The sequence below is a fragment of the Nocardia sp. NPDC127526 genome, from assembly GCF_042672265.1.
Taxonomy (GTDB): domain Bacteria; phylum Actinomycetota; class Actinomycetes; order Mycobacteriales; family Mycobacteriaceae; genus Nocardia.
On record NZ_JBHXVO010000024.1, the window covers coordinates 16,561 to 125,385 of the forward strand.

Annotated in this window: 104 protein-coding genes; 33 read left to right on the plus strand and 71 right to left on the minus strand. The window is 68.3% G+C overall.

Features of this window, described 5'->3' with window-relative positions:
* Positions 1 to 163: 163 nt before the first annotated feature.
* The 3 genes from ACFVIV_RS29365 to ACFVIV_RS29375 are packed head-to-tail and all read right to left on the minus strand — an operon-like array spanning position 164 to position 3,280.
* Positions 164 to 385, minus strand: a complete 222-nt coding sequence (locus tag ACFVIV_RS29365) for a Trm112 family protein (RefSeq protein WP_379201821.1) — start codon at positions 383 to 385, stop codon at positions 164 to 166.
* 10 nt (positions 386 to 395) lie between these two features.
* Complete coding sequence (locus ACFVIV_RS29370; protein ID WP_379201823.1) at positions 396 to 1,019, minus strand: GtrA family protein; 624 nt, start codon at positions 1,017 to 1,019, stop codon at positions 396 to 398.
* Positions 1,016 to 3,280, minus strand: a complete 2,265-nt coding sequence (locus ACFVIV_RS29375; RefSeq protein WP_379201824.1) for a hypothetical protein — start codon at positions 3,278 to 3,280, stop codon at positions 1,016 to 1,018. Before ACFVIV_RS29375 ends, ACFVIV_RS29370 begins: the two co-directional genes overlap by 4 nt.
* Before the next feature lie 308 nt (positions 3,281 to 3,588).
* Between ACFVIV_RS29375 and ACFVIV_RS29380 the strand changes: the two genes are divergently transcribed.
* The 3 genes from ACFVIV_RS29380 to ACFVIV_RS29390 all read left to right on the plus strand — a co-directional run bounded on the left by ACFVIV_RS29380 (position 3,589) and on the right by ACFVIV_RS29390 (position 6,538).
* Complete coding sequence (locus tag ACFVIV_RS29380) at positions 3,589 to 4,611, plus strand: glycosyltransferase (RefSeq protein ID WP_379202000.1); 1,023 nt, start codon at positions 3,589 to 3,591, stop codon at positions 4,609 to 4,611.
* On the plus strand, positions 4,601 to 5,740 hold the full coding sequence (rffA, locus tag ACFVIV_RS29385; RefSeq protein WP_379201826.1) for a dTDP-4-amino-4,6-dideoxygalactose transaminase: 1,140 nt from the start codon (positions 4,601 to 4,603) through the stop codon (positions 5,738 to 5,740). Before ACFVIV_RS29380 ends, rffA begins: the two co-directional genes overlap by 11 nt.
* A 159-nt stretch (positions 5,741 to 5,899) precedes the next feature.
* Entirely contained in the window at positions 5,900 to 6,538 is a 639-nt protein-coding gene (locus tag ACFVIV_RS29390; RefSeq protein ID WP_379201827.1) for a DUF4097 family beta strand repeat-containing protein, read from the plus strand.
* A gap of 14 nt (positions 6,539 to 6,552) precedes the next feature.
* On the opposite strand, the gene ACFVIV_RS29395 is transcribed toward ACFVIV_RS29390, so the two are convergent.
* Positions 6,553 to 7,488: a MerR family transcriptional regulator gene (locus ACFVIV_RS29395; protein ID WP_379201829.1), complete on the minus strand. Its 936-nt coding sequence runs from the start codon at positions 7,486 to 7,488 to the stop codon at positions 6,553 to 6,555.
* A 78-nt stretch (positions 7,489 to 7,566) separates the two neighbouring features.
* Here ACFVIV_RS29395 and acpM point away from each other — a divergent pair, with 78 nt between their 5' ends.
* Complete coding sequence (gene acpM, locus ACFVIV_RS29400) at positions 7,567 to 7,872, plus strand: meromycolate extension acyl carrier protein AcpM (RefSeq protein WP_379201831.1); 306 nt, start codon at positions 7,567 to 7,569, stop codon at positions 7,870 to 7,872.
* Between the two features lie 172 nt (positions 7,873 to 8,044).
* On the opposite strand, the gene idi is transcribed toward acpM, so the two are convergent.
* From idi to ACFVIV_RS29420, 4 genes are read right to left on the minus strand one after another with little or no spacing between them, the layout of a single operon-like run.
* Entirely contained in the window at positions 8,045 to 8,653 is a 609-nt protein-coding gene (gene idi, locus ACFVIV_RS29405) for an isopentenyl-diphosphate Delta-isomerase (RefSeq protein ID WP_379201833.1), read from the minus strand.
* On the minus strand, positions 8,650 to 9,528 hold the full coding sequence (locus ACFVIV_RS29410; RefSeq protein ID WP_379201835.1) for a geranyl diphosphate 2-C-methyltransferase: 879 nt from the start codon (positions 9,526 to 9,528) through the stop codon (positions 8,650 to 8,652). Before ACFVIV_RS29410 ends, idi begins: the two co-directional genes overlap by 4 nt.
* Positions 9,529 to 9,546: 18 nt before the next feature.
* Positions 9,547 to 10,995, minus strand: coding sequence for a family 2 encapsulin nanocompartment cargo protein terpene cyclase (locus tag ACFVIV_RS29415; protein ID WP_379201837.1), 1,449 nt, complete (start codon positions 10,993 to 10,995; stop codon positions 9,547 to 9,549).
* A 12-nt stretch (positions 10,996 to 11,007) separates the two neighbouring features.
* A complete protein-coding gene (locus ACFVIV_RS29420) occupies positions 11,008 to 12,417 on the minus strand; it encodes a family 2B encapsulin nanocompartment shell protein (RefSeq protein WP_379201839.1) in 1,410 nt (469 codons plus the stop codon).
* 497 nt (positions 12,418 to 12,914) lie between these two features.
* Between ACFVIV_RS29420 and ACFVIV_RS29425 the strand changes: the two genes are divergently transcribed.
* The 3 genes from ACFVIV_RS29425 to ACFVIV_RS29435 all read left to right on the plus strand — a co-directional run bounded on the left by ACFVIV_RS29425 (position 12,915) and on the right by ACFVIV_RS29435 (position 16,993).
* Positions 12,915 to 15,860 carry an AMP-binding protein gene (locus ACFVIV_RS29425; RefSeq protein WP_379201841.1) on the plus strand — a complete coding sequence of 982 codons (2,946 nt, stop codon included), beginning with the start codon at positions 12,915 to 12,917 and terminating at the stop codon, positions 15,858 to 15,860.
* A gap of 114 nt (positions 15,861 to 15,974) precedes the next feature.
* Positions 15,975 to 16,223, plus strand: a complete 249-nt coding sequence (locus ACFVIV_RS29430; protein ID WP_379201843.1) for a hypothetical protein — start codon at positions 15,975 to 15,977, stop codon at positions 16,221 to 16,223.
* A 212-nt stretch (positions 16,224 to 16,435) separates the two neighbouring features.
* The gene (locus tag ACFVIV_RS29435; RefSeq protein WP_379201845.1) at positions 16,436 to 16,993 is read left to right on the plus strand and encodes a GNAT family N-acetyltransferase; all 558 of its coding nucleotides are present in this window, start codon (positions 16,436 to 16,438) and stop codon (positions 16,991 to 16,993) included.
* Here the strand turns inward: ACFVIV_RS29435 and ACFVIV_RS29440 are convergent.
* The 11 genes from ACFVIV_RS29440 to ACFVIV_RS29490 all read right to left on the minus strand — a co-directional run bounded on the left by ACFVIV_RS29440 (position 16,905) and on the right by ACFVIV_RS29490 (position 26,378).
* Positions 16,905 to 17,549: an ester cyclase gene (locus ACFVIV_RS29440; protein ID WP_379201847.1), complete on the minus strand. Its 645-nt coding sequence runs from the start codon at positions 17,547 to 17,549 to the stop codon at positions 16,905 to 16,907. The genes ACFVIV_RS29435 and ACFVIV_RS29440 overlap by 89 nt on opposite strands.
* 75 nt (positions 17,550 to 17,624) lie before the next feature.
* Positions 17,625 to 18,107, minus strand: a complete 483-nt coding sequence (locus ACFVIV_RS29445) for a nitroreductase family deazaflavin-dependent oxidoreductase (RefSeq protein WP_379201849.1) — start codon at positions 18,105 to 18,107, stop codon at positions 17,625 to 17,627.
* 40 nt (positions 18,108 to 18,147) lie between these two features.
* Complete coding sequence (locus ACFVIV_RS29450) at positions 18,148 to 19,953, minus strand: AMP-dependent synthetase/ligase (RefSeq protein ID WP_379201851.1); 1,806 nt, start codon at positions 19,951 to 19,953, stop codon at positions 18,148 to 18,150.
* A complete protein-coding gene (locus tag ACFVIV_RS29455; protein ID WP_379201853.1) occupies positions 19,946 to 20,404 on the minus strand; it encodes a MarR family winged helix-turn-helix transcriptional regulator in 459 nt (152 codons plus the stop codon). Before ACFVIV_RS29455 ends, ACFVIV_RS29450 begins: the two co-directional genes overlap by 8 nt.
* A 111-nt stretch (positions 20,405 to 20,515) precedes the next feature.
* Positions 20,516 to 21,751 carry a globin domain-containing protein gene (locus tag ACFVIV_RS29460; protein WP_379201855.1) on the minus strand — a complete coding sequence of 412 codons (1,236 nt, stop codon included), beginning with the start codon at positions 21,749 to 21,751 and terminating at the stop codon, positions 20,516 to 20,518.
* Between the two features lie 9 nt (positions 21,752 to 21,760).
* Positions 21,761 to 22,219 (minus strand): RrF2 family transcriptional regulator, encoded by a 459-nt coding sequence (locus tag ACFVIV_RS29465; RefSeq protein WP_379201857.1) that lies wholly within the window; start codon positions 22,217 to 22,219, stop codon positions 21,761 to 21,763.
* 76 nt (positions 22,220 to 22,295) lie between these two features.
* On the minus strand, positions 22,296 to 23,867 hold the full coding sequence (locus ACFVIV_RS29470; RefSeq protein ID WP_379201859.1) for an NCS1 family nucleobase:cation symporter-1: 1,572 nt from the start codon (positions 23,865 to 23,867) through the stop codon (positions 22,296 to 22,298).
* An 84-nt stretch (positions 23,868 to 23,951) separates the two neighbouring features.
* Positions 23,952 to 24,674, minus strand: coding sequence for a GntR family transcriptional regulator (locus ACFVIV_RS29475; protein WP_379201861.1), 723 nt, complete (start codon positions 24,672 to 24,674; stop codon positions 23,952 to 23,954).
* Positions 24,675 to 24,739: 65 nt separating this feature from the next.
* Complete coding sequence (locus ACFVIV_RS29480) at positions 24,740 to 25,315, minus strand: hypothetical protein (RefSeq protein ID WP_379201863.1); 576 nt, start codon at positions 25,313 to 25,315, stop codon at positions 24,740 to 24,742.
* Positions 25,316 to 25,446: 131 nt separating this feature from the next.
* Complete coding sequence (locus ACFVIV_RS29485) at positions 25,447 to 25,890, minus strand: hypothetical protein (RefSeq protein ID WP_379201865.1); 444 nt, start codon at positions 25,888 to 25,890, stop codon at positions 25,447 to 25,449.
* Positions 25,887 to 26,378 (minus strand): pyridoxamine 5'-phosphate oxidase family protein, encoded by a 492-nt coding sequence (locus ACFVIV_RS29490; protein ID WP_379201867.1) that lies wholly within the window; start codon positions 26,376 to 26,378, stop codon positions 25,887 to 25,889. The genes ACFVIV_RS29485 and ACFVIV_RS29490 overlap by 4 nt, the downstream gene beginning before the upstream one ends.
* Before the next feature lie 96 nt (positions 26,379 to 26,474).
* Here ACFVIV_RS29490 and ilvA point away from each other — a divergent pair, with 96 nt between their 5' ends.
* Positions 26,475 to 27,689, plus strand: coding sequence for a threonine ammonia-lyase (ilvA, locus tag ACFVIV_RS29495; protein WP_379201869.1), 1,215 nt, complete (start codon positions 26,475 to 26,477; stop codon positions 27,687 to 27,689).
* A gap of 82 nt (positions 27,690 to 27,771) precedes the next feature.
* Here the strand turns inward: ilvA and ACFVIV_RS29500 are convergent, their stop codons facing one another.
* Positions 27,772 to 28,095, minus strand: coding sequence for a DMT family transporter (locus tag ACFVIV_RS29500; RefSeq protein ID WP_379201870.1), 324 nt, complete (start codon positions 28,093 to 28,095; stop codon positions 27,772 to 27,774).
* 248 nt (positions 28,096 to 28,343) lie between these two features.
* On the opposite strand from ACFVIV_RS29500, the gene ACFVIV_RS29505 reads away from it, so the two are divergent.
* Positions 28,344 to 28,520 carry a hypothetical protein gene (locus tag ACFVIV_RS29505; RefSeq protein ID WP_379201872.1) on the plus strand — a complete coding sequence of 59 codons (177 nt, stop codon included), beginning with the start codon at positions 28,344 to 28,346 and terminating at the stop codon, positions 28,518 to 28,520.
* Positions 28,521 to 28,583: 63 nt separating this feature from the next.
* Here the strand turns inward: ACFVIV_RS29505 and argH are convergent, their stop codons facing one another.
* The 5 genes from argH to ACFVIV_RS29530 form a co-directional block, all read right to left on the minus strand.
* A complete protein-coding gene (gene argH / locus ACFVIV_RS29510; RefSeq protein WP_379201874.1) occupies positions 28,584 to 30,005 on the minus strand; it encodes an argininosuccinate lyase in 1,422 nt (473 codons plus the stop codon).
* A gap of 215 nt (positions 30,006 to 30,220) precedes the next feature.
* Entirely contained in the window at positions 30,221 to 31,426 is a 1,206-nt protein-coding gene (locus tag ACFVIV_RS29515) for an argininosuccinate synthase (RefSeq protein ID WP_379201876.1), read from the minus strand.
* Positions 31,427 to 31,626: 200 nt separating this feature from the next.
* Positions 31,627 to 33,018 carry a phenylacetate--CoA ligase family protein gene (locus ACFVIV_RS29520; RefSeq protein WP_379201877.1) on the minus strand — a complete coding sequence of 464 codons (1,392 nt, stop codon included), beginning with the start codon at positions 33,016 to 33,018 and terminating at the stop codon, positions 31,627 to 31,629.
* A gap of 53 nt (positions 33,019 to 33,071) precedes the next feature.
* The gene (locus tag ACFVIV_RS29525; protein WP_379201879.1) at positions 33,072 to 33,944 is read right to left on the minus strand and encodes an LLM class flavin-dependent oxidoreductase; all 873 of its coding nucleotides are present in this window, start codon (positions 33,942 to 33,944) and stop codon (positions 33,072 to 33,074) included.
* Positions 33,941 to 35,443, minus strand: a complete 1,503-nt coding sequence (locus ACFVIV_RS29530) for a hypothetical protein (protein ID WP_379201880.1) — start codon at positions 35,441 to 35,443, stop codon at positions 33,941 to 33,943. The genes ACFVIV_RS29525 and ACFVIV_RS29530 overlap by 4 nt, the downstream gene beginning before the upstream one ends.
* A 165-nt stretch (positions 35,444 to 35,608) precedes the next feature.
* Here ACFVIV_RS29530 and ACFVIV_RS29535 point away from each other — a divergent pair, with 165 nt between their 5' ends.
* Positions 35,609 to 35,815 carry a hypothetical protein gene (locus ACFVIV_RS29535; protein WP_379201882.1) on the plus strand — a complete coding sequence of 69 codons (207 nt, stop codon included), beginning with the start codon at positions 35,609 to 35,611 and terminating at the stop codon, positions 35,813 to 35,815.
* 24 nt (positions 35,816 to 35,839) lie between these two features.
* On the opposite strand, the gene ACFVIV_RS29540 is transcribed toward ACFVIV_RS29535, so the two are convergent.
* Genes ACFVIV_RS29540 through argC form a run of 7 tightly spaced genes read right to left on the minus strand, consistent with a single transcriptional unit; the run spans position 35,840 to position 42,473 of the window.
* Positions 35,840 to 36,604: a carbon-nitrogen hydrolase family protein gene (locus ACFVIV_RS29540; protein WP_379201884.1), complete on the minus strand. Its 765-nt coding sequence runs from the start codon at positions 36,602 to 36,604 to the stop codon at positions 35,840 to 35,842.
* Between the two features lie 18 nt (positions 36,605 to 36,622).
* Positions 36,623 to 37,141: an arginine repressor gene (locus tag ACFVIV_RS29545; protein WP_379201886.1), complete on the minus strand. Its 519-nt coding sequence runs from the start codon at positions 37,139 to 37,141 to the stop codon at positions 36,623 to 36,625.
* Positions 37,138 to 38,094 carry an ornithine carbamoyltransferase gene (argF, locus tag ACFVIV_RS29550; protein ID WP_379201888.1) on the minus strand — a complete coding sequence of 319 codons (957 nt, stop codon included), beginning with the start codon at positions 38,092 to 38,094 and terminating at the stop codon, positions 37,138 to 37,140. Before argF ends, ACFVIV_RS29545 begins: the two co-directional genes overlap by 4 nt.
* Positions 38,091 to 39,290, minus strand: a complete 1,200-nt coding sequence (locus ACFVIV_RS29555) for an acetylornithine transaminase (RefSeq protein WP_379201890.1) — start codon at positions 39,288 to 39,290, stop codon at positions 38,091 to 38,093. The genes argF and ACFVIV_RS29555 overlap by 4 nt, the downstream gene beginning before the upstream one ends.
* Entirely contained in the window at positions 39,287 to 40,186 is a 900-nt protein-coding gene (gene argB / locus ACFVIV_RS29560; RefSeq protein WP_379201891.1) for an acetylglutamate kinase, read from the minus strand. The genes ACFVIV_RS29555 and argB overlap by 4 nt, the downstream gene beginning before the upstream one ends.
* A complete protein-coding gene (gene argJ, locus ACFVIV_RS29565; RefSeq protein ID WP_379201893.1) occupies positions 40,183 to 41,394 on the minus strand; it encodes a bifunctional glutamate N-acetyltransferase/amino-acid acetyltransferase ArgJ in 1,212 nt (403 codons plus the stop codon). Before argJ ends, argB begins: the two co-directional genes overlap by 4 nt.
* Positions 41,391 to 42,473 carry an N-acetyl-gamma-glutamyl-phosphate reductase gene (gene argC / locus ACFVIV_RS29570; protein WP_379201895.1) on the minus strand — a complete coding sequence of 361 codons (1,083 nt, stop codon included), beginning with the start codon at positions 42,471 to 42,473 and terminating at the stop codon, positions 41,391 to 41,393. Before argC ends, argJ begins: the two co-directional genes overlap by 4 nt.
* 89 nt (positions 42,474 to 42,562) lie before the next feature.
* Between argC and ACFVIV_RS29575 the strand changes: the two genes are divergently transcribed.
* Positions 42,563 to 44,251, plus strand: a complete 1,689-nt coding sequence (locus ACFVIV_RS29575; protein WP_379201897.1) for an LCP family protein — start codon at positions 42,563 to 42,565, stop codon at positions 44,249 to 44,251.
* A gap of 78 nt (positions 44,252 to 44,329) precedes the next feature.
* On the opposite strand, the gene ACFVIV_RS29580 is transcribed toward ACFVIV_RS29575, so the two are convergent.
* Positions 44,330 to 45,478 (minus strand): alkaline phosphatase family protein, encoded by a 1,149-nt coding sequence (locus ACFVIV_RS29580; RefSeq protein WP_379201898.1) that lies wholly within the window; start codon positions 45,476 to 45,478, stop codon positions 44,330 to 44,332.
* Between the two features lie 32 nt (positions 45,479 to 45,510).
* Positions 45,511 to 46,353, minus strand: a complete 843-nt coding sequence (locus tag ACFVIV_RS29585; RefSeq protein ID WP_379201900.1) for a helix-turn-helix transcriptional regulator — start codon at positions 46,351 to 46,353, stop codon at positions 45,511 to 45,513.
* 101 nt (positions 46,354 to 46,454) lie between these two features.
* Between ACFVIV_RS29585 and ACFVIV_RS29590 the strand changes: the two genes are divergently transcribed.
* Genes ACFVIV_RS29590 through ACFVIV_RS29600 form a run of 3 tightly spaced genes read left to right on the plus strand, consistent with a single transcriptional unit; the run spans position 46,455 to position 48,152 of the window.
* Positions 46,455 to 47,174 (plus strand): SDR family oxidoreductase, encoded by a 720-nt coding sequence (locus ACFVIV_RS29590; RefSeq protein ID WP_379201902.1) that lies wholly within the window; start codon positions 46,455 to 46,457, stop codon positions 47,172 to 47,174.
* 38 nt (positions 47,175 to 47,212) lie between these two features.
* On the plus strand, positions 47,213 to 47,608 hold the full coding sequence (locus ACFVIV_RS29595) for a hypothetical protein (RefSeq protein ID WP_379201904.1): 396 nt from the start codon (positions 47,213 to 47,215) through the stop codon (positions 47,606 to 47,608).
* Positions 47,609 to 47,660: 52 nt separating this feature from the next.
* Entirely contained in the window at positions 47,661 to 48,152 is a 492-nt protein-coding gene (locus ACFVIV_RS29600; RefSeq protein ID WP_379201905.1) for a nitroreductase/quinone reductase family protein, read from the plus strand.
* Here the strand turns inward: ACFVIV_RS29600 and ACFVIV_RS29605 are convergent, their stop codons facing one another.
* The 5 genes from ACFVIV_RS29605 to ACFVIV_RS29625 form a co-directional block, all read right to left on the minus strand.
* Entirely contained in the window at positions 48,153 to 48,914 is a 762-nt protein-coding gene (locus ACFVIV_RS29605) for a hypothetical protein (protein WP_379201906.1), read from the minus strand.
* Between the two features lie 91 nt (positions 48,915 to 49,005).
* Entirely contained in the window at positions 49,006 to 50,460 is a 1,455-nt protein-coding gene (locus ACFVIV_RS29610; protein WP_379201907.1) for a GntP family permease, read from the minus strand.
* An 8-nt stretch (positions 50,461 to 50,468) separates the two neighbouring features.
* Entirely contained in the window at positions 50,469 to 51,086 is a 618-nt protein-coding gene (locus ACFVIV_RS29615) for a bifunctional 4-hydroxy-2-oxoglutarate aldolase/2-dehydro-3-deoxy-phosphogluconate aldolase (RefSeq protein ID WP_379202002.1), read from the minus strand.
* A gap of 269 nt (positions 51,087 to 51,355) precedes the next feature.
* A complete protein-coding gene (locus tag ACFVIV_RS29620; RefSeq protein ID WP_379201908.1) occupies positions 51,356 to 52,969 on the minus strand; it encodes an amidohydrolase family protein in 1,614 nt (537 codons plus the stop codon).
* Between the two features lie 14 nt (positions 52,970 to 52,983).
* Positions 52,984 to 54,318 carry an amino acid deaminase gene (locus ACFVIV_RS29625; RefSeq protein WP_379201909.1) on the minus strand — a complete coding sequence of 445 codons (1,335 nt, stop codon included), beginning with the start codon at positions 54,316 to 54,318 and terminating at the stop codon, positions 52,984 to 52,986.
* A 105-nt stretch (positions 54,319 to 54,423) separates the two neighbouring features.
* On the opposite strand from ACFVIV_RS29625, the gene ACFVIV_RS29630 reads away from it, so the two are divergent.
* Genes ACFVIV_RS29630 through ACFVIV_RS29640 form a run of 3 tightly spaced genes read left to right on the plus strand, consistent with a single transcriptional unit; the run spans position 54,424 to position 56,647 of the window.
* Positions 54,424 to 55,461, plus strand: coding sequence for a sugar kinase (locus ACFVIV_RS29630; protein ID WP_379201910.1), 1,038 nt, complete (start codon positions 54,424 to 54,426; stop codon positions 55,459 to 55,461).
* Positions 55,458 to 56,213 carry an IclR family transcriptional regulator gene (locus tag ACFVIV_RS29635; protein ID WP_379201912.1) on the plus strand — a complete coding sequence of 252 codons (756 nt, stop codon included), beginning with the start codon at positions 55,458 to 55,460 and terminating at the stop codon, positions 56,211 to 56,213. The genes ACFVIV_RS29630 and ACFVIV_RS29635 overlap by 4 nt, the downstream gene beginning before the upstream one ends.
* Positions 56,214 to 56,239: 26 nt before the next feature.
* Entirely contained in the window at positions 56,240 to 56,647 is a 408-nt protein-coding gene (locus ACFVIV_RS29640; RefSeq protein ID WP_379201914.1) for a RidA family protein, read from the plus strand.
* Between the two features lie 39 nt (positions 56,648 to 56,686).
* Here ACFVIV_RS29640 and ACFVIV_RS29645 read toward each other — a convergent pair whose 3' ends face one another.
* From ACFVIV_RS29645 to ACFVIV_RS29665, 5 genes are all read right to left on the minus strand, one after another.
* Positions 56,687 to 57,412: a helix-turn-helix domain-containing protein gene (locus ACFVIV_RS29645; RefSeq protein WP_379201915.1), complete on the minus strand. Its 726-nt coding sequence runs from the start codon at positions 57,410 to 57,412 to the stop codon at positions 56,687 to 56,689.
* 321 nt (positions 57,413 to 57,733) lie between these two features.
* Entirely contained in the window at positions 57,734 to 58,099 is a 366-nt protein-coding gene (locus tag ACFVIV_RS29650; RefSeq protein ID WP_379201917.1) for a DUF6188 family protein, read from the minus strand.
* 126 nt (positions 58,100 to 58,225) lie between these two features.
* The gene (locus ACFVIV_RS29655) at positions 58,226 to 59,269 is read right to left on the minus strand and encodes a hypothetical protein (protein ID WP_379201919.1); all 1,044 of its coding nucleotides are present in this window, start codon (positions 59,267 to 59,269) and stop codon (positions 58,226 to 58,228) included.
* Positions 59,270 to 59,306: 37 nt separating this feature from the next.
* On the minus strand, positions 59,307 to 59,819 hold the full coding sequence (locus ACFVIV_RS29660) for a PspA/IM30 family protein (protein ID WP_379201921.1): 513 nt from the start codon (positions 59,817 to 59,819) through the stop codon (positions 59,307 to 59,309).
* Positions 59,820 to 59,871: 52 nt separating this feature from the next.
* Positions 59,872 to 60,645, minus strand: coding sequence for an alpha/beta hydrolase (locus ACFVIV_RS29665; RefSeq protein ID WP_379201923.1), 774 nt, complete (start codon positions 60,643 to 60,645; stop codon positions 59,872 to 59,874).
* Between the two features lie 68 nt (positions 60,646 to 60,713).
* On the opposite strand from ACFVIV_RS29665, the gene ACFVIV_RS29670 reads away from it, so the two are divergent.
* Positions 60,714 to 61,253 (plus strand): gluconokinase, encoded by a 540-nt coding sequence (locus tag ACFVIV_RS29670; RefSeq protein ID WP_379201924.1) that lies wholly within the window; start codon positions 60,714 to 60,716, stop codon positions 61,251 to 61,253.
* Positions 61,254 to 61,319: 66 nt separating this feature from the next.
* Here ACFVIV_RS29670 and pheT read toward each other — a convergent pair whose 3' ends face one another.
* The 3 genes from pheT to ACFVIV_RS29685 form a co-directional block, all read right to left on the minus strand.
* Positions 61,320 to 63,821: a phenylalanine--tRNA ligase subunit beta gene (gene pheT, locus ACFVIV_RS29675; protein ID WP_379201926.1), complete on the minus strand. Its 2,502-nt coding sequence runs from the start codon at positions 63,819 to 63,821 to the stop codon at positions 61,320 to 61,322.
* Between the two features lie 36 nt (positions 63,822 to 63,857).
* Positions 63,858 to 64,919, minus strand: a complete 1,062-nt coding sequence (pheS, locus tag ACFVIV_RS29680) for a phenylalanine--tRNA ligase subunit alpha (protein WP_379201928.1) — start codon at positions 64,917 to 64,919, stop codon at positions 63,858 to 63,860.
* A 151-nt stretch (positions 64,920 to 65,070) separates the two neighbouring features.
* The gene (locus ACFVIV_RS29685) at positions 65,071 to 65,730 is read right to left on the minus strand and encodes a nitroreductase family protein (protein ID WP_379201930.1); all 660 of its coding nucleotides are present in this window, start codon (positions 65,728 to 65,730) and stop codon (positions 65,071 to 65,073) included.
* A gap of 68 nt (positions 65,731 to 65,798) precedes the next feature.
* On the opposite strand from ACFVIV_RS29685, the gene ACFVIV_RS29690 reads away from it, so the two are divergent.
* The gene (locus ACFVIV_RS29690) at positions 65,799 to 66,185 is read left to right on the plus strand and encodes a winged helix-turn-helix transcriptional regulator (protein ID WP_379201932.1); all 387 of its coding nucleotides are present in this window, start codon (positions 65,799 to 65,801) and stop codon (positions 66,183 to 66,185) included.
* Here ACFVIV_RS29690 and ACFVIV_RS29695 read toward each other — a convergent pair.
* The 6 genes from ACFVIV_RS29695 to ACFVIV_RS29720 form a co-directional block, all read right to left on the minus strand.
* Positions 66,139 to 66,933, minus strand: a complete 795-nt coding sequence (locus ACFVIV_RS29695; RefSeq protein ID WP_379201934.1) for a potassium channel family protein — start codon at positions 66,931 to 66,933, stop codon at positions 66,139 to 66,141. The genes ACFVIV_RS29690 and ACFVIV_RS29695 overlap by 47 nt on opposite strands.
* Positions 66,934 to 67,082: 149 nt before the next feature.
* On the minus strand, positions 67,083 to 67,340 hold the full coding sequence (locus ACFVIV_RS29700) for an HPr family phosphocarrier protein (protein ID WP_379201936.1): 258 nt from the start codon (positions 67,338 to 67,340) through the stop codon (positions 67,083 to 67,085).
* 17 nt (positions 67,341 to 67,357) lie between these two features.
* Positions 67,358 to 69,691, minus strand: a complete 2,334-nt coding sequence (locus tag ACFVIV_RS29705; RefSeq protein ID WP_379201938.1) for a fructose-specific PTS transporter subunit EIIC — start codon at positions 69,689 to 69,691, stop codon at positions 67,358 to 67,360.
* 10 nt (positions 69,692 to 69,701) lie between these two features.
* On the minus strand, positions 69,702 to 69,938 hold the full coding sequence (locus tag ACFVIV_RS29710) for a hypothetical protein (RefSeq protein WP_379201940.1): 237 nt from the start codon (positions 69,936 to 69,938) through the stop codon (positions 69,702 to 69,704).
* A gap of 10 nt (positions 69,939 to 69,948) precedes the next feature.
* Positions 69,949 to 70,899: a 1-phosphofructokinase family hexose kinase gene (locus ACFVIV_RS29715; RefSeq protein WP_379201942.1), complete on the minus strand. Its 951-nt coding sequence runs from the start codon at positions 70,897 to 70,899 to the stop codon at positions 69,949 to 69,951.
* A complete protein-coding gene (locus tag ACFVIV_RS29720) occupies positions 70,896 to 71,663 on the minus strand; it encodes a DeoR/GlpR family DNA-binding transcription regulator (RefSeq protein ID WP_379201944.1) in 768 nt (255 codons plus the stop codon). Before ACFVIV_RS29720 ends, ACFVIV_RS29715 begins: the two co-directional genes overlap by 4 nt.
* 146 nt (positions 71,664 to 71,809) lie before the next feature.
* Here ACFVIV_RS29720 and ACFVIV_RS29725 point away from each other — a divergent pair, with 146 nt between their 5' ends.
* A complete protein-coding gene (locus tag ACFVIV_RS29725; protein ID WP_379201945.1) occupies positions 71,810 to 73,498 on the plus strand; it encodes a putative PEP-binding protein in 1,689 nt (562 codons plus the stop codon).
* A 66-nt stretch (positions 73,499 to 73,564) separates the two neighbouring features.
* Here ACFVIV_RS29725 and ACFVIV_RS29730 read toward each other — a convergent pair whose 3' ends face one another.
* Positions 73,565 to 74,083: a hypothetical protein gene (locus ACFVIV_RS29730; RefSeq protein ID WP_379201947.1), complete on the minus strand. Its 519-nt coding sequence runs from the start codon at positions 74,081 to 74,083 to the stop codon at positions 73,565 to 73,567.
* Positions 74,084 to 74,116: 33 nt separating this feature from the next.
* A complete protein-coding gene (locus ACFVIV_RS29735) occupies positions 74,117 to 75,547 on the minus strand; it encodes an MFS transporter (protein WP_379201949.1) in 1,431 nt (476 codons plus the stop codon).
* A gap of 101 nt (positions 75,548 to 75,648) precedes the next feature.
* Here ACFVIV_RS29735 and ACFVIV_RS29740 point away from each other — a divergent pair, with 101 nt between their 5' ends.
* Positions 75,649 to 76,218 (plus strand): TetR/AcrR family transcriptional regulator, encoded by a 570-nt coding sequence (locus ACFVIV_RS29740; RefSeq protein WP_379201951.1) that lies wholly within the window; start codon positions 75,649 to 75,651, stop codon positions 76,216 to 76,218.
* Between the two features lie 15 nt (positions 76,219 to 76,233).
* Here ACFVIV_RS29740 and ACFVIV_RS29745 read toward each other — a convergent pair whose 3' ends face one another.
* From ACFVIV_RS29745 to infC, 5 genes are all read right to left on the minus strand, one after another.
* Positions 76,234 to 77,805, minus strand: coding sequence for an APC family permease (locus ACFVIV_RS29745; protein ID WP_379201953.1), 1,572 nt, complete (start codon positions 77,803 to 77,805; stop codon positions 76,234 to 76,236).
* A gap of 75 nt (positions 77,806 to 77,880) precedes the next feature.
* Positions 77,881 to 78,678: a TrmH family RNA methyltransferase gene (locus tag ACFVIV_RS29750; protein ID WP_379202004.1), complete on the minus strand. Its 798-nt coding sequence runs from the start codon at positions 78,676 to 78,678 to the stop codon at positions 77,881 to 77,883.
* Positions 78,679 to 78,713: 35 nt separating this feature from the next.
* Entirely contained in the window at positions 78,714 to 79,094 is a 381-nt protein-coding gene (rplT, locus tag ACFVIV_RS29755) for a 50S ribosomal protein L20 (protein ID WP_379201955.1), read from the minus strand.
* Positions 79,095 to 79,195: 101 nt separating this feature from the next.
* Positions 79,196 to 79,390 (minus strand): 50S ribosomal protein L35, encoded by a 195-nt coding sequence (gene rpmI, locus ACFVIV_RS29760; protein ID WP_033090982.1) that lies wholly within the window; start codon positions 79,388 to 79,390, stop codon positions 79,196 to 79,198.
* Between the two features lie 64 nt (positions 79,391 to 79,454).
* The gene (gene infC / locus ACFVIV_RS29765) at positions 79,455 to 80,135 is read right to left on the minus strand and encodes a translation initiation factor IF-3 (protein WP_379202006.1); all 681 of its coding nucleotides are present in this window, start codon (positions 80,133 to 80,135) and stop codon (positions 79,455 to 79,457) included.
* Between the two features lie 321 nt (positions 80,136 to 80,456).
* Here infC and ACFVIV_RS29770 point away from each other — a divergent pair, with 321 nt between their 5' ends.
* Both ACFVIV_RS29770 and ACFVIV_RS29775 read left to right on the plus strand, forming a co-directional pair.
* Positions 80,457 to 80,825 carry a DUF1844 domain-containing protein gene (locus tag ACFVIV_RS29770; RefSeq protein WP_379201957.1) on the plus strand — a complete coding sequence of 123 codons (369 nt, stop codon included), beginning with the start codon at positions 80,457 to 80,459 and terminating at the stop codon, positions 80,823 to 80,825.
* A gap of 83 nt (positions 80,826 to 80,908) precedes the next feature.
* Entirely contained in the window at positions 80,909 to 81,616 is a 708-nt protein-coding gene (locus tag ACFVIV_RS29775) for an alpha/beta fold hydrolase (protein ID WP_379201959.1), read from the plus strand.
* 79 nt (positions 81,617 to 81,695) lie between these two features.
* Here the strand turns inward: ACFVIV_RS29775 and ACFVIV_RS29780 are convergent, their stop codons facing one another.
* Both ACFVIV_RS29780 and ACFVIV_RS29785 read right to left on the minus strand, forming a co-directional pair.
* The gene (locus ACFVIV_RS29780) at positions 81,696 to 82,313 is read right to left on the minus strand and encodes a TetR/AcrR family transcriptional regulator (protein ID WP_379201960.1); all 618 of its coding nucleotides are present in this window, start codon (positions 82,311 to 82,313) and stop codon (positions 81,696 to 81,698) included.
* Positions 82,314 to 82,318: 5 nt separating this feature from the next.
* Complete coding sequence (locus ACFVIV_RS29785; protein WP_379201962.1) at positions 82,319 to 83,155, minus strand: class I SAM-dependent methyltransferase; 837 nt, start codon at positions 83,153 to 83,155, stop codon at positions 82,319 to 82,321.
* A gap of 607 nt (positions 83,156 to 83,762) precedes the next feature.
* On the opposite strand from ACFVIV_RS29785, the gene ACFVIV_RS29790 reads away from it, so the two are divergent.
* The 6 genes from ACFVIV_RS29790 (at position 83,763) to ACFVIV_RS29815 (ending at position 91,705) form a co-directional block, all read left to right on the plus strand.
* Complete coding sequence (locus ACFVIV_RS29790) at positions 83,763 to 84,509, plus strand: LppX_LprAFG lipoprotein (protein ID WP_379201964.1); 747 nt, start codon at positions 83,763 to 83,765, stop codon at positions 84,507 to 84,509.
* Positions 84,510 to 84,850: 341 nt separating this feature from the next.
* Positions 84,851 to 86,335 carry a fatty acid desaturase gene (locus ACFVIV_RS29795; RefSeq protein ID WP_379201966.1) on the plus strand — a complete coding sequence of 495 codons (1,485 nt, stop codon included), beginning with the start codon at positions 84,851 to 84,853 and terminating at the stop codon, positions 86,333 to 86,335.
* Between the two features lie 135 nt (positions 86,336 to 86,470).
* Positions 86,471 to 87,649, plus strand: coding sequence for a type III polyketide synthase (locus tag ACFVIV_RS29800; protein ID WP_379202008.1), 1,179 nt, complete (start codon positions 86,471 to 86,473; stop codon positions 87,647 to 87,649).
* A 31-nt stretch (positions 87,650 to 87,680) separates the two neighbouring features.
* Positions 87,681 to 89,705, plus strand: coding sequence for an ATP-binding cassette domain-containing protein (locus ACFVIV_RS29805; RefSeq protein WP_379201968.1), 2,025 nt, complete (start codon positions 87,681 to 87,683; stop codon positions 89,703 to 89,705).
* Between the two features lie 128 nt (positions 89,706 to 89,833).
* Complete coding sequence (locus ACFVIV_RS29810; protein WP_379201970.1) at positions 89,834 to 90,688, plus strand: helix-turn-helix transcriptional regulator; 855 nt, start codon at positions 89,834 to 89,836, stop codon at positions 90,686 to 90,688.
* A gap of 231 nt (positions 90,689 to 90,919) precedes the next feature.
* Positions 90,920 to 91,705, plus strand: a complete 786-nt coding sequence (locus ACFVIV_RS29815) for an SDR family NAD(P)-dependent oxidoreductase (RefSeq protein ID WP_379201972.1) — start codon at positions 90,920 to 90,922, stop codon at positions 91,703 to 91,705.
* A gap of 89 nt (positions 91,706 to 91,794) precedes the next feature.
* Here ACFVIV_RS29815 and ACFVIV_RS29820 read toward each other — a convergent pair whose 3' ends face one another.
* From ACFVIV_RS29820 to ACFVIV_RS29840, 5 genes are all read right to left on the minus strand, one after another.
* Complete coding sequence (locus ACFVIV_RS29820; protein WP_379201974.1) at positions 91,795 to 92,808, minus strand: TIGR04222 domain-containing membrane protein; 1,014 nt, start codon at positions 92,806 to 92,808, stop codon at positions 91,795 to 91,797.
* A gap of 95 nt (positions 92,809 to 92,903) precedes the next feature.
* Positions 92,904 to 93,203: a RidA family protein gene (locus ACFVIV_RS29825; protein ID WP_379201976.1), complete on the minus strand. Its 300-nt coding sequence runs from the start codon at positions 93,201 to 93,203 to the stop codon at positions 92,904 to 92,906.
* 433 nt (positions 93,204 to 93,636) lie between these two features.
* Positions 93,637 to 94,149: a DUF1203 domain-containing protein gene (locus ACFVIV_RS29830; RefSeq protein ID WP_379201978.1), complete on the minus strand. Its 513-nt coding sequence runs from the start codon at positions 94,147 to 94,149 to the stop codon at positions 93,637 to 93,639.
* A gap of 62 nt (positions 94,150 to 94,211) precedes the next feature.
* A complete protein-coding gene (gene uvrA / locus ACFVIV_RS29835) occupies positions 94,212 to 97,202 on the minus strand; it encodes an excinuclease ABC subunit UvrA (protein WP_379201980.1) in 2,991 nt (996 codons plus the stop codon).
* 120 nt (positions 97,203 to 97,322) lie between these two features.
* Positions 97,323 to 98,144, minus strand: a complete 822-nt coding sequence (locus ACFVIV_RS29840; protein WP_379201982.1) for a hypothetical protein — start codon at positions 98,142 to 98,144, stop codon at positions 97,323 to 97,325.
* 254 nt (positions 98,145 to 98,398) lie between these two features.
* On the opposite strand from ACFVIV_RS29840, the gene ACFVIV_RS29845 reads away from it, so the two are divergent.
* The gene (locus ACFVIV_RS29845) at positions 98,399 to 100,129 is read left to right on the plus strand and encodes a GAF domain-containing protein (protein ID WP_379201983.1); all 1,731 of its coding nucleotides are present in this window, start codon (positions 98,399 to 98,401) and stop codon (positions 100,127 to 100,129) included.
* A 212-nt stretch (positions 100,130 to 100,341) separates the two neighbouring features.
* Here the strand turns inward: ACFVIV_RS29845 and ACFVIV_RS29850 are convergent, their stop codons facing one another.
* Positions 100,342 to 101,538 carry a beta-ketoacyl synthase N-terminal-like domain-containing protein gene (locus tag ACFVIV_RS29850; RefSeq protein ID WP_379201985.1) on the minus strand — a complete coding sequence of 399 codons (1,197 nt, stop codon included), beginning with the start codon at positions 101,536 to 101,538 and terminating at the stop codon, positions 100,342 to 100,344.
* Positions 101,539 to 101,712: 174 nt separating this feature from the next.
* Here ACFVIV_RS29850 and ACFVIV_RS29855 point away from each other — a divergent pair, with 174 nt between their 5' ends.
* Together ACFVIV_RS29855 and ACFVIV_RS29860 are read left to right on the plus strand one after the other, a co-directional pair.
* Positions 101,713 to 103,056, plus strand: a complete 1,344-nt coding sequence (locus tag ACFVIV_RS29855; protein ID WP_379201987.1) for a diguanylate cyclase domain-containing protein — start codon at positions 101,713 to 101,715, stop codon at positions 103,054 to 103,056.
* A gap of 228 nt (positions 103,057 to 103,284) precedes the next feature.
* Positions 103,285 to 105,594, plus strand: a complete 2,310-nt coding sequence (locus tag ACFVIV_RS29860; protein WP_379201989.1) for a HelD family protein — start codon at positions 103,285 to 103,287, stop codon at positions 105,592 to 105,594.
* Between the two features lie 438 nt (positions 105,595 to 106,032).
* On the opposite strand, the gene ACFVIV_RS29865 is transcribed toward ACFVIV_RS29860, so the two are convergent.
* From ACFVIV_RS29865 to ACFVIV_RS29875, 3 genes are all read right to left on the minus strand, one after another.
* Positions 106,033 to 106,485 (minus strand): universal stress protein, encoded by a 453-nt coding sequence (locus ACFVIV_RS29865; protein WP_379201991.1) that lies wholly within the window; start codon positions 106,483 to 106,485, stop codon positions 106,033 to 106,035.
* A 294-nt stretch (positions 106,486 to 106,779) separates the two neighbouring features.
* A complete protein-coding gene (locus ACFVIV_RS29870; protein ID WP_379201993.1) occupies positions 106,780 to 107,196 on the minus strand; it encodes a DoxX family membrane protein in 417 nt (138 codons plus the stop codon).
* 88 nt (positions 107,197 to 107,284) lie between these two features.
* Positions 107,285 to 108,145, minus strand: a complete 861-nt coding sequence (locus ACFVIV_RS29875; protein ID WP_379201994.1) for a DUF6597 domain-containing transcriptional factor — start codon at positions 108,143 to 108,145, stop codon at positions 107,285 to 107,287.
* A 56-nt stretch (positions 108,146 to 108,201) separates the two neighbouring features.
* On the opposite strand from ACFVIV_RS29875, the gene ACFVIV_RS29880 reads away from it, so the two are divergent.
* A complete protein-coding gene (locus tag ACFVIV_RS29880; RefSeq protein ID WP_379201996.1) occupies positions 108,202 to 108,672 on the plus strand; it encodes a VOC family protein in 471 nt (156 codons plus the stop codon).
* Positions 108,673 to 108,825 lie beyond the last annotated feature (153 nt).

Genomic DNA, 108,825 nt, shown 5'->3' on the forward strand with positions numbered 1-108,825 from the left:
GCAATCCGCGCCGCCCCGCCCCGCCGGGGGGGGGGGGGGCGCACAACACCCCCGGGGCAACCCGGGACCCCGCGCCGCCCCACCCCCCCCCCCGGGTGCACCCCCCCAAAACCCACGCCGGAATGACGAGGGGGAATCTTCGACCGGGCGCTCAGCAGGGACGTCAGCCCTGGGCGATGAAGGATGTGTGTTCGAGGTCGGTGACCTTGCGGGCCTCGTCGGCCAGCAGCACCGGGATGCCGTTGTCGATCGGGTAGGCGATGCGCAGGCGCTGGTTGTAGAGCAGGCTGTCGCCGTTCTCGTCGCGCACCAGCAGCAGCGGGCCCTTGTCCTGCGGGCAGGCGAGCAGGCTCAGCAGGGTGGCGTCCAGGATTTCCTCCGACATGACCCTCAACCTACCGGGCCGCGCCGGAAGGCCGGGAATCGTGTGCGTCATGCGGGCCCTCGTGGGGATCACGGCGGAACGAGATGTGCCGGTGCCCGAAGAAGGTCACCGCCGCGACCAGGCCCATGACCACCACGGCGGCCGGCTCCTCGGGAGCGTGGAACACCGAGACCACGAATTGCAGCAGCACCATATTGAGCACCATGCCGACCGAGTTCACGCCGACGAACGCCACGAAGTCGCGCAGCACCTTCCCGCGCACCCGGAACACCAGCGTGCGATGCAGCACGAAGGCGATGACGATGCTGATGCAGTAGGCCAGCACCACCGACAACGCCGCGGCGATGTCCTTGGACACGGCCCCGTCCAGGATCTTCAACCACATGATGGTCAGGGCCATACCGAGCAGCGTGTTGAACCCGCCGACGAGCGCGTAGGCGACTTCTTGCCGCCGCACCAACCGCAACAGCGGACCCGGAGGAGCCTCGACCGGCTCGCCTTCCTCCGGCAGCACGGAGTTCGCGCGCGGCTCGAGGGCGGCGGATGGTGATACCTGTCGGGCGGCGGAAGCGTTCGACCGCACGGCGTCCCGGTCGGGCGCGGGTTCGGCGAGCGAGCGGTCCAGTTCCGTCACGATGCCGTGCCCACCAGTTCGCGGTCGGGCGAGCCGTTTCCGTCCGCGGTGACGGGGGCTCCCTCGTCGCGGCGGCGCGAGCGGATCCAGAGCCATTGCAGCACGCCCACTCCCGCCAGACCGGCCGCGGCGGAGGCGAGGCCGATCTTCCAGCCCGGCGGACGCCAGGAGACCTCGAGTTCGGCATTGCTGGTGCCCGCCGGAATGTCCACGGCGACGAAGGAATTCGCGACCGTGGTGAACGGGATGGTCTTGCCGTTCAGGGTGACCCGGTATCCGGGCCAGCCCAGGCGCGCCAGGGTCAGGCGGCCGCCGGATTCGGAGCTGACGCGCACCCGGCTCGTCTCATCGGTCTCCCCCAGCGAGGTGGCGGTGACATTGTGCGCGTCGCCGATGCGGCCGTTCACGGTGGAGATGAGGCCGTTGTCGCGCTCGAGCACCCAGATGTACTTCTCGTGGCCGGGCACATCGACGAAATGCCAACCCGCCGGGGCCGGTTGGTTGCCGGCATCGGGGAACATGGCCTTCTGCAAGACGACTCTGTCGATGAGCATCAGATCGACCAGGGTGCGGCCGGTGCTGGGCTCGGGGGCGAACATGCGGCGGTAGGCATCCGGGCAGACGCTGCCGTCCCAGCGCATGCACAGCATTTCGCCGAAGTAGAAGTGCCCGTTGGGCGTATAGCCGTTGACGTAGTCGAGCTCGAGATCCTTGGCGTAGTTGCCCCACGCCAGCGAGCCGTACGCGCCCTGCAGGCTCTTCTCGGCCGGCTGCACCAGGCCGCGATCGCTGAGCTGCAAGGTGGTGCCGGTATCGAACTTGGGGAACGCCGCCCGCGCCTCCTGCCGGTTGGCGGGCAGGTCCCAGGACATGATGTTCGGATTCGCCGCGAGCACCTGGAAGTACGCGATGGGGACCATGGCGCCGATGGTCAGCAGCACCGCCGCCGCCGTGCCCTTGGTGCGGCCCAGATACACCACACCGGCCACCAGCACGGCCACCACGACCGCGGACAGCACATGCCACACCACATCGTGCGGATCGGCGGAGAAGGTGCGCACCCACAGCAGCAGGATGAGGACACCGGCGGCGATAGCGCGGTTACGCCAGTCCCGTACCGTGCCGAAGCGGCCCAGCAGCACGCACACCAGCACCAGCAGGCCCAGCGCCAGCATGGGCAGCACGCGGGCGGGCCAGCGCAGCGGGCCGATGGTGCCGGGACCGGCGGTCCACATGAGCATCATGATGGCGAACAGTGCGATGGAGACGAGCTGCTTCCAGTGCTCGCGCGCGGCCTTCCAATCGATGAAGGCCAGCGCCGGGATCAGGAACCAGGCGATGTAGACCATGGGCAGCGGCTGCACGTAGCCCCACCAGGAACTGAACGCGGGCAGCGTGCTGGGCAGGCTGGCATTCAGCGATTCCGACCACGGGACGGTGAGGAACTGGTCGTTATTGATCTGGGCGGTGCCGCGCCAGCTCACCTTGGCCGACAGCATGCTGGGCAGGAAGGTGAGCAGACCGGCCAGGCCCGCGCACACGGCGGCGGCGGTCAGCTTGGCCAGCGGCAGCCAGGCGGCTTTCCCGCGCACCACCAGTTCGCCCACCGCGACGGCGACGAGCATGAGCGCGGCCTCCACGGCCGGGAACACGTACTGCACCGAGATGGCCAGGTACAGGAAGACGAAGACCGGGATCGGGCCGCTCTGTCCGCGTGCGTAGCGCACCGAGGAGGCCCACGCGTGGATCATCCACGCGGTGCCGGTCATGGCGGTGGCCCAGCTGGCCGAATCGAAGAACAGGAAGAAGCCGCTGAAGGGGAAGGCCACGCCGGCGGCGGCGGCCCATTCGGGGCGGCTGCCGTAGGCCAGGCAGACGCGGTAGACGCCGAGTGCGGCGATGATCGCGAAGACGAGCTTCACGATGGTGGCGTAGACGGCGAGATTGGGCACCGAGGGCGCGATCAGATCGATCAGCAGCTGCGGCGGGTTGAAAAGGCCCGCTTCCTCATTGGTGTAATTGCCCGACATCCACTGTTCCGGAGCCAGCAGCGGGAAATGCCCGTCGCGGAAGGCGCGCCCGAACATGACCCACAGTCCGGTGTACTGGGATTCGGTGTCATCGGTGAAGAAGTGGCGGGGATTGGCCAGCAATACCGCGAGATAGCCGAGCGCCACACCGATCGCGGTGACGACGCCCCAGCGGATTTTCTCTCGCCTCGCCGAGCGCTCCCTGGGCTCGGAATCGGTGGACTCGGCCACCTTCGAAACTGCACTTTCCACCACGAGTTCCAGACCCTACAGGGGCGAGCCCGGCGATGGCATGGGCCCGCCTGTTACGCGCGCCGCGGCGGGCGCGAGGATGATGTTGTGATGACCTGCTGCGCCGATTGCCGCGACCTGCACCGTGTTAGAGTTTCCCGCGGCTCGGGCTCTGTTGTTCAGCGAGGAGTTCCGGCACGCACCGTCATCGAAAGTCGATTGAGCTGATGCCGATTCCGTCCGAAAGCACGTACCGGTCCGATACGACCGAGTCGCGCGAATACCGCGGCCCCGCCGGGCAGACGCGGGTGCATGCCGTTTCCGTGGTCGTTCCGGTGTATCGCGGTGAGGAGACCATCGGTCCCCTCGTCGCCGAATTGGACAAATTGGGCGGGCCCATGACCTCCCCCGGGGGCGCGGCCTACCGGGTGGACGAGATCATCCTGGTGCACGACCACGGGCCGGATCGCTCCGATGTGGTGCTGCAGGAGCTGGCCGAGACCTATCCGCAGGTGCGGGTGGTGTGGATGAGCCGCAACTTCGGGCAGGACGCCGCCACCATCGCCGGCATGGCGGCCGCGCGCGGCGACTGGACCGTCACCATGGACGAGGACGGCCAGCACGATCCGGCCTTCATCGGGGACTTCCTGGACGCGGCGCTGAATCAGCGGGCCGATCTGGTGTACTCCAAGCCCACCAACACCCGCCCGCACGGCTTCCTGCGCAATATCACCTCGCGGGGCGCGAAGATCGTGCTCGCGACGCTGTTCGCCTTCCCGGATTCCACCCGGTTCGAGAGCTATCGGCTGATCCGCGGCGATATCGCGCGGCAGCTGGCCGAGGTCGCCTCCAATGGCGTGTACCTGGATGTGGCGCTGACCTGGGTGGTCGGCGAGGTGGCGCAGGTGCCGGTGCAATTGCGCGCCGAGGGGCGCGAGGAGTCCGGGTACAACTACCGGCGGCTGTTCTCGCTGTTCTGGAAGATGGTGCTGTGCAGCGGAACTCGCGGCCTGCGGCTGGTGAGCCTGCTCGGGGTGTCGATCGCCCTGGGCGGTGCGGTCATGGCCGGCTGGGTGGTGTGGCACGCGCTCACCGACAGCGGCACCGATCCCGAGGGCTGGGCGTCACTGATGATGGTGCTGCTGCTCTGCTCGGGCGCGATCTTGTTCTCCCTCGGCCTGATCGCCGAGTATCTCGGGGTGGCCCTGCACGTGCTCGTCGGCAAACCGCTGTACCTGACGGTGGATTCGCCGACGCCGCGCCCGGAACAGCCCCGCCGGTATCAGCACGACGACGCAGCGACCAGGGGGATCGACCCGAGTGAGCACTGACCGCATCATCTTCAGCCGCCCGTTCCGCGCATCGAAGGAACTGGCGAACGTCGGGGCGGTCCTGTCCTCGGACCACAGCCACGGCGACGGCCCGTTCACCGCGGCCGCCACCGCCAAGCTGCGCGACATCACCGGCGCGCCGTACGCGCTGCTCACCACCTCGTGCACGCACGCGCTCGAAATGGCCGGGCTGCTACTGGAACTCGGGCCCGATGACGAGGTGATCGTGCCCAGTTTCGCGTTCACCTCCACCGCGACCGCCATGGCGCTGCGCGGGGCGACGGTGGTGTTCGCGGATATCGACCTGGAGACCGGCAATATCGATCCGGAGTCGGTGGCGGCGGCGATCACGCCCAAGACCAAGGCCGTGGTGATCATTCACTACGGCGGCGTCGGCGCGGATATGGAACGGCTGCAGCAGCTCGCGGACGCGCATGGCATCGCGCTCATCGAGGACAATGCGCACGGCCTGGGCGGCAAGTGGCGCGGCCGGCTGCTGGGCACCATCGGCACGGTCGGCGCGCTCAGCTTCCACGACACCAAGAACGTGCACTGCGGTGAGGGCGGCGCGCTGCTGCTCACCGATGAAATCCTCATGGCGCGTGCGGAAATCGTGCGCGAGAAGGGCACCGACCGGGCCCGCTTCCTGCGCGGCGCGGTGGACAAGTACTCCTGGCAGGACATCGGCTCCAGCTACCTGCCCAGCGAACTCAATGCCGCCGTCCTCGACGCGCAGCTCGAGGAGTTCGACACCATCCAGGCCAACCGGCACCGGGTGTGGAACACCTACGCCGCTGGCCTGCCGGAATGGGCCGCCCGCAACGACGTCCGGCTCATGACGGTCCCCGCCGACCGCGACCACACCGCGCACCTGTACTACCTGCGCGTCCCCACCGAATCCCGCCGCGACGACCTCATCGCCCACCTTGCGGGCCAAGGCATCTCGGCCCCGTTCCACTACATCCCACTGGACTCCAGCCCCGCCGGCCTCAAACTCGGCCGCACCCCCACGCCCTGTGTGCGCAGCGCCGAGTTCTCCGGAACCGTTGTGCGCCTGCCGCTTTGGCCCGGGCTCACCGAGGAGCAGCTCGCCCGCGTCATCGACGGGGTCACCAGCTTCACCGTCTGACCGATCGGGTCGTCGCCCGACCCGATCGCGCGCATTTTCACCCCCGTGACGTCGACGCACGTCCCCCTCCTTGCATATACGTATACTTCTACTTATAGTGAGTTCTACGTATACATCTACTTATAGCCACACTGTGGCCGTGACCCGAGGAGCGCAGACATGCCCACCTTCCAGACCCCGGACCCGATCACCCTCACCGTCGAGGTACTCAGCGGCAACGTCACGGTGATCGCCTCCGACCGCACCGACACGGTCGTCGAGGTCCGCCCGGCCAACCCCGCCAAGAAGGACAGCGTCCGCGCCGCCGAGCAGACCCAGGTCAACTTCACCGGCGGCCACCTGGCCGTGACGACGCCGAAAGGCTGGCGCACCTACAGCCCCTTCAGTGGCAACCCCTCGGTCGACGTCACCATCGAGGTCCCCACCGCCTCCCGCCTGAACGCCACCACCGCCCTCGGCCGCCTCCTCGGCAGGGGTGAACTGGGCGAGTGCACCCTCGCGGTCTCCTCCGGCGACATCATCGTCGAACAGGCCCTCGATTCGGTCACCGCCACCACCGCCCAGGGCGACATCCGCATCGGCGAAGCCACCCGAGGCACCCTCCGCCTCGAAACCTCCATGGGCGAGCTGGAAATCGGCATCCACCCCGGCAGCGCCGCCCGCCTCCAGACCAACACCCTGCACGGCAACGTCCAGAACATCACCCACCCCGTCCCCCAGGACACCAAGAACACCGTCGAGGTCTACGCCCGAAACTCCTACGGCAATATCATCATCCGCCCCGCCACCGCCGCCTGACCCCCTCCCCCACGCTACCGCCGCGTCGGCGGCTCGGCGGAGGTGGCCAAGGCGTTGTAGACCCAGTTGTGGGCCTGGCCCACGGTGATTCGCGGGCTGAGGAACTTTGCTGTCAGGGTCCAGTAGCGGTGAATGCGCGGGTTGGCGTCGGTTGCATCGGCCAGGAGGTGCTTGCGGTAGTGCGGGGTGTCGCGGTAGCCCCGGGCGGTTGCGTGAGCGGTAACGAAGCGGTCGAGTTCGGGGCCGCTGCGGGGGTGGGTGCCTTCGGATACGTGGGGAACGACGTCGGTCATTACGTCGCCTACCTCGGCGTAGAGTTTTCGGCAGTCGCGGATCAGCTCTGGCTGGGATCGCCAGAGTTGCTGTCGCACGGCGGTGTTCAGTTCGGGGTCGGCGGCGAGGGTGGCCAGTTCGGCGTAGGCGACGACGTCGTCGACGGAGGGGTCGGCGGGGGGCTCGGGGACGTTCCAGCCGACGTAGATGTCGATGTCGCCGCGTGGGATGGGGGTGAGGATGCGGTGCCAGAAGTGCACGAGGGAATCATGTGCGGCGCCCCCGTCCTGGGCGGCGGCCAGCATGGCGAGGCGGGTGGGGCGCTGCGCCGGAGTGGCCGCCTCGATCGCATGGAGGGATGCTCGACGCCAGGACAGGGATCTGAATTCGAGGTCGAGTCGGGCGCTTTCGGCGGTGATGGCCTCGGCGATCGACTGGTTTCCGTGCAGCACATCGGTTATCGGGCCAAGCCCGAGACCGAGGGCACGTAAACGCCGGATCAGGAGTAGTCGTTCGGTGGCGGCGGCGGGATCGAACATGCGATGACCGCCCGCGCTGCGCTGGGATTCCAGAATGCCTTCGTCGCAGTAGAACCGGATTGTCCGCACCGCAAGTCCGGTGCTGCGCGCCAATTCTCCGATGCTCACGAGCGCATCGGCTTGTGTGTCGTCTGTCACAACCTCTTGAACCTCCACCCCGGTGGAGCGCTTAGCGTACCGGCGTACTGCGGATGTGATTACAGAGGAGAGTGATTCGTGACTACCACGCGGGAAGAGATCATCGCCGGCATTGCGGAGATCGTCGAAGAGGTGACGGGTATCGAGGCCGCCGAGGTGACGGCCGAGAAGTCGTTCGTCGACGACCTGCAGATCGACTCGCTGTCGCTGGTGGAGATCGCCGTCCAGCTGGAGGACAAGTACAGCGTGAAGGTCCCCGACGAGGACCTGGCGAGTTTGAGAACCGTCGGCGACGCGGTCGCCTACGTCCAGCGGATGGAGTCCCAGGAGCCGGAGCTCGCCGCGGAGATGGAGGCGAAATTCAAGGAATCCCACTCGAATTGATATGTGAGGCCCCCGATCCGCCAGTAATCGGGGGTCTTGCGCGCGAAGACATGTGAAACGACATCGACCGGGAACTGGTGGCGGCAAAGCCCGAGAAGGGTCCGCCACCAGTTCCCGGTCGATGATGTTTCAGATTGAGATGCGTGCCTGGACGGCTCGCGAGTGCTGATGGTCAGGCGGGTGTTGAGCCGTTTGTCTTGCGGGAGACGGGATTTGCCTGGTGGGTGGCGATGGTGGCGAGGACTCCGCTCAGCCAGGGGGTGTAGCGCTCCGGGGTGGTGTCGATCTCGGCGGGGAGCGTTTCGGGGTGGACCCAGGAGATGGCTTCGACCTCATCGGGATTCGGGTGGGGGGTGGTGCCGTTGAGGTGGCCGATGAGGACGTGGTCGTATTCGAATTCGACTCGGCCGGTATGGGGGTCCGAGGCCTGGTAGGTGAAGGTGCCGATTTCGGTGAGGTCGGCGGACAGGCCCAGTTCCTCGTGGAGGCGGGTCGAGGCGGCTTCCACCACGGATTGACCGGGGGCCGGGTGGCCGCAGCAGGTGTTGGTCCACAGCAGCGGGAAGCGGGTTTTCACGCCGGCTCGCTGTTGCAGGAGGACTCGGCCGGCATTGTCGAAGAGCAGGACCGAGAAGGCTCGGTGCAGGCGACCCGGCGCGGTGTGGGCCGCCGCCACCGACAGCGATCCGGCCGCGTGGCCCTGCTCGTCGACGAGTTCGACGAGCAGGGTTTCACGGTCGATCGCCGGGGTGGCGTCGGAGGCGGTGGGGGTGCCGGTCACCTACCCACCTTATCGGCGGTGATCATGAGGTATTGGAAGCTGCCCTCCTTGTACGAGGTCAGGAAGGGTTTTTCCACGCCGGTGGCCAGTTCGGAGTGGGTGCGCAGCTCCCAGTAGGGGATGGTGTCGGGGGTGAGGTCGCGGACCGCGATCGGCACCAGATTGTTGGCGGCGAGGGCCTTGAAGTACTCGCTGCGGGGGTGGATGTTGCAGCCGTAGTGGGCGTCGATCCAGCTCACCGAGGCCGAGCGGGCGCCGAAGACGTCATTGGAGCAGCCGGTGATGCAGACGTAGCGGCCGCCCGGTTCGAGCAGGCGGGAGAACTCGGCGAACAGCTCGAAAAGGTCCACGTACATGGTGGTCTCATTGGTCCAGATGCCGCGCTTGGAACCCGAGTCGAAACCGGTTTCGAGCATGTTCTTGAAGTGGAACCGCACCTTCTCCGAGACGCCGCGCTCGCGGGCCTGATCATTGGCGAAGCCGACCTGGTATTCGGAGATGGTGACCCCGTCCACCCGGCAGCCGAAGCGCTGATTGGCCATGAAGCTGGTGCCGCCGCGCCCGGACCCGCCGTCCATCAGCTGATCGCCGGGCCGCACGTCGCCGAGCTGATCGAGCAGCGCGTCGGCCTGTGCGGTCTCCAGCCGGTGCAGTTCCTTGACCAGCCGATCCTGCCGGGTCTCCTCCGGGCCTTCGAGCACGGACAGGTCGGGTGCGCCGATGCCGTAGTGATGGTGGTAGAGCCCGTCCACCTCCCCGAGCTTGGTGTTGACGCGATCATCGTTGGGATTGTTGTTCCAGTACGCGGCCACCGATTTCTGATATTCGGTGCGCAGCACACCATCGGTCTCGGTCTGTGGCTCGAGCACGGTCATGGCGGTAGATCCTCTCGATTAGTCGTTGTATCGGCGGCTGTCGGCATGCCAGGCGCGGTTGCCGCCCATCCATGCCCACAGCCCGCCCAGGAAGCGGCGCAGTTCCGGGGATCCGGTGGCGGCCAGCGCGCCGGCTTCGGCTTCGAAGCGGTGCACCAGTTCGTCGTGCACCGCGGCGGTGCGCTGCACCGCTTCCCGCCGCGAGCACTTCTCCTCCGCCGCCAGCACCGTCGGCAGATTGAATTCCCTGCCGTTGGAAAGGTCCTCGCGCGCCATGGAGTACAGGTCGTTCACCATCTGGCTGGCCAGGGCCGCGGTGGTCACCACCCGCCGCACGCGCGGATCGGCGTACTCCGGGGCCGGTAGTTCGTAGCCGCCCACGGCGTCGAGCGGGGCCATGCACGGCAGGAAACTGTGCGGCTGCCGGTTGAGCAGATATTCCCACACCGGCGGCATGCGCTTCGCGGCCCGCCAGCCGGCTTCCGCGCCGAGCGCGATGAACCAACCGGCGATCTCGGTCCGCAATCGCGCCACCTGGGTGGGCGAGGCGAACTGCGCCAGATGCTCGAAGGAGGTCCGGAAGGCCCGCAGAATCGGATCGCTCTGCATGGCCTGCTCCACCTGCACCTGATACCGCGTCGGCAGATGTACGGGATCCATTGCCGCGGCGGCCAATTCGAGCCGCGGCCCGAGTTCGGCCTCCGGCGTGGACTTGGATCCGTCCGGTGCGATGTCGCTGGCGTCCTCCTCGCAGTAGTAGTCGTCCACCGACCACTCCGTCACCGCGCATTTGGCGGCCGCGAGCAGGCGATCAGCGTCATCGCAGTCCGGATGCGCCAGCATTATCAGACGCCCGAAGTCGGCCTTGCGCAGATCATCGAGGCGTCCTTCGTACAGCCCGATCTCCTTGGCCCAGGCGATGATTCCTTCGTTCACCGCCTCCGCCAGCACCGGATCGTCCCGCACCGGCGGCGGGCAGTACAGCGCCGGGATGGCCCGGCCCTCCGGTTGCTTGCGCTGGGTGGAGGATGTGCCGACTCCCGTGGGGCCCTGGGCGATCCGCCGCGCCGGAGCTTCCGATTCGGGATCGGCCGGGGCCGGGACGATCTGCCGCAACAGCGCCGACTCGGTCCCGATCCCACTGGGGGAAAGCGGAATTCGAGACTTTTCCGGAACCTGACGGGCGGCGAGCGCAGCGGCCGCCGCGATGATATCGGTGGATGGCAGGTTGATCCGCAGGCTCGCGGCGCCGAGCCCGCTGGGCCCGATGAGCCGCTTGGGCGCGTGCGCCTCGGCGGCATCCGATTCGCCGATCCGTGGATCATCCAGCGGGGCGCCGGGTTCCACACTCTCCGGGACGGTGAGGACGACCGGCGCCGCGGGATCGAAATTCTTCAGCAGCTCCGCGACGGCCGCCGCCACCTCGTGGGTGGCGGGCGGCGCGGCGGCGCGAGAGAGCACCGACATGGTGTGCTCCGATCAGTCGGACTGCCGGGCGACCAGCACATTGTCGAGAATGCCGAGCGCATCGGGGACCAGGACGGCGGCCGAGTAGTAGCAGCTGACCAGGTAGGAGATGATCGATTGATCGTCGATGCCCTTGAACCGGACGTTCAGGCTGGGCTCGTACTCGTCCGGAATGCCGATCTGGTGCAGGCCGATGACGCCCTGATCCTTCTCGCCGGTGCGCATGGCCAGGATGGAGGTGGTCTGGGTGTCGCTGACCGGGATCTTGCCGCACGGGAAGATGGGGACGCCGCGCCAGGCGGGCACGCGATGGCCGTCGATCTCCACCGGGTCCGGGTAGAGCCCGCGCTTGTTGCATTCCCGGCCGAAGGCGGCAATGGCCTTGGGGTGCGCCAGGAACAGCTTGGTGCTGCGCCGCATGGACAGCAGTTCGTCCATATCGTCCGGGGTGGGCGCGCCGGATTCGGAGTAGATGCGCTGTTTGAGATCGCAGTTGTGCAGCAACCCGAAGTCGGGATTGTTCACCAGGTCGTATTCGCGTCGCTCGTACATGGCCTCGATGGTCAGCCGCAGCTGCTGTTCGATCTGGTCCATCGGATCGTTGAACAGATCGGCGACGCGGGTGTGCACCCGCAGCACGGACTGCGCCAGGCCGAGTTCGTATTCGCGGGGCCGCTCGTCGTAGTCGACGAAGGTGCCGTCGAGCATGGGCTCACCGGAATGGCCTGAGGAGACCACGATTTCGGCCTCGCCGTATTTGTTCTGCGGCCGGGACGGCGCGGCGGCGACGGCATCCAGATGTTGCTGCAGCGCGGGTACGTTCCCGGTCACCTCGTCGAGGGTTTGCCGGGTCAGCACCAGCATGGTCACCGGGGTGACGGCCTTGACGGTGACCGGCCAGAAACCGGACGACTCGGTCAGCATCTCGTCGCCGAAGTAATCGCCGCCCGCCAGCATGCCGAGTTTGGTGGTCTCGCCGTATTCGCCGGTGCCGATCTTGGAGAGTTTGCCGTGCACGATCAGCATGACCTGATCCATGGGGTTGCCGAATTCGGCGACCACGGTGCCCGGCGCCAGATCGCGCTGTTCGAAACGCTGCGCGAGGGCCGACAGGGCCTCTTCATCGTCGAAGCCGCGCAATTCGGGCAATTCTTGCAATTCGAGCGGGATGACCCGGGCATTCGGGCCATCGATGACGAATTCCACCTCGCCATTGCCGACGGTGTGGGTGAGCCGGCGGTTGACTCGGTAGATACCACCTTTCACCTGCACCCACGGCAGGCTGCGGGTCAGCCATCGGGAGCTGATGCCCTGCATCTGGGGTTCGGATTTGGTGGTGTGCGCCAGCTGGTGAGCGGCAGCGGTGCTGAGTGATTTGCGTTGGCCGTTAGTGGTTGTCTGGGTGGGCATTTCGATGGTCATGCTGCGGTCCTCACCTCGAAGGGGCCACCGCACAAGGAAAGCGGTGAAGCCACGTCGATACAGCAGGCCGGAATTGGCCTGCGAAAACTAGTGATTTGAGTGAAAGAACAAGCGCGACAGTGCGTTCCAGCGATACCGATGGTAGGTCGCAGCGTTGTGAATCGCAGCGAAACCGCATAAACAGAATGACTGGCACATAGCCATTGCGACACCGGAGAGCTTCGCCGCACTGGCAGCATCGCCCGCATGCCCCTGAACCGTTCGGTATGACACGCATGTCGACCAGGTTTCCGTCAGTCACTGGACAGCGTTCGCAGGTTCACACCAATTTCCGACCGGTCGGATTCAAAGCGGCAGCCCGTACGGTCGGTCCCGGGGTAGCCCGCATGGTGCTGGTCACAAGCGCCCCGCAGTAGGCTGACCCTATGGGAAGCTCGTCAGGCCGCGTTGGGGCGGATAGCGCAGGTCACGAGCAGGGTAGGTCTGGGAGCAAAGCCGTGAAATTCAATACGAAGTCCGTTGTGGGGCCGATGCAGCGCCTGGTGGCGACTGCGCAGAACGGGCTCGAGGTGATCCGGTTCGGGGGGCTGGTTCACGACATCGAATCCTCGCCGTACGAAATCGTCGAGCGTAAGCGCATGTACCGGCTGCGCCACTACTTCCCGGACGACACCAGCGTCGACCGTCCGGTCGTGGTGCTGGTGCCGCCGATCATGGTCACCGCCGAGATCTGGGACGTGAACGGCCGGGACGGAGCGGTCGGCATTCTGCAGCGCGCCGGAATCGACTGCTGGGTCGTCGATTTCGGTTCGCCGGCCGTGGAGGAAGGCGGCTGGGATCGCGATCTCGCCGACCACGTCCTCGCGGTCAGCAGCGCCATCGACACCGTCCACGAGCTGACCGGTCGCGGCGTGCACCTGATGGGCTATTCGCAGGGGGGCCTGTTCGCCTATCAGACCGCCGCCTACCGCTTCGGCAAGGGCGTGGAGTCCATCGTCACCTTCGGCAGCCCGGTGGACGCCGTGGCGGGCATGCCGTTCGGGCTGCCGCACGGGCTGGCCTCCGATATGGCCGACTTCCTCAGCGATCATGTGCTGAACCGGCTGCCGATCACCGATTCCATGGTGCGGCTGGGCTTCCAGGCGCTGGATCCGGTCAAGACCGCCAAGGCGCGCCTGGACTTCCTGCGCCAGCTGCACGACCGCGAGGCGCTGCTGCCGCGTGAACGCCAGCGCCGATTCCTGGAAGCCGAAGGGTGGCTGGGCTATCCGGGCCCCGCGCTCACCGATCTGCTGCAGCAGTTCGTCAAGCACAATCGAATGATGCTGGGCGGCTTCGTCATCCGCGACCAGGTCATCTCACTGGCGGAGATCCGCTGCCCGATACTGGCTTTCGTCGGCGAGGTCGACGATATCGGCCAGCCCGCCGCCGTGCGCGGCATCCGCCGCGCCGCGCCGCATGCCGAGGTGTACGAAGCCAGTTTGGTGGCAGGGCATTTCGGCCTCGTCTCCGGTTCCACCGCCACCCGCCAGACCTGGCCGCTGGTGCGTGAATGGGTGAACTGGCTCAGCGGCCGCGGCGAGCTGCCCGAGGAGATCGAGCCCATGAACGATCATGTCGCCCGCAAGCGGCCCAGCTCCGCCTTCACCCGAGCCGTGCACGCCATCGGCAGCCTCGCCGAGGCCGGGGCCGGGCTGGGCAAGGCCGTGGAGGGCGTGGCCGGGCAGACCCTGCGCGGCACCGTCGAGCTGACCGGCGAGGCGGCCCGCGCGCTGCCGCGACTGACCCGGCTCGGCATGATCCAGCCGCACACCCGCATCTCGCTGGGCCGCCTGCTGGCCGAGCAGGCGCGGCGGAGCCCGAATCAGGATCTGTTCCTGTTCGAGGATCGCGTGCACACCCAGGCGGCGGTCAATCAGCGCATCGACAATGTGGTGCGCGGGCTCATTTCCGTCGGCGTGCGCCCGGCCACCCGGGTGGGCGTCGTCATGGAGACGCGGCCCAGCGCGCTGGCCGCCATCGCGGCCCTCTCGCGCCTGGGTGCGGTGGCGGTGCTGCTCGCGCCCGGCAGCGAACTGCCCAAGGCGGTCGAGCTGACCGGCACCAAGCTGCTCATCGCTGACCCGGAGAACCTCCGGGCCGCGGCCGCCACCGGCACCCGCGTGCTGGTGCTCGGCGGCGGGGAATCCCGCGAGCTGGACATTCCGGCGGGCTGCGATGTCACCGATCTCGAGCAGATCGATCCCGCTCAGGTGACGCTGCCCGCCTGGTACCGCCCCAATCCGGGCCTGGCGCGCGAGCTGGCGTTCATCCTGGTGACCGGCACCGGGCATCGCTTCGACGTCAAGCACGTCACCAACCACCGCTGGGCGCTGTCCGCCTTCGGCACCGCCTCGGCCGCCGATCTGGGCCGCCGCGACACCGTGTACTGCCTTGCGCCGCTGCATCATTCGTCCGGGCTGCTGGTGAGCCTGGGCGGCGCGGTGGCGGGCGGCAGCCGGATCGCGCTGGCCCGCTCCTTGGATCCCGCGCAGTTCGCCGCGGAGGTGCACCGCTACGGCGTCACCGTAGTCACCTACACCTGGACCATGTTGCGCGACATCCTCGATGCCGACACCTTCCCCAATGGGCTCCCGCATCCGATCCGCCTGTTCATCGGGTCCGGCATGCCCGCGGGGCTGTGGCGGCGCACCGAGGAGCGGTTCGAGCCCGCGCGCGTGCTCGAGTTCTACGCCTCCATCGAGGGAGATGTGGTGCTGGCCAATGTGCTCGGCGCCAAGATCGGCAGCAAGGGCCGGCCGGTGCCCGGCACCGCCCGCGTCGAACTCATCGCCTACGACCCGACCACCGACGAAATCCTGGTCGAGGACTCGGGTTTCGCGCGCCGCTGCGCGGACAACGAAGTGGGACTGCTGATCGGCACCACCACCGACACCGTCGACCTGTCCGCGGGCGGCCTGCGCGGCGTCTTCGCCCCCGGTGACGCCTGGATGCCGACGGAGAACCTCTTCCGCCGCGACAGCGACGGCGACTACTGGCTCATGGACCGCCGCGACACCGTCATCCACACCCCGCGCGGGCCGGTGTTCACCCAGCCCATCGTCGACATCCTCAACGACATCACGGCCGTGGATATGGAAGTCGCGTACGGGCTGCAAGCCGGCGACCGCTGCCTCGCGGTCGCGGCCGTGAGCATTCGCGACGGCTTCCGCCTGGATTCCAAGGACGTCACCGAGGCGGTCCGAGCCCTGGCCCCCGACCAGCGCCCCGACCTCGTCTATGTCGTGGACGACATCCCGCGCAGCTCCACCTTCCGGCCCTCCACCCGCGCCGTCCAAGCCGCGGGCGGTCCGGTGCCCGGAGACCGAACCTGGTGGTACAACCGCGAATTGGAGTCCTACGAGGTGCTGACCCCCGACCTGGCACAGCGTTTGTCCCTCTGAACAGCCGATTCCCGGCCGCCGAAATCCGTTCACGAAACGGTCACGATCGGCACGGTGGAATAGCTCCCGAGCGGGTCGCCGAAACGGCAACCCACCCGAATGAGAGGACTACCGATGTCGATCGTGAAGAAGGCTCTGGGCGCTTCCGTCATCGCCCTGGGCGCCGTGGCCCTGGTCGCCGCCCCCGCCAACGCCGAGGAACTGCAGGTGGACGGCAACTACGCCACCGTCGACGCCTGCGCCGCTGACGGCAACGGCGGCAGCTTCGAAGCCGGCGGCGTCCAGCTGCGCGGCGAGGACGGCTGGCAGTGGCGCTGCGACCAGGGCGCCGACGGCCTGTGGTACATGACCATCTTCCGCTGATAGAGCGTCGCACCGAGCCGGTGCGAAATATCGCCGACCGGGAACTGGTGGCGGCCCCTTCTCGGGCTTTGCCACCACCAGTTCCCGGTCGATGTCGTTTCACATCCTGCGCACGATTCGGGGCGTCAAACCTCGTCGGCTGGTCGGAAGGTGTTGGCGCTGTTGGGGGTTCGAGGAAGTTGGTCGGGTGGATGTGCGGTAGGTTGCGGGTCGTGGCCGAGCTTGGACCCGTGGGTTGGCCGCCTGCCCCGATCAGGACTCAGCGGCTTGTGTTGCGGGAGTCCGAGGCTCGGGATCGGGCGGCGTTTATCGAGTTGTTCGCTTCGGCGGAGGTGGGGGCCTATCTGGGTGGCCCTCGGGGGCGGGATGAGCTCGAGCGGACGGTGGGTGAGGTGCCTGGTCGGCGGCCGGGGGTGTTCGTGGTTGCGCTCGAGGGGGCGATGATCGGTATGGTCACGCTTGATCGGCGGGACGGTGAGCGTCCGGGGCATGTTCGGCCGGAGGGTGGGGAGGCCGAGTTGGGTTATATGTTTCTGCCAGAGGCTTGGGGGTTCGGGTATGCGGCCGAGGCGTGCGCGGCGGCGCTGGGCTGGTTCGCCGACGAGGTTCCGGGAGAACCGGTGGTGCTGACCACTCAGACTGCCAATAGCCGGTCGATTCGGGTCGCGGCGAAGCTGGGGTTCATCGAGGTCGAGCGGTTCGAGGAGTTCGGGGCCGAGCAGTGGTTCGGCGTGTGGGGCGCGGGGAAGGAAGTGCATCGAGCCTCGTGAGCAAACCCTCGCTGGCTAGTGAGTTCCATTGTCCCGCTGGGCTTTGCGCTTGGCTCGGGCCATTCGCAGGAGGTAGGACGGGGGTTGGGGGGATCCAGCCCAGTTGGGCGGCTTGGCCCAGGTCGTCGCGGTTGGCCCAGTGTTCGATTACTTTGCCGTCGGCGATGCGGAGCCAGTGGGATTGGGTGACGGCGAAGGTTTTGCCGGTTGGGGGGAAGACCTGGTCGACTTGGCCGTCTTCGCTGTAGACCACGAAGGGGCCGATGTGGCGGCCGTGCATGGTGGTGTGCAGGGCTACCAGGTCGCCGTCTACGACCGACGCTTCGATGGTGTGGTGCAGGTCGGCGTATGCGGCGCGGAGCCAGAGGGCGGTGGCGTGGTAGGCGGCGGGGCCGCGGCCTCGAGCGGCGGGGGGTTCGGTTTTGCCCTCGCGGTTGGTTGCGTCGGGGTGGATTATCGCGTCGAAGTCGGCGCGGTCACCAGTGGCCATGAGGTGGACCGAGCGGATCGCCAGGGCACGGGCGGTATCGGCCGCGGTTGGGGAAGGGGTGTCCATGGGGACCTCGCAATCGGGGGCGGGTGAGCTTGTCCCCTGGGTGTATCGACCGCGGCGGACTTTGCGTTCAATCCTTCAGCGGGGATCGAGGATGACTACGGGGATGGTGCGGTGGTCGGCGTTGCGCTGGTAGGAGTCGAAGGCGGGGAAGGCCGCGACGAAGCTAGGCCACAGGCGGTTTCGCTCTTCGTCGGTGGCGATGCGGGCGTGGACCGGGCGGACCTCGGCGCCGATCTGGACGGTGGTGTCGGGGTTGGCTCGCAGGTTGTGGAACCATGCCGGGTTGTCGGGCTGGCCGGCTTTCGATGCCACGACGGCCAGCAGGCCATTCTCCTGGTGGTAGATGACCGGGGAGGTTCTTGCGATGCCGGTGCGGGCGCCGACGTGGTCGAGCAGCAGGATGCGGGCGGCCGGCCAGCCGAGGATCCGGCCGCCGAGCCTGCCGTTCGACCAGCGGTACAGCGCCACATGGACTTTCGTCGACCGGCGGCCGAGGTAGCGGCCGCGCCGGTTCATACGCGCCGAGCCGGAAAGCACCAAATCGCCAAGAATCCCCACGGAATTCATTACACACGACGACCACGCGTCGTGCAGGCGGTCAGTGCTGGTACATGCCCTCGATCTCGGTGGCGAAGCGTTCGGCGATGACGTGGCGCTTGACCTTGAGGGTGGCGGTGAGTTCGCCGGATTCCTCGGTGAGGTCGCGGGCGAGGATGGCGAACTTCTTGATGGATTCGGCATGGGAGACGGTGCCGTTGGCATCGTCGATCGCCTGCTGGACCGCTGCCTGCAGGGCCGGATCGGTGCGGAGGTCGGCGATGGTCGCGGTCGCCGGTTTGGCATTGGCCGACTTCCAGGCCGTGAAGGCCTCCGGGTCGATGGTGATCAGCGCGGTGATGAAGGAACGGCCGTCGCCGACCACCACGGCCTGGGAGATCAGGGTGTGGGAGCGGATGCGGTCTTCCATCGGGCCGGGCGAGACGTTCTTGCCGCCGGCGGTGACGAGGAGATCCTTTTTGCGGCCGGTGATGGACAGGAAGCCGTCCTCGTCGATGGCGCCGAGGTCGCCGGTGCGCAGCCAGCCGTCGTGCAGGGCGGCGGCGGTGGCGTCGTCGTTGTGCCAGTAACCGGCGAAGACGACGCCGCCGGAGAGCTCGATCTCGCCGTCTTCGGCAATGCGAACCGCATTGCCGCCCAACGGCTGTCCCACGGTGCCGATCTTGATCGAGCCGGGCACGTTGACGCAGTGGGCGGCGGTGGATTCGGTCAGGCCGTAGCCCTCGTAGATCGGGACGCCGACGCCGCGGAAGAAGTGCCCGAGGCGCGGGGCCAGGGCACCGCCGCCGGAGATGGCGAATTCGCAGTCGCCGCCCAGGGCCGCGCGCAGCGGTGCGTACACCAAGCGGTCGCACAGTGCGTGCTGGGCACGCAGGAGCAGGCTCGGCGGACTCACGAATCCGCCCGTGTGATCCAGGTTCTCGCTCCACCGGATGGCGGTGCGCTCGGCGAAGCGGAAGACCGCGTCCTTGATCTTGCCGCCCTCGTGCGCCTTCTTGGCCGCACCGTCGCGCACCTTCTCGAACACCCGCGGCACACCGAGAATCGTGTGCGGGCGGAACCGCGTGAACTGTCCGGTAATGGTCTTGAAGTCGGCCCAGTGCGCCTGGGTCATCCCGCCTTCGAGGGCGGCCAGCGATACGGCCCGGGCCAGCACGTGCGCGAGCGGCAGGAAGGTGAGCATGCGCTGCCCGGGGCGGGCGACATCGCCGATGCTGGCCTTCAGGATGCCGCGCACCTCCGAGAGGAGGTTGCGGTGGGTGAGCATGCAGCCCTTCGGGCGGCCGGTGGTGCCGGAGGTGTAGACCAGCGAGGCGAGCCCGTCGGCGCGCAGCCCGCCGAGCCGCTCCCGCACCTCCTCGTCGGCGATGTTCGCGCCGTCGGCGATCAGCACGGCTTCGGCCCCGTCGTCGATGACCAGCAGGCGCCGCAGCGTTTCCGGCGCACCGTCGATCAGTTCCTTGTGCCGGGCCGTCTCCACCACCGCGAGCGCCGCCCCGGAGTCCTCGAGAATCCACCGCACCTGCTCGGCGGAGGACGAGTCGTAGACCGGGACGGTGACCGCGCCCGCCGCCCAGATGGCGAAGTCGAGCAGCGTCCATTCGAACCGGGTCGCCGACAGCAGCACCACCCGGTCCCCGCGCTGAATCCCATTGGCGATCAACCCCTTGGCGACCGCGGACACCAGGTCCGCGAACTCCGCGGCGGTGACGTCGACCCAGCGGTCCCCGGCGGGCCGGGAGAACAGCACCCGCTGCGGCGTCTGCTCGGCCTGGCCGTAGACCGAGCGGACGATGGTCTCGTCCTCGGCGATGGTGAAGGTGGGTGCCGCGGTGAACTCACGCATGCTCGTCTCCCATGGTCGATTCGGGGTGATGAAAGCGCCGGAGCGCGCGGGCGAAATCGGCGATCTCGTCGGATGTCCAGTCGGCCAGCCGCTCGCCGAGCCGGGCGAGATCGTGCCCGTTGGCCGCCGCGAGCACGGCACGGCCCGCGGCGGACAGGGTCAGTGGATATCCGGCGTGCAGGCTGCCCGCACCGGCCTCCACCCACCCGGCGTCCATACAGGCCCGCACCTGCCGCGACACCGTGGACCGGTGCACGCCGAAGGACTCGGCGATCTCGGTGGCGCGGCAGCCCGGATTCCGGCCGATATAGGACAGCGCCGCCTGCTGCGCGAACGACGGCAGACCCTCGGCGGCGGGGCGGCCCGCGATGATTTCGCGGACGATCTGCGTCAGCCCGTCGTGTACCGCGACGAGCTCGGGAGACCACCGCCCTGGTGGTGGGTGTTGCATGGCGCAACTATAACCCCGCGGGTAACCGGGCTCACGCAGGGAGGCGGCAGCGGATGGCGAAAGCCCCTCGACGCAATCCGTCGAGGGGCTTCGTTCGTCCGTGGCAGCCGGTCAGGACTGTCCCGCGTCGAGCAGCCAGTCGTTGGGGGCGAAGAGTTCGAAATGCACTCGGTCGCCGGGAATTCCGGCCGCCATCAGCTGGGCGCGGACCGATTGCAGGAAGCCCGCGCCGCCGCACAGGTAGTAGTCCGCGCCGGCGGGGAGATCGACCTCCGCCAGGTCCAGGTACCCGTGATCCTCGTCGCGGTACCAGGTGCGGAAGGTGGCGTCGGGCAGGGCGGAGACCAGTTCGGTGACCCGCTCCCGCAGCGGATGGTCGGCGGCGGAGCGATCGGCGTGCAACAGGACCGTCCGGCGCGGGGAGTTCCCGGCGGCGAGGTACTCCAGGATGCTCGCCATGGGCGTGACGCCGATGCCGGCGGAGATCAGGACCAGCGGCGTGGCGGCGGTGGTGTCGACGGTGAGATCGCCGAAGGGCAGCGTGATCTGGAGGCGGTCACCGGTGTCGATGGTCTCGTGCAGCCAGGTGGAGACCTCGCCTTCCGGAGCGCCGGCCTCGGCGGCCACCCGGCGCACGGCGAAGGCCAGCCGGCCCGCGCCCGCGCGGTTCACGAGGCTGTACTGACGCAGCTGGCGAGCCCCGTCGGGAAGATCCGCGCCGACCGAAATGTATTGCCCGGGAGCGAAACCCGGCAGCGGAACGCCCGGGTCCACGGATTCGACGACGAACACGACGACACCGGAGGGGTCGTCGATGCGCTGCACGACTATGGTGTCGCGGAAGACATCGCCCGGCTCGACCCCGGCCTGCTCGTAGAGGCCCGCCTCGAAGTCGATGAGCGTGGTGGCCATCAACCAATAGACGCGATCCCAGGCGGCCGCGATCTCCGGGGTGACGGTATCGGCGCCCAGTACCTCGGCAATCGCGGCAAAGAGATGCTCGTGCACGATGTGGTACTCCGCGGCGGTGACACCGAGGGAGGCGTGCTTGTGCCCGATGCGGGACAGCAGTTCGCGCGGATGCGGCAGCGCCGGATCGATCAGGTGCGCGGCGAAGACCGCGATGGAAGCCGCGAGCGCGCGCTGCTGGGCGCCCTGGGCCTGATTGCCGCGATTGAAGCGGTCGCGCAGCAGCTCGGGATGGGCGGTGAACATCTTCTCGTAGAACAGCGGGGTGATCCGGTCGATGTGCGCGGCGACGATCGGCAGGGTCGCGCCGATCACCGCGGCGTGCTCGGGCTCCAGCTCCGGAATCGTGTCGAGGGCGGAATCCGGTGCGAGCGTCATTGCTGTCTCCTAATCGTTGACCAAGGTGACTGCCGGGAAGGCCGGCAGATGCAGCAGCTCGATGGTCCGCGGGGTCACCAGATCGGCCAGGACGTAGCGATCGAGTTCGGAATAGAACGCCTCCTGCGCGGTGGCGAGAATTCCCCGCAAACGACAGGCACCCGCCAATGGGCACGGATTGTCGCCGACGCATTCGATGACTTCGGAATCACCTTCGAGATCGCGCACGATCCTGCCGATGGTGGCGGCGCGGCCGGCGTCGGTGAGGAAGATGCCGCCGGTGCGCCCGCGCTGCGAGGCCACATAGCCGAGCTCGGCGAGCTTGGACACCGCCTTCGCCACATAGTTCTCGGAGGCATTCACCTGTCGTGCAATGAGTTTGACGGTGACGCGCTCCTCGGCGCCACCGCTGACGGCCAGCCGCATGAGCGCACGGAGTCCGAGATCGGTGAACCGTGAGAGCTGCATGACTCCCACGGTACTTTTTCCGTCCGAGAAAAGCCGATTTTGGGCCTGTGGGTTCAAATACGCTTTTCCATGCGGATTATGTTGCCTCGGTCACAGTCTCGGAATTTCCCGACGAGCGAGCACGCAAATCTCCAGCTAAACCGTAGTAGACGACCAGCGCGAGCCCGCAGCCGATGAACCAGCTGTACTGCGCGGCGGTGTGCATCCCGGGCAGATCCTTGGCCAGCACCGGGAACACCGCGAAGACCGCGCCCACCACCGTGGCGATGACGGCCACCGGATTGACTCCCTTGCGGTACCAATAGCTTCCGCGCTCGGACATGGTGAACAGGTCGTCCACCACGATCACGCGATTGCGCACCAGGTAGTAGTCGGCGATGAGCACCCCGAACAGCGGCCCGATGAACGCCCCCAGCACTTCGAGGGTGTAGTGGATGACCTCCGGATTGTTGTACAGATTCCACGGCGTGATGAGCACCGAGCCGACCGCCGCGATCATGCCGCCCATGCGCCAGCTGATGCGCTGCGGGCTGACATGGGAGAAGTCGAAGGCCGGGGAGATGAAGTTGGCGACGATATTGATGCCGATGGTGGCGATGGTGAAGGTCAGCGCGCCCAGCACGATGGCGAAGGTGGAGTCGATGCGCGCGACCGTCTCGACCGGATCGGTAATGAGCTCGCCGTACACCGGCACCGTGAGCGAGGCCGTGATCACCACCAGCAGCGAGAAGGCCAGGAAGTTGACCGGCAGCCCGAGCAGATTGCCGCGCCGCACCGACGTCATGGACTTGCTGTAGCGGGAGAAGTCGCCGAAGTTCAGCATGGGCCCGCAGAAGTAGGAGACCACCAGCGCGATGGCACCCAGCATGACCGGCACCGATTCCCAGCCGCTCAGCGTGACCGCGCCCAGTTCGAAGTCGACGGCGCCCCAGCCGGCCTTCCAGATCAGATAGCCGCACAGCGCGAACATGACGACATACACGGCGGGACCGCAGAAGTCGATGAACTTGCGAATCGATTCCATGCCGCGCCAGAACACCGCGGCCTGCACCACCCACAGCAGCAGGTAGGCGCACCAGCCGAGCAGCGACAGGCCGAGGAAGCCGTAGTCCGCGGTGACCGCGTACGGCGCCAGGCCCGGGAACAGCTTGACCGCCACCACGATCAGCGCCGCCGAGGCGAGATAGGTCTGAATCCCGTACCAGGCCACCGCGATCAGGCCGCGGATGATGGCCGGGATATTCGCGCCGAGCACGCCGAACGCGCTGCGGCACATGACCGGATACGGCACACCGGCCCGCTGGCTGGGCGCGGCGACGAGATTGCACAGGAAGTACACCAGGGTGATGCCGATGAGCAGCGCCGCGAGCACCTGCCAGCCGGCCAGGCCGAGCGCGAACAGGCTGCCCGCGGTGACATAGCCGCCGACGCTGTGCACATCCGACATCCAGAAGGCGAAGATGTTGTATGTGCCCCAACGCTGTTCGCGCAGCGGGGCCAGATCCTCGTTGGTGAGGCGCGGGTCGTAGGCTGGGCCGGGCGGGGCCGCCGGTGCGGGCGTGCCGCCGTCGGTCGTGGCGGGCGTGACGGCATCAGTCGTGGCGGGCGTGACGGCATCAGTCGTGGCGGGCGTGACAATATCGGTCATAGCGCATCCGATCCGAGGTCCTTGGGTGGATCGGACCACGGTAGGAAAATGCCGTTGCCCCGGCATTGCACCGCTATTGCCCGGTCATTGCGCGATCGATATATCCGGTTCGGCCAGCAGGCCGTTCGCCTCGGGCAGGGTCGCGATGACCTGCTCCAGCCGCCCGTGATGCCGCCGCGCGATGGCCAGCAGCCGGTCCACGTCGCGGTCCAGGAAGGCGTCCAGCATGAGCGCGTGATCGCCGTGCAGGCGTTCCCGATCGGCCTGGGACACGTGCACCATGGATTGCACGGGTTCGGTCACATTCCAGGCGGATTCGAGCATGTGCACCAGCCGCAGCAGTCGCGACGGCCGGGTCAGGGCGAGGTGGAAGGTCCGCGAATGCCGGTGGTAGGCCACCGGATCGGCTTCCCGGATGGCGCGCTCGAGCAGATCATTGGCCGCGATGAGCGCGGCCCGGTCCGCGGCGGTGGCATTGCGGGCGGCCGTGGCGAGGGCGGCCTCCTCCAATGTCTGCCGCACGATGTACATTTCGCGCAGCTCGGCGGCGGTCAGCTGGGCGACGGCGTATCCGGCCCGCTGCTCGTGGGTGACCAGTCCCTCCCCCACCAGGATCTTGAGCGCATCGCGCACCGGAATGTGGCTGACGCCGAACAGTTCCGCGATTTCCCGCAGCGGGATCACGGTCCCCGGCGGCGCGGCGCCCTCGAGGATGACCCGCCGCAGTTCACCCAGGATGATCTGCGGCCGGCCCGGTTGATCGACCACCAGCGTGGCCAGCAGGGCGGAGCGTCTGCGTGCGGGCATAGCGCCACGGTAGGTTCCGAGTGTTCGGATTCTCGGTCGGCCGTGTCACAACCAGGAAACACCTTTCACATCATGGTCGCCCGCAACCGGCCGACGCCGGTGGTGATGCCGGGCCCCATACAGCCCATGACCATATCGGGCGTCATCATCTCGTAGTCGGCCACCACCTTGACCCAGGTGCCCTCCCCGAGGCCCGCGACAATCTGCAGCGGGCCCACGGTGGGCTGCGACATGCCCACCGGCCACGGCCCCCACAGCCGGCTGGATTCCCCGTTCGACCAGGCGATGTCGACGGTGAGCGGGCCATCGGCCGGGTGCATGCAGTCCGAGGCGGCGATGTGCACGCCGGTGAAGGTGCCGCCGGTGATCCCCGGCCAGCCGACACAGTCCCAGAGCCTGCCCACCGAGGTGAAGGTCAGCACCCGCGGATTCATGCCGATCGCCCCGTCGACGGCGGTCCACCGGAAATCCCCGCCCCCGCACCAGCTCGACGGTGGTTCCTCGGTGGTTTCCGACGAGCCGCCGTTGGGCGGCGGGTCGGCGGCCACGGCCGCGGGCAGGCCCGGCGCTGCCCCGCACCCAATGCAAAACCCCAGCGCTACCAGCGCTTTCACACCCTTGACGCACACTGCCTCCAGCACAACTCGCCTCCGCGGTAGTCGAGGTGAAGCACAGCAACAGGTCGATTCGCCTGATTTGTCCCGACCCTAAACCGCGCCGCCCGGACCCCCGCCGCGCCACGCCGTGTCGCTCCTGTCCGGAGATGGGCGTGTCACCCCTGCCGGGAGATGGCGGCCCGGGCTTGTTTGATGGTGTCCCACGGAATGGCCGGGCGCGGCAGATGGCGGCGGCGCAGGTAGGCCGTGGCGGTGCGGCTGCTGGTGCGGATCAGCCGGATGAGCTGCGCGGGCGAGCCCTTGTTGTCGTCGACCCTGACGGGGGTGAAAACGACTGTGCCGTCACCCGTTTCGATGGTTCCGCGAGCGAGCACCGACCGCATGTTCCAACCCTGGTCATCGTGATAATGCGCGAGCAGCGCGGCGGGGCCGTCCACGGCGTCGAACCAGATCGGCCGATCGATCACCAGGGCGTCGCCCTCGAGCCGGGGGCGGCAGCGCAGGTCGACCGGATACCCGGCCGGATCGTCGGCGCTGAGCACGACGCCGTCGGTGAAGCGCCCGAGGGCCGCGAGCAGCTCTTCCGACAATGTGGTCACAGGATCACCTCCCGGGGTTCGGCGGTCATATCGCGGCCGGGCCACCAGCGCACCCGGATCGGCGTGATGTGGATCTTCAGGCGCATGTAGTACCACCAGAACAGGCGTTTGGTGATCGGGTCCGAGCCGATGCCCTTGGGCTGGGCGGCCCAGACCTTGGCCCACTGCCGCTCCAATTCGTCGTCCCAGGTGATGACTTCGGAGACTTTCGCATCCCCCTGCACCAGGACGGCGGGCGGATCGGCCAGGCCGCTGGCGGTGGCATTGGAATACAGCAGCGACACCTTCGGATTGCGCCGAGCGTGGAAGGCCTTGTGCGGCACGCCGATTCCGGTGCTCACCAGAATATCGCCGCGCTCGGGCAGCCACAGCGGCGCCACCGGAACGGTCACCGGGGTGCGGTCGCGGGCGTGGGTGGACAGTTCCGCGGTGAAGAACCGGTCCAGGACGGCGGTCACCTCCGCGGGCAATGCGGTTGGTTTGGTCACGCTTCACCATCGCGCCGTCCGCCGCCCGGCGCAACCGACCGGGCGGCACGCCCACCGCGCGCGACAGGCGGGTTACCACCTGGCAGCATGGCCCGCATGGATCTGATCGCGCGGATCGAGGCAGCAGCGACCCTGCTGGCACCGGTCATTCGACGTACCCCTGTCGTAGCGTCCCGAGTACTCGCCGAACGCACCGGCCACGAGGTGTGGCTCAAGTGCGAGAATTTGCAGCGAACCGGCTCGTTCAAGCCCCGTGGCGCCTACAACCGCATTGCCAATCTGCCCGAGGCGGAGCGCCGCCGCGGCGTGGTGGCGGCCAGCGCGGGCAATCACGCCCAGGGGGTGGCGTGGGCGGCGACCTCGCTCGGCATCGAGTCCACGGTGTTCATGCCGGTCGGCGCGGCGCTGCCGAAACTGGTGGCCACCAAGGCCTATGGCGCGACCGTGCATCAGGTCGGCGACACCATCGACGAATCACTCACCGAGGCACGGGATTTCGCCGCGCACACCGGCGCCACGCTGGTGCATCCGTTCGATCATCCCGATATCGTCGCCGGGCAGGCGACGGTGGCGCTGGAAATCCTCGAGCAGCTCCCCGAGGTCGGGACCGTGATCGTGCCGACCGGCGGCGGCGGACTGCTCGCCGGAGTGGCCGCCGCCTTCCGGATCCTGGCCCCGCAGGTGCGGGTCATCGGCGTGCAGGCCGCCGACGCGGCCGCCTGGCCCGCCTCCCTGGCCGCCGGTAAGCCGGTCCGCCTGGAGCAGATGGCCACCATGGCCGACGGCATCGCGGTCGGGCTGCCCGGCGAGGTGCCCTTCGACCACATTGTGGAGTCCGCGCCGGCCATCGTCACCGTGGACGAGGACGCCCTCTCCCGCGCCCTGCTGCTGTGCATGGAGCGCGCCAAGCTCATTGTCGAACCCGCGGGCGCGGCCGGCGTCGCCGCGCTCATGTCCTGTCTCCCCGAGGAATTGGAGTTGCGGGGACCGGTGTGCGCCATCCTGTCCGGCGGCAATATCGACCCGCTGCTGCTGACCCGGGTCATCGGCCACGGCCTCAGCGCGGCCGGACGCTATCTGGCGGCCCGGGTCACCATCTCCGACCGTCCCGGCAGCCTGAGCCGCCTGCTCGCCGAACTCGGCCGCACCGGGGCCAGCGTGCTCGATGTGGTGCACTCCCGCACCGGAGCATGGCTGGCCATCGACGAGGTGGAGGTGCTGCTCACCCTCGAGACCCGGGGCCCGGCCCATCGCGACGAAGTCCTCGGGGCCCTCGCAGACGCCGGATATGCGGTCCGAGTCCAGGATTGAGCCTCCGCGCGCGCCTCACGCTCGAGGCGCGCGCCCTCGATCTCCGCAGATCGCCAATTGCCGTGGGATTCCGGCTGGACGCTCAGTGCGCGCCGCCCAATTCGAGGGCGAGCACGCCCGCGATCACCAGCCCGATGCCGCCGACCTGCACCAGGGTCAGGTGCTCGTCGAGGAACAGGGTGCCGATGATCGCCACCGCGACCACGCCGACCGCCGACCAGATGCCGTAGGCGACGCCCACGGGCATACCGCGTTTCAGGGCCTGCGACAGGAAGTAGAACGCCGCCCCGTACCCGATCACCACGATGATCGAGGGCGCGAGCTTGCTGAAACCCTCCGAGATCTTCAGCGAGACGGTCGCTGTGACTTCACACGCGATGGCCAATCCGAGTAGCAGCAAGGTCATTGCCGGAGAATAACCGGCCTTCCGGTACGGTCCACCGACCGGTGCGAGCACGGCCGGAAAAAATAGGATGCACACCCGGCCCGGTTGTGCATACAGTGGTCGGCATGTGGATGCAGCTGTTCATTTAAGCCTCTTCGTCGTTCGCACACGACTTTTCGGCCTCCAGCGCCGACTCCCGCCGCCTCGCGGCATTCCCGATCTCGACCGGCCACCCCGGTGAGTCGGTCCACGCATCCCGAGGAGGACTCATGCCTGACCAGCATCCGAATCCCGATTCCCAGCCCAATGACGCCGCCGATCGTCCGTTGTCGCGCCGCGAACGCCGCGGCAATGTCGCCAAGCAGCAGGCCTTCAACGGCAAGGTGCACGGCCCCGGCCGCACCGCGGTCCCGGCGGCGAAGCACCAGAATTACCGCAGAGGCTGACGAAAACGCCCGTGGTGGCCCCGAATCGGGGGCACCACGGGCGTTCTACTTCTAGAGCGGGCCTCAGCCGAGCCAGGTGCGCTGTTCCGCGGCAGCGGCGCGGACTTCCTCGAGCTGCTTGGCGACCTGCACACCGGCGGTGCCGCCACGCGCATTGCGGGATGCGATCGAGCCCTGCACGGTCAGCACCTCGCGCACGGCGGGGGTCAGCGCCGGATCCACGGCGGCGAACTCCGCATCGGTGAGCTCGTCCAGGCCGACGCCGCGCGCCTCCGCGGCGCGCACGCAGCCACCGGCCGCCTCGTGCGCCACCCGGAACGGAACACCCTGGCGCACCAGCCATTCGGCGATATCAGTGGCGAGGGTGAATCCGGCCGGCGCCAGCTCGGCCATGCGATCGGTGTGGAAGGTGAGCGTGGAGACCAGCCCCGCGATGGCGGGCAGCAGCAGTTCCAGCTGCGCCACCGAATCGAAGACCGGCTCCTTGTCCTCCTGCAGATCGCGGTTGTAGGCCAGCGGCTGCGCCTTGAGCGTGGCGAGCAAACCGGTGAGGTTGCCGATGAGCCGGCCGGCCTTGCCGCGGGTCAGCTCCGAGACGTCCGGGTTCTTCTTCTGCGGCATGATCGAGGAGCCGGTGGACCAGGCGTCGGCCAGGGTGATGTAGCCGAATTCCGGTGTGCTCCAGATGATCACCTCCTCCGCCATGCGGGAGAGGTCGACCGCCACCATGGCCAGCACGAAGGCGGCCTCGGCGGCGAAATCCCGAGAAGAGGTGGCGTCGATGGAGTTCGCGGCCGCCGCGTCGAAATTCAGTTCGGCGGCAATGGCTTCCGGATCCAGGCCCAGCGAGGAACCGGCCAGCGCGCCGGAACCGTAGGGCGAGATCGCGGCGCGCTTGTCGAAATCGCGCAGGCGGTCGATATCGCGCAGCAGCGGATGCGCGTGCGCGAGCAGATGGTGGGCCAGCAGCACCGGCTGGGCGGCCTGCAGGTGGGTCTTGCCGGGCATGACCGCGTCCGGATGCGCGGCCGCCTGGGCGACCAGCGCGTCGACGACATCGAGCACACCGGCGGCCACGCGGCGCACCCCGTCGCGCAGCCACATGCGGAACAGCGTGGCCACCTGGTCGTTTCGCGACCGGCCCGCGCGCAGGCGGCCGCCGAGCTCGGTGCCGACCCGTTCGATCAGGCCGCGCTCGAGCGCGCCGTGCACGTCCTCATCGGAGTCGGCGGGACCGAAGGCGCCCGAGGCGACATCGGCGGCCAGCCGATCGAGCCCGGCCAGCATGCCCTCGAGGTCGCTCTCCGACAGCAGCCCGGCCTTGTGCAGCACGCGCGCATGGGCTTTGGACGCCCGGATGTCGTAGGGCGCGAGCACCCAGTCGAAGTGCGTGGACTTGCTCAGCGCCGCCATGGCCGCCGCCGGACCGGAGGCGAATCGCCCACCCCACAGCGCGCCCTCATTGGTGCCGTGCTGCTCGGTCATTCGATGCTCTCCCTGTTCCTCGAATCTCGCGGTGTCCGGGTGCGCCCAGCGCGGACGGCCGCACCGTGCGCCACCCGCTATTGCACCAGTTGGCTCGCGCCATGTACCCGGCCGGGTTGCCCACCCCTCGAACGGGGCAGCCCGGCCATCGCGGTGCAAGCCGAGCGGCCCGCCGGAAGACGCCTGAATTCCGGCGGGCCGCTGACTGGTTCGTGCTACTTCTTGCTGTTCAGATCGCGCCGCGCGGCGACCTTGGACGACAGGCCGTGGATCTGCACGAAGCCCTTGGCCAGCGACTGGTCGAAGGTGTCGCCCTCATCGTAGGTGGCGAGGTTGAAGTCGTAGAGCGACTCGTCCGAGCGCCGCCCGTTGACGACCACATTGCCGCCGTGCAGCACCATGCGGACATCACCGGAGACGTGCTGCTGGGTCTCGGCCACGAAGGCATCGAGGGCCCGCTTCAGCGGCGAGAACCACAGGCCGTCGTACACCAGCTCGCCCCAGCGCTGCTCGACCTGCCGCTTGTAGCGGCCCAGTTCGCGCTCGATGGTGACGGCTTCCATCTCCTGGTGCGCGGCAATGAGCGCGATGGCGCCCGGGGCCTCGTAGATCTCACGGCTCTTGATGCCGACCAGCCGGTCCTCGACCATGTCGAGACGGCCCACGCCCTGGCGTCCGGCCCGCTTGTTCATCTCGGTGATGGCCTCGAGCATGGTCACCGGGCGGCCGTCGATGGCCACCGGCACACCCTTGTCGAAGGTGACGATGAGCTCGTCGGGGGCCTCGAAGTTGACCGTCGGGTCCACGGTGTAGTCGTAGACGTCCTTGGTCGGGGCGTTCCACAGATCCTCGAGGAAGCCGGTCTCGACGGCGCGGCCCCACAGGTTCTGGTCGATGGAGAACGGCGACTTCTTGGAGACATTGATGGGCAGGTTGTTCTGCCCGGCGAACTCGATGGCCTTCTCGCGGGTCCAGGCGTAGTCGCGAACCGGCGCGATGACCTTCAGATCGGGCGCGAGCGCCCCGATGCCGACCTCGAAGCGGACCTGGTCGTTGCCCTTGCCGGTGCAGCCGTGCGAGACGGTGTCCGCGCCGTGGTATTCGGCGGCCTCGACGAGGTGCTTGACGATCAGCGGCCGGGAGATGGCCGACACCAGCGGGTAGCGGCCCATGTACAGCGCGTTCGACTGGATGGTCGGCAGACAGTATTCATTGGCGAACTCGTCGCGGGCGTCCACGACGATGGACTCGACGGCGCCGCAATCGAGCGCGCGCTGGCGGACGTCGTTCATGTCCTCGCCGCCCTGCCCCAGATCGATGGCGACCGCGACGACCTCCGCGCCGGTCTCCTTACCGATCCAGCTGATCGCAACAGAGGTGTCCAGCCCGCCGGAGTAGGCGAGTACGACGCGCTTGGTCATAGTCCGTGTGCTCCTCGATTAGTACGTACAGGTCTGCGTTACCCGCCTCGGCGGGACTCCGCGGCCGCTCCGGTGCGCCGCTCGCGTCCCGCACCCTCGTCCTGCAAATGATTATGCATGATGATGCAATCCCATTCATAACTGGGGGGTGCATACGCCGGTGGCGCGCATTGTTCGCGCAGGTCACACGGTATATGCGGTCAGCGTGTATAGCGGTGTTTGACGCCGACCGGGAAGTAGGCGGGATCGCCGGCCGGGCGCAGGTCGATGTGCGGGAACTGACGATCGGCGGGGACGTAGTTGGCGTATTCGCTGTTGTGCCGGAGCAGCTGGGTGCGGATGGATGCGGCGACGGCCTGGGCGCGCGCCTCGGTCGGGGATTCGCCCGGCGCGAGTTCGACGGTGATCTCCAGACGGTGGTCGAGATCGCTGCCTTCGACGACGGCGAGCACGAACTTGCCGGTCACCCAGGCGCTGACCGGATGCTGCTCCAGGCCGATGGCGACGTTCTCCGGATAGACGTTCGCGCCGAAGATGGAGACGGTGTGGAAGGTGCGGCCGAAGACGTAGACGAAGGGCAGGTGCGGGCGGGAGTCGCTGGGCAGGGTGTGCCCGCGCTCGTGGCAGAACTCCAGCATGCGGTCGTGCGGGATGATTCCGCCGTGGTCGGCGATGTGATAGCGGATGAGGGGCACGCCGCCGTCGGAGGTGAACAGCAGTGTGCCGTCCATGGTTTCGAAGAAGCGGTCGGCCGGATCGTATTGCAGCAGGGTGGGCAGCCGGGGCGCGCCGAACAGGTCGCGGGCGGCCTCGGGATCATCGGCGAGCAGGCGGCGGATGCGAATGGTCAGCGGCGTCTCGTTGGCGAGCACGCCCCCGTCGGCCGTGCCGTAGAGCGAGGCCACATCGCGCAGCGGATCCAGCCCCGCGCGGGCGGCCAGCAAGGTGCGCCACTGTTCGCTGAACACCTCGCCCGCCGCCACCAGTTTCACCGCGTAGCGCCCCCATTCGACGCCCTCGCGGATCCCGGTGTCGATCACGTCCTTGAGGAACGGCGGATATCCCAGCAGCACCACTTGATCGAAGTGGCGGCCGAGTTCGGGTATGACGCGCAGGATTTCGGTCTTGTTGTTGCCGGGGGCGATGACGGTCATCGGCAGTCCCTCGGCCAGCCGGCGCAGGCACGAGACCGTGTACAAGCCGCCGACCCAGGTGCCGAGCGGAAAGCAGACCACGGCCAGGGTGCGCCGCAGCCGGGCGCCGAAAGCCTCCACCAGCACCTGTTCGAAGCGCCGGGTGGAGGCGCTCTCATCGGCGGCCGTGCGCGGCCAGAAGGTCGGTGTGCCAGTCGATCCCGAGGACACCGCGATCATGTCGCAGTGCGGCAGCTCGCCCCCGCGGCAGCGCTCGGGCAGCGAGTACTGCTGGTGGTAGTTGGCCTTGGTGGTCAGCGGCAGTCGCCGGAACGCCGCGATATCGCCGACCGCATCCGGGTCGATGCCCTTGTCGGCCAGGAACAGGCGGTAGGCGGGCACGGTCTCGGCCGTCCGCCGGAACAATTCCAGAACAGACTTATGGGTATCCGATTCCATCGCGACCTCGGCCTTCCCGCCCCGAAAACACTGCCTGCCCGGAGAATACTCCGCTAGGCCAGGGCCGGAACGACCTCGGTCGCAATGCGTTCGAAGACGGCGGGGTCGTTGTCGAAGGCGGTGCCGGGTTCGGGCCAGTGCACCACCAGTTCGGTAATGCCCAGATCCTCGTAGCGCCCGGCGATATCGGCGAAGGCGTCGACCGAAGCCAGCGGGTTCTCCGGGGTGAAACCGGAGACATAGACGCGCTCGATGGTGTCGAGGTCCCGATCGATCGCATCGCACGCCTCGGTCAGCGCGTCCAGTTGACTGTCGATCAGCGGCGCGACGGCGGCCGCGTCATCGCCGAACGGGCAGGTCACCCAGCCGTCGCCGTACGCGGCGGCCAGGCGCATACCGCGCGGGCCCCCGGCGGCGATGACGAACGGGAGCCGCGGGCGCTGGACGCAGCCGGGAATCATGCGGGCTTCATCGGCGGCGTAATACGTGCCCCGACAGGTCGTCAGGGGCTGGGTCAGCAATCGGTCCAGCAGCGAGACGAATTCGGCGAAGCGGTCGGCGCGCTCGCGCGGCGACCACGGTTCACCGCCCAGCACCGCCGCGTCCAGACCCGAGCTGCCCGCGCCGATTCCGGCGATCACGCGACCGTCGGAGATCTCGTCGAGGGTGATCAAATCCTTGGCGAGGGTGACCGGGTGACGGAAATTCGGGGAGGTGATCATGGTGCCCAGCCGAATCGCGCCGGTGCTCGTCGCGGCGGCGGTCAGGGTCGGAATCGCGCCGTACCAAGGGCGGTTCTCGAACCCTTCGAAGGCAATGTGGTCGTAGCTGTAAGCGGCGTGAAATCCCAGGTCCTCGGCCTGCCGCCAGATTTCGGCGGCCCGCTGCCACGGATGGATCGGCAGGATCACGCAGCTTACTTTCACCTCGTCACCTTTCCGGTCAGGAACGGGCGCGCCAGGAACAAGGCGAAACCTATCACCGCGGCTCCGAAATACACCGGAAGCAAATGGATGAAGGCCGTGTAGTGGATGACGAAATGCACGATGAGCGCACTCGCCGAACCCGCGAGACCCGCGCCCAGCAGCGACCAGAAAACCCACGCCTCACCCTGCCGCCAGCCCCACAGGCCGATCAGCAGGAAGGCCACGCCGGTGGACATGAGCGCGCCGCCGAATCCGGCGCGGTCGTGGGCGATGAACGGCAGCAGGCGGTCATTGGCGGCGCGCAGCGTTTCCGCGTCGGTCTCCAGGAAGGCCAGGTCGGTCGGCACGAAGACCTCGGTCAGGCCGACGGTGGAGATGACAATGCCGCCGAAGATCACGCCCGCGCCCATGGCCACGATCAGCAACTGCCCCACCAGCGCTCGCCGCCGGATTGCTTCCGCGCACTCCGGCAGCACTCGCCATCGGGGCGGTCCGAGCGGTCGCCACACCGCCATCAGGTACATGGGGAACAGCACCACCGCCGCGAAAGTGTGCAACGGCTCCACGAACCCGATCACCAGGAAGTAGAACAGGGTCGGGAATCCCACCAGCCCCGACAGCAGCAGTGCATTGCGCGCCCACTTCCGGCCAACCCGCATGCCGCCCCAGGCCAGTCCGCAATACAGGATTCCGATGGCGATCATATTGCCCGCCATGGTTATTCGATCGTGCTGCAGGAAATGCACCAGGTGATGGTTGATCCGGTGCAGCCCGTCCACATCGGTGCCGAGGTAGTTCCGGTCGTACCAGAGCAGGACCGGTCCCAGGGTGATCGCACCGGCCCCGAGGCCCGCCACGATCATCCCCGCGCCCACCAGCAGCCCCCAGAACCAGCCGGGCCATTTCCGCGGATCGATCCCGGCGTCCCGCAATCCGGGTGCGGCGGGCTCGGTCACCTCGGCCGCCTCGATCACCCGCTGAAACCAGCTCGGCCCGGCCGCCACCAGCACCGCCGGTTCCGCCAGTACGGTCACCGCCGGATCCCGCAGCGCCGCCACCGCATTCGCGATATCCGGCTCGCGCAGATACACCCCATCCGCCCGCTCCCCCACCACCACGTCGTCCACCGCGTCCGCGAGCAGCGCGCCCACGGCGGGGTTGTCGACGCGTGCCACCACCCGGCACCGGCGACCGCGCGCGGCCGCCCGGACAGCGTCGACGTCATCGGCTGCGACCGGTCCGATCTCGACAATGCTCGCCCCCTGCACCGGCAGCACCCGCACCGCGTCGCGCGCGACCGAGACCGGCACGGCGGCCCCGAATCTGCCCGACCACTCCCGCGGCACCTCCGGATGATCGAACACGCGCCGGATCGCGGCGCCGCCGCCGGGCAATCCGATCAGCACGGACAGGAATCGCAACGCCCCCACCTGCGCCCGTCGCTCCCCGACGACAGCATTCGCGACCGGCCTCAGCGGGTGATAAGTCCAATCAGGCACGCCTCATCGTCACACGTTCCCGCGCGCTGACCACCCGTTATCCGCCTCACACACCGCACCGGAAATTTCCGGACAGATCGCCCGGATCCCCCTGATCCCCGCTCTCGCCCGCCACCCCTGTGTCACCCTGATCATGTCCCCAGGTTCCAACCGAAGGATCCCCTCATGATTCCACTTCTCGCCCAACAGGTTTCATCTCTCGCCAATGATGTGGGCGTTATCGGCCGCGATATCCTCGCCGTCGGCCAGGCCGCCGTCCAGCTGGCCCAGGACCTCATCTCGGTCACCACCCCGGATCACGTGCCCGGAGGCCCCGGCGCCGGACCGAATCCGGGCGCCGGCGCGCCACCGCCCCAGTACCCCCTCAACTGACCCGATTTCGCCCGGCGGCCGGATCTATTCCGGCCGCGGGTATCCCAGCTGCGCGTCCCGCTCCCGCAGCTCTTTCAGCTCTGCTCGTGACAGTGTGTGCAGCACCAATTCCGGCTCCCGCCCGGCCGCGATCAGCCGCCGCCCGTCCGGATGCCACACCCCGCTGCCCCCGCACGATTCCCACCCGGGCCCCGATCCCGCGTGATTCGCCGCCACCGCGTACATCCGGTGATCCATGGCCCGAGCCCCGAGATGCAGGTCGATTCGCCGCACCTCGGCCATGGTGTACAGGCTCGACGCCAGGTAGACGTGCGCACCCGCGGCCGCCGCCTGTTGCGCGTGCCCCGGCACCCCGGCGTCGTAACAGATCGCGGGCGCGACCCGCCATCCGCCGAGCTCCACCAGCCCCACCTCGTCGCCGGGCTCGAAGAACCGATGTTCGGCTCCATGCAGATATCGCTTGCCGTACACCGTGATTCGCCCGCCGGGATGGAACACCAGCGAGGCGAGCAGCTGCTTCCCCTCGGCGGTCCGCACCGCCGCCCCCACCACGGTCGTCATCGGCGTCGCCCGCAACGGATCCAGCCGCGGATCGTCGGGGGTCACCCACGCCGACGCCTCATCAAGTTGCGTCAGCTCGTAGCCGATCAACGAAAGCTCCGGAAAAACAATGAGTTCCGCCCCATCGGCCGCCGCCTTCGCGGCCCACTCCAGCGACTCCTGGACATTCCGTCCGATATCGCCGAGGACCGAACTCGTCTGTGCCGCCGCAACCGTCAAAGTCTCCACGGCTACAACGTATTCCACTCAGGCGAGTTGTTCGATCTTCGCCGCCAATTCGGCGCCGGTGAGTGGTTCTCGGGCGATGACGGCGATGGTGTCGTCCCCCGCGATGGTGCCGACGATCTCCGGCAGCGCGGCCCGATCGAGGGCGCTGGCCAGGAAGTGGGCGGCCCCCGGCGGGGTGCGCAGCACCGCGATATTGCCACTCGAGTCGGTGGAGACCAGCAAGTCCCCCAGCAGTTTCGAGAGGCGTTCGGTGCCGCCGGTGACGCCACGGACGGGGCTGCCGTCCTCGGGGACCACGTATACACCGGCCCCGCCGTCGGCGGCGCGCAGCTTGACCGCGCCGAGTTCGTCGAGGTCACGCGACAGCGTGGCCTGGGTGGTCTCGATGCCCTCGGCGGACAGCAGCGCGGCCAGCTCGGACTGGCTGCGGACCTCGTGCTGGGACAGGATGGCGACGATGCGGGCCTGGCGGCCGGCGCGGGTGCGGGCAATGGCCGCACCCTTGCCGGACGCCTGCGTACGTCGCTCGATGGTCATCGGGCACCGCTTTCGAATTTCTCCAGCAGCCAGACCAGTAGCGCCTTCTGGGCGTGCAGGCGGTTCTCGGCCTCGTCCCAGACCGCGCTGTGCGGGCCGTCGATGACCTCGTCGGTGATCTCCTCGCCGCGGTGGGCCGGAAGGCAGTGCAGCACGGTCACATCCGGTGCGGCGCCGGCCAGCAGGGCGGTATTGATCTGGAAGTGGCGGAAGGGGGCCACGCGGTCGCGGCCGTCGTCCTCCTGGCCCATGGAGGTCCAGGTATCGGTGACCAGGGCGTCGGCGCCCTCCGCCGCGGCGATCGGGTCATTGGTGACGGTAATGGTCGCGCCGGTTTCGGCGGCGCGCTTCTGGGCCAGGTCCACGATCCACGGCAGCGGCTCGAAACCCTCGGGGGCGGCGATGGTCACGTTCAGGCCCGCGGTCACACCGCCCAGCAGCAGCGAGTGCGACATATTGTTGGCGCCGTCGCCGAGGAAGGCGAGCTTGCGGCCGGTGAGGTCGCCCTTGCGTTCCTTCAGCGTCTGCAGATCGGCCAGGACCTGGCAGGGGTGGAATTCATTGGACAGCGCATTGACCACCGGAACCGTTGCGGCGCCCGCCATTTCGTCGAGCCGATCCTGCCCGAAGGTGCGCCAGACGATCATGTCCACGTAGCGGGACAGCACCCGGCCGGTGTCGGCGAGGGTCTCCTCGCGGCCCAGCTGGGTGTCGCGGCCGTCCACCACGACGGCGTGGCCGCCGAGCTGGGCGATGCCCATCTCGAAGGAGAAGCGGGTGCGGGTGGAGTTCTTCTCGAACATGACCGCCACGCCGCGCGGGCCCGCGAGGGGCTTGCGGCCGAGCGGGTCCGCCTTGAGTTCCGCTGCCAGAGCGAGGACTTCGGCCTGCTCGGCGGGCGAGAGGTCGTCGTCGCGCAGGAAATGCCGGATCGTCGAATGATGCAGCGTCACTTGGTGTCCTTCTCCGCTGTGGCCTGCGCGGCATCCAGGATGCCGGGCAGGTCGGACAGGAAATTGTCGGCCTGGGTTTCGGTGAGCACCAGGGGCGGCGCCAGCCGGATCACGTTGGGCTTGGCGGGATTCAGCAGATATCCGGCCGCGCGGGCGGCCTCGTCGACCTGAGCCGAGACATCCCGGGTCAGCTGGATGCCGATGAGCAGGCCCGCACCGCGCACATGGTCGATGAGCGGGTGCCCGAGATCCTCGATGCCGTCGACGAGAATCTTGCCGACCGACTCGACATGCGCGAGCAGCCCTTCCTCGTCGATGGTGCGCAGCACGGCCAGAGCCGCTGCGGCACAGACGGGATTGCCGCCGAAGGTGGTGCCGTGCAGACCGGGCTGCAGCAGCTCGGCCGCCGCACCCTGGGCGAGCACCGCGCCGATGGGCAGGCCGCCGCCGAGCCCCTTGGCCAGGGTGATCACATCCGGCACGATGCCCGCCGCCTGATGCGCGAAGAACGCGCCGGTGCGGCCGATACCGGTCTGCACCTCGTCCAGGATCAGCAGTGCCCCATGCTCTTTGGTGATGGCACGCGCCTTGGCCAGGTAATCGGCCGGGGGCACCACCACACCGCTCTCACCCATGATCGGCTCGAGGAACACCGCCGCGGTGTCGTCGTCCACGGCCGCCGCGAGCGCGTCCGCATCGCCGTAGGGCACGTGCACCACGCCGGCGGGCATGGGGGCGAACGGCTCCCGCTTGGACGGCTGGCCCGTCAAAGCCAGTGCGCCCATGGTGCGTCCGTGGAACGCCTCCTCACAGGCGACGATCTTGTGCTTGCCGGTCAGCCGCGCCATCTTGAACGCGGCCTCATTGGCCTCGGTGCCGGAATTGCAGAAGAACGCCTTCCCGTGCCCGTCGCCGAAGTGCGCGAGCAGCCGCTCCGCCAGCTCGATGACCGGTTCGCTGGCATACAGATTCGACACGTGCCCGAGCGTCCCCAGCTGCTGGGTGACCGCCTCCAGAATCGCCGGATGCGCGTGCCCGAGGCTGTTCACCGCGATGCCGCCCAGGAAATCCAGGTAGCGCTTGCCCTCGGCGTCGTAGACGACCGCGCCCGCGCCGCGCACCAGCGCCACCTTCGGGGTGCCGTAGTTGTTCATCAGCGCGGCGGACCACCGCTGCTGGATGTCGGCTGTACTCATGAGGTCTCCTGAACGGGGGTCACCATCGTGCCGATGCCTTCCCCGGTGAACAGTTCCAGCAGCACCGAATGCGGCACTCGGCCATCGATCACGTGCGCGGTCGGGACGCCGCCCGCCACCGCGCGCAGACAGGCTTCCATCTTGGGCACCATGCCCGCATCCAGGCGGGGCAGCAACTTGGCGAGTTCATCGGTGTCGATGCGCGAGGTCAGCGAGGAGCGGTCCGGCCAATCGGTGTACAGGCCCTCGACATCGGTGAGGATGACCAGCTTCTCCGCGCCGATGGCCTCGGCCAGCGCGGCCGCGGCGGTATCGGCATTGATGTTGTGCACCACGCCGGCGGCGTCGGGCGCGATGGTGGACACCACCGGAATCCGCCCGGCGGCGATGAGGTCGTGCACCGCATCGGGATTCACCGAGGTGACATCGCCGACCAGGCCGATATCGGTGGCCGCGCCGTCCACGGTGACCGTGCGGCGGGTGGCGGTGAACAGGTGCGCGTCCTCACCGGAGATGCCGACGGCGTACGGGCCGTGCGCATTGATAAGCCCGACCAGCTCCCGGCCCACCTGGCCGAAGAGCACCATGCGCACGATATCCATGACCTCGGGCGTGGTGACCCGGAAGCCGCCGCGGAATTCGCCTTGCAGGCCCAGCCTTTTCAGCATGGCGCTGATCTGCGGCCCGCCGCCGTGCACCACCACCGGGTGCACGCCGACGGTGCGCAGGAACGCCATATCGGCGGCGAACGCCTGCTTGAGTTCCTCGTCGATCATGGCGTTGCCGCCGTACTTCACGACGACGATCTTGTCGCGGAACTTCTGCAGCCACGGCAGCGCGTCGGCGAGGACGTGCGCCTTGTCCAGCGCCGATAGCCCGTCGATCGGCGTGCTCATGAGCTGTAGGCCGAATTCTCTTCGACGTACCCGTGCGACAGGTCCGTGGTGCGAATGGTCGCGGTGCCCGCGCCCAGGCCGAGCTCGACGGTCACCTGGATATCGGGTCCGGACAGGTCGACCTCGCGGGCCCCGGGCGCGCCGGTGCCGTTGACGCACACCGGATGTCCGTTGAACGACACCGTGATCTTCTCCGGATCCAGCTCGATCGGCGCGATGCCGATGGTGGCCAGCACCCGGCCCCAGTTCGGATCCGAACCGAAGAACGCCGTCTTCACCAGGCTGTCGCGCGCGATGGTGCGCGCCCCGATGAGCGCCTCCTGCTCGCTGACCGCGCCGCTGACGGTGACGTGCACCCGCTTGGTGACGCCCTCCGCGTCGGCCATGAGCTGCTCGGCCAGATCGTCGCAGACCGCCATGACGGCGGCATTCAGCTCGTCCTGGCCGGGCGCGACGCCGCTGGCGCCATTGGCCAGCAGCAGCACGGTGTCATTGGTGGAGCAGGAGCCGTCCACGTCCAGGCGGTCGAAGGTCATGCGGGTGGCATTGCGCAGCGCGGTGTCCAGCTGTTCGGGCGTGGCCACCACATCGGTGGTCAGCACCACGAGCATGGTCGCCAGCGACGGGGCGAGCATGCCCGCGCCCTTGGCCATGCCGCCGACGTTCCACTTGTCCTTGTGGTGGAAGGCGGCTTCCTTCGGCACGGTGTCGGTGGTCATGATGGCCCGCGCCGCCTCGGCGCCGCCGGAGAGTCCGCCGCCCATCTCGTGCACGATCTCGGTGACGGCCGGAATCAGCTTGTCCATGGGCAGTCGGTCGCCGATGAGACCGGTTGAGCAGACCGCGATCTCACCCGCGCCGGTCTCGGTTCCCCAGTTGCTCAATGCCTTCGCCAGTTCCTCGGCGGTGGCGTGGGTGTCCTGGAAGCCGCCCGGGCCGGTACAGGCATTGGCCCCACCGGAATTCAGGATGACCGCCCGCAGCCGGCCGCCGGTGAGCACCTGCTGTGACCACAGCACCGGCGCGGCCTTCACCTTGTTGCGGGTGAACACGCCCGCCGCCGCGTACTCCGGCCCCTCGTTCAGAACCAGTGCCAGATCCGGCTTCCCGCTGACCTTGATCCCGGCCGCGATGCCCGCGGCGCGGAAACCCAGGGGCGCGGTGACGCCCTGGGTCCGGACCAGCTTGCCGTCGTTGATTGAAGTCACGGAGCCACTCCTACGGTGGAAAGTCCTGCGGTCTCGTCGAATCCGACGGCCAGGTTCATGGATTGCACCGCGGCGCCCGCGGTGCCCTTGGTCAGGTTGTCGATGGCGCCGATCACGATCAGCAGCCCGGCGTCGGCGTCCACCGCCACCTGCAGGGTGACGGCATTGGAGCCGAGCACCGCACCGGTCTGCGGCAGTACGCCTTCCGGCAGCAGGTGCACGAACGGCTCATCGGCATAGGCTTTTTCGTAGACCGCACGGGCCTGGGCGGCGTCCACGCGAGTCGGGGCGGTGCAGGTGGCCAGAATGCCGCGCGGCAGCGGGGCCAGCACCGGGGTGAAGGACACGGAGACATCGGTTCCGGCGAGAGTGCCCGCACCGCTCGCGGCGGCGGCCTTCAAATTCTGCGTGATCTCCGGGGTGTGCCGGTGCGCGCCCGCGATGTTGTAGGCCCGCAGCGAGCCCATCACCTCGGAGCCGAGCAAACCCACGTCGAGCTTGCGCCCGGCCCCCGAGGTGCCGCTCACGGCGACCACATTCACGGTCGGCTCGATGATTCCGGCCGCGACCGCCGGGGCCAGCGCCAGGCTCGCCACGGTCGGGTAGCAGCCCGGCACCGCGATCCGGGTGGCGCCGCGCAGCTGCTCGCGACCTCCCGGCAGCTCCGGCAGACCGTACGGCCAGCTGCCCGCGTGCGGGCTGCCGTAGTACTTTTCCCACGCCGCCGCATCGGTGAGCCGGAAATCCGCGCCGCAGTCGATGATCACCGTCGATTCCGGCAATGCTTTGGCAATCGCAGCGGACTGGCCGTGCGGCAGCCCCAGGAAGACGACATCGTGCCCCGCGAGCACGTCCGGAGTGGTGGCCTCCAGTACCCGGTCCGCCAGCGGCAGCAGATGCGGCTGCAGCTCCCCCAGCGTGCTTCCGGCATTCGACCCGGCGGTCAGCGCCCCGATCTCGAGGCGCCCGGCTCGGTACGCTGGATGTCCGAGTAGCAGTCGCAGGACTTCGCCGCCCGCGTACCCGCTCGCACCAGCCACCGCGACCCGCACCGTGGGTCCACCCGAGGTATCCACCATGTGATGATTATGCACGACTGTGCAAGCTCATTCACCATCGGGTGGAGTTCGGGCGTCAAGGGCGGTTTTCCGGCACACTCGATAGAGCCATGCACGACGACGACACCGAACCCATCCCGGCCGTCCGCCGCCACCGCGGCAACCACCGAGCATCCGATGCGCCCGCCACCACCCCGGAGGACCGCACCACCGCCTCGGATACGGCCACCGCGGGGACCCGCCATGCCCGTCGTCGTGCGCGCGGCGGCAGGCACGCCGGCCCGGTTTCACACCGGCGGCGATCGGAATCACATCTGCTGCGACGGATCGGACAGACCATCTCCGCCATGGCGGCGGTCACAGTCATCGCCGTCTCCGGCGTGGCCTGGTACGGCGAGAACAGCCTCGAGGACGGCTTCATCCGATCCTCGGGCGCCATCGCCGAGGAGGATCGCAGCCTCGACGGCGATGTCAATATCCTGCTGATCGGCCTGGACACCCGCAAAGACCTCAACGGCAACGATTTGCCGAAGGACATCCTCGACCAGTTGCACGCCGGTGACGGCTCCGAGGGCGGCTACAACGCCAATTCCCTGATCCTGGTGCACATTCCGAAGGATATGAAGAAGATCGTCGCCTTCTCCATCCCGCGCGACGACTACGTGCCGGTGACGGGCATTCCCGGCTACACGAACATCAAAGTCAAAGAGGCGTACGGGCTGGCCAAGTACTACGCCGAGCAGAAGCTCGAGGCCCAGGGCGTCACCGACAAGGTCCAGCTGGAACGCGAAGGGCGCGAAGCCGGCCGGGCCTCCATCGTGCGAACGGTCAAGGCGCTCACCGGCGTTCCCATCAACCGCTTCGCCGAGGTCTCCCTCGTCGGCTTCTATCACCTCGCCGAAGCCCTGGGCGGCGTGGACGTGTGCCTCAACAATGCCGTCGACGACAGCTACTACTCCGGCGCGGTCTTCCCCGCCGGCCGCCAGCACCTCGACGCCGCCAATGCCCTGGCCTTCGTCCGCCAGCGGCACGGCCTGCCCAATGGCGACCTCGACCGCACCCACCGGCAGCAGGCCTTCCTCACCTCGGTCGCCAACTCGCTCAAACAGGCCGGCACCTTCACCAATATCGGCAAGCTCCAGGACCTCATGGACGTGGCGCACCGCGATATCGTGCTGTCCGACGGCTGGAACCTCACCGATTTCGTCACCACCCTGGGCCGCGCCGACTCCCCGCAGGTGGAGTTCCGCACCCTGCCGGTGCTGCGCTACGACATGATCAACGGCCAGGATGTCAACATCATCGACCCGGTCGCCATCCGCAAGGAAGTCCGCGCCGCCTTCGGCATCGAGGATCCGGCCCCGCCGACGACCCCCGCCACCGTCCCGGTCTCCACCCTCGACGTGGTCAATGCCAGCGAGACCCCCGGCCTGGCCGCCAAGGTCTCCAAGGCCTTGAACGCCAAGGGCTTCCCCACCGGCACCGTGGACACCGCCAAGTTCTCCGACGGCACCTCCACCGCCATCTTCTACGGCGCCGGGGCCGACACCGACGCCAAACAACTCTCCGAGATGCTCGGCGGCGTGACCGTCACCGCTTCGTCAGAGGTCACCGCCGGTCACGTAAGACTGGTCCTGGGCACCGATTTCGACCTCCCCGACGCCCTCGACCCCACCGCCGGCTCGACCACCGCGACGACGTCGCCCCGCACCCCGACCACCACCACGACCTCCGACACCCCCGACGCCGGAAAGCCGGTCACCACCACCATCGGCGGCGGCATCCCCTGCGTGAACTGAACTGAAACATCGCCGACCGGGACATGGTGGCGGCATCGGCCGAGAACGCCCCGCCACCATGTCCCGGTCGGCGTCGTTTCACTCTCGGCCTCGGAATACCAGCAGGGGGACGTGCATTTCGGCGGAGGTCAGGGAGCCGTGCTGGCCGAGGAAGCCGGACTGGAGGGGTTCGACGGCCGAGCGGACGATCCCGCCGCGGTCGCCCGCCACCGCGATGACATCGCCTATGCGGGAGGTGTTCTCGGCATGGACGGCGGGGCCGAACCAACCGTCGCGAATCGCCTCGTCACGAGTCAGGACGGTGTAGTCGGCACCGAGTACCGCACGCCAGGTGGCGGCGACATCGGAGGCCGCGCCGTTCGCGGTGTAGACGTGGCGGGCGCGGGCCTCGCCGCCGAGGTCGGCGACGCCGTCGTGCAGGGCCGTCGTGGTGTCGAAGTCGATCCGGTCGTGCATGGCGACCATGCCGTGGTCGGCGGTGACGAGCAGCGCAGCATCGGCCGGGAGGCGTTCGGCGATGGCCTGCACGGTGCGATCGACCATGCCCAATTCCAGTCGCCAGGCCGGGGATCCGGGGCCGCGGACGTGGCCGGTGGTGTCGAGGTCGGCGTGATAGGCGTAGACCAGGGAACGCTCGCCCTGGCCCAGTGCGGTCAGGGTGCCGTCGATGAGGTCGCCGAGCGAGACGTCGAAGCGGAATTCACTGCCCCGGAAGGATGCCCGGGTCAGGCCGGACCCGGCCTGGAAGATGGGGCCGACATGGGTGACCGAGACGCCGTCGGCGGCGGCCCGCTCGAAGACCGTGGTCAGCGGTTGGAACTGTTCCGGCGCGAGTTCTTTCAGCAGATCGACCTTGGGTCCGTCACCGAAGAGACGCCATTTGAGCGGGCTCATGAGCCGGTCCTGGCCGGGCACTCGCAGCAGGTAGCCGACCAGCCCGTGCTCCCCGGGCGGCACCCCGATTCCGAGTGAGCTCAGGCTGGTGGCCGTCGTGGTGGGGAATCCCGCGGTGATCGTGCGCCGCACCGCACCCGACAGGAACGGCGCGTCCGCGGCGTACTCCGCGAGCTGCTCGGCCCCGAGCCCGTCGATCAGCAGCACACAGACCCGCCGAGCGTCCAATTCCAGTCCGAGCCGGTCGATTTCGCCGGGCACGCCGAGGCCCGCGAGCAGGGAAGGGAAGACATCGGCCAGCGAGTTCAGGCCGTACTGCGGCAATGTGAGCACAAGCACCACCCTCCCAATACCCGCTGCTCGGATCAAGGACCGAACTGTTCCAGACCGGTGACCCGGAGCAGGTCGAGTGCGGTGGCCTCGCGGGTGCCCGGGGCGGCCGAGTAGACGATGACGGTCTGGTCGGAATCCGGGACCAGCAAGGTGTCGCAGTCCAGCGTGAGGCGACCGAGTTCGGGATGCCCGATCGTCTTGGTGGACGAGCGCAGCTGATGGGAGCGTCCAGCACGCCACAGTTCATCGAATCGCGGACTGCGGGCACGCAATTCACCGACCAGGTGGGCCAGGTCCGGATCATCGGGGTAGCGGGCGCTGACCGACCGCAGGCAGCCGACGCAATAGTCGGCGGTGGCGGCTTCTTCTTCGGGGGTCAGCCAGGCGCGGCCGAGACCGCTGCCGAGGAAACGCTGGTAGATGATGTTGCGTTCGATCGGCGGCCATTCCGAGAAGTCGCCGAACAGTGCGGCGGCCAGTGGATTCCAGGCCAGCACATCGGATTTGGCGGACAGCACCACCACGGGCAGATCGGCCATGCGGTCGAGCAGCCGGTACACACTGGGACGGATGAGCATGGGGATGCGGCCTTCGGCCGGGGGCGCGGAACCCGCCAGGCGGAACATCAGGTTCCGATCGTCCTCGTCGAGTCGCAGCGCGCGGGCCAGCGCGCCCAGCACCTGATCGGAGGGTTTCGGACCGCGTCCCTGTTCCAGCCGGACGATGTAGTCCACGCTGACCCCGGCCAGCATCGCGACCTCCTCCCGGCGCAGGCCGGGCACCTGCCGCCGCGAACCGGCCGGAAGCCCGACATCTCCGGGAGCCAGTCGAGAACGGGCGGTGCGCAATACCGTGGCCAATTCGGTTCTGTCCACCACCCCATGGTCGCGCACCGAGCGCGCGGCGGGGTGGTACCGCCGGTCCCATGCCGAAGCGTCCCTGGTGGCCGGGGGTATCGCACGCCGACGCTGGAGATATGACTGATACGACGATCGCCCTGGTCACCGGGGCGAACAAGGGGCTCGGCCACGAAACCGTCCGCCGGCTGGCGGGATTGGGATGGGAGGTCTTCCTCGCCGCCCGCGATCCGGAACGCGGCAACCGGGCGGCCGCCAAGCTCACCGCGCGGGGCCTGAACGTGCATTACGTGCCCCTGGACGTGACCTCCGACGATTCGGTGTTCGCGGCCGCGGAAACGGTGAAGGCCCATGCCGGTCGCCTGGATGTGCTGGTGAACAATGCCGCCATCGGCGGCCACGACAACCATCCCGCCGACACCCGGCCCGATGATCTGCGAGAAGTGTTCGAGACCAATGTCTTCGGCCCCGTGCGCGTCACCCACGCCTTCCTGCCGTTGCTTCAGGCCGCGCCCGCACCGCGCATCGTCATGGTGTCCAGCGGCATGGGGTCCATCGCCACCATCACCGATCCGCGGTGGGCGGGCGTCCTGCCGCCGGCCATCGGCTATCCGGTGACCAAGGCCGCGCTCAATATGCTCACCACGCGCTATGCGCAGATCTTCACCGATATTCGCATCAATGCCGTCGATCCGGGTTACACCGCAACGGATTTGAACGGCCACTCCGGCCTTCAGACCGTCACGGAGGGCACGGATGCCATCGTGAACCTGGCCCGCATCGGCGCGGACGGCCCGACCGGCGGCTTCTTCGACCGCAATGGCGCCACTCCGTGGTGACATAGGAGTGGTCGCCCGAATCATCGAAGGAGAACATCGTGGCGGAATCGAACGGTACCGACCGTGTCCTGTCGATCGGCCTGCATCCCAGCGCGGTCGATTTCACCCCTTATCCCGGACAGAGCGAGGCGACGCTGACCGCGCGCATCAAGGCCGGTGAGGACGCCATGCGGGCCGCCGGCATCGACTTCGTGCAGTGCATGGTGCCGCGCGATCCGGATGCGGCCGAGGCGAAGGTGCGCGAGTGCGCCGGCGCGGGCCCGTTCCGGGTCGCCATGATCGGCGCGGGCGTGCGGATGGCGCCCGAGCTCACCGAACTGTTCGAGCGGCTGATCAATACGGTCACCGAGATCGCCCCCGGTATCCGGTTCGCCTTCAACACCTCGCCGGAGTCCACCATCGATGCCATGCGTCGCGGACTGCGCGCCAACTGACTGGACGCTATGTACAGTGAGCCGCGGACCGCGACAGGCAGGAAATAAACTCATGGCTGACAACAACACCGAATCGAGCCCCCTCGCCCTGAGCGGGCGCTTCAACCACTTCTCGACCACCCGCCTCGGCGCGCTCACACGCTTCTACGCGCGGCTGCACCGCAGGCTGTACGACCGATTCGGCGGGACCCGGTTCACGACGTTGCAGGGCAAGCCCGTGTTCCAGCTGACCGTCACCGGCCGCAAGTCCGGACAGCCGCGCCCGGTCATGCTCATGCTGGTGCGCGACGGCGATGACCTGCTGGTGTGCGGGTCCAATGGCGGCAATCTCGGAACGCCGAACTGGTGGCGCAATCTGCTCGCGACCGAGCGGCCGCAGGTGCGGGTCGGCCGGGAGTCCTGGCCGGTGACCGCGCGCGTGGTCACCGATCCGGCCGAGTACGAGAAGCGTTGGCGCACACTGGTCGCCGGATATCCGGACTTCGCGACCTATCGGGCGCTGAGCACCCGCAAGTTCCCCATCGCGGTGCTCACCCGGGCTTGATCAGACCACCGACTCCCGGGTGATGCTCGACCACAGCGCATCACCCTGGTCGGCGAAGCGCTGCGCCAGTTCGCCGCGCGCATCGGTGACACCGGTGCCGGATCGTCCGCCCGAGACGCAGAAGTGCGTTTCGGCGAGCGTCAGCAGCTTGACGTTGACCAGGCGGATCGGCCCCAGCGGCCCGTCCACGGTCGCGGGCACGCTCTCATCGGTCATGCCCAGCAGAACGCACACATCGCCTTGATCGTCGACGTACGCGCCGCGCGCCTCGTCCGGAAAACCCGAGCCGGACAAGGTCATCGACAGGGTGCCGTAATGCTCCAGATTCTGGATGAACCGCAATCCGTGCTTGGACACGGTCTGCGCCACCGACCACACCATGTGGCCGAGCCAGGTATCGGAGACCATTTGCGCCGCAGCCCAATCCGCGGGCATACCGGCGGCCGCGCCGTACACCTCGACGCCGACGCCGTTGACCGGGTCGGGCACATCACCCCAGGTATCGGGAAAGGACAGCCCGTACGAGGTCAGCAAAGCCCCGTACTGCCGCCGCACCACCGCGAAACTCGGATGCTCGACGCTCGGCGGTTCCGGTTCCTGCACCCCCATGTGCTGCCAGATCTCGGTGGGAATGAACCGCGACTGATAGCGCGGCGACGCCAGCGCCGGATCCAGTCGCCCCCAACCGTTCCAGATGTTGTTCAGCGTGCGCCACGTCTCGTCCGCGTAGCGCTCGGCCGCATCGGCTCCCGATTCACTCACGCCGCGACGCTAGCCGCCGCGCCGCGGGTGCCGCAATGCGTGCACGGGGCATCCGCCGAACCGGTTGCGGCTCGGCGGATGCCCGTCGACCTCAGGACACGAAGGCGAACAGCACCGCCGCGACGGCGAAGCTGACCACCGACAGCACCGTTTCCAGCACCGTCCAGGTCTGCAGGGTCTGCTTGACGGTGAGGTTGAAGTACTTGGCGATGATCCAGAAGCCGCCGTCGTTGACGTGGCTGAGGATGATCGAGCCGGCGGCGATGGCCATGGCGATGAGCGCGATGGCCATCTGCGAGTAGCCCTGATCCACGACCAGCGGGGCCACGATGCCGCCGGTGGTGACAATGGCGACCGTCGCCGAACCCTGCGCGATGCGCAGGCCGCAGCTGATCAGGTAGGCGAGCACGATGACCGGAAGCCCGGCGGCGGACATGGTGTCGGCCAGCGCGGTGCCGATTCCGGTGGCGGCGATGACCTTTCCGAAGAACGCGCCCGCGCCGACCACCAGCAGCAGCATGCCCACCGGGCGCAGCGATTCGGCGGTCAGGGCGCTCAATTCCTGCACGGTGGAACCGCGCCGGAGGCCGAGCACGTAGAAGGCGATGAGCACCGCGATGAGCAGTGCCACGGCGGGCGTGCCCAGGAAGGTGAGCACCTGCAAGGTCTTCGAGCCGTCGTCGAGCAGCTGGCTGCCGAAGGTCGCGCCCAGGATGAGCACCAGCGGGATGGCGATGATGCCGCCGATCAGCCCCACCGACGGCGCGCGCTTGTCGAGCACCGTCGCCGCGCCCGGCCCGTCGCCGGTCTTCACGGCCGTGCCGCCGGAGCCATTGGCCGTCTCGGACTTCACCAGGAACTCCGCGGGCACCTCCACGTTCACCCGCTTGCCGATCCAGCCGCCCCACACGATGCCCGCCGCGACGAATCCCGGTAGGCCGCAGACGAATCCCATGAGGATCAGCCAGCCCAGGCTGACGCCGAGCAGACCGCCCAGCGCGACCGGACCCGGATGCGGCGGCAGGAAGGCGTGCGTCATGGACAGGCCCGCGAGCATCGGCATGGCGTACAGCACCAGCGAGCGCCCGCCGCGCTTGGCGGCCACGTAGATCAGCGGTGCCAGCACGAAGATGCCGATATCGAAGAACACCGGAATGCCGAAGATGAGCCCGAGCAGGCCCATGGCAATGGGAGCGCCCTTGTCCCCGAACAGTTTCAGCAGCCGCTCGGTGAGCACGTCCGCGCCGCCGGAGCGTTCCAGAATGGCGCCGAGCACCGTGCCCAGGCCGATGATGACGGCAATGTGCCCGAGGATGCCGCCGAATCCGGTCTCCAGCAAGGATTCCCCGGCCTTCAAGGGAGTGCCGACGATCTTCGCCACCGGCAGTCCCGCCGCCAGCGCCAGTCCCAGCCCGGTGAGCAGCAGTGCGATGAACGGTTCCAGCTTGAACCGGATGATCGTCACGAGCAGGACGGCGATGGCCAGCCCGCACAGCACCAGCAGTCCCGGTGTGGTGGTGCGCAGCCAATCGACTGTGTCGCCCATGGGGTACCTCAATTCATGGATCGAACGAACGATGCCGCGCGAGCGGCGATCTCGGGCCACCGGCCCGCGGCGACGTCGGCGGGAGCGACGACATCGGTCCCGGCGGTGACGGCGACCGCGCCGTGCGCCAGGAAGTCGGCGGCATTACCGGCATTGACCCCGCCGGAGGGGATGAGCTCGGCCTGCGGGAGCGGACCGTGCAAATCCTTCAGATAGCCTGGCCCGAGCGCCTTCGCGGGAAAGATCTTCACCGCCGCCGCACCCAGATCGAGGGCCCGCATCACCTCGGTCGGCGTGAAAGCGCCCATGACGACCGGGATTCCGCGCTCGGCGGCCACCTCGGCGACCGTCTCCCGGATCCCCGGGGTGACGAGAAACCGTGCGCCACTGTCGATCGCGGCCGCGGCCTGCTCGCCATCGAGCACCGTGCCCGCCCCCACCACCGCCTTCGCCACACCCGATGCCTTCCGCAAGCAGTCGAGCACACCCGGCGTAGTGAAAGTCAGCTCCACAGCCCGAATCCCGGATCCCGCGAGCGCCTCGGCGAGCGCCACCGGATCCGGTATCTCCGGCGCGCGCACCACAGTCAGCACACGGTCGGCACGAATGGCCTCCATGGCCCCGATCATCGAAACTCCCTCCGCATCGTCGTCATCCCGCCACGCCTTCCGTCATCGCATGCCCTTCCGCCGCCGGTCCCCCGCCGTCGCGAGTCCCTGCGCCATCGCGAGTCCCTGCGCCATCGCAAATCCCTCCGTCATCCCGGCGTGCTTTTGGCCGGGATCTCGCCCCGCCGTCCGGATTCCTGCCGAGAACACGCCGGAATGACGGAGGCCGGTGGTACCGACCGCGAGCCGGAATGACGGAGGGCGGGCGGTACCGGCCGCAGCGGCGGTCACCGGGTTTCCTTGCGGGCAGGGTCCATGCGCAGGGCGCGGCCCGCTCGGACGCCGGTCGCCTTGCCGTCTTCGAGGGCGAATTCACCGTTCACCAGGACGTGGCGGATGCCGTGCGCCTGCTGTTTCGGGTTCTCGAAAGTGGCGGTGTCGGTGATGGTTCGGGGGTTGAATACCACCAGGTCGGCGGCGTAGCCGGGCTTGACGAGGCCGCGGTCGCGTAGGCGCAGGCGTTGGGCCGGGCGGCCGGTGAGGTGGTTGACGCAGTCTTCGAGGTCGAGCAGGCCGAGTTCGCGGACGTAGTGGCCGAGGTAGCGCGGGAAGGTGCCCCAGGCGCGCGGGTGCGGGCGGTCGCCGACGAGCAGGGCGTCGCTGCCGCCCATGTGGCGGGAGTGGCGCATGATGGCGCGCACGTTCTCCTCGTGGCCGACGTGCTGAAGGATGGTGGTGGCCAGCTGGTCTCGGGTGAGCAGGTCGAAGAAGACCTCGACCGGCGGCATATCCCGATCGGCGGCGATCTCGGCGACGGTGCGGCCGACGTATTCGTCGAGCGCGGTGTTGCCCACGCCGCTGATCTGGATGGTCTCCCAGTCGACGGTGACGCCGTGACAGCCGTCGGAGCCGTGCAGGTTCACATCCAGGGCGATGCGGATGCGGGTGGATTCGTCGGCGATGCGCGCCAGCGCGGCGTCCGGGCCGCCGGACATGGCCCAGCTGGGCAGCAGGGCCGACAGGGTGGTCGAGCCCGGCAGGTAGGGGTAGGTGTCGAGGGTGACATCGTGCCCGTCGGCGAGGGCGGCGTCGATCATGGCCAGGAATTCCGGTGCGCGGCCCCGGTTCTCGCCGAAGTTCAGGGTGGCGTGCGTGAGGTGCAGGGCGCAGCCGGTGGTGCGGGCCAGGTCGATCATTTCCGCGTAGGCGTTCAGCGCGCCGGCGCCATAGGAGCGGGTGTGCGGGGCGTAATAGCCGCCGGCGGCGGCGACCACCTCGCACAGGGCGGCGAGTTCGGCCGTGTCCGCGTACATTCCGGGTGTGTAGGTGAGCCCGCTGGACATGCCGACCGCGCCCTCGGCGAGGCTGTCGGCCAGCAGTTCCCGCATGCGCTGGATCTCTTCCGGTGTGGCGGGGCGCTTTTCGGCCCCCACCACCATCAGCCGCAAGGTGCCCTGGGGAACCAGGTAGGCGGCATTGGGCGTGATGCCCTGATCGAGGCGATCCAGATACTCGGCGACGGTGCGCCAGGAGAAGTCGAGATCGGCGGGATTGCCGTTCCACCCGGCGATCTGGCGGCGCAGCACGGCCAGTGCCGCGTCGTCGATGGGTGCGTAGGACAGCCCGTCCTGGCCGATCACCTCGGTGGTGATGCCCTGACTCAGCTTCGGGAAATGCTCGGGCTCGGTGAGCAGGTGCAGATCGGAATGGGCGTGCATATCGATGAATCCGGGCGCGAGCACCAGATCCTCGCCGCCGTCCACAATGCGATCCGCACCGGGTATCGCCCCGGGCCCGGCGATCTCGGCGATCCGGCCGCGGTCGACGAGGACGTCGCCGCGATAGCGCGGCGCACCGGTGCCGTCGATGATGTCGATAGTGCGGAAGAGCAAGTCGGCCACAGTATTACCGCCGATCAGAAGAAGGTGTGCACGAGATCGACCACCCGCGGCCGCTCGGCCCCGGCATCGTCGATCACCGGGATGAGCCGCCACTTGTCGAAGGCGGTGCAGGGATGGGAGAGACCGAGCCGCACGACGCCGCCCACCGGCAGGTCCTGGGCGTCACTGCCCGGCAGCCGCAGGAAGGCGTGCTGGTCATTGAGCGCCGACACCGTCGCGTCCGGATTCAGCTTGGCCGCAGCCGGACCCGCGATGAGCTGCGGCACGGGCAGGCCCTCGTCGAAGGGCAGATCGCGTTTGCCCGCATCGAGCAGGGCCAGCTCCGCCTCCGGCCGGGAGACCACGCGCGCCCAGCCGTGCATGGCCGAGCGCAGCGGCCGCTCCGCGCGACCCGCGGCCAGCGGCGAGATGCCGGAGTAGAAGCCGTCGTCGTGAATCAGGTACGCGCCCGACCGCAGCACGACGGTGGTCGGAACACCCTGTGCGCCTTCCTCGTCCGCGAGCCCGGCGAGATGCTCCACCACCAGATCCGGGTAGGCGCTGCCGCCCGCGGTGATCACGGCCGGCCCCTCATACCAGCCCGCCGTGCCGATCGCGCGATGCAGCAGCGCCATCTCGTCGAGGTACCGCCTTACGGCCGCAACCTTTTCCGGGCTGCGATCGTGGGCGAGGGCGCCCTCGTATCCGCCCACCCCGGCGAGGATCAGCCGCGGCGAGCGGTGCACCGCCTCGGCCACCTCACGCGCCGCCTCGAGGCCGCGTGCGCCGGTACGCCCGTGCGGCCCACCGAGTTCCACGAGCACCGACAGCCGCACGCCCTCGGGCGCATCGGCCAGATGCCGTTCCATCTCACGCACCGAGCCCACCCCGTCGACCCAGCTGAACAGTTCGAACCCGGGATCACGCGCCAATTCGGCGGCGGCCCAGCGCAATCCGACCGGATCCAGCAGCGCATTGGCGAGCATGACGCGGGCCACCCCGAACGAGCGCGCCACCTGCACCTGCCAGCCGGTGGCGAGGGTGATCCCCCACGATCCGGCCGCCAGCTGTTCGGCCCACAGCTGCGGGGCCATGGTGGTCTTCCCGTGCGGGGCCAGCCGCACCCCGGCGGCCGCCGCCCAGTCCGCCATGACGGCGAGATTCGAGTCCATGGCGGCGCGGTCCAGGGTCAGCGCCGGCGTCTCGAACTCCTCGAGCAGCGGTGCGGCGGCGAGGTATTCGCGCACCGTCCGGCCCCATGCCGTCGGCGGCAGCGATTTGTGCTCCGGTCCCAGCGTCCGCTCGTGCAGCGCTGCGATGACGGCATTGTCGATGGCCACGGCACTTCCTTCCTCAGGTCCGAGTGTCATATCAACTATGCATTGCATAATCCGCAACGCTTGTTGCACATCGTGTTTGTGGTGGTTATTCTGCATGCGATGACCGATAGCCGCAAGCACTCGAAGGAGATTGGTGTGACCCGAGCGACGCCGGCCCGCCCCCGAGCGGTCACCGTCGGCGAAGGACTCGCCGTCCTGATCGCCCGGCCCGGACCGCTCGAGGATTCGCCGGCCTTCGACCGGAGCGCGGGCGGGGCCGAGGCGAATGTGGCCGCCGTGCTCGCCCAGCTCGGGATCGAGACGGCCTGGCTGTCTCGCGTCGGCGCGGATGGATTCGGCCGCTTTCTCATTCGCCACCTGGGCGAACGCGGTGTGGACACCACCGCGGTCACCGTCGATCCGGCGCGGCCGACGGCGGTGTACGTCAAGGAGCGCGGCAGCGGGTCCGGACGCGACGGCGATCTGCCCGCCGGGTCCAGCCGGATGCTGTACTACCGCACCGGCTCGGCCGCCAGCGCCCTGTCCCCCGCCGATCTCGGCGCGGCGTCCACCCTCCTCGACGGCTGCGATCTCATCCACTGCACCGGCGTCACCACCGCCTTGTCGCCCTCGGCGACGGCGCTGACCGAAGCGCTCACCGCACTGCCGCGCCACGGCCGGCTGATCAGCTTCGACCTCAATTACCGCCCGGCCCTGTGGGCCCAGCGCACCGGCGATCCCGCCGAGATCCTCGCCCGGCACCTGAACGCGTGCGATGTGGTGTTCCTCGGCGCCGACGAGGCCGAAACCGTCTTCGGCACCGGCGATCCCGGCGAACTGCGCGCCCTGTTCCCGCATCCGCACCACCTCGTGGTCAAGAACGACAAGCATTCGGTCACCGGATTCGCCGGCGCCGCACACCTGGAAGTGCCCGCCCTGCGCCTGGATGTCACCGAACGCATCGGCGCGGGCGACGCCTTCGCCGGCGGCTACCTGGCCGCCCTGCTGCACGGCCGCCCGCACGAGGAACTGCTGCGTTTCGGCCACCTGTGCGCCGCGGCCGCCCTCACCGGCGCCGGGGATTTCGCCGAGCTGCCGCCGCTGCCCGTGCTGGAATCCCTCGCCGCCCGCTCGGATTGGACCGAGTTGCGCTACGACCCGGCGCAGCTCGTACCGGAGAATGTGGCGTCGTGAGCCAAAGCCTGCATCGCGCCCTGACCATTCTCGCCGAGCTCGGCGAGGACTCGAAGACCTTGGACCAGTTGGCCACCACGCTGGGCGTGCACAAGTCCACGGTGCTGCGGCTGCTGCAGACCATGGAGGGCGAGCGTTTCGTCACCCATGACGCCGAGCATCGCTACCGGCTCGGGTCCCGGCTGTTCGAGCTGGCCAACCGGTCCCTGGAGGGCCGTGATGTGCGCACCGCGGCGCGCCCGCATCTGACCGCGCTCAATGCCGAGACCGGCCAGACCATTCACCTGGCCACCTACGAATCCGGCGAGGCGATCTACATCGACAAGCTCGACGCCACCCAGAGCGTGCGCATGTACTCGCGCATCGGCCGGCCCGCGCCGCTGCACTGCACCGCGGTCGGCAAGGTGCTGGTCTCCGCCCAGCCGCGCGGGCTCTGGCGCGAGATCGCCGAGGGCCTCGAGTACCGCCCGTTCACCGAACGCACCATCCGCACTCCCGAGCAGTATCTGGCGGAGCTGGAACTCGTTGCCTCCCAAGGGTTCGCCGAGGATCACGAGGAGCACGAGAGCTTCGTCAACTGCGTGGCCGTCCCCATCCGCAATGGCACCGGCGCGGTCGTGGCCGCGCTGTCCATGTCGGTGCCGGACATGCTGCTCGATCACGACCAGGTGCTCGGACTGCTGCCGCGCGTGCGTGCGGCCGCCGACGCCGTTTCCACCGAGCTCGGCTGGAGTCCGGGCCTCGACCGCTGAAAGATCGACCGCCGAAAGGTATGCACATGAGTGAGAAGATCGCCGTCCGAACCGATCTCGCGCCCGCGCCCGCCCACACCTTCTCCCAGGGTGTGCGCAAGGGACCGTTCGTCCAGGTCTCCGGGCAGGGTCCGGTCGACCCGGTCACCAACGAGTACCTGCACCCGGGTGATGTCGCCGCGCAGACCACCCGGACGCTCGAGAACGTCAAAGCCATTGTGGAGGCCAGTGGCGCGAGCTTCGACGATGTGGTGATGCTGCGCGTATACCTCACCAAGCGGGAGGATTTCGCCGTCATGAACGAGGCCTACGGCAAGTTCGTCACCGAGCACACCACCGGCGGCGTGCTGCCCAGCCGCACCACGGTCTTCACCGGCCTGCCGCGCGAGGAGATGCTGGTCGAGATCGACGGCATCGCCATCGTCGAAGGCTGAGCCACCGCCGCAGGCCGAGCCAGCGTCGAGGGCCGATCCTCAGTCGACCATCCGGACCATCGTCCACATCCACCACGGCCGCCGTGGCACCTCGCAGCGCAGCAGTTGCACATGCCAATCCGTCCACTCCCCGGTCTCCGGCGACCGGACCACGATCGGGCGCCGCTCGATCTCGGCGGGTGGAATATCGGTCGCCCACATCCGTTCCCATTCCGGCGCCCGTTCGAGCTGACGGGTGAGCTCGGCAATGCGTTCGGGCGGCATCATTCCCGGCGCCAGGTGGCGGAAGGCGTGCACCATCATGTGGGCGATGGTCTCCCAATTGCCGATGACCTCGCGGGCCCGCGGATCCAGCAGCGTCCACGCGAGGATATTGACGCCCGCGTCCAGGCCCGGGAAGGCCCGGCGATAGGGCTCGTTGGCGGCGACGCAGTCGAGCCCGGGCATGGTCTGGTAGCACGCCGGGTACGGAATGCCATGGAGGAAATCGAGTTCCGCCGCATCCGGGCCGTAACCGTCGGAGACGATCGCGGTCAGCTCCGGCTGCAGCAGGTAGGCGGCGTGCTCCCGGACCTGCACCGGCACGTCCAAGGCATCGAACAGCGCGCCGAGCGCGGTGGCGGTCGGGGGCCGGGTGCCCTGTTCGAGCTTCTGGATCAGCGCCTCCGAGACCCCGGCCCGCCGGGCCAGTTCGGCGCGGGTCAGCCCCGCGTGCTCGCGACGTTCCCGCAGATAGCCCGCGATTGCCGAATGTGCGTCGGCCACCTGCAGATACCTCCCGACCAAATGTGCTGTGTGCGCATCAAAACCTACCGTTTGGTCTTGAAGGGGTGTGCAGCAGCATCCCGGTCGCAATGGCAAATCCGACGACTGGGACAAATTGGGACAGGGCCTCGCCTTGACGATAGGCCCGCTGACTCGGGATGCTCTCTGAGTCGCTCGAAGCCGAGCGGCTCAGACAGGTGCCAGCGGAGGGGACGGCACGTACGCCGGCCGGATCGCTGTTCACGGAATCGCTGCGCGGTACGTGCCGCGTGGGGCATCCACCTCGGCGGGCCGGTCACCGCGACCGGCCCGCCGGGGTAATCAGGACTCGTCCTGCCAGACGGCGAGCTCACCGCCCGGCATGGAGGCGATCATGCTGCGCGGGCCGGAGAAGGTCCAGGCCTCGTAGTAGCGGTCCGGATCCACGATCAGATGCGCGCCGGAGTCGAGGGCGATGCGCAGGCCGCCCTGCTCGTTGATGCTGGCGGATTCGATCAGGCCGTCCAGGGCGCCGACCAGGTTGTCGTGGGTGCGGGTGGGATCGCCGACCACGTGATGGACCGAGCCGCCCGGGGTTTCGATGGTCAGCTCACTACCGACGTGCAGTTCGTACACACCGATCCCGATGGCGAGCAGGGGTTCGGTGGACAGCACGCACAGTCGCTCTCCGGCAATCGGCAGTCTCATGATCGTTCCTCCGTTGCGGTTCGTCTGATTCCACTGTGCCCGAAATGTCTATCGGCCCGTTTCCGCAACTGCGGAGACGGGCCGATAGTGTGTGGTAGATCGCGTTTTCAGCGATTCATGCGGAGATCAGTTACCGCTCAGCACCGCCAGCACGGGCTCGGAGAGGAAGAACGGCTCCAGCCGCTCGCGAACCAGCTTGGCCAGCACGCCGTTCCGCTTGGCGGCCTCCACCACGGCCGGGCCGTAGCGCAGGATCTCGGCGGCGACGGTCTCATTGGACAGACCCAGCTCCGGCAGCATGGCCGCCAGGGTGTGGTCGCCGTACTTCTCGAAGAAGACCTCCACGCCCTGATCCACCAGGACGCCGAAGTACTCCTTCTCGCGGGTGGTCAGCGCGATGCGGTAGATGATCAGCGCCAGATCCTGGAGATCCTGCTGGGACAGGTACTCCCGCAGCCCGCTCACCGGTTCGCCGGCGTGCAGGTCCCAGAATTCCATGGCGGCGTCGTGCACCGGGGCGTCGCGCAGCATCTCGCGAATGGCGTTATTGGTGCGCTTGAGCGCGAATTGCGCGCCTTTCCCGGCCATTTCGCCCAGGAAGGTGCCGTCGCCGGCGGCCTTCTCGGCGGCCTTGCGGGCCTGCTTGGCCGCGGAGGTGCCGAAGGAGACCAGCGAGCCGACGCCCGGGATCTTGCCCGCGAGCTGCCGGTTGGACTCCATGAAGTCGTCGATCAGCTTGTCCACGAACTTGGAGGCGACGGTGGCGATGAGCGGGCTCTCGGTGAGCCGCTCCAGAATCCGCTCCTGCGCCTGGTGCATGCCGAAGACCTTCTCCAGCAGCTGTTCCACCGGCTCGCGGTCGACCACGTCGCCGAGGGTGTAGTCGTTATTGGCGGCGATATCGTCGTAGAGCGAATTCGCCAGCGTGCCGACCATTTCGCCGAGGACCGGGCTGCCGCCGATCAGCTCGACGACATTGGCCACGGTCTGCTTGGCCTGGTCGATCTCCACCACGTCGCGGAAGACGATGGTGTCGGCCACGCCGATCACCGCGTCCACGTCCCGGGCGATCACTTCGGCGAACCGGTCGCCGGTCACCTCGGCGACAATGTAGTCGACTTGCAGATCCAGCAGCCGTTCGGCGATCTCACGTGGCTTGGCGTCGGTCATAGGTTCCACCCTCGGTGTCGAGCGGACCGCCCGGATATCACTCGGTATCGTTGCCGTGCACCGATTTTCGAATCTTCTCCAGGCGCTCCCGCGCGGCCTTCGCCCGCGCGTCCCACTGTTCCTCGACGCTACGGCCCACCGGTGTCTGCTGGTCGAGTTCGCCCATCCCCCTGGCGGTGCCGTAGCGCTGCTCGACCTTATCGCGAACTGACTCGAAAGTAGGGACACCGGAATCCGAATACCCGCCGATATCGCCCGTCACCGGCATACCCGCCGGAGGTACCACTGTCCCGGACACTGCCGGACCACCTCCCACCTGCCCGAACGCGCCAGGTGTCTCAGGCAGCGGACGAGCCGCCGTCAGCTGCGTGTCAGGAGTCACATCGATGGCTTGCGGTGCATGACCCACCGTGGCGGCCACCGACGCCGCCACCGCGTGCAATGCGGCCAGCCCGGCCCGCCCATCGGTTGCCTGCTCCACCACCGCCGCGAGCTCAGCATCGGGCAACTGAGCCAACAGCACCGCGAGTTCTTTGTTGGCATCACTCATAACGCCCAGGCTACGCAGCCCCGCCACCGCGGGCCGGGCATCGGCCGTGCGGTCACACCGGATCGTGCGAGAGCGTGCGCGTCACCCACGCGGCGAGCGTCCCCGGCCACTCCGGGATCGCCACCAGATTGTCGTGCGCGGCCCCCGGATAGATGACCAGCTCCTTGGGCTCCGGAGCCGCCTCGAACAAGGCCCGTCCCATGCTCACCGGCAACAGCTCGTCGGCATCCCCGTGCATGATCAGCACCGGGCACCGCAATCGCCGAATTCGCTGCAGGCTCGGATAGGCATTGGGCACGAACAGCTTGGGCAGGAACGGATACACCGCCTTCGCCGCATTCCGCAGCCCCGTGAACGTGGACATCAATACCAGCGCCGCAGGCGGATACGCATCCGCCAACTCCAGCAGCACTCCCCCGCCCAGCGACTTCCCCAGGTACACAACCCGATCCGGATCAACTCCCCGCTGCTGCAGCAATGCCGCCCGCGCCGCCCGCGCATCCAGATAGGTCCCGCGCTCACTCGGCTTCCCGCTACTGCGCCCGAACCCCCGGTAATCGAAGGTCAGCACATCGAATCCGGCCGCCGCCAGCAAGGCCAGCACCGGCGACCGATCCCCGATATTGCCGCCGTTCCCATGCGCGTACAGCACATGCGCCACCGGCTCACCCACCGCCCGCACGAACCACGCATTGACGGTCTCCCCGTCACCGGTCCGCAACCACAGGTCCTCGTACTCCACCCCGAACTGCTCCGGCGTGGCGACGATCCGCCGCTCCGGAAAATAGGTGAGCGCATTGAGGACAGCGGTAGCCGGATGCTGCATACCGGTATTCCTACCCCACCATCCGCCCGCCACACCGCAGGGCAGACCGAATGGTGTAGAACCGATGGATGCCGGAGCCCAGCCAATCCCCTCGGATCGTGGTCGTCATGGGCGTCTCCGGCTCCGGAAAATCCACGGTCGCCCAACTGATCGCCGCCGAGACCGGCTGGGACCTGCTCGAGGGCGACGACCTGCACCCGCCGGCGAACATCGCGAAAATGGCCGCCGGCCAACCCCTCACCGACGAGGACCGCCGGCCCTGGCTCGAGGCCATCGCGCAATGGATGACCGATCAGGTCGGCACCGGCCGGTCGGGCGTCGTCACCTGCTCGGCCTTGAAACGCTCCTACCGCGATCTCTTCCGCCACGCCCTGGCCGAATCCCCCGGCACCCGGCTGACTTTCGTCCACCTGACCGGCCCACGCGAGGAACTGCTCCGCCGAATGGCAACCCGGCCCGGGCATTTCATGCCCGCCACGCTCCTCGACTCCCAGCTCGCCACCCTCGAGGACCCCGCGGGCGAACCCGGCGTCATCGCTCTCGACATCGATTCCACGCCGGCAGAGCTGGCGAAGGCGGCGCTGGCCGACATCCGATCCGGCGACTGACCCAACGAGGCGAGGGCTCCCGATCCGCCGGGATCGGGAGCCCTCACTGTCGTCGGAGCGACGTGATCAGCCGCGCAGCACCGCGCCGACGGCCGAGGCCGCCGCGGCGACGGCGGCATCGCGCGCCGCGCTCGCCTCGTCTTCGGTGAGGGTGCGGTCGGGGGCGCGGAAGCGCAAGGCGTAGGTGAGGGACTTGCGGCCCTCGCCCGCCTGGGCGCCTTCGTAGACGTCGAAGAGGGAGATGTCTTCGAGGAGTTCGCCCGCGCCGGTGCGCAGCGCGGACTCCACCGCGGCGGCCGGGGTGGCCTTCTCGACGCTGACCGACACGTCCTGGAGAACCGCCGGGAAGGCGGAAACCACGGGGGCGGGGCGGTTTTCGCGGATCGGGAGGGCATCCAGGTCGATCTCCACGGCGCAGGTGCGCGGGGGGAGACCCGAGCGCTCGAGGACGGCCGGGTGCAGTTCGCCGGCGTGGCCGACGACCTTGCCGTCCACCACGAGTTCGGCGCAGCGGCCCGGGTGCCACGGCAGGTGGGCCGCCGAGCGGCGCTCGATGACCACACCGGCGGCGCCGGCCACGGCGTCGACGAGAGCGAAGGCGTCACTCGCCTCGACGGCGCGGCCGGGGCCCCAGGGGCCGCGGGGCTCGCGCTTGCCGGTGAGCACCGCGCCGACGCGGACCGGCTGCTCGGGAAGCGAGCGGAGCAGGACGCCGATCTCCTCCTCGGTGGGACGGCGGTCGACCGGGAGAGCGTCGACGGGCGCGGTCTGCGGGGTGGGCAGGGTGACCTGGCCGATGGCGTAGAGGGCGAGATCGCGCTGGCCGCGGGAGATATTGCGGGCGGCGATCTCCAGCAGGCCCGGGAGCAGGGTGGAGGACAGGTCCGGGCGCTCCGCGTCGAGCGGGTTCAGCACCTTCAACGTATTGCGGCGCGGGTCGTCGGCGTCCAGGCCCCAGGTGTCGAAGACGGTGGCGGACATGAAGACCGGGGCCGGAACCTCGACGCAGCCCTCGAAGGCGAGGGCCTTGCTCACCGCGCGGCGGCGGCGCTGTTCGGCGGTGAGGCCGCGACCCGCCGGAGCGGTGGGGATGACCGACGGAATCTTGTCCAGGCCCTCCAGGCGCAGCACCTCCTCGACCAGGTCGGCGGGCTGGGTGAGGTCGGGCCGCCAGGTCGGCGGGGTGACCACCAGCTGGCCGTGGCCGGACTCGCTGACGCCGACCTCGACGGTGCAGCCGACCTGCTGCAGGCGGCGGGTGGAGGTGCCGGGGGCGTAGTGCACGCCGGCGGTGCGATCGGCCAGGTCGATGTCCATGCTGATGGGCGCGGCCGCCGGCACCGGCACGCGCACGTCGGTGAGCACGGATTCCACGGTGCCGCCGGCGATTTCGACCAGCAGGGTGGCGGCGCGATCCAGCGCGGCCACATTCACCTCGGGATCGACGATGCGCTCGAAGCGGCGGCTGGCCTCCGAGGAGAGCTTGTGCCGGCGCACGGTGCGGGCGATGGCGACCGGGTTCCAGGTGGCGGCTTCCAGGAGGATGTCGGTGGAGTCCGCGCCGACCTCGGTGCTCGCGCCGCCCATGGTGCCGGCGAGGGAGATGACGCCGGAGTCGTCGGCGATCACCACGTCCTCGGCGTCCAGGGTGCGCTCGACATCATCGAGGGTGCGCAGGGTTTCGCCCTTGTTGGCGCGGCGCACGATCAGGGTGCCGTTGACCTTCGCGGTGTCGAAGGCGTGCAGCGGCTGGCCGAGTTCGAGCATGACGTAGTTGGTGACGTCCACGGCCGGGGAGATCGGGCGCACGCCCGAGAGCATCAGGCGACGCTGCAGCCACCACGGGCTGACGGCCTTCGGATCGATGCCGGTCACGCGGCGCACCGCGAAACGCGTGCACAGCGACTCCGGTTCGATCTTGACCTGCCAGGCCTCGGCCTCGGCGTCGGGCAGCAGGCGCACGGCCGGATCCTGGTATTCCAGGTCGAACCCGCAGGCCAGCTCGCGCGCCAGGCCGCGCGCGGAGAAGGCGTAACCGCGGTCCGGGGTGATGGCCAGCTCGATGACGGTGTCGTCCATGCCGAGCACCTCGTTGGCGTCCGCGCCCGGCTCGGCGGTCCCGGGCTCGAGCACCAGGATGCCACTGTGATCCTTGCCGATGCCGAGTTCGGCGACCGAGCAGATCATGCCATTGCTGGTGTGCCCGTAGGTCTTCCGCGAGGAGATCTTGAACCCGCCCGGCAGCTCGCCGCCCGGCAGCACCACGACCACCAGATCGCCAACCACGAAGTTCCGTGCGCCGCAGACGATCTCCTGCAGCTCCGGCTTGCCGATATCCACCTTGCAGAAGCGGATGGGCTTCTTGAACTCGGTCAGCTCGGTGATCTCGGCGACCCGGCCGACCACCAGCGGATGCTCGATCTCACCCGTGATCGGGTGCAGCGGATCGACCTCTTCGACCTCCAGACCGACCCGGACGAAACCGGCGTCCAGCTCTTCCGCCGACACCGCCCAGCCGGGGGTGGTGCGCTGCAGGATTTCCGTCAGCCAGGACTGCGCTACTCGCACTTGACGTTTCGCTTCCTCGTATCGAAGGGGTCGGAATCAGGACTGGACGCCGAACGGCACCGTGAAGCGCACATCGCCCTCGACGATGTCGCGCATATCGGACAGGCCATTGCGGAACTGCAGGGTCCGCTCCAGACCCATGCCGAAGGCGAAACCGCTGTACACCTCGGGGTCGATCCCGCTGGCGATGAGCACCTTCGGGTTGACCATGCCGCAGCCGCCCCACTCGACCCAGCCCGGTCCGCCCTTCTTGTCCTCGAACCACACGTCGACCTCGGCGGACGGCTCGGTGAAGGGGAAGAACGACGGCCGCATGCGCGTGGTGGTGTTCGGGCCGAACAGCGCCCGCGCGAAGGCGTCCAGGGTGCCCTTGAGATGAGCCATGGTCAGGCCCTTGTCGATGGCCAGGCCCTCGACCTGCGAGAACACCGGGGTGTGCGTGGCGTCGAGCTCATCGGTGCGGAAGGTCCGCCCCGGGCACACCACATAGATCGGCAGCTCGCGCGAGAGCATGGACCGCACCTGCACCGGCGAGGTGTGGGTGCGCAGCACCTGCCGCGAACCCTCGGGCGCGATATGGAAGGTGTCCTGCATGGTGCGCGCCGGATGATCGGGCAGGAAGTTCAGCGCGTCGAAATTGAAGTGCTCGGTCTCGACCTCGGGGCCCTCGGCGACCTCCCAGCCCATGGCCACGAAGACGTCGGCGACGCGCTCGGACAGCACGGCGATGGGGTGCCGCGCACCCTCGGCCCGGCGGCCCGCGGGCAGCGTCACATCGATGGTCTCGGCCACCAGCACCGCCGCATCGCGCTCGGCGAGCAGCTCCGCCTGGCGGGCCTCGTATGCCTTGGACACCCGCCCGCGCGCCACGTTCACGCGCTTGCCGGCCTCGGCCTTCTCCTCCTTGGGCAGCGTGCCCAGCGAGCGCTGCGCCAGCGAGATCGGCGACTTGCCGCCCATGTACTCGGTCTTCGCGGCCGCGAGCTCATCCAGGGTCGCGGCCGAGGCGAACGCCTGCTCGGCGGCTTCCGCGGCGGCGGCGAGGGATTCCTCGGTCAAAGCCGCAGTCTGCTCGGCACGGTCGATATCGTCGGCCACGATGCTGGTCTCTCCCCTGGCTGGTAAAGGTCGGGCGATTGCCACCCCATTCTTGCTGGTCGAATCGTAGTCCTTGTAATCAGCCCACTTCACTCGGATTTCCGCAGGCAGCGCGCCCCCCGCTCGGCGTGGCGCGCGCCGCCGCGCCGAATCACGCCCGCCGGTACCGCTCCCGGAAGATGTTCCGGTCCAGGCTCCGGCGACCGGGGTGAATCCGCTGTTCGGCCGGATGGCCGACGGACATGAGCAAGGCGATGGCCAGATCGGGGCGGTCCTCGATGCCGATGACCTTCTTGACCTTCTCCTCGTCCCAGCCGTTCATGGGCGAGGTGGCCAGTCCCCGTTCGGTGGCGGCGAGCATCACGTAGGCGGCCGCGATCATGGCGTCTTTCACCGCGTATTCGCGCAGCAGCCCGCGCTCGGCCAGGCCCCGCTGGAATTCGGTGGCGGCCGCCGAGAAGAAGGAGACGAACTCCGCGTTCCATGCCCCGGCCCGGTGCGCGTGTTCGTAGACGTCGGCCCGATCCTCTTGCCACGCTTGACTTTCGGCGACGAAGACCAGCATGACCGGGGCCTCCTGCGGTTGCGGCTGCCCGCCGGTGGCCCAGGTCAGCCCCTCCCGCACGGCCGGATCGGTGACCACCACGATCGAGCGGTCCTGCAGGTTCCAGCTCGACGGCGCTTCCATGGCCAGTTCCATCAGCGCGTCGATATCGGCGGCCGGGACCGGATCGGGCAGGTAGTGCCGGACGGTGCGGCGGGTGCGGATGGCATCGGTGACGGACAGCGGGGCGTTCATGACGTTGTTCATGACACTCACTATTGGAGAGTGGCGAACTTCTGGGAAGAAGGCACCAATTAGTGCGTTACTCTCTCCTTGTGCAGACCATCGTGGAATCGTCGGGCCTCCCCGCCGACTGCTACTCCCCCAAATGCCCCACCCGCCAGATCCTCGACCACATCGCCGGCAAGTGGACGGTCCTGGTGATCGACGCCCTCATGCACGAGGGCACCATGCGCTACACCGACCTGTCCCGCCGCATCGGCGGTGTCTCCCAGAAGATGCTCACGCAGACGCTGCGCAGCCTCGAATATGACGGATTCGTCACGCGCACAGTGCATCCCACCATTCCCCCGCGCGTGGAGTACGAGCTCACCGACCTGGGCCGCAGCCTCGCCGAACCCATTACCGCGCTGCGCCTGTGGACCGAGGCGCACATCAACGAGATCGAGGCGGCCCGCCGCTCTGCTCCCGCAGCGCGGTGACTTCCGCGCGCAGGGAACGGATTTCGGCGATCAGCACGCTGATCTCGCCCTCGGTGCGCTCGCTGGTCTTCTCCACGGTGCCGAGTCTGTCCACCACCCAGCTGGTGGTGGCGCCGATGGCGAAGCTGATCAGGCCGATGCCGATGGTCATGAGGATCAGGGCGACGAGTCTGCCCTCCATCGTGACCGGGTAGCGGTCGCCGTAGCCGACGGTGGTCACCGAGACGGCGGCCCACCAGACGGCGTCGCCGAAGCTCTTCACATTCGCGCCCTCGGCATCGCGCTCGGCGTCGTAGAGGGCGAGGCTGCACACGAACAGCAGCAGCAGCGAGCCGGAGCCGACGAAGACCGACATGCGGGTGCGGCTCTGGAAGCGGCTGCGGCGGTCGGCGGCGTCGAGCACCAGCAGGACGGCGCGCAACAATCGCAGGGGGCGCAGCGGGGGCAGCAGGACCGCCACGAGATCCAGCCAATTGCGCCGGACGAAGCGACGGCGATTGGTGGACAGCCGCAATCGGATGCAGTAGTCGATGGCGAACAACGCCCAGACGGTGGCGTCGAGAACGTTGGTCCACGTGCCGATCCACGGATGCCGCCCGGCGTCGAGCACATGCCAGGCGTAGGCGGCCAGGAACAGTAATGCCAACGCCGCCATGGGAATCGCGGTGGCGCGCTCCCATGCGACCCGGCGGGTGTGGGGTACGAGATCGGGCGGCAGTGCCGGTACCCGTTCGGTGTCGGTGTGCATGGGATCTACCTGGGTTGATGCGGTCAAGCCACCCGCAGCGTATCCCCCGGCGGACGGAAACAGGACTTGAACCGACCGGTCCGGGGCAACCGTCCCACGCACACCGGCGCACCCCTTCCGGACATTCCTGCGGAAGGGGCGCGGCCCGTTCAGGCGTCGAGGTCGGAGGCGATGAGCCCGGCGATCTTGTCCAGGGTGGCCTGGTCTTCGGAACTGACGATCACCTCCGCGCCCTTGGCCGCGCCCAGGCTCATGATCATGAGGGCGGAGCCCGCGTCCACCGGAGCGCCGTCGGGCAGCGCGATGGTGACCGGAACGCCGGCGGCCAGGACGGTCTGGGCGACCACGGCGGCGGGGCGGGCGTGCAGGCCCACGGCGGAGCCGACGATGACGGTCGTGCTGGGCATGATGTTCCTCCTTGTGATCACACGGCCGCGGGGACGGCCGGTGTGGTTTGCGAGCGGGATTCGACGAGTTGTTTCGCGCCGACCACGCACAGCGTGCCGACCACGGTGCCCGCGGCCAGCGCGAGCAGGAACCAGAGCAGATGGCCGACGGCGAAGAAGACGAAGATGCCGCCGTGCGGGGCGCTCAGCGTGGCGCCGGAGGCCATGATGAGCCCGCCGGTGACCGCGCCGCCCGCCATCATCGAGGGGATGACGCGCACCGGATCGGCGGCGGCGAAGGGGATCGCGCCCTCGGAGATGAACGAGGCGCCCAACAGCCAGGCGGCCTTGCCGTTCTCGCGTTCGGCGGTGGTGAAAAGCTTGGGCCGCACGGTGGTTGCCAAGGCCATGGCGAGCGGCGGCACCATGCCCGCGGCCATCACGGCGGCCATGATCCGCAGCGTCGCGGGGTCGTTCACGCTCAGCCCGGCGACCGCGAAGGAGTAGGCCGCCTTGTTCACCGGCCCGCCCAGATCGAAGCACATCATGAGGCCGAGAATGACGCCCAGCAGCACCGCCGAGGTCCCGGACAGGCCGTTGAGCCAATCGGTGAGCCCGCTGGTGACGGCCGCCAGGGGCCGCCCGAGCACGATGAACATGAGCCCGCCCACGATCAGCGAGGCGAACAGTGGAATCACCACCACCGGCATGAGCCCGCGAGCCCATTGCGGTACAGCGAGTTTGGCGATCCACAGCGCGGCGAACCCGGCGATCAACCCGCCGACCAGACCACCCAGGAATCCCGCGCCCACGAACACCGCGACCGCGCCCGCCGTGAATCCCGGTGCGAGACCGGGCCGATCGGCGATCGCATAGGCGATATACCCGGCCAGCGCCGGCACCAGAAAGCTGAAAGCCAATGCGCCCAACTGGAACAACACCGCGCCGAGGTAGATCCGCAACCCGCCGTCCGGCAACGAGTTCAGCGTATTGTCCAGCACGATCGTCTTCGCACTGTCGGAGATCTCGTACCCGCCCAGCAGGAATCCGAGCGCAATGAGCAGCCCGCCGGCCGCCACGAACGGAATCATGTAACTGACGCCGGTCAGCAGAATCTGCCGCAACCGCGTCCCCCACCCCAGTGACGCCGAACCCGTTGCGCCGGAAGCACTCTGCACCCGCTCGACGGCAACCGTGCGCGCCCCCGGATCCAATGCGGCCCGCAGCGCCTCGGCCACCATGGCATCCGGCTCATTGATCGCCCGCTTCACCCCGGACTCGACCACCGGCTTCCCGGCGAACCGCTCCCGCCCCTTCACCCCCACATCGGTCGCGAAGATCACCGCATCCGCCGCCGCAATGGTCGCCGCCGACAACGGCGTACTCCCACTCGACCCCTGCGTCTCCACCTGCACGGTGACCCCGGCCCGCTCCCCCGCCGCCACCAGCGAATCAGCGGCCATATAGGTATGCGCGATCCCAGTCGGACACGCCGTCACAGCCACCAGGATCCGATCGGCGGGAGATTCCGCACCCATCTCGCCGCCGGCCGGAGAACCCTCCGCTGCCGCGCTGCCGGCGGCAGCGCTCGATGCCGCTGCGGAATACGGGGAATCACCGCCCATCCCAGCCGGTTCCGCGCCGGTCCGCGACGCGACCGCCGCATCGGCTCCAGTGGCCGCGCCCCCGAGCGACGACCCGTTCGCGGCGATATCCAGGTCCGGCCGGTCGGCACCGCGGGCGGATCCGCGTTCACCCGAATCCGTGCTCGAGTCGGAACTTGTTCCCGCCGCCGTCGCGTCAGCGGTCGTCGCGGCCATTGCGATCGAGCCGTCGCCCGTCTCGTCGGCGGCTGCTGCACGCGCGGCCGCCCCAGCGCCGCGTGGTCCCGAATTCGGCTGCGACTGTGCCGCTTCCGGCGGCGCGAGGACACCGTCGACAAGTGCCAGAACCATGGTCGGAGTCTCGGCGGCGCGGAGTGCGCCGACGAACTCCGGCTTGACGAGCGCGCGGGCCAGCGCCGAAAGCAGTTTCAGGTGTTCGGCTCCCGCACCTTCCGGCGCGGCGATCAGGAAGACGAGATCGGCAGGCCCGTCCGGCGCGCCGAAGTCGACCTTCGGGGCCAGTCGGGCGAACGCGAGGGATGCGGTAGTGACCGCCTCAGCGCGACAGTGCGGGATGGCGATGCCGCCGGGAAGCCCGGTGGCCGACTGGCTCTCCCGCTCGAGCGCCGCATCCCGTAGGGCATCCGCGTCCGTTGCGCGGCCTGTCGCGGCTACGCGGGCCGCGAGCGCGGCGATCACTTCCTGTCTGGTGGCGCCGAGATCGGCGTCCAGGCTGATCAGTTCCGCGGTGATGATGGAGTCGGCCATCGAATGTCCTTCAGCGATGGGGCAGGGAGTCGGGGGCCATGACGGCCAGGGTGCCGGGCACCGCGCGATGCGCGCCGGATGGCGCGGTGGCGGGGAATGTGAGCGCGCGCAACCCATCGGCCGAGGCCGCCGCGCCCGCCGGGGGCCTGAACAGGTCGCCGGCGAGAGTGCCGGCCACCTTCCGTTTCGACGCGGCGAGTTCGGCATCCACGGTGAGCAGCGCGGTGATGACGTTGGGGTCGGCCATCGGATGTCCTTCAGCGATGGGGCAGGGGATCGAGGGCCGTGATGGTCACGGCGTCGGGGGTGATGTGGTGGGGGCCGGGCAGGCCGGTGCCGGGGAGGGCAACCGCAGCGCTGCCGTAAGCGACGGCGTGGCGGAGGCGGTCGGCGGGGGGCGCGCCGGTGAGGTCGGCGAGGAGGTAGCCCGCCAGGGCGGAATCGCCCGCGCCGACGGTGCTGCGCGGGGTGACTTCGGGGGCGGTGGCGTGCCAGGCGCCATCGGGGGTGATCAGGACCGCGCCTGCCGCGCCGAGGGTGGCGAGGACCGCGCCGACGCCGCGGTCGACAAGGGTGCGGGCGGCGCGGGCGGCGGTCAGGGGGTCGTGCAGGTCATCGGGGTCCGCGCCGGTGAGCTGGGCCAGTTCTTCGGCATTGGGCTTGAGCAGTTGGGGCACAGCGGAATCGAAGCCCGCGGCCAGGGCGCGCAGCGGGGCGTCGGAGGTGTCGACGGCTACGCGGGCGCCGGGCAGGCGGCGGAGCAGGTCGACATACCAGTCGGTGGGGACCAGCGGCGGGAGCGAACCGGAGAGCACCACCCAGGCGGCGCCGGCGGAGAGTTCGACCAGCAGGTCGGACAGCCGCCGGAGGTTCTCCTCGGTCAGCGCGGCCCCGGGCTCGTTGATTTTCGTTGTGGTGCCGTCGGATTCGGCGAGGGTGAGGTTGGTGCGGGCGGAGCCTTCGCAGGGGACCGCGCGATGGTCGAGGCCGGTTTCGCGCAGGGCCCGCAGCAAAGGGTCGTCGGCGCGGCCGGGGAGCACCGCGACGGTGGGGACGCCCGCGGCCGCGGCCACGCGAGAAACATTGATGCCCTTGCCACCCGGCTGCGTGGTGACCGTGCGGGCGCGCAGCACCGCCCCGGAGCGCAGCGGCTCGGACAGGGTGACGGTGCGGTCGATGCTGGGGTTCGCGGTGAGGGTGACGATCATGCGGTCACCACCTCGATTCCGCACTCCTCCAGTTCGTTTCGCAGGGATTGCGGTAATCCGGTGTCGGTCACCAGGACGTCGATCTCGTCGATGGCGGCGAAGCGCACGAAATCCTCGCGGCCGATCTTGCTGGAGTCGGTGACCACGACCACCCGGTGCGCGGTGCCGACCATGGCCCGCTTCACGGCGGCCTCGTCGGTGTCCGGCGTGGACAGCCCGTGCCCGGAGGTCAGCGCATTGGTGCCGATGAACGCCACGTCCACCCGCAGCTCGCCGAGCAGGCGCAGGGGCTGCGGGCCGACGGCGGCCTGTGTCACGCCGCGCACCCGGCCGCCCAGCAGGTGCAGCTGCACCCCGGCATGTCCGGACAGCCGGGTCGCGATCGGCAGGGAATTCGTCACGGCGACGAGCTCGCGGTCGGAGGGCAGCAACGCCGCCACTCGCCCGGTGGTGGTGCCCGCGTCGAACAGCACGCTGCCACCGGAGGGCGGCAGGAAGTCCAAGGCCGCCTTGGCGATTCGGTCCTTCTCCCCCGACTTGCTGTGCTCGCGCTCGGCGGTGCCGACCTCGATGGCCGTCAGCGCCGCGGCCGGCACCGCGCCGCCGTGCACGCGGCGCACCAGACCCATGCGATCCAGCACCGCCAGGTCCCGGCGCACGGTCTCGGTGGTGACGCCGTACCGCTCGGCCAGGTCGGTGACGGCTACGCGACCGAGTTGCCCGACCAGGGTGGCGATGGCCTGCTGCCGCTCCTCGGCGTACATACCGATCCTCCAACTCGATGTTTGATTCTGTTGTTTTATGCCCGAACATATTGCTTTGTCAAGGCTCGCGGGTAGCCTGGGTCACATCGATTCGAGACCGCAGGCCGGTCGCACTTGCTTTTCGAGAATGCGTGGAGGATCACCGCATGACCCGATCGTTCCAGGAAAATCCCACTTCAACCGTACTGTACGGCACTCCGGCTGTCCCGGGCGTGGTCGCCGCACCGACGGTCCGGCCCGCCCCGCGGGTGCTCATGGAGACGGTTACAACTCCCCTGGCCGAGTCCGAACGGGCATCCGCCGCCGAGGCCTTCCGCCGGGCCGCCACTACGGTTGCCGATCGACTGCGCGCCCGGGCGGCGGCATCCAGCGGCGCGGCGGCCGAGGTGCTGGCGGCCAATGCCGCCATGGCCGCCGACCGGGGCTGGCTCGCGGCGGCCGAGCAGCGCATTGCCACGGGCACGCCCGCGCCCACCGCGGCGGTCGCGGCCACCGAGCACTTCGCCGAATTGTTCCTCGGATTGGGCGGTTTGATGGCCGAGCGCGTCACCGATCTGCGGGATGTGTGCGATCGCGTGGTGGCGGAGCTGACGGGCCGGCCCGAGCCCGGCATCCCGGTCCCGGACCGGCCGTCGATTCTGCTGGCCGAGGATCTCGCGCCCGCCGATACCGCCGGTCTGGACCCGAATCTCATTGTGGGGCTGGCGACCTCGCTCGGCGGTCCGACCAGCCACACCGCGATCATCGCGCGCCAGCTCGGGATACCGTGCGTGGTGGCGGTCACCGGCCTGGATGCCGTGCCCGCGGGAGCCGAGCTCCTGCTCGACGGCACGGCGGGACGCGTCACCGTCTCCCCCGACCCCGAAACCACCAGGGCCGCCGTCGTCGAATACCGCTCCGCGACAGAGCGCGCCGCCGCCTGGACCGGTCCCGGCGCGACCGCCGACGGTCGGCGGGTCGAGGTCCTGGTGAACGTCCAGGACGGCGCGGGCGCCCGTGTCGCGCAGCGGACACCGGCCGAAGGCGTGGGCCTGTTCCGCACCGAATTGTGTTTCCTGGACCGTGGATCCGAGCCCGCACGCGCCGAACAAGCCGCGATCTACGCCGAAGTGCTCGCGGCCTACCCGGACGCGAAGGTGGTCCTGCGCACCCTGGACGCGGGCTCGGACAAACCGCTGCGCTTCGCCGACCATCCGGACGAGGCCAATCCGGCGCTGGGGGTGCGCGGCATCCGCCTCACCGCCCGCGACAGCGGTCTGCTGGACCGCCAGCTCGACGCCATCGCCGATGCCGCCGCCGGTCGCGCCGCGCCCACGTGGGTGATGGCTCCGATGATTTCCACTGCGGCGGAGGCGAAGTCCTTCGCGGCGCGGGTACGAGCCCGTGGTCTCGTACCCGGCGTCATGATCGAGGTCCCCGCCGCCGCCCTGCTGGCCGAGGCCATTCTCGAGCATGTCGACTTCGCGTCGGTCGGCACCAATGATCTCGCCCAGTACACGATGGCCGCCGACCGCATGTCCCCGCAGCTGGCCGCGCTCACCGACCCGTGGCAGCCCGCCGTGCTGACCCTGGTGGCCTGTACCGCGGCCGCCGGGCAGGCCCTCGGCAAGCCCGTCGGCGTCTGCGGTGAAGCAGCCGCCGATCCGCTCTTGGCCTGTGTCCTCACGGGATTGGGCGTCACCTCGCTCTCGGCAGCGGCGCCGGCGGTCGCCGCCGTCGGCGCGACCCTGGCGGCGGTCACCTTCGAGGACTGCCGGCGTGCCGCCGAAGCCGTTCTGGGAACAGCGGATCCGGCTGCCGCCCGGGCAGCGGCCCGCACCGCACTCGGACTGTGAACCGACGCCACCGCGCCCTTCCCGAACCGAATCGGAAAGGGCGCGGTGCTGTTCGCGCTCTCGCCGTCAGACGCTCGCCTGCTCGGGCCGAGTGCGGGCTATGGCGTCCCGCACCCCGGCGGCGCCCAGCGCCGCCCACAGCGCGACGCCGATATAGACGACCTGCTCGGGCAGGCGGAACCACAGCGGCGTGGCCGGATCGCCATTGAGCGGGATGTCCCGCACCGCCGCATAGATATTGGCGGGCGTCATCAGCACGAACAGGATGGCCAGGCCGATCCCCGCGTACTTGCGGGCCGGGGTGAACACCAAGCCTGCCGCTCCGGCCAGTTCGAGCACCCCGGTCAGGTAGACCATGCCGCCGGGGAACGGCACGAAGTCCGGAACCATGGTGGTCAGGTCGTCGTGGCTGGGCATCGCGTCCACGGTGTCGGGGACGAAATGCGCTGCGCCGGTGAACAGCAGCAGCACGGCCAGTCCGTGCGCGAAGGACACCCGCCAGGTGGCGAAGCGCTCGACGCCGAGTGCCCCGAGGGCGCGGAAGGCGAGCGTGGGAACGAGCATCAGCATGAGGGTGCCGAACATGATCTTCTCCGAATCGACGTGCTGTGAAAGGGATTACGGAACGAGTTGCCCGGCGGACGCTTCGACCCGCTTGGGCAGGAACAGGGAAACGACCACTCCGACTGCGACAATGGCCGCGCCGGCCCACACCGCGGGCACCAGGCCGTCGACGTAGCTGCCCGGCGTCAGATACGACCCGCGGGAAGCGAAGACCGAGGCCAGGATTGCCACGCCCATGGCCACGCCGACCTCCCGGATGGTGTTGTTGGCGCCCGAGGCCATCCCCTGATCGGACGCCGAAGCGCTCGCCATGACGACCGTGGAGGCGGGCGCGAAGGTCAGGCCCATCCCGACGCCGCCCAGCACGAACGGCAGGACGTAAGAGCCGTAATCGGTTTCGGCGGTGGTGATCGACGCCATCCAGGCCAGCGCCACCGTGAGGAAGATCTGCCCGGACCCGACCAGTACTCGCGGCCCCACCTTGTCCACGATCAACCCCGCCAGCGGGGCCACCACCATCGGCGCCATGGTCCACGGCAGCGTGCGCACCCCCGCCTCCAGCGGCGAATAACCCTGCACCACCTGGAAGTACTGCGCCAGCAGGAAGATCGAGCCGAATACGCCCACCGAGAAGGTGAACATGATGGCGTTGATGGCCGTGAACGCACGGTCGGAGAACAGGCGCAGCGGCAGCATGGGAGCTGTCGTACGGCGTTCCCAGGCAATGAATCCCGCGAGCAGCGCCGCGCCGCCGAACAGTCCGGTCAACACCCCGGCCGAGGTCCAGCCGTCGTCCGCACCGTGAATGACGCCCCACACCACGGCGAGCACGCCCCCGGCCGAGAGCAGCAGCCCGATCACATCCAATCGGCGTGCGCCGCCGAAGGATTCGCCGAGCACCCGCGCCGCGAACGGCAGGGCGATCAGGCCGATGGGCACATTGAGCCAGAAGATCCACTGCCAGCTCAGCCCGTCCACGACCGCGCCGCCCACCACGGGCCCGAGCGCCACGCCGAGTCCGGAGATGCCGCCCCAGATGCCGATGGCGGCGCTGCGCATCCGCTCCGGGACCGCGCCGGTCAACAGGGTCAGCGAGAGCGGCATGATCGCCGCCGCCCCGAAGCCCTGTGCGGCGCGGCCCGCAATGAGCATCCACGGTTCGGTGACCATGGCGCAGGCCGCCGAGGCGGCGGTGAACAGCGCGATACCGAACAGGAAGACCCGTCGCCGCCCCAGCCGGTCGCCGATGGCGGAGGCGGTGAGCAGCAGCGAGGCGAACGACAGGGTGTAGGCGTTCACGAACCATTGCAGATCCGCGAGCGAGGCTCCGAGTTCGGTGCGGATCACCGGCAATGCGTTGGTGACGACGAGATTGTCCAGGGTCGCCATGAACATCGGGATGCTGACCGCGGCCAGCACCGCGCCGAGCGGTTTCGATCGGGCCGCGACTCCGGCGGCGGGGGTGGTTGCGAGGGTCCGGGTCATGCGCAGTCCTTTGTTGTAATCGACTGATTACAAGAGAGTATGCATCGACTGATAACATGTCAATGCGTACCCTGATTCCGACGGCGAGGAGGCCCCCGACCATGACCAGAACGCGGATGACCGCCAGCGAACGCGGCGAGCAGGTGCTATCCGCCGCCATTTCCGCGTTCGCCGAATCCGGTTACGCCGCAACGAAAACCGATGAGATCGCGCGCCGTGCCGGGGTCTCGCAGCCGTATGTCATCCGGCTGTTCGGCACCAAGCAGCAGCTGTTCCTGGCCGTTTCCGAACGCGCCTGCGATCGCATCGAGGAGGTCTTCCGGACCAGCGCCGAGGCGGCCGATCCGGGCGCCGATGCCGCGGGCAAGCTCATGGCCATGGGCGAGGGCTACGAGGTCTTCCTGAGCGAGCCCGAGCTGCCCCTGATCCTGCTGCACAGCTTCTCCGCGAGCGCGGACCCGGCCATCGGCGATCAGATCCGCGACCGCTACGGCCGCATGTACCGCCTGGTCCGGGAGCTCACCGGCGCCTCGATCGCGCAGGCCCGCCAGTTCATGGCCACGGGCATGCTGCTGACCGTCATGGGCGCCATGCGCGTCACCGGTCCGCACGCCGTGCCCGCCGACTGGGCGCAGGAGCTCATGCAGGACCTGGAGACCAATGGCATCTGACCGGGCGCGGCCGGACTAGCGGCCGTCCAGCACCTCGATATTGTCCGGATCGGCATCGGCCTCGATGATGTCCTCGGTCGGCTCGGGCAGCTTGCGCGCCAGCACCTCGCCCTGGAAGAACGGCGGCATGACCTTCGCGAGCACCAGGTAGATGGGCACGCCCAGCAGCAGCGTGCCCACGCCGAGCAGGAAGGTCGCGCCGATGTGCCAGTGCGGCGGGAACGGCAGCTGCCAGAAGGAGCCGTCCTCCTCCACCCACCAGGAGGTGACCGCGGTCCAGCCCGCCGCGAACAGCAGCATGAACCCGCCCGCCGCCGGCAGGATGCCCTTCATGACGAGAGCCCTTGGGTTGGAGGCGAATCGGTCGCGATACAGCCACGCGCAGCTGAGTCCGGTGAGGCCGTAGTACACGCCGATCGAGATGCCGATCGCGGTCACGGCCTGCGCGATGAGCCGTCCGCCCGAGGCGAAGTTCAGCGCCACGTACAGCACCACCGAGGCCGCGCCGAACACGATGGTCGAGAACGACGGCGTGCGGAAGCGCGGGTGGATCTTGCCGAACGCCTTCGGCAAGGCGTGATGCAGCGCCATCGAATAGGTGGCGCGGGCGGTCGGCAGGATGGTCGTCTGCGTGGACGCCGCCGCCGAGGTGAGCACCATCAGGAACAGCAGGTGCACCAGCACCGTGCCGACCGCACCGTCGCCGAACACCGCACTGCCCAGCGCGCCCAGCACATCGTCGACATGATCGGGATTCGCCAGGCCCAGGCCCTCGGTCCCGGTTCCCGCGAAGGACTGGCTCGCCACGGTCACCAGCAGATACAGCGCCACCAGCGTGATGGTCGACAGCACCGCGGCCCGCCCCGGAGTGTGCCGCGGATCCACCGTCTCCTGGTTCACCGCCACGGCCGAATCCCAGCCCCAGTAGATGAACACCATCAGCAGCATGGCCGTCACGAAGTCCGAGAAGGACCCGATCTCGAACGGGTTGAACCACGACCAGTCCGGCAGGCTCGCCCCCTCCGGCGCGTTCCCGATCACCACCCGCGCCAGCGCGACCACCGCGAACACCACGAGCATCCCGAATTCGATGGTCAGCAGCCACTGCTGCAGCCGCGCCGACACATCGATGCCGAATACCGCGACCAAGGTCATCACGACCAGATAGACAATGCCCAGCAACAGCACCCACACATTGGTGGCGTCCCCGCCGATGCCGTGCGCCCCGAACAGATGGAAGGTGTACTGCGAGCTGATCTGCGCCAGGCTCGCCATCACCAGCAGATCGGAAACCACGATCGCCCACCCGGCCATCCACCCGGTGAACGGCCCGAACGCCCGCGTGGCCCACACGAACGTGGTCCCCGGATCCGGTTCCACCTCATTGAGATCCCGGTATCCGATGGCCACCAGCAGCATGGGCACGAAGGCCAGCAGCACGATGATCGGCGACTGCAACCCCACGGCGGCCACCACCAGTCCGAGCGTGGCGGTAATGCTGTAGGCGGGTCCAGCCGACGCCACCCCGATCACCACACTGGATGCCAGGGACAGCGCACCGGACTTCAGGGTGCTGGGCGATGTCACCGGGTAATGCTAAGGGCAAACGCCCAGCACACCGAATCAGCACGCCAGCGCCGATACAACCGGCCGGAACAGGGATTATCGGGTGTGCTGGACGCGGGCGCTCGCGTAGAGGCAGATGGCCGCCGCGGCAGCGAGATTCAAGCTTTCGGCGCGACCGTGGATGGGGATGCGCACCCGGTGGGTGGCGCGCTCGGCGACGGCGCGGTCCAGGCCGTGCGCTTCGTTGCCGAAGAGCCAGGCGACCGGACCGGCGAGGAGCTCGTCGGCCTCGTCCAGGTCGACTTCGCCCTTGGCGGTGGTCGCGAGGATGGTGATGCCCGCGTTCTCCAGGGCCGTCAGGGTGGCGTCGGTGTCGCGTTCGCGGGCGACGGGGACGTGGAAAAGGCTTCCGGCGCAGGCGCGTACGCACTTGCCGTTGTGCGGGTCGACCGAATCGCCGGACAGCACAACGCCGTTCGCTCCGACCGCGTCGGCGACGCGGATCAGGGTGCCGGCATTGCCGGGATCGGCGATCTCCACCGGCACGGCCAGCAGCCGGGGCGCGGCGTCGAGCACCTCGGTCAACGGCACGTCGACCTGACGGCACACCGCGACCAGCCCGGGCGGAGTCACGGTCTCCCCCAGCATTTCCGCGGCGCGGTCGCTCACCAGCGTGGTGCGCACGCCCGCGGCGGCCGCGCCGGCGACGAGCTCGTGCTCACGCGCGGCGGCCCTGGCGGAGTAGAAGAGTTCCTCCACGCGCTCGGTGTCCAGCGCCGACTCCACCGAATTGGCTCCCTCGGCGAGGAAGAATCCGGTCTTGCGGCGCTGCTGGGCGCGATGGAGTTTGACAGCGGAAACGACCCGCGGATTGCGCTCGGAGAGCGCATCCACGGGTCGTTCGGAATGCTTTGTCACGCAGTCCCGGCTCAGGCGGCCGGGGCGTTGACATCCTCGGGCAGCGCGGCCTTGGCCACGGCCACCAGACCGGCGAACGCCTCGGCGTCGGAGACGGCCAGCTCGGCGAGGATCTTGCGGTCCACCTCGACACCCGCGGCCTTCAGGCCCTGGATGAAGCGGTTGTAGGTGATGTCGTTCAGACGCGCGGCGGCGTTGATACGAGCAATCCACAGCTTGCGGAAGTCACCCTTGCGCTGGCGGCGGTCCCGGTAGGCGTAGGTGAGCGAGTGCAGCTGCTGTTCCTTGGCCTTGCGGTACAGGCGCGACCGCTGACCGCGGTAGCCCTTGGAGGCCTCGAGAACGGAACGGCGCTTCTTCTGAGCGTTGACAGCCCTTTTGACGCGTGCCACTTGTCAGTCCTTGATCGATCGGGGGCGCTGCGGTTGCGCCCGGGTGTTGGTCGGTTTATGCGTCCGCGGGAACGGATCGCGAATTGGCGTGCTCGGCCGACTTACTTGGCGAGCAGCTTCTTGACGCGAGCGACGTCCGCCTTCGCCACGACCTCCACGCCGTCCAGACGACGAGTGCGGGTGGTCGGCTTGTGCTCGAGCAGGTGGCGACGGTTCGCCTGCTGACGGAGCAGCTTGCCCGAACCGGACACCTTGAATCGCTTCGAGGCGCCGCTGTGGCTCTTCATCTTCGGCATGGATTCACCATTTCTCTCGTGCCGGAGGCAGGGGTGGGCCCGCCTCCGCCAATGCTGTTCGTTATTACTGCTGCGGTTCGGCCGGGGCCTCGGTCGCCGCATCGGCGGCCGGGGCGCTGTCGGCCGCCGGAGCGCTCTCGCGCGCCTGCGAAGCCGACTGCTGGGCCTTCACCCGCGTCTTCGCACCCTTGTGGGGCGCGAGGACCATGGTCATGTTCCGGCCGTCCTGCTTGGCCGAGGTTTCGACGAAACCGAGATCGGCGACGTCGGAGGCCAGCCGCTGCAAGAGTCGGTAACCCAGTTCCGGACGCGACTGCTCACGACCACGGAACATGATCGTGACCTTGACCTTCGACCCGGCCTCGAGGAAACGCATGACGTGTCCCCGCTTGGTGGCGTAGTCGTGGTCGTCGATCTTCGGGCGGAGCTTCTGCTCCTTGATCACGGTCTGGACCTGGTTCTTCCGGGACTCGCGCGCCTTCTGCGCGGTCTCGTACTTGAACTTGCCGTAATCCATGATCTTGCATACCGGCGGGCGCGCGTCCGGTGCGACCTCGACCAGGTCGAGGTCTGCCTCCTGGGCGACGCGTAGTGCATCTTCAACACGCACGATCCCAACCTGTTCGCCACCGGGTCCGATGAGGCGGACCTCCGGTACGCGGATGCGATCGTTGATGCGGGTCTCAGTGCTGATGGGGCCTCCTAGGTCAAGCGGTTCGTCAACGACCGCAAGCAATAACTGCAACCCCAATTCCAACACGAAAGCCCCGCATTGGTATTTCACCAACACGGGGCCCGAGTCGACCGATCCACGACGCAAGCAACTCGCATCGCACCCCGAACTGGGCGAACCCATCGAGGAACCCATCTCGGAAAAAGATGGGCGACCGGACCGTTCAACCTTGCGGCTGACGGTGGGAGTCGGGCTCCACTTAAAGCCCCGGTCCGGCTACAAGAACCGGACTGGGGCGGTCGTCGCAGGTCAGTCTAACAGCCACCTGGGCGGATCCCGAAATCGGCCTCCCCCGCGACCCGGCCCGGCCCGGCCGGTGCCATGCTCTACCCCATGAGTGAGGCAAGTGTGAACGAGGATTCGGCCCTCATCGAAGGCGAAGTGGTCCGCGAACTGGCCGAGATCCCCGCCGTGGAGGTTATCAGCCGCGCCGCCGTCATGCTGATGAGCTCCGCCGCCGAAAAGCTCGGCCTCGGCGAGGACGACCCGTCCGCCAGCCCCCACCTCGACCTGGACGAGGCCCGCCGCGTCATCACCGCCCTCGCCGGCCTCGTCACCGCCTCCGTGGAATACCTCGGCCCGCACGCCGGCCCCATCCGCGACGGCCTGCAGTCGCTGCAGCGCGCCTTCCGGGAATCCTCGGCCCACCCCGACGCCCCCGGCGCCGGCCCCGGCGAGAAGTACACCGGCCCCGTCTACTGACGCCGGACCGGCGCGCACCGCATTCGGATCGGCCCGCTGCGTAAGGCTGGGCTCGCGCCCGCCCGCTCTGGCAGGGTGGGCACATGGCAAAAATGGTTCTGGCTCCCGGATTCTGGCTCGGCGCGTGGGCGTGGGACGAGGTCGCCGGCGAATTGCGACGCCGCGGGGACGAAGTCGTGGCGCTCACGCTGCCCGGACTCGACGCCGGCGACCCGGGCCGGCTCGACACCACGCTGGTGGATCAGGCCCACGCCATTGTCGCCGCCGCCCCCGAGCCGGTGGTGCTGGTCGCGCACTCCGGCGCCGCCCTGCCCGCCTACCTGGCAACCGACCTTGCACCGGAACGCTTCTCGCGCGTGATCTACGTGGACACCGCCCCGCTCCCGGACGGCTTCGTCGCGATTCCCGCCCTCGGCGACGCCCCGGAGTTCCCGCTCGCCGACTGGTCGCAGGTGGAAGCCGACGGCAACAGCCTCGAGGGCCTGGACGAAGCGGCGCTGGCCCGCTTCCGCGAGCGCGCGGTGCCGGTCCCCGCCGGTGTCGCGGGCGCGCCCCTGAAACTCTCCGATTCCGATGCGCGCCTGTCGGTTCCGACGACACTGGTGTGCACGAGCTGGCCCAGCGAAGTGGTGCGGCAGGGCGCGCAGGCGGGGCAGGTGCCGATCTTCGCCGAGGTCGCCCGCTTCGACACCGAACTCCTGGACTACGTCGACCTGCCCACCGGCCACTGGCCCATGTGGTCGAAACCCGTTGAGCTGGCCGAGATCCTGCACGAAGTCGCCAACCGCTGACCCAGCGGCTCCGGCCGAGCATCGCGATCGCGCCCTCGGACAGGGGACGTTCCGCCGTGGCGTCGACCGTTGCGGGTGGTTATTCCGGTTCGGGTGCGATGCCGGTGAGAAGGGCGGCGATCACCGCGTCCGGATCGGCTCGGGCGGGCGTGGCGTGGGAGAGCAGGGTGGTCAGGACTTCGTCGTGGCAGATGCCTGCCAGCAGGGCTGCGGCGGTGTGCGGGTCGGCGTGTGAGGCTAGGCGGCCCAGCTCTTTTTCGGCAGACAGGTAGTCGGTGAGGAGGGAGCGCCAATCCTGGTGGGGTTCTTCGGCTTCGGCGAGGCGAGCGAGGATCGACGGGCTGGCCAGCAGGCCCGCGAAGACCGGGAGCACGGTGCGGTGCAGGGTCAGGCCGGCGCGGAGGTAGGCGCGCAGGTTCTCCGCCAGGGTGCCGGTGCCCGGGGCCGGGAGTTCGCCGAGTTTCGCGTGGGCCTCGGCAATGTGGGCGGTGACGGCGGCGGTGAGGAGTTCGTCCTTGTCGGTGAAGTGGTTGTAGAGGACGCCGTCGGCGACCTGGGCGGCGCGGGCTATGGCGCGGACGGTGAGGCCGGCCGCGCCCTGCTCGGCAATGAGGCGCTGGGCGGTGGCGAGCAGGTGGTCGCGCAAACCCTGATCGCTCTCGCTGTCGCGTAGGGCCGCGGCCTTTCTCGGGGACATGGGCGTTACGGTAGCGGGGTTGTGGCGGTGACGAGCCAGGCGGCGGTGCGCAGGCGGATGCCCGCGGGGGTGACGAAGGGTTCGAGGGCGGTGGCGAGCGCGGCGCGGATGGCGTCGTCGGTGCCGAAGTTCATGCGCATGCGGTGGTAGTGCACCGGGCCCCAGCCGATGATGAATTCGGTGGCGTCGGCGATATCGCGGCCCCAGATGCCGTCGGGCTCCAGGTAGCGGAATGCGATGTCGATGAAGCCGGCAGCGGCCAGTAGTTCGCGCATGCGGTTGGGATCGGCGAAGGGACCGTGCGCATGGGTGACCTCGAAATCGTCGAGATGGGTTGCGGCGGCCGTGAATACCGTGCCGATGTCGGTGCCGTCCAGGGGTGGCATGGTGACGAAGGCGAGGCGGCCGCCGGGGCGCAGGGCGCGGGCGACATTCGTGAAGGCGGCGACCGGGTCGGCGAAGAACATGATGCCCGCGCGGCTCAGGGCGGCATCGAAAGAGGCTGCGCGGAAGGGATGGACCTGGGCGTCGCCTTGTTCGAAGGACACATTGGCGAGGCCTTCGATCGAGGCGCGTTCCCGGGCGCGCGCCAGCATCGGACCGGACAGGTCGACGCCCGTCGCCGCGCCGCTCGCTGCGCGCCGGGCCGCCAGGCGCGTCAATTGGCCGTTGCCGCAACCGATGTCGAGCACGCGATCGGCCGGGCCGATGGCGGCGGCATCCAGGAGGGGCTGGTTGCAGCCGCCGTTCACCGCGTCGTAGCGGTCGAAGTGGGCGGCCCAATGTTCGCCCTCGTAACCGTTCCACGCTTCGGACTGCGCGGTGTTGACGATCTCGGTCATGACGCCTCCTATTGTGAACACACGTTCATGAACGTGTGTTCATCATCGGCCCGCGGAGTGGCCGCGGTCAAGAGCGCAGTGCGGAAAGCGGATTCAGCAATTTGCCACTAGGGCTTTCCGATCAATTGCCAGAGATTTGCGAAAGATTTTCGCGTGGCGAGCAGCCAAGAAGACCGGCCGGTCCGGCGCGGATTCTATTGCGCCGGCTCGCAGTTGCCGTCATTTAAACATCATGCCGAGATCACGTTTCAGCAAATCAATAGCTACACATTGAGATTGCCTCGCAGGGCGGCGCGCCGTACAAACGCCCGGCCAGCGTGTCCCGCAACGCCGCTGGTCAAGCGCCCCGACTGATGAATCCTCGTAATAACTTGCGGCCCTGCGTTATCGAACGCCGCACACAGAACGATGTGGTGCTGAGTGGATGCCGCATTCCCACCTGAACCAGCGAAACGCTGGTGCGGTGCTGCATACTACTCCGGGGACAGCGGCTGCTGTCCTTACAACGGCGTTGAAACGAACTCCACGGGGGTTGTACATGATTGACTCTGTTTCGCGAGGGCGAACCCGCAGCCGGCTGCGCCGGTTCGCTCCGATCTTCGCCGCGGTGTCGGTAGCCGCGGCACTGGTGGCGGGCTGCTCGTCGTCCAGCGACGACACGGGCACCACCGCCGCCACCCCGCCGCCGGCCGAACTGCCGGACGGCGCGCAGATCGTGGCGGAATGCGCTCGCACCACCCAGACCCTGCAGTGGGTCCACTTCAACCTGTCGGTATCGAATGTGCCGAACCTCCCGGTGGAGACCATCTCCGCCGATGTCACCAACCAGCCGCAGGGGGCGGGGCAGGCGATCGGTGACGCGAAGGTGCGGCTGAAGCCGGAGGCCGAGTTCACCGACACCAAGTTCCTGGTCTACGACAAGACCCTGTACGCCGGCGACGGCACCAAGTACAGCAAGGTCGGCCCGGCCGAGCAGATCTACGATCCGGGCGTCATCCTGGACAAGGACAAGGGCCTGGCCAATGTGATCGCCCAGATCCAGAACCCCAAGGCCGAGGCCCGGGAGAAGATCGACGGCGTCGACACCGTGAAGATCACCGGCACCATCAACGGCTCGGTCATCGACCCGGTCGTGCCCAAGGCCGGCGACGGCGTCGGCTCGCTGCCGATCACGGTGTGGATCAAGGACGTCGCGCCGCCGACCGGCAGCGGCACCACGCTGCCGTCCGAGGCCGCCTCGCCCGGCACCGGCCCGAACCTGGTGAAGGCCGTGGTCACCAAGGACTCCGGCACCATCTCGGTGGTGCTGTCCAACTGGGCCAAGGAATTCACCGTCCCCAAGGTCGGGGGGTAAGGGACACCCTCGTCCCTGAAGTCTGAGTTCGGAACCGGTCCGGGAAAGCGGAACGCCGGCAACGGCTGTAATCCGCTGGCCCGGGCCGGCTTTCGTATTGCAGGGCCTGGTTCGGGGCGCCAGCGCTTCGATCTCGGCCGAAACCCTGATGAACTTGTCGGCCCCCTCTTCTAGGGTCTCGGGGGACGCCGCGCTAACGAAGCTATTGGTTTAAGAGATTGTTCAGTGAAATGCAAGGGCCCGCAACGATAGTTCATACAGAACGCTCGAGGGCAGTGTGTGATGAGGCCTGATCGGCGCAGAACAGGCAGGCACCGGCCGATCGGACACGGAGGAAAGAAATGACGACCGACCGCCAGGACGTGGACGAGCGCGGGCAGGACACGGGGGAGAGCGAATTCCGGCGCCCCGACGGCCCTCCTGGTCCGCCTCCGGTTTCAAATGTATGGGTCTACAACGGCAAAGCCTACGACCTGAGCGACTGGATCTCAAAGCATCCGGGCGGCGAGTTCTTCATCGGCCGTACGAAAAACCGGGATATCACCTCCATTATCGGCTCGTACCACAAGAACCCGGAGGGGATCTCGAAGCTGATCGAGCGCTACGCGCTCGATCGGGAAGCCCTGCCCGAGGATATCCATCCCAAGGCGAACGCGCCGGACTTCCTGTTCAAGGAGGGTTTCGACTCCTGGCGCGACACCCCGAAGTACCGCTTCGACGATAAGAACGATCTGCTGCACGCGGTCAAGAAGCGGCTCAAGGAGCCGGCGCTGGCGGCGCGAATCCAGAAGATGGACAAGCTGTTCAACATCACCGTCGTGCTGATGGCCATCGCCTACTTCGCGGTGCAGGGCCTGCGGCTGGCGGTGCCGGCGTGGATGCCGCTGCCGGTGTTCGTCATCGCCATGGTGGTGCTGCGCAGCTCCCTGGCGGGCTTCGGTCACTACGCCATCCACCGCGCCCAGAAGGGCTGGAACAAGATCTGGGTGAACGCGTTCGACCTGAATTACGTCGCCCTGTCGTTCGTGACCGCGGACGGGCACGCGCTGCTGCACCACCCGCACACGCAGAGTGAAGTCGACATCAAGAAGAACGTCTTCACCATGATGACGCGCGTGCCGGTGCTGTACCGCATTCCCATCCACACGCTGCACAAGCTCGGCCACACGCTGACCGGCATGATCATGCGCCTGCTCGATGTCTGCCGCCTCACCCGCAAGGTGGGCATCAAGGACATGTACGGCACCTGGGGCGGTGCGCTGCCGCACTTCATCGGCTCGTTCGCGGTGCGCTTTCTGCTGGTGGGCGAGTTCCTCGCCTTCCTGATCATGGGCGATATCTGGGCCTGGGTGCTGCAGTTCGTGCTCACCCTGTGGGTCAGCACCTTCCTGGTGGTGGCCAGCCACGACTTCGAGATGGACACCGAGGAGGTCGAATCCGATACCGAGGACTGGGCCATCAACCAGCTCGAACAGGCCTACGACCTGAAGGTGATCGGCAACCGCTACGTCGACTGCTTCCTGTCGGCCGGCCTGAGCTCGCACCGGGTGCATCACGTACTGCCGTACCAGCGCAGTGGTTTCGCCAATATCGCGACCGAGGACGTGGTCCGCGAGGAGGCCGCGAAATTCGGCGTCGAATGGCTGCCGGCGAAGAGTTTCTTCACCGACCGTTTCCCGAAGCAGGTTCGCGTTTATCTCCTGTCCCGTTCCGATGAAGCGAAGGAACGCAATTGGGGATTCGTCCGGGAGCATTTGTCCCCCGGCGCGCTGAAAACCTCCGCGGTCTACACGGTTCAAGGATTCACCGGAATCGGAACAGTCTGATTCTGTTTCGCTGACGGTCGAATGACCGCGCCGCCGCGTATTGCGCGGCCGGTCATAGCTTTATCGAAAGAAGGGGAGAATTTCGTGTCTATCACTATCGACGAGGGGGGCGCCGTGCCCGAGACCGCGACCCGGTTGGCCACCGCGGCGACCCGGTTCCCGGCGGGCACCGAGCTCGAATACGGCTTCGGCGAGCAGGGCCTGCCGCCGACCCCGCCGACCACGGTCGGCGTCATCGAGGGCATTGCCACCGGCTCGCCGGAGCAGCTCTTCGAACAGGCCGACGCCGCCGAGCGGGTGGCCCGGCGGTTCGCGGATCCGGCGCAGCAGGAACGCATTCGGCGGGTCTTCCAGAAGACCCGGATCAGCACCCGCCACCTGGCGGTCGATCCGCTGCAGCCGGAGTTCGAGGCGTTCAGCAGCAAGCCCGCCACCATCCGGGAACGGATGAACATGTACTACGACTACGCGGCCCCGCTCGCGGTCGACGTGGCCGCGCGGGCGCTGGCCGACGCCGATGCCGCGGCGTCCGAGATCGGGCTGCTGGTGTTCGTCACCAGCACCGGCTTCATCGCCCCCGGCGTGGACGTCGCCATCGTCAAGCAGCTCGGCCTGCCGAAGTCGGTCGGCCGGGTGGTCGTGAACTTCATGGGCTGCGCGGCCGCCATGAACGGCGTGCGCACCGCGGTGGACTACGTCCGCGCCAACCCGGACAAGAAGGCCATGGTGGTGTGCATCGAGGTCAGCTCGGTGAACGCCGCATTCGGCGACGACATCATCGGCATCATCACCCACAGCCTGTTCGGCGACGGGTGCGGCGCGCTCGTCATCGGCGCCTCCCAGGTGCAGCAGCCCCTGGAGGCCGGCAAGGTGGTGCTGCGCGACACCTTCAGCTACCTGTTCGACGGCGCGGAGGACGGCATCGTGCTCGGCGTCAACGACAATGGCATCACCTGCGAGCTGTCGGAGCACCTGCCGCAGTACATCTTCGACGGCGTCGATCCGGTGGTCTCGGATGTGCTGGACCGCAATGGACTACAGAAGTCCGATATCGACCTGTGGGCGATCCACCCGGGCGGCCCGAAGATCATCGAATCCTCCGCGGCCTCGCTCGGAATCACTCCGGACACCGCGGGTCCGAGCTGGGATATCCTTGCCCAGCACGGAAATATGCTCAGCGTCTCGCTGATCTTCGTGCTGGAGCAGATGATTCAGCGGGCCCAGACCAGCAAGCCCATCTCGACCGGTGTGGCGTTCTCGTTCGCGCCGGGCGTCACCCTCGAAGGCATGATCTTCGACATCGTTCGCCGGTAACGACGAACCGCCGTCTCAGAGAGCAGCAATCATGCAACTCATCCGATTTCTCATCTCCATCTCCTGGATGCGGATCGCGGCCGTCATCGCGGCGGGCCTGGTCTGCGGTGTGGCCAACACCTACCTGGTGACACTTATTCGGGGAGTGGTGTCACCGGAACCGCATCCAGCGGTCACCGTCCAGAGCTTCGCCGCGACGGTGGCGGTCATCCTGGTCAGTGGAGTGCTGTCACAGGTGCTGCTCATCCGGCTCGCCCAGGATGCGATCTTCCAGCTGCGCGCCCAGCTCAGCAATGGCATCGTGTCCGCTCCGCTGGAGCATCTGGAACGGCTGGGCATGCATCGCCTGATGGCGACGCTCACCGAGGATGTGCGGTCGCTGTCGCAGGCCGTGACCGCCATCCCGAGCATCTGCATCGACGTCGCCACCATTGTGGGCTGCTTCGTGTACCTGTTCATGGTGGACGGCAAGGTCTTCGCGGTCACCGTGGCGGGCACCCTGCTCGGAATCGCTTCCGTCGAAGCGATTCTGAAGAAGGTGCGCAAGATCTACCAGCAGGCGCGTGAGAACGACGACGCCCTGCTGCGGTCGTTCACCTCGGTGACGCTGGGCATCAAGGAACTCAAGCTGCACCGCGGGCGGCGCAAGGACTTCATGGACAAGCACCTGCTCGGCACCGCCGGGGAGCTGCGCGACCAGAATGTCGACGCCGGCTCGAAATTCTCGGTGGCGCAAGGGTTCGGGCAGCTGCTGCAGCTGGCCACCATGGGTCTCATCCTGTTCGTGCTGGCCAAGGCGTTCAAGCTGGATCGCGACACCATGTTCGGGTACATCCTGGTGACGACCTTCCTGGCCATGCCCATGCAGAACTTCATGCACCGGATCCCGGACCTGCTGCGCGGTGACGTGGCGCTGGCCAAGATCCGCTCCATGAGCCTGTCCATGGCGACCCTGCACAATGAGGATCAGCTGCCCTACACCGAGCGGCCGATCGTGAGCGAGGCGCGGCTGGAGCTGTCGAATGTCAGCTACACCTATGTGGGCGAGGCGCCTTCGCAGGTTCCGCCGCCGCCGGGATCCGAACCGCAGCCGGGGATGGGCGCACGCCGCCCCGGTCAGGGTGGACGTCCCGGCCCCGGTCAGGGCGGGCATCCCGGTCCGGGACCGGGGGCTCCCGGTGCGGGGCACGGCGGGCATCCGGGTCCCGGACCCGGTGCACCGGGCGCGCGGCACGGCGGTCATCCCGGACCCGGCCCCGGCGCTCCCGGGTCCGGCGGGCATCCCGGTCCCGGGCCGGGCGCACCGGGTGGTCCGCCGCGGCCGGGCGGGCCGGGTGCGCATCCCGGCGCGCGGCCGGATGTCAACGGTCACCGGTTCGTGAATCCGTTCGCCGGCAAGAGCATTCCGGTGCCGATCAGTCATCCGCCGGCCGAGGACGTGGCGGGCTTCAATCTCGGCCCGCTCGACCTGACCTTCGAACCCGGGCAGGTGACGTTCATCGTCGGCGGCAACGGCAGTGGCAAATCCACGCTCGCCAAGCTGATCACGGGCCTGTACGTGCCCGAGACCGGGCATCTGACGCTGAACGGCGAGCAGATCGACCACGAGAACATCGAGTGGTTCCGGCAGAACTCCTCGGCCATCTTCACCGATTTCTATCTCTTCGAGGACTACCTCGGCTTCGATCGCCCCGGCATCGACGACGAGGTGCGGCATTACCTCGAAGAGCTGCAGATCGCGCACAAGGTGACGGTCAAGGACGGGCGGCTGTCCACCATCAATCTGTCGCAGGGTCAGCGAAAGCGGTTGGCGCTGTTGACCGCTCTGCTCGAGGACCGGGCAATCTACCTGTTCGACGAGTGGGCGGCGGATCAGGAGCCCAAGTTCCGTGATGTGTTCTACCGGGAGATCCTGACCAAGCTCAAGCAGCGCGGGAAGACCGTCATCGTGATCACCCACGACGACCGGTACTTCGATCTCGCCGATCAGATCGTCAAGCTCGATTTCGGGCGCGTGGCGGAGGCCAAGCTGCTGGCGCAGCCGGTCGCCGAATAGCAGAACAGGGAATGGCCCCCACCCGGCGGTGGGGGCCATTCTCGTTGGCGGCGTGAAGGGGTTCTCACGCACGCCGCATCCCGCAGTGGCGCGGAGCACATGCGGGCCCGCTGATTACAGTCGTAAGAATGGGCAGCGAGACCTCTGCGGCGAAGCGGCTTCGACGAGAAGAACTGCGAGACTTTCTGCGTGCCAGGCGCGCGCGGATTTCCCCTGCTGACGTGGGGTTGGTGAGTTCGGGCCAGCGCCGGACGCCGGGATTGCGGCGCGAGGAGGTCGCCCAGCTGGCCGGGGTCGGGGTGTCCTGGTACACGTGGCTCGAGCAGGGGCGCGATATCAATGTCTCCGCCGACGTGCTGGAGGCCATCGGGCGGGCGCTGCAGCTGAACGAGACCGAGCGCGCGCATCTGTTCGTGCTCGCCGGGCTGAATCCCCCACGCAGCCACCAGGTTCGCACCGCGCCGGTCAGTCCGGAACTGCGGCGGCTGATCGACGGGTGGAATCCGCGGCCGGCGATCCTGCGCGACCGCTATTGGAATCTGCTCGCCTTCAATGACGCCACCCGGCTGGTCTTCGGCTACGACGACAGCGACCACAACTGCCTGACCACCTTCTTCACCAATGCCCGCTACCGCGATATGCACACCGAGTGGGCGGAGATCGCCCCCGTCGTGGTCGCGGCCTATCGCGCCGATGTCGCCTACTCCCCCGCCGATCCGGGATTCCAGCGGGTGATCGGCGAACTCAGCAGCGCCAGTACGGAATTCGCCGAACTGTGGGCCCGCCACGATGTCGCCGCACCGACACAGGGCATGAAGGCGGTCCGCCATCCCGAGGCCGGGGACCTGATCTTCGACAAGACCACCCTCGCCCTGATCGACCAGCCTGACTGGCATCTGGAGTTCTACAACCCGCGACCGGGCACCGGCACCGCAGAACGCCTCGACTGGCTGACCCGCAGCAGCGCCCTCGCATCGGCCTGAGGCACTCAATCCATTCGTCATCCCGGCGTGTCCATTCGTCATCCCGGCGTGTCCATTCGTCATCCCGGCGTGCTTTTGGCCGGGATCCACTAGATTCCGGCCAAGGGCACGCCGGAATGACGGGGCGCAGGGGCGCACGGCCGCACAGGCGCAGGGGCGCAGCCTGGTGGTGGCGGACCCATGTTGACTGCGCACTGTTTGCTCGGAGCCGATCTCGGCAGGCTGAATGTCATGACACAGAGCAACTCCCGCTTCACCGGCAAGATCGCCCTCATCACCGGCGGCACCAGCGGCATGGGCCTGGCCACCGCCCGCCGCCTGCTGGCCGAGGGCGCGCACGTGGTCATCACCGGCCGCGACAAGACCCGTCTCGACGCCGCCGTCCAGGATCTCGCGACCACCGCCCCCGACGCGGCGGACCGCATTCTCGCGGTGCCCGGCGACGTGGGCGACCGCGCCGACCGCGATGCCCTGACCGAGGCCATTTGCACACGCTACGGCCGCTTGGACGTGGTGTTCGCCAATGCGGGCGTGGGCTCCTTCCAGCCGGTCGCCGAGGTCACCGAGGACGAGTTCGACCGCGTGATCGGCATCAACTTCAAGGGCGTGTACTTCACCATCCAGCAGGCCCTTCCGCTGCTGGCCGACGGCTCCGCCATCGTCATCAACGCCTCCTGGACCCTGCACCGCGGACTCACCGGCGCCACCATCTACTCCGCCACCAAGGCCGCCGTGCACAACCTCGCGCACACCCTCGCCGCCGACCTCTCGTCGCGTCGGATCCGGGTGAACTCGGTCAGCCCCGGCTACATCGCCACGCCGATGTTCCACGACAATGTCTCCCTCAAGGCCCAGCCCGAGGTTCTCGCCAATGTGGCCGCCGCTCGTTTCGGTACTTCCGAGGACGTGGCCAATGCCGTTGCGTTCCTGGCCTCCGAGGAGGCCTCCTACATCAACGGCCAAGACCTCATCATCGACGGCGGCCTGGTCTCCGCCATCCCGGCTCCCATGCTGTAGCGAATCGGGCTCCCATGCTGTAGCGAATCGGACGAGGCCCCGCACCGCGGCGGTGCGGGGCTCCGGGACCGCCGCGCCCGCGGAATGCGCTATCCGCCGCCTCCGCAGCCGCCACCCCCACCGCCACAGCCGCCGCCTCCGCCGCCATCACCGCCGCCCCCGTCACCGATATCCCAGCCACCGTCCCAGCCATCGCCCACATGCCATCCGCCCCAGCCGGGTCCGCCCTCGTCACCCCATTTCTCGTCGTAATCCATTGAGCCGTAGGGCGTATTTCCGGTACTCACGGTGATGCTGCCCGTCATCGCCATTGCCACCAACCGCTTGAAACGCGACCGCGGCGTATTGAAGAAGCCTTCGGGCGGGCCGTCCTCGGATTCCTTCGCTTCGGACTCATCGCCCTCCGGCAGCGGAACTTCCGCGCCCGCCCCGGCCTCCCGCACGGCATGTGCCGCCACGCTCTGCTGAGGCTCCTTCTCCCACCAATAGTCCGGCTCGCCCCGCCACTCCTCGAGCAGCCGCTCCGTCTCCTGTCGCAAGGCGTTGAGCACCCGCCAACCAGCAACCGTCCGTTTGGGTTTCACCAGCAGATACAGCCCGGCCACGAGCGCCGCCGCCAGCAGCACGACTATCCAGACGTTCAGCGGATCGGTCACCAGCCGGACCAGCACCGCGACCGGAAGCAGCACCACCGCGATCGCCTTGACCACGCGCCGCCGCCACTCCCCCGGAATCAGTCCCTCGTCGCGCAGCCGATCCCGCAGCGTCGTCAATTCCGCACGCGTGCGCCGTTTTCGAACCAGCGCCCGCAGCCGGGCGGGCGTGGTCAGGTCGGCGAAGACGGCTTGTTCGAGCTCATCGGCATCCGATAGCGGCTCGGCTCCCGTCCGCTTGACCTTCGACTTCGGCCTGTTCGGCGCTACCACGCCATCGACATCCAGCGCGGTCACCGCCGTGACCAGCGCACCTCGCGCGCCGGCCCGCAGGAATCCGATTTCACTCGTGGACAATTCCCGATCCGAACGCGCGGTCAGCGGCGGTATCCGAATCACGACCGCGAGGAGCAGCAGTCCAAAGATCAACAACAGCAAGAGATTTCCCACCGCAAACACCCCCAGAGCTCACCGATGGTGATCTCAGTATGCGGCGGCGGCTCTCGGCGCGGCGAGCCACCAGTTTCGGTGGGTCCGTGGCGGATTCACTCGCGAATCTCCAGCTCGGCGGCCACGATTACGCAATAGTTCAACGGCAGCGTCGCCATCCCCACCGCGGTCCGGGCGTGCCGACCGATCTCGGGACCGAAGACGTCCAGGATGAGATCCGAGAACCCGTTGATCACGGTGGTGGATCCGGCGAAGCCGACATCGGCATTGACCATGCCCTGCACCATGAGCCACGCCGAGATGCGATCCAGATCACCCAGCGTGGCCTGGAGATTCCCGAGCATGGCGATGGCGGCCGCGCGGGCCGACTCGTAGGCGTGGTCCGGCTGGACCATGCTCGGGACCTTGCCGAAAGGGCCTGCGGGGCGGCCGTCTTCGCTCAGGGCCCCATGGCCGGAGACGAGAACACGGGGTCCGGAGACGCGAACCCATGCGAAGGGAGTCACCATGCCCGGCGGGGGTTTGGGTGAGGGGGGAAGCTGGATGCCTAGCTCTGTCAGCCGCTTCGCGATGGTGCTCACTCTGAAAGTATGGCGGGTTCGATCCGCGGGTGGTCGGTGCTCAGGTGTCGATCGGGTGTGGATGGTTCTCGCTCTCTGGCGTGCGCAAAGCAAACCGATGGAGGGGTCACCTCGTCCGCCGCACCCGGCGCCGGCTCCCCTGCTGGGAGCCGAATACTCGGCTCCCAGCCTGGCTGGATGGTCGACCGGGCACTGGTGGCGGGGTTTCTCGGCGTGTCGCCGCCACCAGTGCCCGGTCGGCGTTGTTTCACTTTGGAACCGGTTCGGGGGTGGGGGGTCGGCGGATCTCGTAGAAGAAGCAGCCGTATTCGACGGCTCGGACGTGCACCAGGGCCACCTCCGGGTCGGAGAAGGCGTCGGTGAGAGCTTGATCGACCTCTTGGTCGGACAGCTCGGAGTCTTCCAGGAGTTGACCGCCGAGGATGCGGCCGTCGGTGGAATACCGCCGTAGAACCCGCCGCGCATTCAGCAGCGGATAGCCGTCATGCGCGGGGGCGGCACAGTCGTCGGCGTGAATGAATGCCGGGCCCTGCTCGTCGTATGCGCCTGGGGCCGCACCGGTTTCGGCAGCCCAGCGCCGGAGGGGCGCGTACGCGACGAGGGCGATGCGGTCGCCGGGTGCACTGCGGCGAAGGCAGCAGCGGAGGGGGGCGCCGCCCTCGTCATCGGTGAACGCGACCATCGGGCGGCCCGCATCGTCCGTGATGCGGAGTTCCTTCAGAGCCTCGGGGCTGATGGGAAGCGCGGTGTAGGTCGTCATGTCTCCAGATTGGCCCGCCGGTGAGTTGATCACCGGCGGGAATCGGACCTCGCGCATTCTCCCTAGCGGAGAGCCGCTGCCTTGCGGCGGGCGGCGGATGCCTTCTTCGCCGCGGCTGCCTGTTCCGGGTTCTTCGGGGCGGCAGCCTTTTTGGCCGGAGCCTTCTTGGCGGCGGCCTTCTTCGGCTTGACCGGAGCCGGAGCGGCCAGGACTTCCTTCAGGAACTGCCCGGTGTAGCTTTCCGCCACGGCCGCAACGTCTTCCGGGGTGCCCTGCGCGATGACGGTGCCGCCGCCGGAGCCGCCTTCCGGGCCCATGTCGATGACCCAGTCGGAAGTCTTGATGACGTCCAGGTTGTGCTCGATGACGATGACCGAATTGCCCTTGTCGACCAGGCCATTGATGACCGTGAGCAGCTTGCGGATGTCTTCGAAGTGCAGGCCGGTGGTGGGCTCGTCGAGAATGTAGACGGTGCGGCCGGTGGAGCGCTTCTGGAGTTCGGCGGCCAGCTTCACGCGCTGCGCCTCACCACCGGACAGGGTGGGGGCGGACTGGCCGAGGCGCACGTAGCCGAGGCCGACATCCACCAGGGTCTTGAGGTACCGGTGGATGGAGGTGACCGGTTCGAAGAACTCGGCGGCCTCCTCGATCGGCATATCGAGAACTTCGGCGATGGTCTTGCCCTTGTAGTGGACTTCCAGGGTTTCCCGGTTGTACCGCGCGCCGTGGCAGACCTCGCACGGGACGTAAACATCGGGGAGGAAGTTCATTTCGATCTTCAGGGTGCCGTCGCCGGAGCACGCCTCGCAGCGGCCGCCCTTCACATTGAAGGAGAAACGGCCGGGCTGGTAGCCGCGCACCTTCGCCTCGGTGGTGGCGGCGAAGAGGGTGCGGATCTTGTCGAAGACGCCGGTGTAGGTGGCCGGATTCGAGCGCGGGGTGCGGCCGATGGGCGACTGGTCGACCTGCACCAGCTTGTCCAGGTGGTCGAGGCCGTTGACGCGGGTGTGCCGGCCGGGCACCTGGCGCGCGCCGTTCAGCTTATTGGCGAGCACGGTGGCCAGAATGTCATTGACCAGGGTGGACTTGCCCGAACCCGAGACGCCCGTAATCGCGGTGAGCACCCCGAGCGGGAAGTTCACATCGATGTTCTTGAGGTTGTGCTCGATCGCGCCCACCACGGTGAGCTGCTTCTTCTTGTCGATCGGGCGGCGCACCAGCGGCACTTCGATGGTCTGGCGGCCGGAAAGGTAGGCGCCCGTGAGGGAATGCTTGTCCTCGAGCAGTCCGGGATACGGGCCGGAGTAGACCACCTGGCCGCCGTGCTCACCGGCGAGCGGACCGATGTCGACCACCCAGTCCGAGGAGTGGATGGTGTCCTCGTCGTGCTCGACGACAATGAGCGTATTGCCGAGATTCTTGAGGCGCGTGAGGGTTTCGATCAGCCGGCGATTGTCGCGCTGGTGCAGGCCGATGGACGGCTCGTCCAGCACATACAGCACGCCGACCAGGCCGGAACCGATCTGCGTGGCCAGGCGGATGCGCTGCGCCTCACCGCCGGAGAGCGTGCCCGCGGCCCGCGACAGCGTCAGGTATTCCAGGCCGACATCGAGCAGGAAGCCCAGTCGCGCCTGAATCTCCTTGACCACCTGGGCCGCGATGGCCGCCTGCCGGTCGTCGAGATCGAGGCTGTTGAGGAACTTGGCGGCCTCGCCGATGGACAGATCCGACAGTTCGGCAATGGACTTGTGGCCGTCGATCGAGGCCAGGGTGACGGCCAGGATCTCCGGGCGCAGGCGGGCGCCATTGCAGACGGGACACGGGATATCCCGCATGTACCCGTCGTAGTGCTCCTTCATGGCCTCCGATTCGGTGTTGTCCATGCGCCGCTGCAGGAACGGCATGACACCTTCGAAATCGGCGTAGTACGAACGCTTCCGGCCGTAGCGGTTGGTATAGGAGACGTGCACCTGCTCGGAACTGCCCTCCAGCACCGCCTTGCGGGCCTTGAGCGGCAGCTTCTCCCACGGCGTGTCCATGGAGAAGCCCATGGCATCGGCCAGGCCCGACAGCAGCCGGGTGAAGTATTCGGCGGTCTGCCCGCGCGACCACGGCGCGATGGCGCCCCCGGCCAGGCTCAGCTCCGGATCCGGCACCACCAGATCGGGATCGACCTCCTTGCGGATGCCGAGACCGGTGCAGTCGGGGCAGGCGCCATAGGGCGAGTTGAAGGAGAACGACCGGGGTTCCAGATCCTCGATATCGAGCGGGTGACCGTTCGGGCAGGCCAGCCGCTCGGAGAAACGCCGCTCCCGATCGTGGGCGTGCTCGTCGCGATCCACGAAGTCCAGCACCACGATGCCGTCGGCCAGCCGCAGCGCGGTCTCGATCGAATCCGTCAGGCGCTGTTTGGAACTCGGCTTCACCGCGAGCCGGTCGATGACCACCTCGACGTCGTGCTTCTCCTGCTTCTTCAGCTTCGGCGGATCGGTGAGCGGATACACCACGCCATCCACCCGGACGCGCGAGTAGCCCTGCGAGTTCAGCTGATCGAACAGGTCGACGAATTCGCCCTTGCGGGTGCGCACCACGGGCGCGAGCACCTGGAAGCGGATGCCCTCCTCCATGGCCAGCACCTGGTCCACGATCTGCTGCGGGGTCTGCTTCTCGATGAGATGCCCGCAGACCGGGCAGTGCGGGGTGCCCGCGCGCGCGAACAGCAGGCGCAGATAGTCGTAGACCTCGGTAATGGTGCCGACCGTGGACCGGGGATTCCGGTTGGTCGATTTCTGGTCGATGGACACCGCCGGCGACAGGCCCTCGATGAAGTCCACATCCGGCTTGTCCATCTGCCCGAGGAATTGCCGCGCGTATGCCGACAGCGATTCCACATAGCGGCGCTGGCCCTCGGCGAAAATGGTGTCGAACGCGAGCGACGACTTGCCGGACCCGGACAACCCGGTGAACACGATGAGACTGTCGCGGGGTAGGTCGAGATCGACTCCCTTGAGATTGTGCTCCCGCGCACCACGCACCGTCAGGCGATCCGCCACAGGCCGTCCTTCCAACGTTTCGGCATCCAGAGTTACCCCCGACGCCATGCTAGGCGGACCCACCGACAAGTTTGCCCACGCATGCTGAAACGCTGGTCACAGTGGATTCGGGAATACCGATCAGCCTAGTTTCTCGACCACCTCGAGCACACCCGGCATTGCCGATCCGGCCGGAATCCGCCGCACGCACGAGGCGCTGATGGCCCGCGGCGCCAGCCCGCGATCGCGCACCCGGTCCTCGGCCCCGGCCGCCTTCACCAGTGCCAGGTCGCCATCGAAGCGCCGGTACAGCAACCGGCCGCGGCGACTGTCCGGATCTGTATAGAACAGATACGGCATACCGCCCAGGCACAATCGCGCGGCCGCCTCGTCCTCGCGCAGCACCGGAACGCCATCGCGATGCTGGCGCACCGTCCGCACCCCGAGGGGTCCGCGCCAGCACACCACCGCATCCGATCCGGACTCCGCATCGGTGAACAGGTGCGCGTCGTAATCCATCGCATCCAGGACCCGTGTCGCCGCAGCCGCATTCACCACCTGCAACTGACAGTCCTTGCGGCGCACGATCGGCCGCGGCTCCCCCGCCGTCGCCAGCGACGGCCGCGACGGATCCGGCCAGGGCCGCGACAACTCCTCGGGCGGGCAGTCCAGACGCAGGTCGAGCCGCTCCAGCGCGAAGGTCACCGCGAACCGCCCCGGCCCGGCGACCTGCACCCGGTACGCCTTCCCTTGCGCCCGGATCGCCACCTGAACCAGGGTCGTCACATCCTCGGAACCGGGCCGGTGCAATCGCGCCCGCACCGGCCCGTCCACCCCGTGGCGACGCAGTATCCTGCCGAGCCCGCGCACCACGCGGGTCACCTCGGCCGGCGGGACGGGTCCGCTGGTGGTCACCACGAAATCCGGATCGATTCCACTCGACCACACATCGAACGCGCCCATGCCGCCCCACTTTCCCGTTTCCGACCCGGCAACCGTGTCCTATCGCAACATGCCGTGGACCCTTCCGGACAGGGCCGAAGGTCCCGATCCGGACCACTTTCTTGGAAAATCATCCGCTAAAAGGTTGCAAGAAGGTTGGCACACCCGGGAGCGCCCACGGGCCGTTTCGGTTCACTCGTATCGAGCAGCCGGCAACTGTTCCGCGCGTAGACTTCCCGATGCAGTGAGCGCTTCCGCCGGACAGCAGGACAACCATGTACGACGCCCACCGCAATGGCCCCTACTCGGTTCGTGAAACGCTGTCGCAGCTGCGATTACGCGAATTGCTCGCCGAGGTGAAGGACCGCGTGGAACAGATCATCGACGCCCGCGATCGGATCGACGGGTTGGTCGAGGCCATGCTCGCGGTCACCTCCGGACTCGACCTGGATCAAACCCTGCGCACCATCGTGCGCGCCGCCGTCGGCCTGGTCGACGCCCGCTACGGTGCGCTCGGCGTGCGCGGCCACGACCGTCAGCTCACCCAGTTCGTGTATCACGGCATCGACGAGCAGACCCGCATGCTCATCGGCGATCTGCCCGAGGGGCACGGCGTGCTGGGACTGCTGCTGGTCCAGCCGCAGCCGATCCGGCTCGACGATCTCGCGCGGCATCCGGCCTCGGTCGGCTTCCCGCCCGGCCATCCGCCCATGCGGTCCTTCCTCGGCGTGCCGGTGCGGATTCGCGGCGAGGTGTTCGGAAACCTGTATCTCACCGAGAAATCCGGCGGGCACCCCTTCACCGAGGACGACGAGGTGCTCATGCAGGCGCTCGCGGCCGCGGCCGGTATCGCCGTCGACAATGCGCGCCTGTACGAATCGGCCCGCACCCGGCAGGCGTGGATCGAGGCCACCCGCGATATCGCCACCGAATTCCTCGCCGACACCGATCCCAATCAGGTGCTCGCGCACGTGGTCGAGCACGCACGGGAACTCACCGGATCCCAGCGGGCGCTGCTGGCCGTGGTGCCGGATCCGGAATCGCTGCCCGGGGAGATCACCGAACTCGTTGTGGCGCAATGGTCCGGGCCCGGACAGGAGCACGGCGGCAATACGGTGCAGACCACCGGGACCGCCGTCGGCGAGGCGCTGCTCACCCGCACACCGCTGCGCTTCGACGATGCCAAACAGGTGGATCTCGGCAAGACCATCGACGGCATCGGGCCGGCGCTGGTGCTGCCGCTGCACACGCCCGACTCCACGCTGGGCGTGCTGATCACGTTGCGCTCCACCGAATCCGCGCCCTACACCGATGAGCTGATGGAGCTCATCGCGGCATTCACCGATCAGGCGGCGCTGGCCATGCAGCTGGCGGTGGCGCAGCGGCGCATGCGCGAACTGGACATCCTCACCGATCGCGATCGCATCGCGCGTGATCTGCATGATCACGTCATCCAGCGGCTGTTCGCCATCGGCCTCTCACTGCAGGGCACGGTGCCGCGCGCCCGCGTACCCGAAGTGCGGCAACGGCTTTCCGATGCCATCAACGACCTCCAGGATGTGGTCGAGGAGATCCGCACCTCCATCTTCGACCTGCACGGCGGCAACGGGCACAGCACCCGGTTGCGCCAGCGCATCGAGCGCGCCGTCAAACAGCAGACCGCAAACACCGACATCCGGGCCCTCATGCACATCACCGGACCGCTCTCGGTGGTCGAACCCGGCCTCGCCGATCACGCGGAAGCCGTTGTGCGAGAAGCGGTCAGCAATGCGGTCCGGCATTCCGGAGCCGACACCGTGACCATCGACATCGGCGTAGCCGACGACCTCACCATCGTCGTGACCGACAATGGCTGCGGCATCCCCGACGACATCACCCCCAGCGGTCTGACCAACCTCGCCCACCGCGCCGAACAATCCGGCGGCCGCCTCGCCGTCTACCCCCGCCGCGACCCCTCCGGGGAGGACCAGGGCACCAAACTGCACTGGAGCGTGCCTCTCCACTGAACTCTCGTGGGGGACTCTCGGGGGTTTCACCCCCGAACCCCCTGGAAGAGAATACGGGGGCTAAGCCCCCGGACCCCCTTAGGGCTGCGCCCCGCCCCGCCTGGCTGCGCCCTGCGCCCCGCCCCGCGCGGCTGCGCCGTGCACCCCCGCCCCACGCGGCTGCGCCCTGCGCGCCGCGTTCGCTTAGGGCTGATGCTCCGGCGACCGCGCGCTCAGCTCACCGGGCCCAGTACAACTGCGGAGTTGTGGCCGCCCATGCCGAGGGAGGTTTTCAGGGTGAGGCCGTCGGAGCCGGGGACTACGCCGTCGACCAGGCGGGCGTGGGCGGGGGCGACGATGGGGGCGGAGACCACTACGCCGCGTTCGTAGCCCAGGGCTATGGCTGCTACCTCTACGCCGGCGGCGGCGCCCTGGCAGTGGCCGGTGAGGGGTTTGGTGGCGCAGACGAGGGGTTGGTCGTCGAACATCTTTGCCAGGAGGGCGGTTTCGGCGTCGTCGCATTGTTTGGTGCCGGAGCCGTGGGCGTTGAGGTAGGCGATTTCTTCGGGGCGGACGTCGGCGCTGGACAGGGCTCGGCGGACGCAGTCGAAGATCTGCTGGTGGGAGGGGTCGACGGAGACCACGTGGTAGCCGTCGTTGGACATGGCGCCGCCGAGCATGGCCGCGTAGGGGCGTTCGGCATTGCGGCTCATCACGAATGCGGTGGAGGCCTCGCCCATGCTGAAGCCGCGGCTGCCCTCCTGGAAGGGGCGGCAGGCGGAGAGGGGTTCGGCGTCGGTGACGGCGGCGCCCAGTTCGACGAAGTGCTCGACCATGTCGGCGGTGGCGGACAGGTCGGTGGCGACCACGATCACGTCGTCGGCGAAACCCTGTGCCAGCCACAGCTGTGCGGTGATCAAGGCGACATTGGCGGAGGAGCAGGCCGCCGACACGTTCATGGACGGTCCGTGAAAACCGAACTCCTGCATGAGCATCGACACCGGCGTGGACGGGAGCAGGCGCATGTAGTCGCGGGAACGGCGGCGGCCGTTGTCGACGAGATAGAAGTCGCGCCATTCGTATACATCGCCCAGCACAATGGCGTGCAGCAGACCGACCGTCCGGCCCGGTTTCCAGCCGCGCGCATGCGCGTCGGCGATCGCCTCGCGCACCGATTCGTGTGCGGCGCGGGCATACCGGCTCGGCCCGAGTTCGGGATCGCCACCTTCCGGCACGCGGGCTACCCAACCGTGCCGATCGCGTTCCGGCCCGTACCCTGGAAAGAGCCGGGCGGCCGGCTTGCCGCTCAGCAAACCCTCCCAGAGGGTCTCGCGGCCCCAGCCGTACCCGGTGACGGCACCGATACCGACGATGGTCATATGATCTTGATGCTGGTCTGCGGTATTCGGGACGGGGTTGGTGCCAGGCATTTGCATCGCTCCTTTCAGAGCCGGTGCCTGTAATGATCACCAATCGCAGCTCGATGATGTGCGGAACTGTGATTGATTCAATACGGTCGGCGCGGTGACCCAGCAACCATGCCGATACCACAATGGTGCCGTGCTCCAGCGACGTGTTACAACGACGATCAGGGGGTGCTTTAGGTGGTTGGTAACGATCGGGCAACTGCGCCGACCGATGCCGAACAGCTGGACCAACTCGCCCAGCGATACCGGTCCCTGGTCGAGTACAGCCCCGACGGCATCGTGGTGCACGAGCGCGGCACCGTCGTCTACGCCAACCCGGCCACCGTCAGACTCCTGAACGCGGAATCCGCCGACCAGATCGTCGGCCGGCCCATCACCGACTTCGTGGACCCGGCCTCGGTCGCCCCGATGCTGGAACGCATCCGCCGGCTCACCATTGCCGGCACCGCCTCCGAACCCGCCGAGATGACCTTGCTACGGGTGGGCGGCGGGACCGTGGACGTGGAAACCGTGTCGGTGCTCACCCGCTGGCACGAACACCTGGCCTATCAAGTCGTCCTGCACGACCTCACCCCGCAGCGCCTGGCCGAGGCCGCGCAGGCGCGGGCCGAGCAGTTCTTCACCACTGTCGTCTCCCAGCTGGAGGAGGGCGTGGTGGTGATCGACCGGCACGGACGGATCGAATCGGCCAATCCGGCCGCCCGGCGCATTTTCGGATACGACGCCGACGACCTGATCGGCACCCACATCGAGAACATTCCGCTGAACCTGCTCGACGCCAATGCCCAGCCCATGCCGCCGTCCTGGTATCCGGTCATCCGCACCCTCGCCACCGGCGAGACGGTGACGCGGTTCGTGTTCGGCGTGGACCGGCCGGACGGGCAGCGCCGCTGGCTGTCGGCGTCGAGCCGGCTGCTCAATCCCGACGATCCGGATTCACCCGCGGTCTCCTCGTTCAACGACATCACCGAATTCCGGGCCAGCCGAAGGCAATTGGAATACCAGGCGACACACGATCCGCTCACCGGGCTCGCCAATCGCGCATTGGTGCTCTCGCGGCTCGCGGCGGCGCTGGGCACCACCGAGAACCTACCGGTGTCCTCGGTGCTGTTCATCGATCTGGACGGGTTCAAGGCCATCAACGACACGCTCGGGCACGCCATCGGCGACACCGTGCTGCAGATCGTGGCGCAGCGGCTGCAGCGCGGGCTGCGCTCCGACGACATCGTGGGGCGCATCGGCGGGGACGAATTCCTGGTGCTGCTGTCCGGCCGGACGCTGGGCGAGGATCTGGACGACCTGGTCACCCGGCTGCGGCAGACCATGGCCGAGCCCATCATCGCGCGCGGGCATCGCATCCAGGTCAATGCCTCCATCGGCATCACCCCGCTGCATCCGGGCGATTCCCGCACCCCGGAGGCCGTGCTGCACGACGCCGACCTGGCCATGTACCGCGCCAAGCCCGCCAACCACCAGAACGGAACCCTCGGCCGCCGTAGCGACAGCACGCACGCCTCATGAGCGGCGGGGAGTTTGTGGGCGCAGCCCCCTGATTCGGGGGTTCGGGGGCGCAGCCCCCGAGAGTCCCGAGAGGTGGGGCACACATCACCATTGAGCTGCTGATACGGCGAAGCCCGCAATCGCGAACTAGACTCGACAACTCTGTTCTCGATGGTTCGCACGCCGTGCTGGCGCGCCGGTGTGGTGACAAGGAGTTCCGCTTTGCCCGACCTCACAGAGGAGCGTTCTGTGCCCGCGTCCGATCCCGCTGCCGCGGCGGACGTGGAGCGGGAGCAGCAGCATCTGGACCGGCTGTACACCCAGCTCGACGGGATGCGCGAGTACGCGCAGCGCCGCCTGCGCACCGTTCTGCTGGAGACCGGCGGCACCCCGCAGGCGCGCAGTGAGCGCGAATCGTTCACCCAGCTGTACTCCGAGGACCTCGCCAAATACGACGCCGCCGAGCACGGCCTGTGCTTCGGGCGCATCGACCTCGCCGAGAACGGGGACGGGCCGGCCGACAACGGCAGCGGACCGGCCGAGGGCGAACGCCGCTACATCGGGCGCATCGGCATTCTCGACGAGGCGCACGACTACGAGACCCTGCTGCTGGACTGGCGGGCGCCGCTGGCCCGGCCGTTCTATCTGGCCACCACCGCCGCGCCCGACGGGGTGACGCTGCGGCGGCACATCCGCTCGCGCAATCGCAAGGTGACGGCGCTCAATGACGAATACCTGGATCTGGAGGCGGCCCGCCGCGCCGGGGTGATCAGCGGCGACGGCGGCGTCGGCAGTGAGAGCGCGCTGCTGGCGGCGCTCAATGCCGCGCGCACCGGGCACATGAACGACATCGTCGAAACCATTCAGAGCGAACAGGATGCGATCATTCGCTCCGAGCACAAGAGCGTGCTCGTGGTGCAGGGCGGGCCCGGCACCGGCAAGACCGCCGTGGCGCTGCATCGCGCCGCGTACCTGCTCTACACCTACCGGCAGCAGCTGGACAAGGCCGGTGTGCTCATCATCGGCCCGAACTCCACCTTCCTCGACTACATCGGGCAGGTGCTGCCGTCGCTGGGCGAGACCGGCGTGCTGCTCTCGACCATCGGCAACCTGTATCCGGGAGTGCAAGCGACACTGGAGGATTCGCTGCGCGCCGGGGAGCTCAAGGGCTCTCTCGACATGCTCGACGTGCTCAAGAAGGCCGTGCGCGACTGGCAGGAGGTCCCGAAGGAGCCGGTGCGGCTGCACTTCGACGGCCACGATCTCACCCTGGATCGCAAGATCGTCACCAAGGCCCGCGGCCGCGCCCGGTCCTCGCGCCGCCCGCACAACCTGGCCCGGCCGGTATTCGCCGCGGCCGTGGTGGACGCGCTCACCGATCAGCTGGCCGAGGCCATCGGCGCCAACCCGCTGGGCGGCCGGAACCTGTTGAGCCAGACCGATCTCACCGAGATCCGCGACGAAATGCGGGCCGACGCCGATATTCAGCGCGCCATCGCCGGGCTGTGGCCGATTCTCACCCCGCAGGACGTGCTCGGCGGACTCTGGGCCGATCCCAAGCGATTGGCCACTGCCGCAGGGCATCTCAGCGACGCCGATCGCGCCGAGTTGCAACGCCCCGACAGCAACGAGTTCAGCGACGCCGACGCGCCGCTGCTCGACGAGCTCGCCGAACTGCTCGGCGTGGACGACACCGAGGAGCGCGAACGCGCCCGCCGCCGCTGGCGCGCCCAGCTGGCCGAGGCCCAGGACGCCCTCGACATTCTCACCGGCTCCGCCCCGCAGGACCTCGAGGACGACCTCGACCCGGAACTGCTCATGGCCTACGACCTCATCGACGCCGGCCAGCTCGCCGAACGCCAGCAGGTCCGCACCAGCCAGACCACCGCCGAACGCGCCGCCGGCGACCGCACCTGGACCTACGGGCACGTCATCGTCGATGAGGCGCAGGAACTTTCGGAAATGGCGTGGCGAATGGTGATGCGCCGCATCCCCAACCGCTGGATCACCGCCGTCGGCGACGTCGCCCAAACCGGCGACCCGGCCGGCGCCTCCTCCTGGCAGCAGGTCCTCGAACCCTACGTGGCCAAACGCTGGAAGCTCGCCGAACTCACCGTCAACTACCGCACCCCCGCCGAAATCATGGCCATCGCCGCCGACGTCCTCGCCGAAATCGATCCGAGCGCGGCCATCCCCCGCTCGGTCCGCGACTCCGGCTTCACCCCCCGGGCCCACCGCGTCCCCCTCGACGCCCTCGACGCCGAAGTCGGCCGCCTCGTCGCCGCCGAGGCCGCCCACCCCGGCACCACCGCCGTCATCGCCCCCCACGACGTAGCCGCCAAACTGGCCCACCTGACCGACGACTCGACCCGAGTCCTCACCGTCCACGACGTCAAGGGCTTGGAATTCGATGCGGTAATCCTCGTCGAACCCCACCAAATCCTCACCAAATCCCCCCGCGGCCTCAACGACCTCTACGTAGCCCTCACCCGAGCCACCCAACGCCTGACCGTGGCCCACACCGAAGACCTCCCCCCGGTCCTGCACCGCCTGAGCTGAGTTGTGGGGGCTCCGCCCCCACACCCCCTTGGAGAAAGGGAGCGGGGGCAAAGCCCCCGAACCCCCTTCTGGGACACACCCGCCCTGCCCGACGGCACAGTCTTGCCCGGGCGGCACATCCCCGCCCGACGACACAGCCCCGCCCGACGGCGCAGCCCCGCTTGGCAGGGCGGCCCGCCCGACGGCTCAGCCTGTCCACCAATAGCGAGTTGGGGGGGGGCCGAAGGGGGCGGCCCCCCCCTAGGGGGGTGGGGGGTGGGGGGTGTTGCCCCCACCCCGTCGACCGAGGGGGGGAGGCCCCCCCGGGGGGGGGGGGGGCCCCGCCGCGCGCCCCGCCTCACCCACCCTTTGGGTTTGGGCGGGCCAGTTTGGCCCCCCCCCAACTCTTCGTCTTTGGGGGTTTGGGGGTTTACCCCCAAGCCCTTTCTCCCTTGCGCGTCAGCGCACGGTGTGCACGATCAGGACGTCCGAGCGGGATTTGCGGGCTACGTCGGAGGGCACGGAGCCGAGGAGGCGGCCGGCGAGGGTGTTGAGGCCGCGGTTGCCGACTACGAGGAGGTCGGCTTCGAGTTCCTTGAGCAGGCTGAGCAGGGATTCGACGGGCTCGCCGACCACGGCCTTCTCGACGACGTTGACGGCGCCGGCGGCAATGGCCTTGTCTCGCGCCACGCGCAGGATTTCACTGGTGGGGGCGGAGCCGCGCACCTGGTAGGCCTCGTCCTTGAGCACGTCGGCGGCGGCGGCCACATCGCGGTCGTCGGTGGGGTAGTACGCGCAGGCGATGTAGAGCGTGGCGCCCTCGTCGCCGGCCAGAGCCGCGGCCCGCTCGACGGCGACGTACGACGAGTCCGAGCCATCGGTACCGACGACGATCGTCCGGTAGGCGGTCATTCTCTCCTCCAAGTACAAGGGTCGGGGCCGGGCGGTGGCTGCGCCCTGTCGAGCACAGCATGCTGGGGTTACCGCCGCGGCAACTCCGCCTGACAATAGCGGCATAAGCGGCGGAAATTTTAGATATCGCAACACATCACACTTACGTGGCGCGCCCGTTGTGACGCACATTCCACAAGCGGGCCGGAAAACAGCCTTGGCTACCAGCCAATTCGCGGGCGAAACGCGAATCTGTCCGAAAACGTTAACCCTATTGCGCCCCTGGGATTTTCATCACAGGGGCACACTATCGGGTCAGAGGCTGAAAAGCGGCCCGGTGATGGTCAATCCGAGATCGCCGCCGACGTAGGCGAAGAAGGCGAACAGCATGAGCGCGGCGCCGGCCAGCGCCACGTCCTTGTTGAACGAGATCATCTCGGTCTGCTTGGCCTGCGGATCGGTTTCCTTCCAGAAGTTGTGCATCAGGAAGGCGGTCGGCAGCAGGAAGATCACCAGCAGCAGCGCGCCCAAGTCGGCCCATACGCCGAGCAGCACGCTCAGCCCGCCGAGCAGCAGCAGCACACCGGAGCCGAGGACCGATAGCTTGGCCGCCGGAATGCCCTTGAACTGCGCGTACTGCGCCATTGCGTCACTCTGGGTGAGGTGTCCCACGGCGGAGCTGAGGAACAGCGCCGAGAACAACACCCGTCCGATCAAAACCAGCACATCCATGGCCCGCTCCTTCTCTCGTGATCACTAGCCATTGGGTGACACGGCAACCAACTTCATCGGTGCGAGAGTTATTCCCGGGGTCCAGATGTCAGGAGATTAGCGAGGTCCGGGCGTATTCCAACGGCGCCATCCCGATCTCCCCGGCGAATTCCCGGGAGAAGTGAGCCTGATCGAAGTAGCCGAGCTCGACGGCCAGGGCCGCCAGGTCGGAGGTGCGGCCCTCGGCCAGCAGATGCGCGCCGTCCTGCAGGCGGTAGCGGCGCAGCACCCACTTCGGGCCGGCGCCGACATAGCGGCGGAACAGGCGTTGCAGGGTGCGAATCGGGATGTCGAACAGGTCGGTGACCTGGTCGACGCGGGTCAGCTCGCGATGCTCGGCCATGGTGTCGATGATGCGCAGCAGCAGGCGATACGAGGTGTCGTCGGCCACGGCGCGTTGTGCGACGGCCTCGACCAGGAATTCCTCGACCAGTGCCCGGCGCTCTTCGAGATCGGTGGTGGCCAGTATTTTCTCCGCCAGGCCCTCGGCCTCGGGGAGCACCTCGGTTAGCGGGACGGATGCGTCCCGCAAGGAGCCGACGTCAAGGCCGGTGAACGCTCCGAAGCCGCCGGCGCGGAACTTGACGCCGAAAGTTTCACCCTCCCCGGCCAATTCGCGGACGTACTTCTTGGTCCACACGCCGGTCACGAAGCCGCCGGTGCGATCATGCGATCGTTCGAAGGTCATGTTCACCGCGGGATAGGGCAGCACCTCGGCCATATACGGCGGCATGCCGCGGCGATCCCAGTGCACCGCCCAGTACCACTCCACGAATCGGCTGACCTGCTCCCCTGCCGCTAGGCGGGAGTGATTGCTGGTCCGGACCTGCTCACGCGGGCGCAGAATTCCCTTCGCTGTTTCCGGCGGCGGTACTCGTCGCGGGCGGTACAGCTCGTCGTCGCCGGTCATGAGCGGTGTCGCGTTCTTACAAGACCGGCGGGGCAATGTTGGCAAGACTCGTATTCATGAGCGACGCAGTGAATCCCATACCTGAGAACTACCACTCCATCTCCTGCTTCCTGGCCGTGGCGGACGGCAACAAGGCCATTGATTTCTACTCCACCGTGCTCGGTGCGAAGGTGCTGACTCGCAATGATCTTCCCGACGGGCAGCCTGCGCACGCCGAGCTCCTGATCGGCGATTCCACCATTCAGCTCGGGCTTCCCATGCCGGATATCGGCCTGCGGGCGCCCACTGGGGAGTGGGTTCACACCAGCATCGTGCACTACTCCCCCGACACCGACGCCATCATCGATCGCGCTCGCGACAAGGGCGCCAATGTGGTGGAGGAACCGGCCACTTTTGTCACCGGTGACCGCTTCGGCGTGTTCATCGACCCGTTCGGGCATCGCTGGGTTTGCATGACGCGGGTCGAGGACGTGCCTCGGGAAGAAGCCGAGCGGCGCGTCAACGAGTGGATGGCCCAGCAGGGCTGAGGCTTCACGTGCCGATCGGCTGACGGGAGGCGCGGGATCCGTCGGTCGTGAGGGTTGGTCTGATTAGGCCCGCTCGTGGCTGTGTTTAATTTGCCTCCGCTTCGCTCCGGCGGGGTTCGGGGCCTGACGGTCTCGATTTTTCCCTCCCTCCGC

Bases quoted from the DNA above. Each gene is read 5' to 3' on its own strand.
- ACFVIV_RS29365 (WP_379201821.1), bottom strand. From the start codon at position 385: ATGTCGGAGGAAATCCTGGACGCCACCCTGCTGAGCCTGCTCGCCTGC.
- ACFVIV_RS29390 (WP_379201827.1), top strand. From the start codon at position 5,900: ATGCCCACCTTCCAGACCCCGGACCCGATCACCCTCACCGTCGAGGTA.
- ACFVIV_RS29410 (WP_379201835.1), bottom strand. From the start codon at position 9,528: ATGACCGTGCTCGAGCCACAGACCGAGACCGATGGTGTGCTGCGCACC.
- ACFVIV_RS29415 (WP_379201837.1), bottom strand. From the start codon at position 10,995: ATGTCGGTGCTCTCTCGCGCCGCCGCGCCGCCCGCCACCCACGAGGTG.
- ACFVIV_RS29420 (WP_379201839.1), bottom strand. From the start codon at position 12,417: ATGACCATCGAAATGCCCACCCAGACAACCACTAACGGCCAACGCAAA.
- ACFVIV_RS29430 (WP_379201843.1), top strand. From the start codon at position 15,975: ATGTCGATCGTGAAGAAGGCTCTGGGCGCTTCCGTCATCGCCCTGGGC.
- ACFVIV_RS29440 (WP_379201847.1), bottom strand. From the start codon at position 17,549: ATGGACACCCCTTCCCCAACCGCGGCCGATACCGCCCGTGCCCTGGCG.
- ACFVIV_RS29450 (WP_379201851.1), bottom strand. From the start codon at position 19,953: ATGCGTGAGTTCACCGCGGCACCCACCTTCACCATCGCCGAGGACGAG.
- ACFVIV_RS29455 (WP_379201853.1), bottom strand. From the start codon at position 20,404: ATGCAACACCCACCACCAGGGCGGTGGTCTCCCGAGCTCGTCGCGGTA.
- ACFVIV_RS29460 (WP_379201855.1), bottom strand. From the start codon at position 21,751: ATGACGCTCGCACCGGATTCCGCCCTCGACACGATTCCGGAGCTGGAG.
- ACFVIV_RS29465 (WP_379201857.1), bottom strand. From the start codon at position 22,219: ATGCAGCTCTCACGGTTCACCGATCTCGGACTCCGTGCGCTCATGCGG.
- ACFVIV_RS29470 (WP_379201859.1), bottom strand. From the start codon at position 23,867: ATGACCGATATTGTCACGCCCGCCACGACTGATGCCGTCACGCCCGCC.
- ACFVIV_RS29475 (WP_379201861.1), bottom strand. From the start codon at position 24,674: ATGCCCGCACGCAGACGCTCCGCCCTGCTGGCCACGCTGGTGGTCGAT.
- ilvA (WP_379201869.1), top strand. From the start codon at position 26,475: ATGGATCTGATCGCGCGGATCGAGGCAGCAGCGACCCTGCTGGCACCG.
- ACFVIV_RS29500 (WP_379201870.1), bottom strand. From the start codon at position 28,095: ATGACCTTGCTGCTACTCGGATTGGCCATCGCGTGTGAAGTCACAGCG.
- ACFVIV_RS29505 (WP_379201872.1), top strand. From the start codon at position 28,344: ATGCCTGACCAGCATCCGAATCCCGATTCCCAGCCCAATGACGCCGCC.
- argH (WP_379201874.1), bottom strand. From the start codon at position 30,005: ATGACCGAGCAGCACGGCACCAATGAGGGCGCGCTGTGGGGTGGGCGA.
- ACFVIV_RS29515 (WP_379201876.1), bottom strand. From the start codon at position 31,426: ATGACCAAGCGCGTCGTACTCGCCTACTCCGGCGGGCTGGACACCTCT.
- ACFVIV_RS29520 (WP_379201877.1), bottom strand. From the start codon at position 33,018: ATGGAATCGGATACCCATAAGTCTGTTCTGGAATTGTTCCGGCGGACG.
- ACFVIV_RS29535 (WP_379201882.1), top strand. From the start codon at position 35,609: ATGATTCCACTTCTCGCCCAACAGGTTTCATCTCTCGCCAATGATGTG.
- ACFVIV_RS29545 (WP_379201886.1), bottom strand. From the start codon at position 37,141: ATGACCATCGAGCGACGTACGCAGGCGTCCGGCAAGGGTGCGGCCATT.
- ACFVIV_RS29555 (WP_379201890.1), bottom strand. From the start codon at position 39,290: ATGAGTACAGCCGACATCCAGCAGCGGTGGTCCGCCGCGCTGATGAAC.
- argB (WP_379201891.1), bottom strand. From the start codon at position 40,186: ATGAGCACGCCGATCGACGGGCTATCGGCGCTGGACAAGGCGCACGTC.
- argC (WP_379201895.1), bottom strand. From the start codon at position 42,473: ATGGTGGATACCTCGGGTGGACCCACGGTGCGGGTCGCGGTGGCTGGT.
- ACFVIV_RS29575 (WP_379201897.1), top strand. From the start codon at position 42,563: ATGCACGACGACGACACCGAACCCATCCCGGCCGTCCGCCGCCACCGC.
- ACFVIV_RS29590 (WP_379201902.1), top strand. From the start codon at position 46,455: ATGACTGATACGACGATCGCCCTGGTCACCGGGGCGAACAAGGGGCTC.
- ACFVIV_RS29600 (WP_379201905.1), top strand. From the start codon at position 47,661: ATGGCTGACAACAACACCGAATCGAGCCCCCTCGCCCTGAGCGGGCGC.
- ACFVIV_RS29610 (WP_379201907.1), bottom strand. From the start codon at position 50,460: ATGGGCGACACAGTCGATTGGCTGCGCACCACCACACCGGGACTGCTG.
- ACFVIV_RS29625 (WP_379201909.1), bottom strand. From the start codon at position 54,318: ATGACACTCGGACCTGAGGAAGGAAGTGCCGTGGCCATCGACAATGCC.
- ACFVIV_RS29640 (WP_379201914.1), top strand. From the start codon at position 56,240: ATGAGTGAGAAGATCGCCGTCCGAACCGATCTCGCGCCCGCGCCCGCC.
- ACFVIV_RS29650 (WP_379201917.1), bottom strand. From the start codon at position 58,099: ATGAGACTGCCGATTGCCGGAGAGCGACTGTGCGTGCTGTCCACCGAA.
- ACFVIV_RS29655 (WP_379201919.1), bottom strand. From the start codon at position 59,269: ATGACCGACGCCAAGCCACGTGAGATCGCCGAACGGCTGCTGGATCTG.
- ACFVIV_RS29660 (WP_379201921.1), bottom strand. From the start codon at position 59,819: ATGAGTGATGCCAACAAAGAACTCGCGGTGCTGTTGGCTCAGTTGCCC.
- ACFVIV_RS29665 (WP_379201923.1), bottom strand. From the start codon at position 60,645: ATGCAGCATCCGGCTACCGCTGTCCTCAATGCGCTCACCTATTTTCCG.
- ACFVIV_RS29670 (WP_379201924.1), top strand. From the start codon at position 60,714: ATGCCGGAGCCCAGCCAATCCCCTCGGATCGTGGTCGTCATGGGCGTC.
- ACFVIV_RS29685 (WP_379201930.1), bottom strand. From the start codon at position 65,730: ATGAACAACGTCATGAACGCCCCGCTGTCCGTCACCGATGCCATCCGC.
- ACFVIV_RS29695 (WP_379201934.1), bottom strand. From the start codon at position 66,933: ATGCACACCGACACCGAACGGGTACCGGCACTGCCGCCCGATCTCGTA.
- ACFVIV_RS29700 (WP_379201936.1), bottom strand. From the start codon at position 67,340: ATGCCCAGCACGACCGTCATCGTCGGCTCCGCCGTGGGCCTGCACGCC.
- ACFVIV_RS29705 (WP_379201938.1), bottom strand. From the start codon at position 69,691: ATGGCCGACTCCATCATCACCGCGGAACTGATCAGCCTGGACGCCGAT.
- ACFVIV_RS29710 (WP_379201940.1), bottom strand. From the start codon at position 69,938: ATGGCCGACCCCAACGTCATCACCGCGCTGCTCACCGTGGATGCCGAA.
- ACFVIV_RS29715 (WP_379201942.1), bottom strand. From the start codon at position 70,899: ATGATCGTCACCCTCACCGCGAACCCCAGCATCGACCGCACCGTCACC.
- ACFVIV_RS29720 (WP_379201944.1), bottom strand. From the start codon at position 71,663: ATGTACGCCGAGGAGCGGCAGCAGGCCATCGCCACCCTGGTCGGGCAA.
- ACFVIV_RS29725 (WP_379201945.1), top strand. From the start codon at position 71,810: ATGACCCGATCGTTCCAGGAAAATCCCACTTCAACCGTACTGTACGGC.
- ACFVIV_RS29730 (WP_379201947.1), bottom strand. From the start codon at position 74,083: ATGTTCGGCACCCTCATGCTGATGCTCGTTCCCACGCTCGCCTTCCGC.
- ACFVIV_RS29735 (WP_379201949.1), bottom strand. From the start codon at position 75,547: ATGACCCGGACCCTCGCAACCACCCCCGCCGCCGGAGTCGCGGCCCGA.
- ACFVIV_RS29740 (WP_379201951.1), top strand. From the start codon at position 75,649: ATGACCAGAACGCGGATGACCGCCAGCGAACGCGGCGAGCAGGTGCTA.
- rpmI (WP_033090982.1), bottom strand. From the start codon at position 79,390: ATGCCGAAGATGAAGAGCCACAGCGGCGCCTCGAAGCGATTCAAGGTG.
- ACFVIV_RS29770 (WP_379201957.1), top strand. From the start codon at position 80,457: ATGAGTGAGGCAAGTGTGAACGAGGATTCGGCCCTCATCGAAGGCGAA.
- ACFVIV_RS29775 (WP_379201959.1), top strand. From the start codon at position 80,909: ATGGCAAAAATGGTTCTGGCTCCCGGATTCTGGCTCGGCGCGTGGGCG.
- ACFVIV_RS29780 (WP_379201960.1), bottom strand. From the start codon at position 82,313: ATGTCCCCGAGAAAGGCCGCGGCCCTACGCGACAGCGAGAGCGATCAG.
- ACFVIV_RS29785 (WP_379201962.1), bottom strand. From the start codon at position 83,155: ATGACCGAGATCGTCAACACCGCGCAGTCCGAAGCGTGGAACGGTTAC.
- ACFVIV_RS29795 (WP_379201966.1), top strand. From the start codon at position 84,851: ATGACGACCGACCGCCAGGACGTGGACGAGCGCGGGCAGGACACGGGG.
- ACFVIV_RS29805 (WP_379201968.1), top strand. From the start codon at position 87,681: ATGCAACTCATCCGATTTCTCATCTCCATCTCCTGGATGCGGATCGCG.
- ACFVIV_RS29810 (WP_379201970.1), top strand. From the start codon at position 89,834: ATGGGCAGCGAGACCTCTGCGGCGAAGCGGCTTCGACGAGAAGAACTG.
- ACFVIV_RS29815 (WP_379201972.1), top strand. From the start codon at position 90,920: ATGACACAGAGCAACTCCCGCTTCACCGGCAAGATCGCCCTCATCACC.
- ACFVIV_RS29825 (WP_379201976.1), bottom strand. From the start codon at position 93,203: ATGGTCCAGCCGGACCACGCCTACGAGTCGGCCCGCGCGGCCGCCATC.
- ACFVIV_RS29830 (WP_379201978.1), bottom strand. From the start codon at position 94,149: ATGACGACCTACACCGCGCTTCCCATCAGCCCCGAGGCTCTGAAGGAA.
- ACFVIV_RS29840 (WP_379201982.1), bottom strand. From the start codon at position 98,144: ATGGGCGCGTTCGATGTGTGGTCGAGTGGAATCGATCCGGATTTCGTG.
- ACFVIV_RS29845 (WP_379201983.1), top strand. From the start codon at position 98,399: ATGTACGACGCCCACCGCAATGGCCCCTACTCGGTTCGTGAAACGCTG.
- ACFVIV_RS29850 (WP_379201985.1), bottom strand. From the start codon at position 101,538: ATGCCTGGCACCAACCCCGTCCCGAATACCGCAGACCAGCATCAAGAT.
- ACFVIV_RS29865 (WP_379201991.1), bottom strand. From the start codon at position 106,485: ATGACCGCCTACCGGACGATCGTCGTCGGTACCGATGGCTCGGACTCG.
- ACFVIV_RS29870 (WP_379201993.1), bottom strand. From the start codon at position 107,196: ATGGATGTGCTGGTTTTGATCGGACGGGTGTTGTTCTCGGCGCTGTTC.
- ACFVIV_RS29875 (WP_379201994.1), bottom strand. From the start codon at position 108,145: ATGACCGGCGACGACGAGCTGTACCGCCCGCGACGAGTACCGCCGCCG.
- ACFVIV_RS29880 (WP_379201996.1), top strand. From the start codon at position 108,202: ATGAGCGACGCAGTGAATCCCATACCTGAGAACTACCACTCCATCTCC.